Raw genomic sequence first — 96,223 nt, forward strand, 5'->3', positions numbered from 1 at the left:
AAAGGAGGTAGAGCGTGATGAAATAATCAGCTCTTGGGAGCATGAGCTTTCCTCTGCACACTGGAGTGCAGAGCGTGCATCAACGCGGATGGTCATCTATGAGCAAGGATTTTGCGGGAGGCTCCCCATGAAACTGCTCAGTCATCGACTCTGTCTGCTTGCTGGTACCCTCGGTTTGGTCTTACTGCTGGCGACTGGCCTCAGCCTGGGGGGTGCCAGTCGAGCGCAGGCTGCTGTGCTCTTGCAGACGCACTGGCACATCGACTGTTCCCGTCCAGGTACAGCCTGCACCGAGGTACAAGACCCTGAAGAGGTCTTTGGGGAAGGCTACTATGTGGGACATGACGAGCCTTCAGTCTTGTTCTACTCCTCTTTGCCCGGCTCGGGCAACCACATGACCTATTTGCTCCGTCTACCAACCGATCCACCGGGTTTGAGTGCTGGAGGAAACAAAGCCTTCAACTTCCAGCTACATATCACCTTCTGGCTTGGCATGGCCCTCTGCGACACCCAGTCCTATCCCCTCCAGGTGAGCACGTGTACACCAGACAGCGATCGCAATATCGTTGATCCGGCGATCAGCCCCAATCATCCCGGCACGGCCTACATGGAGCTGCAATTTTACCCGCCTGGCTTTGTATCCTGGCCGCAGGGTAATAGCTGCGACGCGCGCCAGTGGTGTGCAGCCCTGACCATAGACAGCCTGTCGGAGGACCCTGTACATGGCACAGTGCTCAACCCAACCTGTGCGGCGCAGACCGGGCTGGAGTACGTCAACTTCGCCTTTATTACGCGCGATGGGCGGGCGCAGGCGCCGGCCAACCCGGTGCAGTCGACACTGGCCACGTTCACCCCTGATCCGCGGCGCGATCTCTTTATGAACTCCGGCGACTTCGTCCTGGTCAAGCTGGGAGATACGCCACATGGACTGCGGGTCGATCTCTTTGATCTGACGACGGGCCAGCATGGAGCAATGACGGCCAGCGCCGCTAACGGTTTTGGACAGGTCAAGTTCGCGCCGGCCCCTTCGACTGAGTGCACCAACATTCCCTACGATTTCCACCCGATGTACAGCACCTCCTCCGAGGCGACGCGTGTCATCTGGGCGGCTCACTCCTATAATATTGCCTTTGCCGACGAGATCGGCCATTTCGACTATTGCACCGGTCCCATTGATGCCAGCGGCGTCTGTCGTGGTAGCGAGGGCACGGGCAGCGATCTTGAGCCGGCTGATAGCGATGATACCGCCTGCTTTGCAGCAACGGCCTCGCTGCGCATCCAGGTCTCGGGCTGCTACGGCACCAATGTGGGCTTCGATGGCACCTCTTACAAGCCGGTCTGGCCAGATGGCAATACGCGACTCCATCCGACGCCGATTCTCTTCAGCAGCCCTCGCACGGGCCTGGGCGATCAGCAGAACTACAGTCGAGTGGCCTTCGAGTCAGACACGCCGCGGATTGAGGCGGCGGACTTCAATGGGCAGTGCAATCGGGATACTGGCGCTGGTTGTGCCATTGTGCCCAATACGGACGATGGGGTGCCAGCGGACTTCTATCCCTTCTTCAGCATGGCCCACCACGGGCCAAGCTGTCTCTGGCTGATTGGAAACGACGTGCCGGGGCTGACGACCAACGATTTCGGGAAGACGAGTGAGTTTGGCTCTCTGTTGAAACTGACTTACCTGGCCTTCGGCGGCGGTGGAGCAACCTTGCAGCGCTATAACGATTTCCGTCAGGTGCTGTCGAGCAATCCCTGCCCATTCCTCTACTAGAAGCGGTGCGGTGGAGCATCGCGACTCGCCCTCTGGACTGGCGAGAGGGTGAGTGAGGTTCATCTGGCAACGAGGGCAGGAACCGCCGGCGGCTCGCAGTGTCGCAATGGCGCCGCGGGTTCCTGCCTTGAAGGTCGACCAGGACGAGGCTTGCCTTCCTGCTCGTCTGTACCTTTCTTGCTGTTGCCGGAGCCTTCTTGCGTGTGCGATACTATCATAATTAGGAGCAGAAGGTAGGGCGCTGCCCCTTCTACGGCTCTCTGCGCCGTGTGATGATAACTCTTCCGTTCTGTACTCCATGCGCTTGGCGAAGCAGCAAGGAGAGGAGCGAGCAGTCGATACACAGGTGTTCCAGATGAAACATATCGTCGGGATTTCGGAGATTGTGCTTTGGACGGCGGACAAGGAAAAGGCTCTCCACTTCTATCGCGACCTCCTGGGCTTAGAGGTGATCTCTCCTCCGAGCCTGCCGAACGTCTTTTTAAAAGTTGGCGAGGGGAAAGCCGGTATCCCCCAGATGATTGTCCTGGTGCCCAAGACTGAGGAAGTCAAGGCCAAACCTGCGGGCTACCAGCTTCATCATCTGGCATTGGAGCTGCCCGAGGAAGCCTTTGATGCGCAGTACGCAGCTCTCGTGCAGGCCGGCTACCAGCCACGCGGCGGCAAGCATCCCGTGCTGGCCAGTCGTACCATGTATGTGGATGATCCTGATGGCAATGAAGTGGAGTTTATCTGTCGGGCCAGTGCCAGTTGAGGGCCTGTCATGGAGAACGAGCGGGCAAGCATAGAAGAGACAGAGTATGGAAAAACAAGTATGAATGCGACTGAGGAGAAGCCCCTGGTACGGGTGGCACTGGTCGAAGATGCACGCTGGGAGCGGGCCCTGGCTCGCGCCCTTGCGCGCGTCAAAGGTCCCACCGATCTGGCCATTCTCTTCGCCAGTGGCCTCTATGCAGAATCGCTGCCTGAACTCGTGCGTCGCGCTTATGAGGAAAGCGGGGTGCGGCTGCTCATTGGCTGCTCAGGCCAGGGAGTGATTGGCCAGGGCGAAGAGCTGGAGGAGACAGCAGCTCTGGCCTTGATGACGCTGCAGTTGCCGGGGGCAGGGCTGCGGGTGGTGCGCTTTACACAGGCCCTGGTCGAAGAGTGCGAGCGTGCTGAGGAGTGGCATACGCGTCTGGGGCTGTCGCCTGAAGAGGTCAACGCCTGGCTCATCCTGGCTGACCCTTTCCGTCTGGATAGCGAGGCCCTGCTGGAAGGGCTGGCGCGGGCCTACCCCCATTGCCCGATCGTGGGTGGCCTGGCCTCGGCTCACCCCTTGCTGCAGCGGACTTTTGTCTTTCGCAATGGCGATGTCTTCGGCGAGGGCGGCGTCGGGCTGGCCCTCGGCGGCCCCTACACTATCCTGCCGCTCGTCTCTCAGGGATGTGAACCAATCGGCGAACCCTGGACTATCACCAGTGTACGTGGCAATCTCGTCGAAACGATTTCTAATCGTCCCGCCTATGAACTTCTGCTAGAGACCTTGCAGGAACTACCGCCTTTTATGCAGCGTCGTGCTCGCCATAATCTGCTGGTGGGCCTGGCGGCCAATGAGTACCGTGAGAGCTTTGGGCGTGGTAGTTTCCTGGTGCGACCCCTGATTGGGGTTGATCGGCTCAGTGGGGGACTGGCCATTGGGGCTATGCCGCGCGTGGGCCAGACGATTCAGTTTCAGATGCGCGATGCCAGCACCGCCGATATGGACCTGCGCGATGCGTTAGAGCGGGCACGTGAAGAGCTGGGTGACCGCGAACCGGTGGCCGCGATCCTCTGCACCTGTAATGGACGTGGCATGAATCTTTTCGATACTCCCAATCACGATGCTGAGGCGGTCGAACACTATCTTGGTCCCCTCCCGCTTGTTGGCCTCTTCTGCAGCGGCGAAATTGGGCCTGTTGATGGCCGTCCCTTTCTTCATGGCTTTACTGCCTGCATGGCGCTGCTCGTGCGCCTGGAATAAGCTGCGCCGGAGCTGGTCAGTGAGGTAACTGCCGATCGAAGCCCTCGATGAGGCTTCTCATGTTGCGCTGCACTCTCATCTCAAGCAGGTGGTGCGGTCCAGACCTGGGCCGTGCCGTCGTTGCCGCACAAGAGGAGTTGCTGGCCATCGTACGACCAGAGAGCTGACCAGACGGTGTCGCTGTGTCCGCGTATTCCTGTGAAGCGATGACTATCTGGCCACAACGAAAACAGCGATGCACCTCCGGTGGCAAGGCTGCTGTACCACAGAAAGTGCAGGGCATAAAGACTGCCTCCATCCTATGCCTCGCTACTATGAAACGCTGTTTGCTTCATTCGTTGTAGGAGAGAAAAGCCCTGGCTGGCCTTTTCTGGTCCCGCTCGCGGACGGTTTTTCACCCCTGGCTGTAACCAATAGCCGGGGCCATTCGTAAAGACATTTCGAAACTGCACCGTTCTAGATCTTTCTAGAACCAGACCAGAAAGGGTACGAGAGAACAGTATGCATCGCCTTGCGAAACTGAGCATGGCTAACAGGAGCATAGTGGCCTTAGCCACTATTGCCGTGCTCCTGTTAGGAGGATATATCATCCCGTTGTTGAAGCAAGAGCTTCTACCTCCGCTCGTCTATCCGGCTATTTCGGTTATCACCGCCTATCCAGGCGCTGCCCCTGAGCAGGTAGAGCAAGACGTCACCGATCCGCTAGAAAGCAACTTCCAGGGCAACTCTAATGTGCAGCGGATCACCTCGCAATCCAGCCAGGGGCTATCTGTCATCACGATCTACTACAACTTCGGGACCGACCTTGACCGGGCCCAGCAGACCATCAGCGAAGAGATCAACAAGGCCCAGTCCAGTCTGCCGTCCAACGTCACCCCGCAGGTCCAGCAGTATGACTTTGCTGATGTTCCCATCATCATCCTGGCCGTCAGCTCGGATCAGAACCAGCAGGACCTTGCTGTGCGCCTCAAACAGATTGTTGTGCCTGCATTGCAGGGGATCAATGGTGTGGCAAATGTCAGCATTACAGGTGTGCGCCAGCAGATTGTCAGCATCACGCTCGATCCCAAGAAGCTACAGCAGCACAATCTCACCGTCAATCAAGTTGAGCAGGTGCTGCAGGCTAACAACATCACTCTGCCGGCGGGCCAGCAAACTACCAATGATCAAACGCTCGCGGTGCGGGTGGGGAACACCCTTGGCTCGCTAGATGACCTCAAAAACCTGGTTGTAGGTGAGCAGGCGGTCCTGCCACAGGGGCAGTTCCCGAGCAGCTCTGTAGCGGCCAGCGCCAGCGCGGCCAGCAGTGCTGCTGCTCTGCAGCAACAGCAGACCAGCGCCAGCAGCAGTGCCAGCGCTGCCGCCGCGGCGGGTGTCACCCTGAAACCGATCAAGCTTGGCGATGTGGCCACGGTCAAAGAAGATCTCGCGCCCTCGACTACCCTCACGCGTACCAATGGCCAGCCCAGTCTGGGCATCTCGATCACCAAGACCAACGACGGCAATGCGGTCTCGATCTCACAGGAAGTCAACAACCAGATTCCCGACCTGGAGCGCAAGTTAGGCTATAACGCTCGTATTACCGTCGTTAGCGACCAGGCCCCCTACATTCAGGAGTCAGTCCGCGACCTGGCTCGCGAAGGGCTGCTCGGTGCGCTCTTTGCCATCGTCGTCATCCTCGTCTTCCTGCTCTCCGTCCGCTCTACCCTGGTCACTGCGATCTCGATTCCGCTCTCGATTGTGATCGCCCTGATCGGCCTCTGGGTGGGGAACTACTCGCTCAACCTGCTCACCCTCTCGGGCTTAACCATTGCTGTCGGGCGAGTTGTCGACGACTCCATCGTTGTTCTTGAAAATATCTATCGCCATTTGCGAGGAGGAGAAGACAAGCGCACGGCTGTTCTCGCAGGAGTCAAAGAGGTTGCGACTGCTGTCACAGCCTCGACCCTGACCACTGTCTGTGTCTTTCTGCCGTTGGCCTTTATCGGGGACATCGTTGGCGAGTACGCTCACCCACTGGCCTTCTCGGTCACCGTAGCTCTCCTGGCCTCGCTGCTGGTGGCCCTGACCATTATCCCTGTGCTGGCCTACTGGTTCCTCAAGAATCCCGCGGAGAAGGCCAAGAGCGAGCGTGCTCTTCCCCAGGAAAAGCCGAGCTTCCTGGAGCGGGGCTATGTTCCGCTGGTACGCTGGGTCACGCATCACCGGGCGATTACGCTCGTGGTGGCCCTGCTGCTCTTCCTCGGCAGCTGCGCGCTCTTCCCGCTGCTACCGGTCAATGTCTTCGGCAACCAGGGAGCGACCTCCTTCCGCTTTAGCCAGAAGCTTGACCCTACGGCCAGTCTGACCCGCATGGACGCAGCCGCGCGGCCTGTTGAGAACGTGCTCAGCACGATCCCAGATATCCAGGCCTATCAGGTAACCATTGGCGGAGGCGGCAGCTCTCTGCTCAACCTCAGCCCGGGTAGCTCGAACGGCAACAGTGCCACCTATACTGTCACCGTCAAATCGAGCGCCGATCTCAATCATGTGCAGCAGACCGTCCGTGACCGTCTCAAGACACTGCAGGGGGTTGGCACCTTTACCTTCCTGCAGACCAGTAACAGCAACATTGTCGATATCACGGTACAGGCTCCTGACGAGACCACACTGCGCCAGGCGGCTCAGCAGGTCTACGATGCAGTCGCCAATACGCCCAACACCACCGATGTCAGCAGCGACCTCTCCTCGGCGGTCCCCCTGATTGACGTTCATGTTGATCCCACCAAGGCCCTGGCCCACGGTCTGACAGCGGTCCAGGTGGGGCAGCTGCTGCAGATGGTCTATAATGGCACCACGGTCACCCATGTGACGCTCAACGGGGTGCAACAGGATGTTGACCTCAAGCTGGGGACGGCGCCGACTAGCCTGCAGCAGCTGCGCGATCTCCAGTTGCCGACCGGCTCGGGCAGCATTCGTCTCGGAGACATTGCCACGGTCAGCCAGGTCAATGGGCCAACCCAGATCTCACATCTGAACGGCACGCGCACGGCCACCATTACCCTGACCGCCACCATCGATAACGTGGGGGCCGTGACCCACGATGTCGAGAAGCGCATCAACAGCCTCCATTTGCCGAATGGGGCCAGTGCCAGCCTGGGCACCAACACCTCGCTGCAAAATCAGGCTCTGCAGCAGTTCTACTTTGTCCTGCTGGTAGCCATTCCTCTGGTCTACATCGTCATGGTGGCTACCTTCCGCAGTCTGGTGCAGCCGCTGATCCTGCTGATTGCCATTCCCTTTGCCGGCGTTGGCTCGCTGATCCTGGCAGCCATTACGCGCACACCGATCGGTATCTCCTCCCTCTTTGGCTTCCTGATGCTGATCGGTATCGTAGTCACCAACGCCATCGTCCTGATCGATCTGGTGAACCAATATAGGGCACGAGGTCTGGATGCGCGCGCAGCAGTCGTGGAGGGTGGACGGCGACGCCTGCGACCCATCTTGATGACTGCGCTCGCCACGATAATGGCCTTGATCCCGATGGCTCTGGGCATCGGAGGCGGCGACAGCCTGCTCATCTCGGGCGATCTTGCCATCGTCGTCATTGGCGGTCTGACCTCCTCAACAATGCTCACGCTGCTCCTTGTTCCCACCCTCTATGTACTGGTTGAGGATATCAAGGAGCGCTTCACCAGGCGGCCAGCGCCGCCCGCTACTGGAGGAGGCGAACGCACCGAGGCTATAGCTACCCACTAGTCGCCAGGCACTGCCGGCAGCAGCCCATCTGACGGCAGGCGCCTGCTCTCTCTCCTGCTACCTGGAGCAGAGAGACCTCAAAGCGAGGAGACCAGCGTAACTCTGGTCTCCTCTTTGTTTTGTTTTTGGCCTGGCTGCGCGCCGCGGGTGGAGCTGAATCTGAATGAATGCCCCTCGCAAGAGAAGAGGGGTGGGTGGCCCACCTGTTGGAAACCGCTGCTCACTCAGGGATAGGGGGACAGGCGCTTCTCTGCCGTCGGCCAAGCTAGCTGACCAGCCTCAACAAGTGAGAAACAACCTGGAAGCGTCTGGATAGGGGGAGAACAGGTGAGGCATTGAAAAAGAGAAAAAGGGGAAAATAACAGAAGCGAATGCTGCGATATCATGCCTCCCTCCCTCGCCAGCCGGAGAGGCTGGTCAGCGAGGGAGAGAGCAACTCAAAGGATGGGCGTAAGCTGTCCGGCAGGTGCCTAAACGCTAGATATCCAGCTCAGCATTCTTCGCGTGGCTTTCGATAAAGCGCTTACGGGGAGCCACCTCATCGCCCATCAGCATATTGAAGACGCGATCGGCCTCCACCGCCTCCTCGATCGTCACCTTCAGGATTGTGCGGCGGGCCGGGTCCATCGTCGTCTCCCAGAGCGTCTCGGGATTCATCTCGCCCAAACCTTTGTAGCGTCCTACCTCTGGCTCTTTCCCGTTATGCTTCGCCTTATATTCAGCGATCAAAGCATCCCGCTCCTCGTCGGAATAGGCGTAGCGCACCTCCTTACCCATCTTCACGTGGTAGAGAGGTGGCTGAGCGATATAGAGGTGGCCGTCCGTAATCAGCGGTTCCATATAGCGGAAGAAGAAGGTCAGGAGGAGTGTGCGAATATGGGCGCCATCGACATCGGCATCGCACATAATCACAATGCGTCCATAGCGCAGCTTTGACTTATCGAAAGATTCACCGATACCCACGCCGATGGCTGTGATAATATTCTTGACCTCCTCGTTTTCGAGCATCTTCTGCAGGCGGGCGCGCTCCACATTAAGGATTTTGCCGCGCAGAGGGAGGATTGCCTGGAAATGGCGATCGCGGCCTTGCTTGGCGGAGCCGCCGGCGGAATCGCCCTCAACAAGGTACAGCTCACAGCGATCGGGACGGCGCTCAGTACAGTCGGCCAGTTTCCCGGGGAGAGTCGTATCGAGGGCATTCTTACGCTGAACCAGCTCGCGGGCTGCGCGAGCCGCCTCACGGGCGCGAGCCGAGGTCAAGCACTTCTCGATGATCGCGCGTGCCTCCGCGGGCGTCTCCTCCAGGTAGACCGAGAGCATTTCCGCTGTCACCGCTTCGACGATTGGGCGCACCTCAGCGTTATTCAGCTTGGCCTTGGTCTGCGCCTCGAACTGGGGGTTCGGCAGCTTCACGCTGACCACCGCTGTCAGGCCCTGGCGCACGTCCTCGCCGGTCAGATTGCTCTCCTTCTCCTTAAGGAAGCCCATCTTACGGGCGTAGTCGTTGAGCGTGCGCGTCAAGGCGCTGCGGAAGCCAGTGATGTGCATACCCCCGTCCACCGTGTTGATGCCGTTAGCGAAAGAGAACTCCGTTGTATTCCAGCTATCGTTATACTGGAGCGCGATCTCGACCTTCACCTGGTCGACCTCGCGTACGATACTGACGGGACGGCTTTGCAGGCAGTTGCGGTTCTTATTGAGGTAGCGAACGAACGAAACGAGGCCCCCTTCGAAGTAGAAAGTGACCTCGCGATCGCTGCGCTCGTCGCGAAGGGAGATCGTCAAGCCGCGGTTGAGATAAGCGATCTCGCGGAAGCGCTGGGCCAGGATATCGAAGTTGTAGTCGCGGGTCTCCATCACCTGGAGATCGGGGAGGAAGGTGGTCTTGGTGCCGTGGCCCTCAGCTGGTCCCAGATCCTCGACAGGAGTGACGGCGATGCCACGCTCGTAGCGCTGGCGATAGCGATGTCCATCGCGCTTCACCTCCACCTCGCACCATTCCGAAAGCGCATTGACAACCGAGACACCCACGCCGTGCAGGCCGCTGCTGAACTGATAGACCCCGCTGCCGAACTTGCCCCCGGCGTGCAGGATCGTCATCACCACCTCTAGCGTCGACATCTCCGGGCGCTGGTGATGTTTTTCCACAGGAATACCGCGCCCATTGTCCTCGATCGTCACCGACTCATCAGCGTGGATGGTGACCGTGACCGTATCGGCGAACCCGGCCATCGCCTCATCGACGCTGTTGTCGACCACCTCATAGATCAGGTGGTGAAGGCCGCGCTGATCTGTCGACCCGATGTACATTCCAGGTCGGACGCGCACCGCCTCCAGGCCCTCCAGAATCTGGATATGCTGCTCGCTATAGTCCCCATTGCTGACACTACCACGCGGCGCTACCCTGGAGCCATTGAGTTTCTCCTTCGGGAGAGCGCCATCACCAGCTACCTGCTCAGCCGTTACTGCCAGAGATTCTCTTGCTTTTGCCATAGGGTCTGCACGTTCCTTTAGCGCTAACAGCCTTCTATTTATAGAAAAAGAGCGAAGAGGCCGCTCTCGCCCTCGTAGCTATCGCAGCCTGTAGACTCGCGCGAGCCGGCGTATCGCTGGCCGGCGCCGAGTTTTCCTCTGACAGACCTGATCACCTCAGCCCAGCTCATCGCCGGAGAGGCGGGCTGGTCTGTTCTCGTGGCCTATCTCACTGTCTGTCCGCTTGCTTGTCTGTCTACCTGTCTGAGCAACCTGGCTACAGCCTCAGAGCAGAGGCGCACAGCCTCTCTTTGCCCATTCACCTGCTTGCTCGCTTGCTCACTCGCCAAAGCCACAGTGGTAGTTTCCACCCAGGCTGGACAGAGAGACGGACAGGCAACACTCGTCAAAAACCTTACTGCTCGCTTCGCTTGCTTTGATGCCTTACCCCCGCTCCTCTCTGGTCTACCGGGCTAAGACATGGCCAGTGCCTTCCGACCCTCGATTGCGCATCGTCTGGAATGCGTGCGCCTGGCGGTCTCAAGCACCTGCGTGCTGAGCAGGGCGAGGAGACAGGCTCTGTGAGGAAAAGATCTCAGCTGCTATGCTGCTTATCTATTCTTTCTGAAAGAGAGAAGCCAATGTGGTAACGAAGTTACCCTTTGGTGTCTCTCTTATTATATCACATGCAGGCCTTTGGGCCAATCAAAGACGGACAGATTGACCACTGGTAGAGCTAAAGCGGGTACCATCTGCTGCCGCGCCGACCTGTCCTGTCTCTCAGTCAGCCCGTCATCTCAACCAGCCAGCTCAAACTCTCATCCTCATAGACTGCCTGGCGTCGGTGACTAGAGGCGCCACCTCTTTCCAGGCGCCATACCTGGCCTGGACCGGGCAGCAGTAGGCATCTGCGGGTCCGGGCAGGAAGGCAAGCATTTGGGCGAAGCGAACAACCCAACAAGAGAAAAAGCACACAGCGAGCGGCCAGCTCAAATCTCCCTGGCTATGTGTGCAGGCCAGACAACGGACCAGTCGGCGATTCAGAGAGGGTTGAATGAAGCAAGACAAGAGCCGTCTGACCAGGTTAGCAAACCGGGCAGGCGGCCCATCGCCGGTCACCGTAGCCTGCAACAGAGCAGAGAATACCGAGCTAGTGCCTGGGAGCCAGCGCAGCGCTCACCGTGCAAGGGGAAAGGTGGCAGACAGCGCAGAAGGACGACAGAGTAATCCAGGCCGAGCGGGCAAAGTTGGGTGATGCCAGAAGCCAAAGCCGGGCCAATCCATCGTCTTCTCAGCTGTTACTGTCGGCCAGTTGCTTATTCATGCGCTCGATGACGCCCCTACTCACTGGCTCACCCACTCAGCCAGCCAAAACAGCCAACAAGAAAGGGTAAGCGAGTTGCAGAGGCTAAGAGCCAGAGCTAGAAGCGATTACCGCCGAGCGGCCCGCTCATCGGAACGCCTGGTGGCTGATTGGCGGGCATCCCGGCTACGCCTGGCATCGACGGAACGCCGGGCACCCCGGAGACGCCGGGGACGCTGGGCATGCCCTGCATAGGCATGGCCATCAGATTAGTAGCGCAGTAAGGGCAGAACGACCAGCGCAGCTCAAGGAGACGCTCGCACTTTGGACAAGGCCGCTTGAGCTTCTGCCCACAGGAAGGACAGATCTGGAAATCCGACTCCACGCGGGCGTGGCAATTCGTGCATGTCTGGCGCTCTGTCATCTCGGCCAGCAGCGACTCCTCTTCCAGCTGGCGCTCGTAGATCTCTGCCAGCGTCTGGCGAGGGCGCAAGATCAGGTAGATCAACAACCCGCCCACGTTAAAGACCGCCACCAGCAGCGTGGCAATAACCTGCGTGGCCAGATCTTGAGAGCGGGAGCGGATATCACGGAATGTCCAGATGATCAAGCTTATCCAGAAAACGAAGAAGAAAGCAAGAAAAAAACTAATAATAAGCCCCAATGCGTTCTGCAGGGTTGTTAGCAGGCCGCCCCCACTGGGCGTAGCTCCGAGAATAAGGCTAAGAGATTGCGCGTTCACAGGATGAAGGCCCCTTTCAGAATAGACATAGCTCAGTACACACAATTACAACGGACATCCCCGGTTGAATGTTGCTCCTTCCAGGACTTCCAGTACCCCCCGGGCTGGCCCGCCGGAGAGGAAAGACCCCGTGGCGGGGCGGTCGCGCGAGCGCTGATCAGCGTGAGCGCTGTCTCTGGACCGCCCCGTCACAGTGCTTTCCGTTACACCTTGCCTTGAGGCTTGACAGGTCCCGCTCAGCCATCGACCGTTGCCTCAGAAGAGCGGAGGGCAGGGCAGAAGCCTGAGCAAGACGAGGCCCCAGCGAGAAGCGGCCTCGCCCTCAGCGGGACCTGGCTCTGGAAGAGCTAACACGCTATCGATGCTGAGTAAGAACTCACAACAGAAGAACGGCCTAACGGAACAGCAGCGTCACGATCTCCCCGGCGCGCAGCTGTCGCCGGATAGGAGGTGTGTCCTGCAGCAATGAGCTATCCTGACTCCCCTGCCATCCAAGCTGCTCGCGCGGTTCCTCCAGTAAGTTTGCCACAAATGCCTGACTGGCGGCAAGACCGGGCTGGAAAGTCGCCTCGACCTCGTGGTCGAGCGGATTATAGACGCGCACAACCCAGCCCTGGTCATCGAGCGAGCGCTTAATGGCGCTGACCACCAGCTCCGGGGGCGAGACCTCGACCAGCGAGGTGCGGGCCGGAAGCTGCCCGTCGTGCTGGCTGGTCACCGTGGCGCGGGCTGGCAGATTGAAAGCCTGCGCCTCGCGCACCACCAGGCCATCCTCGGCTTCCCACGTGCCGCGATGGGGCACCAGCGCGTAGTCGAATTCGTGGCGTCCAGGACACTGAGCCTCCGGGGTATAGTACATAGGGCCGGCAGGACCCTGGCGCGTTGAAAGATCATCGCGCGAGAGCCACTCAACGCAGCGCAGCAAGGTCAGAGCCAGCGCCATCTGTCCCGGCGCCAGGCCTGGCCCGCCCTGCACAACCTCATATTCCGGCAGGCCGCGGTTGAGGACCGCCAGGCCGATCTGGCCATCGCTGAGGTCGACGAAACGCTTCTGCGGGAAGGTATTAACGGGTGTCTCGGCCCACTCGCTGACGTTCTCCGGGCGAGGAGCTGTCACCGGGCGCAGACGCACCTCAAACGTTCCCTCGGCGGCCACCCTTTCTATTGTATAAGGTATCGGGAACAGCACTCGCAGACGATGATCGCGCGCATTGTTCTCCACTGTCGTGTGGATATCGATGCGGCGCACCCCGGGGTAGAGCGAGATCTCGCTGGTGATCGGACAGTCGACGAAGCCCTCGCTGCGCCTATCACGGCTATCGCTGCAGGTCGCCGGCAGACGCCAGATCGAGCTGATACGCAGCGCGGCGCGCACCGGGCCAGCGCTCAGCAACTCAATGCGGGGTGGCTGGGCCGGCGTGCTGATCAGCGTATCGTGTGTAGGCGGACAGTAGGTATACAGGTCACCGACGTCGCCGCCATCGACAAAGCGATGCAGGCCGCGGAAGACTGCGCCCGTCTCCTTGTCGGTCACTGTGAGCGTACCAAGCTCGCTATCCACCTCGACGCGATAAAACTCATTCTCGATCGACTGCGGAGCGCAGTGCAGCGTGGCATGCTCCAGCAGCGGAACCTGCTCGGGCTGGACCGCCGGATAGAGCCAGTAGGTTTTCGCCCCGTAAGGCGGCAGCTCGCTGGCCAGGAACTCGACCTTCTGCAGCACCAGCTCAAAGACCTCGAACTCCAGGGCTTTGATCTCCTCGCGCTGAAGCAGCTGCAGCACCTCCTGCTCGCTGGCGAGCAAGCGCTGACGGTCGCCTTTGAGCAGATTGGAGGGCGCGAGAGCAATTTCAATGCGGCGCAGGTCAGGAGTAGCGGCAGGCAGGACGCGCAGATCAACGATCTCATCGGGATCGTCGGGGATGCCCATCGCAATCCTGATCGTATCGTGGGTCAGCGCCAGGAACTGGCCAGGACGGTCAAAGGTGCCCACGGCTTGCATCCGGGCCAGCGCCTGACGTTGAATCGTCTGGCTGCCGATGCGCCGACGATGCTCGCCCAGCACCCGGAAAGGCAAAGCCCGCCCGTTCTCATCGACGAGGACTGCGCGCTGCAACGACTCAGCGATAGGGACCTCGACGGAGACCGCCGCATTGCGTGGCCCGGGCCCCATATTAAAGACCACGATCGGGAAAGACGTCTGCCCGTGACCAGCCAGCGGCTGCGGCGGCAGCGTCCGCATACTCTCGGTGACCCGCTGCAAGGCCCGACTCACCAGAGCCTCGCCGATCTGCTGACACTGCGCAAAGCGAACACTATTCTCGCGATGGACCTGGTCGATGCTGCAGCCACAGATGCTATCGTGCGGCTGATTCTGCAGCAGGTATTTCCAGGCCAGGTTCACCAGACCGCGCGGATAGTCATCGCCGAGCTTCCAGGCCCAGAGCGTCAGTGGCTCAACCCAGTGCTGCAGCAGATGCTCCTGCGCAGTATTCTGCTGCTTGATCCACATGCGTGTCGAAAGAACGGCAGGGAGCAGATGAGCATAGCGGCTGCTGCGCAGCTCACCCTGGAGGAGGCGAAGCTGGCGCTGCTGCTGCTCGATGCGCCGACGCACCTGCTCGATGTACTGGGGAATCGTCCCAATCTGAATATGAATACCTTCATACTGATGATGATTGCTGTGAGCCGAGCGCGAGGTGTTCCCCAGGAGCTTATTGGCTGCCTCGATGGTTGCCGGCAGGCCCTGCTGCGGCTCCAAATGGTCGGAGCCGTTCATCAAGAGCAGCGTGTCCGTCGTGGTCGGAGTACGGTCGAGTAGCTGCGAGACCACCATCTCCAGCCGCGTGATGAAGGCATCAGGAGTCAGGGGCATCAGGCGCGCATTGCCGTAGCCTTCGGGCAGGTAGATCACCAGAACCCTGGTGCCATCTGGCGCCTCCCAGTAGAATTCACTTTCTCTGACCTCGTCACCCACACCTCGCCAGAGAACCGCGCTGTCAATGCCGAAGCCCTGCAGAATCTGTGGCATCTGGGCAATATGGCCGAAGCAGTCAGGTAAGTAACCGACACGCATAGGCTCCCCGAAGCGTGCAGCTTGCTTGAGACCCGTCTGCAGATTGCGAATCAGCGACTCGCCACTGACCAGAAACTCATCGGGCTGGAGATACCAGGGACCGATGAGAATGCGCCCCTCGGCAATGTATTGCTTGAGACGCTCCTCCTGCTCCGGTCGCACTTCCAGGTAGTCTTCAAGCACGATTGTTTGCCCATCGAGCATGAAGTGCTTGAATGCAGGGTCATGTTCCATGATATTCAGCAGTTTGTCTATGGTTTGCACCAGCCGGATGCGAAACTGCTGGAAGGTCAGATACCACTCGCGGTCCCAATGGGTATGTGGCACCAGAATGATGCTGAGTTGCCCACTCATACGTTTTCCCTTGTTATGTTTCCATTTTTTATCGATTTATTGCTGTGCATTTACCACCTGCATGGCCTGGTGGGGAGCCTGCTAGCAGACGGCGATTACCGATGCAGGTACAATAAATGTTGAAAGATATTATACTCGCTGTCTACCCGGATGGCAATAAATGCCCCTCAAAGTAAGACTCTTAGTTAGTCAAAATGGCCCCCTTGCATTGAAGCTTGCCCCCATATATAATCTTCGCGCTAACACCTACCATTCAAAATCGAGGAACTGCGACCTGTGGTCACCAGCCTACACGTTGTCTTATCACACGTCCAGGTTGCCCCTCTTTTGCAGGCTCGTCGGGAGGGGAGGCGGCAGTGGGAACTCTCGCCGGACCTGGGCCTCTCCCAAGTGACGGTTGCCCTTACTGAAGAGGGGGTACTTTTTCCTTCGGGCGAACTGTTGCGTTGGGACGATGTTGAGCGCATCGCATCTGCTCTCAATAGCTGTTTCCTGCTGGAGCATGGTTCTGTGCGGGCCATCCAGACCTTCTCATCGGTGACCAATCGCCCCTGTAGTCTCTATCCGACCCAGGGGGCGCCCAGCCTGCTGATTGCTGGCTTTGTCATGCACCGTGTCAAGGAGGTTGATCCACTGGAGGACACGCGCCTCAAGATGCGCACGCTGGCGCCCATCGGTGGGCGCGTGCTGGACACAGCCACTGGCCTGGGTTATACCGCCATCGAAGCGGCCCGTCATGCTGACGAAGTGATTACCATCGAGCTTGATCCTGCGGTCCAGGAGGTGGCTCGCTTCAATCCCTGGTCACAGGATCTCTTCCATCATCCGAGAATCCGCCGCATGCTTGGCGATGCCAGCGAGCTAGTGCCGACCTTCCCCGATCAGTATTTTTCGCGGATTATCCATGATCCGCCGGCCTTCGATCTGGCTGGCGAACTCTACTCGGGTGCCTTTTATCGCGAGCTGTATCGGGTGCTCCGCGGAGGGGGGCGCCTCTTCCACTATGTTGGCGACCTGCAGAGCCGCGCGGGTAGCAGCACCTTACGGGGGGTGACCCGCCGTTTGCAGGAAGCTGGCTTTCCGCGGGTGGTGCCGCGTCAGGAGGCGTTTGGCGTGGTGGCCTATAAGTAACGCTGAGGAGGCAGGCTGCTCGCCAGACCCCAGTGCGCTCTGGTTCGCTCTTGCTTAGTGTTGTCCCAACTCCTCGCTGTGCTCGCGCGCCTCTCCGACTCCCGGCGCGTGTTTCTCCTCCTCGCACAGCTCACAGATGGTGCTGAGGCCCTGCTCGATGGCCTCCTCCTCTGCTCCCAGAGAGACGCGTACATGGTCAACCGTCCTGGAGCCGAAGAGGCTTCCTGGCACGACCAGCACGTTCCGACGGCGGAGCAGTTCCAGGGCGAAGGCGCTGGACTGCGCGCTGTCGCTGCCGTTGCTATGCTGCCTGCCGTTTCGCTTGCTGGCGATATTGACCAGGATATAGAAGGCGCCATGTGGCATGTATTCATAGCGCCCGTAGCGCTTTAGCAGAGCAACCGCGCGATCGCGGCGCTGGCGGTAGGCGGAGCGCATCTGAGCGACGCAGTCCTGTGGTCCGCTCAAGGCAGCTGCCGCGGCGCGCTGGGTTGCCAGCGGCAGGCTGGTATAGCTGGCGTCAAGCACCTGGCTGAGGCTGCGCATGAGAGTCTGGCTCGCGACCAGATAGCCGATGCGCCAACCAGTCATAGCATATGTTTTTGAAAAGCTATAGACGCCGATGAATATTCCCTGCTCGCGCTCCGCTGGTGTCAGCAGCGTAGCGGGGCTGACATGTTCTCCTTCAAAAACAAGCTCATCGTAGCATTCATCTGAGAGCAGCAGCAGTCGATGACGCCGGGCGAAGTCCAGGAGGGCGGCCACTACTTCCCGGGGGAAGACGGCCCCGGTGGGGTTGCCTGGGCTGTTGACAATCAGCAGGCGCGTGCGTGCGCTGACGCGGCGCTCCAGCTCGGACAAGTCCGGTAGCCAGCCGCTTGCCGGATCAAGCGGGTAGGGCACGGGCCTGGCGCCTGCAATGGCAAGCTGACGATAGTAATGGGGCCAGCCGGGATTGGGCAGCAGTACCTCGTCACCCTCGCCAACGGTCGCCAGCAGGGCTAACTGGACTGCGCCCGTCCCGCCGACGGTCACTCCGATGTTGGCCGGTGAGACCTCGTAACCATTGACGCGCCTGATCTTCTCCGCCAGTAGCTCGCGCAGCCAAGGCCAACCGCAGGATGGGCCGTAAGTTTGGGCTTCTTCCTGCAGGGAGGCAAGGGCGGCTGCGATAATGTGTGGCGGGGTGCGGAAGCTCGGCTCGCCGATCTCCAGGCGGAGCAGCGCCTGACCTGCCCGCTCTTGTTCCTCAGCGACCTGGCGTAGCTCGGCGAGGGGATTAGGCGGCAGGCGCTGCCAGAGGCGCTGACCTGGCTCCTCTCTCCCCTCTGAGATCCCTAGTTGCATATCTGCTGTTCGCTCACTCCCTTATTGTATCACATAGACCGGTCTGTCTGTCCACTGCTTGCCTGCATGCCTGGTAGCTTACTCGCTGCCGCCTGCCTCGCGTTCTCTCCCCTGGCTGCTGGTTGCCTCCTTCGTTCGGAGGAACCAGGGTCTGAGAGTACCGGCTGTTGATCCTCAGATGATACCCTGCGCGCGGAAGGCAGCGATCTCTTCCTGGCTGTAGCCCAGTTCGCTCAGGATTGCGGCGCTGTGCTCACCCAGTTGTGGTGGCTGGTAGCGCTCTTCCGGGGAAGTGTCGGAGAGGCGCGGGAAGGGGCGCAGGGTGCCGAGCGTTTCACCGGCGATTTCGCTCAGGTGGGCGACGCCGCGGGCCTGTGCGTGGGGGTCACTGAGCGCCTCCTCCAGAGAGTAGACCGGCCCGACGCAGGCGTCGAGATCGGCCAGCTCGGCCAGCCACTCATCGCGTGTCCTGGTTTTGAAAATGCTTTGTAGAATGGCGATTGCCTCTTTGCGCTCCTCGGGTCCGACAGGAGTATGGAAAGGCAGTAGCTCCAGATGGCCGATGCGCGTGCAGAAGGCGTGCCAGAATTTCGGTTCGAGGGCGGCCAGGGTAATATAGCCGCCATCTCTTGTCTCATAAATATTGTAGCAGGGCAGGCCACCGTCGAGGGGAGAGTGTCCCGGTTGCGGGGCCTGACCCGTTGTCAGATAGCCGCTAATGGCCAGGGGGAGCAGCGCCATTGCTCCCTCTGTCATGGAGACATCGACCAGGCGCCCCTGGCCGGTCTGGCTGCGCCCAATGAGGGCTGTGAGGATGCCGATCACCGCCATCAGGCCACCGCCGGCCAGATCAGCCAGCTGGGTCGGGGGCATGACCGGTCTCCCCTGCTGATCGCGGTTGTAGTGCAGCAGCCCGGCATAGCCAAGATAATTCAGATCGTGGCCGGCGCGCTGGCTGTAGGGGCCGTCCTGGCCGTAGCCGCTAATGGCGCAGTAGATCAGCTCGGGGCGAATCTCGCGTAGCTGCTCGTAGCCCAGGCCCAGACGCGCCATGACGCCGGGGCGGAAGCTCTCCAGCAGGACATCGGCGCTGCGTACCAGGCGCAGGAAAATAGACCGGCCCTCCTCGGATTTGAGATTAAGTGTCAGGCTGCGCTTGTTGCGATTGACCGCCAGAAAGGCCAGGCCCATACCGCTGGGACCGTAGGGGGGCATGTGCCGTCCATAGTCGCCGCTGCCAGGCTCTTCGACCTTGATGACATCGGCCCCAAAGTCGGCCAACAATTGCGAGGCGTAGCCTCCAGGCAAGAGGCGGGAGAGGTCAAGTACACGGATGCCGCTCAGAGGCTGGGTCATGCCTGCTCTCCTTACTGCAGTGTGGGAACTCCTGGTCCGTCCAGGTTGCTTGACAAACGCTGTCTGTCCTGTCGGCTGGAAACGATTGATGAGCGATAGTGTTCGCTATGTTATAGCAGGATTAGTCAACGCTGTCAATCCTTCACCGCTCCCTCTGTCGGTAGTTGTCTGACCAGCTGAGGCATACATAATACATAGCCTCTGCGGCCTGGGGGTGCGAAGCTGAAGGGTGCTGCGTGATACAATGCACTCAGAGCCATGAATCTGTTGGAAATGAGGAGCACAGGAGTAGATGCCTATCGCCATTGTTGTTCATGGAGGAGCCGGCTCGATCCCCGAGGAGCGGGCAGCGGTCGCCCAAGCCGGCTGCCAGGAAGCGGCAGAGCTGGGATGGCGCATTCTGAAGCAAGGAGGCTCAGCTCTCGATGCGGTCGAGGCGGCGGTGCGTGCCCTGGAAGATAATCCGGTCTACAATGCTGGCACGGGAGCCACCCTGACGCAAGATGGCCGGATTGAGCTAGATGCAGGCATCATGGAAGGGCGCACTCTGCAGGTAGGGGCTATAGCTGCCGTTGAGGGCGTGAAGAATCCGATCACTCTGGCACGACGTGTGCTGGAGAGTCCGCATGTTCTGCTTGTTGGGCATGGGGCTCAGCAGTTTGCGCTGGAACAAGGGATTCCGCTCTGCCGTACTGAAGATCTGTTGACCGACTATCAGTATCGCCGTTGGCGCGAGGGACAACGTGGGGCCGAAAGCCAGGCGGACGAGGATGGTGAGGATGAGCCGTCTTTCTACCGTTTGGAAGTGGCCACAACGATGTTCGCCTCAGACGAGGGGGAGCCTCCCTATTATCGCCTCCAGGTCGGCGCGACCAGCATCCACGTGGACGAGGAGCGACATGGAACGGTGGGAGCAGTGGCCCTCGATGAGTCGGGACTGCTGGCGGCGGCCACCTCTACGGGAGGCATCTTTCAGAAGTATCCCGGGCGCGTCGGTGATACTCCCCTTGTCGGCTGCGGCTTCTACGCCGACGAGCATGCGGCGGTCTCCTGCACAGGTCAGGGTGAAGACTTCGTACGCCTGTTGCTGGCGCGGCGCGCTGCCGACTTTGTCGCCCTGGGGGCCAGCGCCGAGGCTGCGGCTCAGGCGGCCATTTCTGTCTTGAGTGCCAAAGCTAGCGGTAAAGGAGGCTTAATCATTGTCGATGCTGCGGGACAGGTTGGGCTGGCCCACAACAGTCCGCAGATGGCCTACGCCTACCGCTGTTCTGGGATGGATCAATCAGTTTGTGGGGTTTAAGCAAGCAAGTAACTAAGAGCAAACGAACGAGCGAAACGTCTCGCCCTCTCAGAGCCGGCTGGCCGGCCTCGGCTGGCTGACCAGCCGGGGCGAGACCAATAGAGCGGCAGCTTGGAAAACCACCTCGCCTTCTTTCCCCTTGCTCTCTCTTTAATTCTGACCCGCCCGCTCACCCCGCCGTCAGGAGCGTCTTTCTTGAATTGTCTTCTAATGCAGCAGGAGTGTGCTCAAGAAGAAGCCCAGGGCAAAGAAGCAGGCAAAGATCACCAGACCGCAGACCAGCAGCAGCAGGAAGGGGATCTGTTGTTGTTCCTGGCCTGGCTCCGCCTCTGGCCTGAAGTGGGTTGCAGGTGGCGTGCCAGCGTAAGGGTAGAGGGGAGCTTGAGGCTGAGCGGGGGTCACCTTCAGCGAGCTGTCGGCGACGGTTGGCGAAGCCGGTGACAGCTCCAGAGCGGAACCCGGGTGGGGGCCAGCGGAAGCGAAGGAGGAGAGGCGACGCCCACCTTCACCGCCAGGTAGCGATGGAAGGGGCTGGCCGTCAGTTTCCGGTAGCAGCGGAGCGGGAGTGAAGGGGCGGGCGACGGCGCCCTCTTCCACTGCCGGTGCGCCTACCGCGACCGAGGCAGGTACGGCGGTTTCCAGAGCCTCGCCCAGTGCTTTCAGTTCCATATAGAGAACTTCGGGTCTATTGATATGCTGAGGATGGTCGCGCATGACTGCGCGGGCGACGAGATCACACAACTCTGGAGGAATAGCGCGCAAGAAGCGCAGGCGACCATCGGGAGGCGGCTCGACGCCGGTGGCGCCGGCGGGTCGTCCTGCCAACAACTGATAGAGCAAGAGGCCGACGGCGCGGGTATCATCGTCGAGGCGGCCCTCACTTGCCTGGCCCCAAGGCAATTCCTGGTCGGAGAGCACGATGCCGGCGGCGCCGACCACGCTCCAGGCGTTGAAATAGGCGAGATCGCTAGGGAGGGCGAAATTATTGACGCGCACAAAGCCCTGCCGATCGCGCAGAATGGCTGAGGGTGTCAGGTCGCCGTGGCAGACGTGGCGGCTACCGCTGGCAGCATAGACCAGGGCCTGGCAGAGCTGACAGCCAAGCTCGATTACCTCAAAGGGGGAGAGCTGGCGTTGCAGAAGAGCGGCGAAATCCTCGCCCTCGACGTACTCCTGGACCACGTAGAACTGGTCGCCCTCGCCAACGAGATCATAGAGGCCCACAATATGCGGGTGGGAAAACTGAGCTGTCATGCGCAGGGCGGTGCGGTAGACAGACACCTGCGACGGGGGCACCGCCTTGACGGCGACAGGGCGCTGCAGGACCTGGTCCAGGCCCTGATAGACGGTGCAAAAAGGTCCCTGCTTAATCAAGCGTCGCAGCAGGTAACGCCTGCAAATGACCCGGCCTGTTTCCACAATCGATGCCTCTTTATCAATCAAAGCGATTACAGATCCTGGAGAGCCAGCGTCACTGCTCCGACAAGGCTCGCCTGGGGGCCCAGCTTGCCCTGAACGATGCGCAGATGCTGGCTGGCTGCGGGCAGACAGAGCGCGCGCAGACGCTCGCGCAGGGGGGCGATCAGGGGTTCCCCCACGAGCGCAACCGACCCGCCTAAGATGATCATACCGGGATTGACAAGATGAACGATATTGGCCAGAGCGAAGGCCAGATAGGTCAGCACCTCGTCGATCAGGCAGCGAGCCACCTCATCGCCCTCTGCGGCCAGCTGAAAGATCTGCCCCACGGTGATGCGCTCGGCCCTTCCCTCGGTAAGGCGGTGGATAGCCGCTAATGTCGCGGGGTGCTCGACGGCACGACCGATCATGGTGCGAACAATGGCCTGAGCGGAGGCGATGGCTTCCAGATGGCCGTAGCCGCCGCACGAGCATTTTGGCCCATTCTGCATCACCAACAGATGGCCGATCTCGCCCGCTGTCGAGGTCACGCCGTGGTAGATCCGGCCATTGACGATCAAGCCGCCGCCGATTCCTCGGCCCAGCCCGACGTAGAGAGCCACTCGCTCCCCAATGCCGGCCCCGTAAAGCACCTCAGCCAGGGCGGCAGCGTTCGCGTTATTATCGATGATGCAAGGGACGTTCAGGCGCTCGGCCAGGTAGTCCTGCAGCGGAAAATTATCCCAACCATGTGCATGGTAAAGCGTCCGCACGATCCCTTGTGAAGCATCGACTGGCCCGCCTACGGCGACACCTACGCGTAGCACGCGCCCATCGCGCAGGTGTTCGGGGTCCAACACCTCCCCAAGCATGGCCTCCAGCAGCTGGAGCAGGGTTGTCGTATCGGGAATATACTCCAGAGGGCGGCGCAGCTGATAGAGAATGTTGCCATCCAGATCGGCCAGGGCTACTGATTGGCGCGTGCCGCTACCGCTGATCTCAATTCCCACTACATAGCCCTGGGTAGCCAACAGCTTACCGGTGGACCGTGGCGTCTGGCTGCTGCGTTCTGTAGACACGCTCCTGTCTCCTCTTGCGGGCTTGCCTGGTGCTGCCGGTGTGGGCAGGGCAAGCACAAAACAGAACAGCACAAAGCAAGACAGAGAGGATTGGTCGGTCTCTACTTCGGCGCTTGCCTTGCCTGGGCTGGGCTAGACTAGACTAGACTGGACTGGGCAGCTCGCCTATACTGTTGCTGTCCTGCTTCCGTTGCTTTCCTACTCACGCCCTGGCGCTGCCTCGCCCTGCCCGCCAGCGGGGTGAGCCATTCCAGGAATTCTGATTACTCCCTTGTTACAGGCAGTGCTCTCTAGATGAACGAGACAGCGGCTTCAGTATATCATAAGAAATGCCTCACGCAAAGTACGTTAGGATGGCTGTCTCACCTCAGCTGACCAGCCCTTCTCTGCCTTCTCAGACGTCTGCTTGCTATGGCAGCTGACTGACCTCTTGCTTGCATCAGCGGGAGGCTGACCGCTACAATTGGTCCAGAGTCTGGATGGGCATCGGCTGCCAGCAGCAAGGCTGGTGGATGATGCCGGCCTCAGCATTTCGGCAATCTGCGAGGGAGGGCGATGGTCTCATCTTCGCTGGCTGAGCCGCGTACCTTTGTTGGGCGGGGCCTCAGCCCTATGAAGCGAGCAGTCACAATTGTAGCGTTGCTGGCGATTACGCTTGCGGTACTGCTGATTGCTTTGCACGAGGGCCTGTCGGCGGTCGGTAGTACTATTGCGGCTTTGCTCTTTATTGCGGGCTTTATCTATTATCTCTGGATTATTGCCCCGCAGCCCTTTACGATCACTGTGAGCGCCGAGGAGATTGTGAAGCGTAGTCAGCGCGGCGAGACGGTGGTGCTGCGCTGGGAGGAGCTGGCGCGCGTCAAGGAGGAGTTTTTCCCGAATGGCACGCGCATCAGTCTGGCGCTCTACCGCCGCCCGAGCGCTGACGGTCAGGGGGAGCATAGCGGCCAGCCAGTGCGGGCCTGGGTAGTCTACCGCGACGACGTCGATGATCTCGATGGGCTGGCGGCCCTTATACAGCAGCTGAAGCCCGCTGACTGCCGCTGGGAGAGCGCTACAGTCCATGAGTAAGTGACTCAGTCCAGGCGACCTGTCCTCTGCTGTGGCGCTCTCTAGCTGGCTGGGATGCTTGCTGCCTTTGCCCCCGGCCTGGCCGGCGCCTCCAGGCACTCCGGGCAGGCCGGGCTTGCTGCCTGCCCCTATTTTTTTACGGGCTAATTCATAGACTGAACACCTTGAAGCTGGTGATGATGAGCTGGAAGCCATAGCACGATAGGCCAACTTGTGAGGTGGTGAGATAGCGATTATCGGTGACTGCCAGCTCCTGGCCGCCGTCGATCAGTAGCTTCAGGCTGTTCGCTTTGACTTCGACACGGTAGAGGTGGCTATGATTCCCAGGGTTGAACGGGACCTTAGCCAGGGTTTGACCGCCGCCGCCGTCGAGGCTGTCGGCGGCGAAGAGCGCTTTGTAGGGATTGGTGTCAAAATCAGTATAAGTAACGGCGGCAATATAGCCGCGCCACGGGTTTTGTGTGGGATCTCCGCGCACAGTGATACCGAACCCATCGTTATAGGTGTTATTAGAAGCAATGATCTGCACTGTAACCTCGACGGCGTAGTTCGTAATGCCATTCAGCGAGCAGGGTGCCGCAATCGTCGGCTGCAGAGAATCATCGTCGTTTGTGCCGTCGTTCAGTAACTGACCGTTCAAAACTTTCCAGTCGTTAGAGCCAGACCAGCCATTCCAACCCTGGGCCGCATCGGCCTGGCAGAGAATGGTTCCAGGAGCTGGCTGCGTGGTTGACGAGGGCGTCAACTCGCCTGGCGAGGTCGAGCCCTGACCCTGACTGCCCCCCGTGGTTCCGGTCGTAGTATTGAAGGATGTGGATTTATTCGTTTGGGCATTGCCACCCACCTTTATGAAATTGAAGATCAGCGAGATCGCTAGCAGTAGACTCAGTAGTACAATGAGGCCGATAGAGAGGCCGCGTGACTGGCGCTGCCTCGCCGGCGCTGGAGATGACGAAGAAGGAGGAAGAGTAAAGGGCAAGGGGGGCGTACGCTGGTCTCCGCGCAGGACAGGTGTAGTCGGGGTGGCCCCTGCTTGCCAGCTCATAGTGGGTGGCGGTGGTGGTATAGACCTCTGGTCCTCTCCGCTCTGTGCAGGGGGTGGCAGGGGGGTCTGATGGCTCTGGAGGATGGTTGACAGGTCACTGGCGGCTGGCTGACCTAGCTGGTCGACGATGCGCTGATTGTAAAGGGTGCATTGAGGATTGATGCAGACTCCACTACTGTGGAGGCGGTGGCCACATTGGCCACAGAACTGAGGCACATCAGTGCTACTCTGGCTCATGGCAAAGCCTCCTATAGTCAACATAGTGTAGGGTCGGATGGACGACTAGATGGATGTATCTGCTCTTTCAACGGTGTGTGTTCCTTCTGATCCTTCCTCCTGTTCTTCTCATCTCCCCCCTATTCTAGCACTGATGGTCCCTGTCTGCGACCTCTATCTCTTGGCCACTGTCGATCTGAACGCAGGCAGACAGCCAGATAGTATAATAAAAGCACGAACCGCTCTCCTCGCAGCGGTGCAGCAGGACATAAAGGCGGTCTTCTGTATGGATGCACGTATCTCTCAGCATCACCTGACAGTTCGTGAGCAACTGGTCCTCAGCTTCCTCTGGCTCGGACTCAACATCCAATCAGCCGCCCTCTTGCCGATTGTGATCCCGACCCAGATTCTTCTGTTTGTCGCTCCGGGCCAGGTTGGCAGCGCTGAGCAGGCTACCTTTCTGGGCTGGCTGTCAGCGATGGGGGCCTTTTTTTCGCTGATCGTGCCGCCCATTGTGGGCCTGCTTTCTGATCACACCAGCAGCCCTTTTGGCAGACGGCGACCCTATATCGTGGTCGGCGGAGTGTTGACGCTGGTCAGCGCTCTCCTGTTAGCGGGCGCTGTGAGCGTGGCCCTGTTGGTAGTTGGGCTGGCGCTCTTCCAGTTCGCCAGCAACGTTGTCTGGGCGGCCTATCAGGGTTTACTGCCCGATCTGGTGCCAGAGGACCAGCGCGGTGAGGCTTCTGGCTACATGGGCCTGATGACCATTCTGGGCAATGTTGGTAGCCTGGGTCTGGCGGCCTGGCTACTCGGAGGGGTGAGCCTGGGATCGCTCGGCGCTCCTCTGATTGTACGAGGTGCGCTGATTTATTATGTGGTAACCGATCTGGTTATGCTGCTTGGTATTCTGGTGACTGCCTTTGGGGTGCATGAGATGTCCTATCATCCGGCGGCCCAGGCCAAAAGCCGACTTCGCTCCTGGGAGGAGCTGCGCCGCTGGCTGGTCAGCAACTGGATCGCACCCTGGCGCAGCTCCAATTTTACCATTGTCTTCTTGACGCGCTTCTGCGTCATGATGGGCCTCTACTTATTCATGACCTTCATCGAGTACTATTTTGCGAATGTGGCCCATGTCTCCAATTTTGTTCAACAGACGGCTGCTGTGGCCACGCTGGCTCTGGTGGGCGCCTTGCTCAGTACGCTGGGTCTGGGAATGCTCTCGGATCGCTTTCGCCGGGCGCCGCTCGTTTGCCTGGCGACACTGGTGATGGGGCTGCCGGCCCTGGCCTTCGTGGTGGCGCCAGCGGCGCTGCCGCTCTGGCCGTTGGGCCTGCTCTTCGGTCTCGGCTACGGTGCCTATACCAGCGTTGACTGGGCCCTGGCGATCGATGCCCTGCCTTCGCTGGAAGTGGCTGCCAAGGACCTGGGTCTGTGGGGCGCCTCATCGAACCTGCCTTTGACGCTGGCTCCCTTGCTTGGTAGCCTGGTCATCAGTATAGCCGCTAGTCAGGATCAGACAGCTCTGGGCTATCGCCTGGTCTTCGCTCTGGCCGCTTTCTTCCTCCTGCTCGGGGCGATTCTGGTGCTGCGTGTGCGCGAGCAGCGCCAGCAGCGTCTCCTCCCGGAGCCGCCAGGTGGCGGAGCTGGAGAGCAGGCACCTGGCGAAGCAGAGAGGATGCTGATGGCGTCGACTCCGGCTCTATCCACGGCTGCCATCTCGTCGGGGGCGCATCCCATCCAGCAGGGTCGGCGGCGACGGAAACGTGTCAATCCTCTCTGGTTGCTGGCGCGTGAGACGCACGCTGGCGAGGCGCAGGGGATCATGCGCTTCTGGACTTTTTGGGAGAGGTTGTCGCTCGCTGTGCTGAGGATTCAGCCGGTGCCTGCTGCTCCCTATGGTCTGTTTCGTGCCCGGCTCACGCGCTATCATGGTCGGCGTCCCCTTGTTCTGCCCGATGGAACGCGCATCGACCACGGCGATCGGCTGATGGAGCTACATTTTGCCAATCGTCGCCTGCGCGATGCCGCCCTGCGGAGTTCTCCCTGGGAGCTGCTGCGGATGATGCGCGCCGATCTGCGCGCCCTGGCAGCCTGGTTGCAGACGCCGGCCTGCGCGGAGGTGCGCGCAGTCTATGGCGTGACTCTCTTAGGCCAGGCGGCGCCTCGCCTGGGCTTCAGCTTGCGAGAGAGGCCGCGTAACCTGTGGAGCCGGGCTGATCGCATTTTTATGACCGGCCTGCTGCTTCTCTATCACCCGCAGGGGCGAGCCCGTCTCGCGCGCGGCACCACCTATGGCCGCTATCCCACGGAGGTCTGGATGTCGCGCTCCGAGCTGCTACGCCGCTACGGCGGCTCTGATGGAGCAGCGCCGAGCGCGCACACCCAGCGGGAATGAATTGACGTGCGTGCTCCTCCTGGCGAGGCGCCTCAGGCTTTCGGTTGACACAACTATAAGGCGGCGCCTACAATCACAAATAAGGCCACCGGTGTGAACACTGGCACGCCAGGTAGACAGACAGGCGCTCCGGCGAGCCACTGATCCTGACCAGCCGGTGGGCGCTTTCTCATGGAGATTGAGCGTTTCTCTATCTGTTTGTCCCTCTATTCGAGTCTCCAGTCGTGAGGCAAGGGCCAGAAGAAGCAGGAGAGGGAAGGGTCGCATAGGACGGGCGAGTGTGCGAAGCTGCTAGCGATCTGCCCGGCTGGAGAGAGTAGCGAGTGAAGGTGACTCTCTTGAGTGACGATAAGAAGAACCGTGCAACGGCTGATGAGCGCCCTAAGCATCCCGCCGAGCTAACGCCGGGAGCCCAGGAGGTTGTGAGCGGCGTCTGGAAGATCACTTTGCCCATTCCTTTTCCTCTGCGCACGGTCAATGTCTATGCCCTGGTGGGCCGTGATGGCTGGGCCCTGGTCGATGCAGCGATGGGGACACCCGAGGCCCGCGCCGTCCTGACTGAGGGGCTGGAGCGGGCCGGCTTGCAGCTACAGAAGTTGCGGGCTTTAGTGCTCTCGCACCATCATCCCGACCATATTGGCCTGTCGGCAGAATTGCAGGAGCAGAGCGGCGCCGCGGTCTATATGCACCCCATCGATGCCGCCATTATGCAGGCAATGTGGCGCGATGGCCACAGCGATCATGGTGGCCATCAGCGCTCCTTCGCTCAGGCGAATCAGTTTTTCAGGCCGCATGGAATGCCGCCGCTGGAACCGACGGTCAGCTCGCAGCTGCCGCCGGAGGTGATGAACTTTGTCATTCGCGTCCCTCCAGCGGAGGCCATTACCCACGTCGAAGATGGTGCTGAGATTACCCTGGTCGGGGAGCGCTACCGCGTCATCTGGACGCCCGGTCATTCGGACGGTCATATTGTGCTCTTCCGCGAGCGCGATGGCCTCTTGCTGGCCGCCGACCATGTACTGCCGCGCATCACGCCGAATATCGGCCTCTATTCGGAGTACAATCGGGCCAATCCACTGGGGGACTACATTCAGTCGCTGGAGAAGGTGCGTCATCTCCCGGCGAGCCTGGTACTTCCGGGTCATGGCGAGCCATTCCGCCATCTAGCACGCCGCGTGCGCGAGCTGATCAGGCATCACGCTCAGCGCGAACTGGAGATTTTGTCGCTGCTCGGTCGGCGTCCCCAGCACGCCTATCAGCTCGCCGAGCAGGTTTTTGGTTCCCGTCTGAAGAACGATGAGTCGCGTCGGATGGCGGTAGCCGAGATCCTCTCTCACTTAGAGCACCTGCGTCTTGGGGGGTATGTCAGGCAGGAGCATACAGATGATGGCTTGATTCTGTACGCTGCTGTTTAGAAATTTGGGTTATGGTAGAGCTGTCAACCGGCCTGGGAAGCCAATTTTTTACTTGTTCGCTCGCTATGAATTGGCTTCCCAGGCCGGTTCAGCCTCACAACCTAGCTCTGAAGCTTGACGAGCCGCTTGTATTTCGGAAAAGTGCGTGCTATATTCTATTTGGCAGTGAGGTTGTCATGCCGCTTGACTGGCCCGGCGTCTTCGGGGTCGAGACCGGGAGCGGCCTTGCATCGACAGTTGTGTTGTAAGGAGGTCTCCATGGCAACAGCGAAGAAGAAGGAAGTTGCGACGATTGGCCGTCAGGAATTGGCCAAGCGCATCGCTCAGAAGGCCGATATCTCTCAGAAGCAGGCGGGTGTCATTCTGGAAACGACGCTGGACGTGATTCGCGACGCTCTCAAGTCCGGCGATGAGGTCCGTCTGGTTGGCTTCGGCTCCTTTAAGGTACGCAAGAGTGCGCCGCGCAAGGGCGTCAATCCGCGCGATGGTAAGGCCATTCAGGTGCCTGCAAAGAACCGCGTGCGCTTCTCCGCTGGTAAGGAGCTGAACGAAGCTGTACAGAGCAAGAAATAACTGTAGTCGCTCGTAGTGCGTCTCTTCTCCTCACTGCCACTGGGTCCCTAGCCCCTGGCACGCCCTCGCTGGAGCAGGGAGAGGGGTGAGCAAGAGCGCCTATCGCCCCGATCGACCTTGCTCCTCCTCGTGCAGGCCACGGGGCTGCTGTTTACTCACTTGACTGATTGATCGCTCGTTCGCTCGCTGTGCTCTCCTTCTCCGCTCTGAGCCGTGTCTTCCCTTCCATCCCCTTTGCGTAACTCAGGCTTATGCCTTGACTCACTCTCTGCTCCGCTTGCTGATCTGGCTCTCTGTCCCTATTTCCCTGTCTCTTCTCCCAGGCCAGGGAGCGGCGTTCAATTGTTCCCTCCCCTGCTGCGCAGGGCTGGCCAGAGGTTGCAGGCCAGGCAGAGGACTGTGGCCAGTCCTGATGGACCCGACAGAGCGAAGAGCAGGTTCAGGAGCAGGGAGCTGCCGGACCAGAGGCTTCCCAGCGGCGAGGCCAGAAGCAGGGGAAAAACACGCAGGATGGTGGCCAGGTTGCCGAGCCAGAGGGTGGCCGCTACCAGCCGGGGCGAGGTGATCTTGCCGCCGGAGAAACCTGGGATCATGCGCGGAGCGATGCCGCAGATGAGCAGGGTGATGAAGCCCATTGCCAGGCCGTGGCGTGGCACGTCGAGACTGAAGGGAAGCGGGCTGCCCCAAAGCAGGATGAGGCCCGCGCTGATAAGCAGGAGGGCTGAGAAGAAGGCCCATAGATAGGCGCTGGCGATCAGGGCGACGAAGGGGCCATAAGCCTGGCTTTGCTGGGCAGTGTGGCGACGATAGGAGCGTGCCAGGGCTTCTGGTGACGGGGAAAGGGCCGCGACGTGGGCCGGTAGCCGTCCACGCCGGCGCATCATGCTGATAAAGATAGTAACAAAGCCAGCGATGACGCCGCCCATCAGCAGCAGGCCAGGCCCTTCGAGGAAACGAAGCGGCCAGGTGGTCGCAGCTGACGCCACGTCGGCTCCGTTGGCGAGGCTCAGGCCCAGGCAGAAGAGGAGCAGCCCAAGCCCATAGCCGCCGGCCAGCGGCCAGAGGATAGGTCGCGGGAAGGCTTCCAGCCCGGCGTACATGGGAAGCGACTGAGCAGAGACGGCCAGGGCGAAAGAGATGAGGAAGCCGAAGAGGCCGAGGCTGACGTTAAGGTCGTCGCCAGGCTGGGGAGCGAGGCCGCCCTGAGTGGCCGCCTGCAGCATATTGACCAGATTCAGGATGGCCGCCACCGTTAGGGCGAGCGCAGCCAGGCTGATAAAGGGAGCAATCCCTAAAAAGGCTTTGCGTGTACTCAAGGCTGGACCACGCCGCAAGAGTAGGAGGTATTCAGCAGCGGCCAGCAACAAAGCCAGTCCCTCGCTGCCGCCGCTCACCACAAGCGCCAGCCTCCAGAGGAGAGGGACAGGACCGGTCAGGGTGAGCAGCGGCTGGGCCAAGGCGCGCAGGAGCAGGCCACCAGTCTGCAGACCGAGAATCCAGGGCACCAGCCGCGGTAGCGGGAGAGCCGTGCCGCGCAGACGTGGCAGGAAATGGAAGGAGACGCCGATGACGAAGAGCGCCGCCCAGCCATAGAGCTGGAGATGGCCATGCGCCTGCACCAGGGCGCTCCACCAGGCCGCAACTGCGAGATGCAGGGCCTGGGTCACCGTCAGTATGGCAGCCAGCAAGAACCCGCCGCCGCTGCCGATGAGGAGGGAGGCGCGCAACACTGGAGAGACAAGCTTGAACGGCTCTTGCGGTCTTTCGCGCTCCCTGCCGGCACTAGCTGCACCCGCCGAAGAGGTAGCCTCTGCCGCAGACATCAGCCCTCACCTCCTCCGGGCCTGCGCTGCGGCTCGCTGGCAGGCCCCTCTGCAGGGGGGGCGACGGCCTGGATCTGGGCTATCTTGCCTTCTGCGCTGGCCGCGATCAGGGTGATCAGGAAGACGCTATCCTGTAGTGCTTCAACGCTATGGGCCACGCGCGGCTCCAGATGCAGCAGTGTTCCCGCTCGCATGCTGATGCGCTCGTGCTCCAGCGTGAACATGAGGTGTCCGCTGATGACCTGGATAAAGGCTTGATAGCTCGTACGATGCTCGTCTAGCTGCTGCCCTTCCTGCAGGGCGAGCAGCAGCAGGCGCCCCGTGGCGCTTTCCCAGAGCACTCGCACCGCTGACCCCTCGCTGCGGAAGGTTGCTGAGGACGCCAGATCGAAGACCCTGAAATGGCTCGTGGCCTCTGGCTCCTCAGCAGCGCGACTTGCCTGGCTGGTGTTGGCCTGCTCCTGTTGCTCCATCCTGTCTGGATGCCTCCTTCCCGTTGCTTAGACTATCCTCCCGGTGATCATCTCTGCTGTCAATCGGTAATTCAGAGGGAGATCAGCCAGCGCGCTTGATAATGCGAATGATCCACTCCTCTGGCCCCTGTTGCTCCGGTATCCAGTCGAAAGCCTCTGGATATTCGGCCATCAATTGATAGCGCAAAGGGGCGGGATCGTGGTCGTTGATCAGGCGCAGCGCACTACCTGGCTGGAGCGCCTCCAGGCGGCTGAAGATGAGCGGATGACGCTCACGCGGTATGATCGTGCGCACGTCGAGCGTTTCGGCAACGTTGTCACTCATGCTTGAGCTTCTTCCTCCTGATGTATCTACAAAAAGGCGACGATCGATCTAGCTATCATGAGCCAGGGACAGTGGTGCCCTTCCGGCCAGTAGCGGAGGCTTGTCCGCTGGAGACAGAAGGCTAGCTGTTCTGCCGGGAGCATCACAACTGGGACTATACCCCCTGGGCGAACGAGCTATCCTCTCTGTTCTGCCTCCAAGTATGGCAGCCTGGCCACGAAAATACCGTGACTTTTGTCGCAGCTTAGCTGCCCTCCTGCACGCTATACTTGCCCGTGAGGTGACGGTGAGCCACTGCTGCTCCGCCCCCTTGCCTGGACTGCTTCGTCCTGTGTGGGAAGGCGGAGCAGCGCCCTCTGTAGGCGCTCTCTCTGCTAGCAAAACTGAGCCAGAAAGGGGCTGATGGCAACCATGCTTGATGAGAAGACAATTGAACGGGTCAAGCGGGAGATTTACGAAGCACTGCGCAGCGTGGATGATCCCGAGCTGGGGGTCAATCTTGTCGATCTCGGTTTGATTTACGGCCTTCACTTGACGCCGGACGGCTTTGTGACGATCCGCATGACTCTTACCACGCCCGGCTGTCCCATGCATGAGTCGCTGGCGGACGGCGTCGGGGCGGCGCTGGCCCATATTCCCGAGCTAACGGGCGGCGAGATCGAACTGGTCTGGGAACCGCGCTGGACACCCGAGCGCCTGACCCCCGAAGGAAGACGCCTGTTGGGACTGGCCTGACCAGCTAAGTCGCCAGGCTGGTTCCAACAGGCGTGCCTGTCGAGGGCTAGCTGCGTAACGTGCTCAGCTTCCATTCCAGGTGGCGCACCACACCGAGCACATTGGCGGCTGCTCCCACCAGGCTCGCCCCGACCAGGGCCGCGCCCAGGCGCATCAGCAGGCCATCCCAGGCGAGGAGTGTGGCGGGCAACAGCAGCACCAGCCCCCCGTTGAGCAGCCAGAAGCTGATCCAGGCCAGGCGCTCGTGGACCAGCTCGCGCATCAGCGGTACCTTCTGATGGCCGACCAGCGGTCCATAGCGACTATGCCAGACGAGAAAGGGAACGATCTTGTAGAGGTAGCCAACTATGCTCTGCCCTGTCCAGCCGACGAGCAGGCAGAGCACGAAGGCAACAGGCCAGGCAGGCAATGCACCCCCCATCGCGATCAAGATAGGCAAGGCTATTGCCGCGATCAGCAGCCAGATGAGGGCCGCACTACTGTGATACTGGGTCACGTCCAGGGGACGCCGCCGCCGCCGACGCAGCATGCGCCAGTAATCCCAGCCAAAGAGCCAGACGCTGAGTGTGAGTAACACCGCCCCCAGTAGCGTCAGCCAGATCTCGCTCCCCAGCAGGCCGAGAGCCAGCCCAATGATCCCCAGATTCAACAGCCCTAGCACGACCCAGCCCAAATGATCATTGTGATCGTGCACCAGCGCGAAGAGGCGCACCAGCGTGTAGGAGACGCCTACCAGCATATTCGTCAGCCAGCCAGCCAGACCCAGGGTCACATGAATCGGCAGGACCAGCAGCGCCCCCAGGCCCAGAAAACCATAGACGAAGTTGAGAGCCGCCGTCAGGCCGAGCGCAACAACCAGGCCAAGGTAGAGCAGGGCGGCGAAGAGGTAGAAGCTCGTCAGCGGGCGCTTGCTAGCCTGGAGCAGGGTTGTAGCCAGAATGGCCACATAGCAGAGCACTGCCACGATGACCAGTGAACCCCCGAGCACGAGCAGCCCGGGAAGAAAGAACCAGAAGCCGCTCAGCAGCACCAACACCCCGGCCAGATAGAGAGGATAGACCACGGGAGTCAGAGCTTTGAGGCGCAGGGGCGTGACGGCAATCACTGGCGTGAGCTGCTGCGAGGCTCCCAGGATGGTCATAGTCAGCCAGCCGAGCGTCACCGTGTGGACAAGGGCCAGGACGTGGGGCTGACCGCGGTTGATGAGAGCCTCGGGCAACACGAATGGTAGCAAGAAGCCGGCTAGAGCGGCCAAACAGATACCGGTAACCAGAAACGGCAAAGGTATCCCGAGCGGCACACCGCGGCGCCCCATCATCCCGGGCAATCCGCCGGCCTGCTGGTCTGTAATCCTGAAGGCGCCAGCCCGGGCGCCTGCTCCAGGGGGTCCGCCGGCCATTGGCATCATTGTTATCACCTGCCTTGCTGCGCGCTTATTGTCCTGTGGGGATCTCCTGGCGCGTGAAGCGTACCACCCATTCATTGGGAGCCAGACAAAGTGTCTCGTGGCTGAAACCGCGCCCGCCGAGCACTCCATAGAGCGGTACTGGCTCAAAGGGAGCCACAATCACCAGCGTTTCACCTCTCTTCAGCGGCGTGGCCGCCTCCATGATTCGCACAAAAGGTTCATCGCCGCGTTCCAGATCAGGGCGCACGTCCAGCAGGGCTGTCGCCTGCTCGCGCCAGATCTGGGCCTGTTCCTGGTTCGCGTCCATAAGCCTCCTTTCCGGCTCGGTAAGATTGCCGGCCATCTCACATTTACTTGCCCCGTCAATCGGCGCTACAATTCTGAGTGTACAGCTCGGGATAGGCTGTCACCGTAACTTTTGTCGCATCTGGCAAGCACACCGGTGAGTTGGCTTCTTTGGCCGGCAGCGAATGCGAGAAGAAGATGGCAATCGATATTGAGGCGGTACGCCGCATACCGATGTTCGCCGCGTTAGGAAGCGAGGAGCTGGCGCGCGTGGCCGCGGTCATCAGAGAGCGGCGCTACGAGCGCGGTGAGTTGATCATCATGGAAGGAGATCGTGGCGGCGCGCTGTATTATGTGCAGAGCGGGCTGGTTAAGGTCTTCAAGCTCTCGCCTGAAGGCAAAGAGCAGGTATTGCGCCTGATCAGCGCTGGTTCTACCTTCAATGACGTGCCGGCGCTGGATGGCGGCCCCAATCCTGCGAGCGTGGCCGCGTTAGAGCCGAGCACCGTCTATAGCATTGGCCGCGAAGAGCTGCGCCGACTGATCAGAGAGCGGCCAGCGGTGGCAGAGGGGGTAATCGCCGCCCTGGCGCTGGCTCTACGCCACCTGGTGGGCCTGGTTGAGGACCTCTCGTTCCGCCATGTCACGGCGCGGGTAGCGCGCATCCTCTTGGAACAGGAGCGGGCCCTGGCCGAGGGCCGTCAGGCACGCCGCCTGACTCAGCAGGAGATGGCCGCCATCGCCGGCACCGCTCGCGAGGTCGTGGGGCGCGCTCTCAAAGAGCTAGAGGCCGCCGGGGCGATCTCCGTTCGGCATGGGCGCGTACACATTCTCAGCCAGGAGCGTCTGCAGCTCCTGGCCGGCAGCGGCCCTGGACTGATGCCGGCCTTGTAAGCTCCTCCTCCGCGCGCTGGCGAAGAGAGAAGCGCAGGCAGTCGACCCTGCCGGGCCGCTTCAGTCAGTGCTCCAGCTGATCCTGGCTGGACCACTGACTGTGCCAGTGCCCAGCGCTTGTCAAGGCTGGCTGGCATCAGCCACAATGGATAAGGGAGGCCACACGACACGATGCGGAGTCGGAGCGCGCTCCTCTCCTGGCAAGACAAGGTCGACCTGTTACCAGACCAGACCTGATCGGCCAAAACTCTCGTCCACTGGCACCACAAGAGAAGGGGTGACCGCATGCTAGAGCAACGTGAAACGCGGACCATCAACGGGGTGACGCTTGCCCTGATGCAGGGCAACATTGTCGAGGTAGAGGCAGATGCCATTGTGAACGCCGCCAACTCAGCCCTGGCCGGAGGCGGGGGAGTCGATGGGGCCATCCATCGCGCCGGCGGCCCGCAGATCATGGAAGAATGCCGCAAGATTGGCGGCTGCCCCACCGGCAGCGCCGTGGTCACTACGGCAGGACGACTGCGCGCTAAATACGTCTTTCACGCCGTTGGCCCCATCTATGGAGTCGATCGCGATGCTCCGCGTCTACTGGCCAGCGCTTATCAACGCTGTCTCGACCTGGCCGAACAGTACGGCCTGCAGAGCATCGCCTTTCCCTCGCTCAGCACCGGCGCCTATGGCTATCCGCTGGACGAGGCCGCGCCCATTGCCCTGCGCACCATCATTGCTCACCTGCAAAAGCCGACCTCGCTCAAGCGCGTTATGCTGGTGCTCTACGGAGAAGAGGCTTATAGAGCCTATGCCCGGTCCCTCGCTGCGCTGCTGCCCGCTCAAGGGTGAATGAAGCAGCATCAGCTCTCTGCGCTTGTCGGTGAGGCTGAGCGCGCGGGCAGGAGAATATCGCCCTCAGCGCCGCAGCCGACAACGCGGTAGCGACCGCGCTCCATCGTCACAGCGCGACAGCTATAGCTGGCCGCTGGGCGTGGGGGCGAGGGAGCAATAAAAATGGTTGTGGCATCGCTGAGCAGGCAGTGCCCCTGCCGGCGCTCAAGGCGAAAATGATGGATGAAGCCGCTGTCGACCTCGATGCGGGTATAGTCCAGACGGGCCGGCTGGCAGTGCAGAAAAGCCTGGAGCAAACAGGCCTCTGCGGGGAGCGGGTTCTCGCCACGCGGACTGCTTCCCTGGGCCCCGACGCCGTGAATGCTGCCGCAGTTGAGAGACTGTGACGACTGGGGAGTCGAAGCAGTGGTAGTCGCCGGCCTGCCCGGCTGGCTCTGGACCGGCCCATTCCCGGCGGCCCCATCGGTGGCCTGGGCCGCGCTGGTGCAGGCAACGAGCAGCATAAGCATCATGGCCCAGCTCAGACGGCGCAGCCTGGTCAACCAGGCGCTGGCTGGCAAAGATCTCTGGTTTGGGCAGTGGACGCTCTCCATCCTCCATAACCTCCTTGGCTACCCTATCGGCGTACAACGGCATCCTTGGGGGGAGATCCCCCCATCTTTTCCTAGTTGCTCTTCGAGAGGGAGGGACTAGGTCCCTGCTACCAAAGAGACGCGCGCGCCGCTCAGAAGTTCCCATTCTCGGCTCAGACTCAGCTTCGCTCTTGTTTTTCTCGGGCCATGCGCGCTATAGTTAGGGGCGAGTTGAGTCTCCCCGTCCACTTTGCACCATCACAACAAGAAGCTTATTGAAAGGACGCAACCACCGGTGGCTTCATCAGGCTGACCCGGCCCGGCCCGATCCCCGGCGCCGCAGAGCCTGGTGTGGTGACCAACGGTTGCGCTAGGCATACAATGGCACAGGTTTTCATCACACTCCACTATTGGAACCAGTTTCTGGTCCTGGCGACAGGCGCTATCACAACCATCTGGGGCTTTATCCTCTTCTTCACGAAGAGAACCGAGACCCTCAATCCGGCCTGGCGCATTGCCCTGATTGTGACAGGCTGCGTCGCGGCTCTACAGGGCCTGCTCGGAATCATCATGGTCATCATGGGGCTGCGTCCTGGAACCGGCACGGGCCTCTACTGGCTCCATTATGTCTATGGAGCCATTGTCGTCTTCATCCTGCCTGTGGCCCTCACCTATAGCTCCAGCGGCAAAAACGTCCGGCGCGATGTGCTCATCTTCAGCATTGCCACCCTCATTCTCGTCGCGGCGGCCATTCGGGCCATGATGACCGGACCTGCCTGATCTGGTCTGAAGCTGCGGTTCTTCAAAACCATCTGGCGAGGGGCAGCAGTACAGAAAGCGAGCAGCCTAGGGAGGAGTCATCAGCGTGCGAGCATCTTTCATTCATGTCGCCGATATTCATCTGGGCTACGAGCAGTACGGAGTCAGCGAGCGCTTCAACGACTTTGCCCGAGCTTTTTGGGAGATCATGGACGAGGCGGTTCGGCGTCAGGTTGATTTTGTCGTGATTGCGGGCGACCTCTTCAATAAACGCTCCATCGATGCCCGCACCCTGCTGCAGGCCATCGAGGGGCTACGGCGTTTGCGCGAGCGCAACATACCGGTGATTGCCGTCGAAGGCAACCATGACCGCAGCTATTACCGCGATGGCGTCTCCTGGCTGCAATTCCTCTGCCATCAAGGCTATTTAACCCTGCTGGCGCCGCAGATGCGTGGAGGCGCACCGGTCATCGCGCCCTGGAGCAGGCAGACCATGCTTGGCTCGCATGTCGATCTGCTAGAGGGACGACTGCGGGTCTACGGTCTGCCCTGGCAAGGCTCTGCGACCCTGCGCTGCTTGGAGGGACTGGCCGAAGCCCTGGCTGCCGAGCATGCCCACGAAGAGGCTGCCGGCATCGAATATCGCCTGCTCGTAATGCACACCGGCCTCGAAGGAGTGGTACCGCGCCTGCAGGGATTGCCATCGCTGAGCCACTTTCAGCGCCTGCGCCCCTACATTGATTACGTGGCCCTGGGGCACATCCACAAGCCCTACGAATTTGAAAGCTGGATCTATAACCCAGGCTCACCCGAGACCTGGAGCGCCGAAGAGGCTCAGTGGCAGGAACGAGGCTACTACTTTGTCGAAATCGACACTGGCAAGGCCCAACCAGGCGGGACAGCAGAGCGTCCCTGCTATCATCGGGCCGCCCATTTGATCAACAGCCGCCGCCCCTTTGTCCGCTATGACCTGCGCGTCGATGGCCTGACGACCCCCGAAGCTATCTACGCCCGACTCGCCGAGTTTTGCCAGCGCGAAGGGCCGCGCTACGCAGGAGCTGAAGAGCGCCGGCGCCCCGTCGTGCAAGTCCAGCTTGTGGGGACCCTGGCTTTTGACGCCGATGCCCTCGATCTCCAGCGCTTGGAGGAACTACTGCGCTCCTCTTTTCAGCCGCTGCATGCCCGTGTCGAGAACAATACCAGCGACCGTGACTATCTGCTCGACGGCGAAGGACTGGACGGGCGCGATCGCTCCACCTGGCATGAACTGGAACGGCGCATCTTCGCCGAGCTACTCGGACACGATAGCCGTTATCTGCCAGCCAAAGAAGCCTGGGGGCAGGTTCTGGCCGAGCTGAAAGAGCGCGCCCTCCAGAAAGAAGATCCCGCCGCTCTGGCGCACTATCTCCGCGAGAAGCGTGCAGAGCTGCTGAGCGGTGGCGAGCCAGCTCAGTAGCGCGCCTGGCTCGACCAGCGCTCTGCCGCCTGCACGCTGCTCTCCTAGATGCCACAGTCGCCGCGGCGAGAAGATGGTCCGACTCTGTGGCTCACCCCAGGACTCAGGGCTGCAGGTAGTCGAGAGCCGTACGCGTCAGCACCTCCACAGCCACCGGTAGAGCCTCCTCGTCGATATTGAAGCGTGGATGATGGTGAGGGTAGACAGCGCCCTTGGCCTCATTCCGGGCACCTACAATAAAGTAGCAACCGGGCACGGCATGCAGGAAATAGGCCATATCATCGCTGCCGGTCGTCATCACCCGCTCATCGCTGTCGACCCGCTCGGGGCCAACCGCGGCCTCCGCTGCGCGGCGCACCACCTCGGTCACCGCCGGATCATTCATGCAAGCCAGACAGCCGTCGGCCACCTCGACCTCGCAGGTCGCCCGGTGGGCGGCGGCGATGCTCTGGGCCATCTCACGCAAGCGGGCGATGATCTGCTGGCGATACTCCTCGTCGAAGGTGCGCAGCGTCCCCTGTAGCACCGCCTCCTCAGGAATAATATTGAAGGCCGAACCAGCCTGGATGCTGGCGATGGTCAAGACCGCCCGCTCAAATGGCGATGTCTCACGGCTGATCAAAGTCTGGAGCCCTAGAATAATCTGAGCGGCGGTCACCACCGGGTCGATCGTTCCCTCGGGCATGGCGGCATGACCGCCCTTGCCCTTGATGCGCAGCTCCAGACGATCGGCGGCGGCGAAGACTGGGCCGCTGCGCACCCCTACGCGCCCAACCGGGTGGCCGCTAAAGAGATGCAGGCCAATCACCCCATCCACGCCCTGCATTACCCCGGCCTGCACCATTGGAGCGGCGCCCCCGATCACCTCCTCAGCCGGCTGAAACACAAACTTGACCGTGCCCCGCAGCTGGTCGCGATGGCGGCTCAAGAGCGCCGCCACTGCCAGCGCAATCGAGACATGGCCGTCATGGCCACAGGCATGCATCTTGCCATCGACCGTCGAACGATAGTCGACCTCGTTCAATTCATGAATAGGCAGCGCATCCATATCGGCGCGGATTGCCAGCGTGCGACCGCCCTCACCAGCAGTCCCGCGCAACAGGCCGACCACCCCGGTCTGAGCGATACCCGTCTGCACCTCCAAACCGAGCGCGCGCAGGCGCCCTGCTACGATCTCCGCAGTGCGTACCTCCTCAAAAGCCAGCTCAGGATGCTGGTGCAGATCGCGCCGCAGGGCCACGATATCCGGCACCATCTCATCGATTTCCTGCTTGAGGGCATCATACGCAGTAGTAGTCATAGTCATCCTCCAGGCAGAAGAACTGGTAGAGCCTGAGAGCGGTGAAGCGGAGCCGAGTCAGGCCAGCTCTCACTTCAGCGCCCCACATTGAAGCGGAAGTGAGCGATATCGCCGTCCTGCATCACATAGTCCTTGCCTTCGAGCCGCTGCAGGCCCTTACGAGCCGCTGCGGCGAAGGAGCCACCGCAGGCCATAAAGTCATCGAAATGAGTGATCTCGGCGCGAATAAAGCCGCGCTCGATGTCCGAATGGATCTTGCCAGCGGCCTCGGGAGCCTTCGCCCCTTTCGTCACTGTCCAGGCGCGTACCTCATCCTCACCGACCGTCAGGAACGTAATCAAGTTCAACAAGCGATAGCCGACCTGAATCACGCGCTCAGCTCCCAGCTTAGGCAGGCCAAGCGAAGCCAGATACTCGGCAGCCTCCTCGGGAGCCAGCTCGCTTAGCTCCGCCTCCAGGCGGGCGGAGACCGCCACCGTCTCAGCCTCCTCCGAGCGCGCTCGCAGTGCTACCGCCGCCACACCACGCAGCTCGCCAGCCAGGCTTTCCAGAGCTGGCGCAGCCCCCTGGTGGATCTGCTCCAGCAAGGTCGCGGCCTCGGCGAGCACATCCTCGCTCACATTCAGCACATACATGCGCGGCTTCATCGTCAACAGGAACAGCTCCTTGACAAGAGCCTCTTCCTGCGCGTTCAGCTCCAGATGGCGCACCGGTGTCCCATTGCTCAGCGCCTCCTGCAAGCGAGCCAACAGATCCAGCTCTTGCTGATATTTCTTCTCACCTGACTTGGCCGCCTTAGCCGTGCGCTCGCTGCGGCGCTCGACGGTTGCCAGATCGGTCAGGGCCAGCTCGTTATCGAGCTGCTCCAGATCGCGCAGCGGATCGATGCTTCCGAGCGGATGAGGCACATTTTCATTAGCGAAGGTGCGCAGCACAATGGCCAGTGCGTCGGCATTGCGGATATGTCCCAGGAACTCGGCGCTCAGACCTCCCTTGCGGGCCTCCTCATCCTGCTGACCCATACCGGCCACATCCACAAACTCCACCGTGGCATAGGTTACCTTCTTGGGCTTAAAAATCTCCGCTAGCGGCTTCAAACGCGGATCGGGCACCTGAACCACAGCCGTATTGGCCTGCACCGTCCTGGTCGCATAGCCACTAATAGGCGCCTGGGCGCCCGTCAGGGCATTAAAAAGCGACGTCTTGCCACTCTGCGGCAGACCGACGATGCCTATTCTCAGAGCCATAGCGAACAAACCCCTCCTGACCAGCTATTCTTGACGCTTATTCAACCCTCCCTTACAATTAGGAGTGGCATTCTTGATTGCTCCTCTCTCTTTGTGCAACAACGCGGAGGTCGCTTCTCATGCCATTGTACGAATATCGCTGCAGTGATTGCAAATCCCGCTTCGAACTCCTGGTCAGCCATGAGCAGGCCGACGACGTGGCCTGTGCCCAGTGCGGGAGTGAGAACGTCAGGCGCCTGCTCTCGGTTTTCGCCACGCAGCGCGTCGGGGCGGCATCTGCTGTAGGTCTGGAGGAGTTCTCCGCCGGCGCAGGCGGGAGCTGCAGCTGTGGTGGTGGGAGCTGTGGCTGCCACTGAAACCTCTTCTCCAACTCAGCAGAGGCCGCAGAAGAAAGAGTCGCGCCTCTTCTTCAAGACCAGCTATCGACGCGGCGTAATCGAAGCGGTAGTGATCTACACGCTTGGACGCCTGGGGGCCTTGATCAGCCCGCAGGTCTTCCCCGACTGGTTGTTTGTGCTGCTGCCCCTCCTCTTTCTCTTCCTGCAGTACCTGGGTGGCCCTATCTGGGCAACCTATCGCATCCAGTCGACCAGGCGTGAACGCATGAGCCGGCGCTTCTGGCTCCTTGGGCCACTCCTGGCAGGTCTCTGTTTCCTGATCGACCTGGTGATCTCGCTCACGCTTGGGCTGGCCGTCAACGCTCTTGGAGGAGTACAGCAAGGTCCAGCTCTCTGGCGCTTCTTCGCCAGCGGTGAGGCGCATCTCACCCTGAGTGAGTTCGGCCTCTATGAGCTGCGCACCGCTGTCGCCCTGCTGGCGCTCTACACCGTCGCCGTGGTCTGCTCACGCCTGGCTCAAGGCGGCTTCCTACGCTTCACTATGCCAGCGGGTGGTCGACGGGTAACCCTCTAGTGGCTCCTCTGTCGCCCAGCCATCCCAGTGGGCCAGGCGCGAGCAGAAGCAGAGCAGGATCAGCAGCCAGGTGCTGGGAAACCACAGTGAAGCCGTGAGAGCATGTGGCCATGCGGCTCAACCAGAGGAGAAGCCACGGCCTTGCTCACGGCAGCCAAACGAGGGGATAAAAAAGAGCGCTGTGCGGGAAAAGCAGCCCGCCGCGCTTTTTTTTCTGTCACGGTCAGCCACCTGTTCACAGCAGGGATACAACCATCCCTTGATTCTGGCCTGGCACTCGCTGGCTGGTCGTAGTCAGCAATTGCAGGCCGCAGAGCAAAGTGGCCCTGATAGCGTTGCCTCGGATGGCGCCGCCGCCCACGAACAGCTCTGAGCGCAGCCCTCCCGAAGGAGCGGAGCGCTTGCGGGACCAGGAGTAGGTGACTCCCTGTCACCATCAGCCAGCAAAAGCATAGGCAAAGAAAGCAAGCAGAAACAGCGACCTCGAACAAGATGACCGTCTTCTGAAGAGGAAGGCCCCTTATTGGCCCACTGCTTAGAGCAAGCCAGGCTGATCTCGGCTTGAGCTGACCGGGCCGGACTGGCGCGTAGCAGCCGCGAACAGCCGGCGCGGCGGCGAACTCGCCTGACCTGAATAAGCGAGGCCAGCCTCCTCTCTGACGCATCACAAGCATCGTCCTCAGCGGCTCAATCGGCAACCAGCGGGGCAGGCCGATCCGGCGGCGCAGACCGCGGGTAACCTGGGAGTGCGGCCTACTGGCCTGATTATTTAGTTGCGCTCCCTTGGTCTCGAAGCCGAGCCACCTGCCAGCGGACGAGCAGAAGGAGCACCTGGCCTGTTCACGTCGTCTTCTCCCTTTAGGAGCCGCATCTGCGCTCACGTTAGCTGCTCATTCTGCTGCCTCCCTCTTGCGGGCGAGCGGAGAGCAAGAGGCGATGGGTGGGAGACGGCCCTGGCCAGGGAGCCAGATTATGAGCCGACAGAAGGCACCACCCCATGATGTGAGCGCCTGCGAGGGGCTGCGACTGCCAGCCGAAGCCTGCCAGCCGGGTTCGCACCTGTCGAGCGGCCTCGCTTCGTCGCGGGCGAAGGAAAAGGAGTGGAGAAAAGAGACCGACCGGGCGGCCCAGTCAGAACAGAAGGGACACTGTTGAGGGGGCCAGAAGCCAAGCCGTGCGACGATGCGACAGCGCCACAGTGCCCACAGTGCCCACACTGCCAAAGCGCAACGCCGTAGCGACGCTAACGAAGCGGACAGGCGAAAGCCGACGAGGCTGAAGTGACCAGCCGGCAGAGAGAAGCAGGAACGTGAATGCCAATCTCTGATCGAGCTTCTCTACAAGATACTCTTATTCAGAGTAGCCAGGAACTCCATATTATTCTGCGTCTTAGCCATATGCTGTAGCAGGGCCTCCATCGCCTCCAGGCCACGCTGCTCCGCCAGCGTTGAGAACATTCTGCGCATCAGCACGACGGCGCGCAGCGTCTTCTCATCGAGCAGGAGATCCTCGCGGCGCGTGCCGGAGAGGCTGATATCGATGGCCGGGAAGACCCGTCGCTCAGCCAGTTTACGATTGAGGATCAGCTCCATATTACCGGTGCCTTTGAACTCCTCATAGATCACATCGTCCATGCGGCTACCGGTATCGATCAGAGCCGTAGCGATAATTGTCAGGCTACCACCCTCCTCGACCTTACGAGCGGCGCCGAAGAAGCGCTTGGGAGGGAAAAGCGCGCTGGGATCGAGTCCGCCGGTGAGCGTACGGCCACTTGGCTGAACAGCCAGGTTATAGGCGCGGCTGAGGCGAGTGATGCTATCGAGCAAGACCACCACATCGCGCCCGCCCTCGACCAGGCGTTTGGCGCGCTCCAGCACCATTTCGGCCACGCGGGTATGGGCCTCAGTTGGCTCATCGAAGGTCGAGCTAATCACCTCGGCCTTCACCGAGCGCTTCATATCCGTTACCTCTTCAGGGCGCTCACCGATGAGGGCCACCATCAGATGGACATCGTCGTACTTCTCGGTGATTGAGTTAGCGATGGCCTTCAGGAGCATCGTTTTGCCGGCTTTGGGAGGAGAGACGATCAGACCACGCTGACCGCGACCGATGGGGGCGACCAGGTTGATGAGGCGACCGGCGATGTTCGTTGGACCGGTTTCCAGATCGAACATCTCGCGGGGGAAGATGGGCGTCAGGTTATCGAAGTGGGGACGCCGTTTCGCATCTTCCGGGTTCATGCCATTGATCGCCTCCACGCGCAGCAGGCCGTAGTACTTCTCGTTATCCTTCGGCGGGCGCACCTGACCGGTCACCATATCGCCGGTGCGCAGGCCGAAGCGGCGGATCTGCGACTGGGAAACATAGACGTCCATGTTTCCCGGCAGGAAGCGCTCCTGGCGCAGGAAGCCGAAGCCATCCTCCACAATTTCGAGCACGCCGGCGCTAAAGATGTTGCCCTGCTGCTCGGTATGCTGCTGAAGAAGCCGGAAAATGAGGTCTTGTTTTTTGAGGGTTGTGTAGCCGGAAAGTTCGAGGTCGCGAGCGATCTCGCGCAACTCTGCGATCGTTTTGGTCTCTAGCTCAGCGATGTTCACGTTGCGTTGGGCGAATTATGTCCTTTTGGGAAAGAACACGCCCCCTCTCCTTTCTGGTTGAACCTAGATTTCATAAAGGCTGCTGGTGGGAACAGGTACATAACAGGCTTCCGTCTCTGAAACCCGTGAACAGGTGGTGACCGTACGTTTGCTGTGCTGAAGTAATGCTTGCTTGGTTTGGTTGCAGGACCCGGAAACGGATCGACGACCCGGGAGGTTCTGGTCCGGGGAGTCAGCTTCACTATACCACAGGCGCAAAGCAATGTCAACTGCCCTAACCCTGGTTTTTGCCCGCTGCAGTCCGCTTCTGCGCCTCTTTGCCCGCCTGGCTGGCTGACCTGGTGCCTGCCTTTCCTGGCTGAGGGCAGACCAGAGGTGGGATCAGAGCGGAGCGGCGGACGGGCCTGCCTGCACCTAAGTCAGTGAGAGCTGCGACTGAAGCGGACGAGGTGCGCCCATTCGTTGACTGGCTGGCTCGCGGGCGAACGCGTGCGTCAACGAGTGAGCAAGCAAACAAACAAGCAAAACCAACGAGTAGGAACGGTTAACCTCCCAGGAAGGTAAGTGCCTCGCGGGTCAGAGCGATCCGACTCGCTTCACATACCCTTGATCGGTCGATTGCTGGATCGAAGTCGGAGGCGGGGTCAGGCGGGGTCGGCCAGGCCCGCTGAGGCTTAGCGCCGCTGAGACCTGACCCGGGCCTCTATCCAACCTGATTGTTGGACCATATCATAAAACGCAAACCACTGGTTGTCAATCCAATCATCGCAGAGGCGACGCTCTTCGTGCAGGCCGCGCCGATCCAATTCATCGTTTACCACATTATGGGCGTGTGGATGGCGATAGCGGCGTGGCAGGGGTGAACCGAAGCCGTGGGCGTAGTGAGCCAGCTCGTGGGCAATGGTGATGAGCAAGACCTGCTCTGGGACAAGCTCATGCTGTAAGAGGAGATTGATGCCAATAAAGGTGATGCCGCTCTCTTCCGAGAGGCGGATCAGCCCCAGGCGGCGCTTCCAGGGCTGGCAATAGGCGATCTGCACCTCATTGACGCGTGGAATATCGGCAAAGTAGGTCTGCCAGATGTAGTCTAGGCAAGGAGACAGATCGCGCTGCGGCGAGACTTCGACAAGCGAACGAGCGCGAGCGGGGGCCTGATCTCCAGGTGCTAGCGCAGATAGCAGCATGGCCGCTGATCCTCCTCGACGATTTGATTCTGCTTGTGTGTCCAGTATAGCAGGGTACTCCCAATGGCCGGGCCGGCCCGTCGGCCTGTCGGACCCGCTCACCCCAATTTTGCTTGTGCCTGTCTCCTGATTCTTCCTCTCTGCAGGGCGCGTGAGCGTAAGATCGTGTATTATTTCTACATAGCATACCTTCTGGCCCGAGCATCGTCAGCAGTTTTTTGACAGAGAGCATCACTGCAGATGCGCCTCGTTATGATGCAACAAGCAACTTTCCAGACATCCGTCCGGAAGGAAGGTAGGCAATTATGCAGTACACACCAAGGAGAAGAAGACGACTGATGCCCCGACAAGATGGCAGCGGTTCCAGTGTGACTGCGGCGGTTGGCTTCGGCGAGGGAAGTGGGGCCAGCCGGGCGCGACGAAACGTGCTATTCACGCGTGGCCTGATCTGGGTCACCGCCCTGATCAGTCTCTCGCTCCTGCTCGGCTCGATCGCCCAGGCCTGGTCGAATAGTCGCTTGCTGGAGCAGGAGGCCGCCGCACGCACTCAATATGAGCAGACGCTGGCCCGCCATGATCAGCTGCAGAAGCTGGTCGACTATTACAAGGACCCCTTCGTCATTGAAAGCGAGGCGCGCCAGAGCCTGGGATATGTGCGGCCCGGCGAGCATCGTGTGGTGATTGTCAGTCCGCCATCCAGCCAGCCGTCGACCAGGCCGCGCCCGGCGCCACCCGCTTCCAGCGGCGGCTTCTGGTCCCAGTGGTGGGCGATCCTCTTCGGCAGTTAGCGGTGAGATGCGCGTGGCGCTCAACCTCGCTCTGCTGTCCCCGCGCTGAGTTCGGCAAACGCTCGGCTCAGGCGAGCGGGCATCTGCTAGCCCGGGCTGCCTCTGCGGCTCGGGCTGCCAGATGCCATAGCCCGGTAGCATAGAAGTAATAGCATGACGCAACAGGCTTGACGTCTTGCCTATAATAAGAATAGACTATCATCAGTAACAAGCCTACAACATTGTTAGTCTTTTGAGGTAGACAACGTGAAACGTGCTATCGCTGGCGACCACGTGAGCGTCTCCTACCCGCAATGTCCGCGTTCTCTAGCTTTTGCTTCGCGGACTTTTTGTGCATTTATGGGACTTATGGAGATGCTTATGCTTATTAGCGGGCTTCAGCGTGTAACGCTGGAGCTTCGTAAGCTTGGTTGCGCAGCGATGCGTTTCGTTGTGTAGTATCTGGCATCTCCTCTGAAGCGGAACGCATCACAAGCGTTCCGCTTCTTCTGTTTTTATAGCGCTCATTATTCATACTCGAAATCTTATATGAAAGGCTGTTAAGACTATGCGTCCTTTGATCGGCATTCCGTGCCATCCGGCTTATCGGCATGGCTCTCAACGCCCGATCTACGGCAATAACCGGGCGTATGTCCATGCCATTGAGGATGCCGGGGGCGTTCCTGTGCTTATTCCGCTTGTTCATGATCTCTCCGCTCTGGAGGCGCTGCTGGCTCACCTCGACGGGTTGCTCCTGCCCGGGGGACAGGATATTCAGCCGCGCCGCTATGGCGAGGAGCCGCATCCTCGCCTCGGCGACACTGATCCCGCTCTCGATGAGTTTGAGCTGACGCTGGCCCATTGGGCGCTGCAGGAGGAGAAGCCGATGTTGGGCATTTGTCGCGGTATGCAGTTGCTCAACGTGGCTCTGGGGGGAACGCTCTATCAGGATTTAGAGAGCCAATATGCAGGCAGTCTGCGTCATATGAATCAGGATCGGCCCCGCAGCCAGGTGGTCCATCGGGTGCTCATCGAGCCGGGTACTTGCCTGGCGGCCATCACGGGCGAGCGTGAGTTTTGGGCCAATAGCATTCACCATCAGGCGGTCAAGGAGCCTGGCAAGGGAGTGCAGGTCGCTGCGCGCGCTGAGGATGGTGTGGTGGAGGCGATTGAGGTGCCGACCAGGCGCTTTGTCGTGGCCTTGCAGTGCCATCCCGAGGAGATCTATCGTCAGGTTCCTGCCTGTGCCCGTGTTTTCTCGGCTTTCGTCCAGGCTTGTGGTCTTCGCGAAGCAGTGCCTCAGCCTCAGCGCGCCCTGTCCTTGCCGGTCGGGGCGGCCTGAACCAGAGCCGCGTGACGCTAGACACCTTTCCCTGGCAACCCTGGCGCCGGCCCGCTGTCGCGGCCCCTTTTTCCTCCCCCGGAGGAGAAGCGCGTGGCAACGGGCCGGCGTGCCTTTTGCAGGCATGCGGGTGCGGGCGGCTCTCTCTCGTGCGCCTTCTCTCTCCGCTGCTCAGTCTGCCCGCGCTGAAGTGGTGTGATATACTAAAAAAGAGCGTCTGGTCCTCAGTGATTTATGTGTATTTGTCTGTGGATGGATGTGCCAAGCACGCCGCCGTACAGCGGCAGGCCCACGCTGCTCGCGACTGGACAGGGCGGTGGTATGTGCGGCATCAGCCGGTCAAGTGAAAGTATGATGGATTCTGAACGACACCACGCTCCAGCCAATGAAAATCTTGCCGCAGCGGATGAGGGCCAGGAAGAGGCGGCCTCTTTGCTTGGTAGTAACCGCGAGCTGGCGATCCTCTATACCATTGCTGGCCAGCTCAATCGCAAAGTGGACGTGCGTGAGGCTTTGCAGGAGGTCTTGAGTCAGGTCACTCGTCTGCTGGGACTCAAGACAGGCTGGGTCTGGCTGCTTGACGGGGAGGGGAAGCCGTTGCTAGCCGCTGCGCAGTCCTTGCCCCCTTACCTGGCTGACCACCCCGAGCGGATGACCGGGCGCTGCCTCTGTCTGGATACCTTTCTAGGCGGCAATCTGGCCAGTGCGGCCAATATCAATGTGCTGCGCTGCAGTCGCTTGCGCAACGCTGAGCGCGAGGGTGATCCTTCTTCCTGGGGCCTGCGTTTCCATGCCAGCGTCCCAATCCATGTGGGGGAGGTGCCGCTGGGGGTGCTGAATGTGGCCAGCGAGGACTGGCGCGAGCTGCACTCGTCAGAGCTGCAATTGTTACATATTATCGGCGATCAGATTGGTCTGGCTATTCAGCGTGCACGCCTCTCTGCCGAGCATACGCGCGCCGCAGCCCGCCTGGCCACTATCGAGGAGCGTAACCGCCTGGCGCGGGAGATTCACGATACACTGGCTCAGGGCCTGGCGGCAATCGCTTTGCAGTTAGAGACCGCCGATGCTTTGCTGCCTACTCAGCCCGAACGGGCCCAGGCGGCCATTCGCCGCGCTCTGGCCCTGGCGCGCAGCAATCTGGAGGAGGCGCGCCGCTCGGTAATGGATCTGCGGGCCGCCCCGCTGCAGGACCATGCCCTGCCCGAGGCTCTCGCTCTGTTGGTCAAGCGCTTGCAGGCCGAGAGCGGGACCCGGCTGCAGTACCGCTATGAGCCGCCGTCGGGACCAGGCAAGGAGCCTGGCCGCTTTCCTCCGCTCTCGCCTCATTGCGAGGCCGGCCTCTATCGTATCGCTCAGGAGGCTCTGTCTAACGCGCTGAGACATGCCGCCGCCGAGCAGATTACGCTCACTCTGGCGGTTCGTGATCAGATGATTGTGCTCCAGGTACAGGATGATGGTTGCGGCTTTGATCCCGACCGCGCCCGCGAGTATACGCGCGAGGGTCATTTCGGTCTGACCGGCATGAGCGAGCGGGCCCGCTTACTTGGAGCCCAGATCTCTATTGAGAGCCTGCCGGGTGCTGGCACCTCCATTAGTGTCTATCTGCCCTACCACGGGCAGGAGCAAGAAAGGTCCCCCTGGCTATGACGATTCGCATCTTGCTCGCTGATGACCATCCAATTGTGCGCGAGGGCTTACGGGCCGTGCTAGAGACGCAGCCGGATCTAGCTGTGGTGGCCGAAGCTGCCAACGGCGAGGAAACGATCGCCCAGGCCCGTGAAACGCACCCGGACATCGTCCTGCTTGATCTTGAAATGCCGGTGTTGGACGGCGTCGAGGCTATTCGCCACTTGCTTGAGTTGGAACCGAAGCCGCGAGTGATCGTCTTTACGGCTTTCGATAATGATGAGCGGATTCTGCACGCCGTGCGGGCCGGGGCCAGAGGCTATCTGCTCAAAGGGGCGCCGCGCGAGGAGATTTTCCAGGCCATTCGCGTGGCGATGGAGGGCGGTTCTCTCCTGCAGCCGGTGGTCGCCTCAAAATTGCTGCGTCAGATTGGCCAGCAGGGCGGTGGATCGCAGGCAGCTTCCTATCCCTACGAGCCGCTGACCGAGCGTGAGCTGGAGGTCTTGCGCTTGCTGGCCCAGGGTATGCCCAACAAAGAGATCGCCACCCGCCTCGTCATTAGCGAGCGCACCGCCAAGTTTCACGTCAGTTCGATTATGAACAAGCTGGGAGCCACCAATCGCACTGAGGCGGTGGCCCTGGCCGCTCAGCGTGGCCTGATCACCCTGCAGGGTGATCCCTCCTGGCGCTAACCTGAGCGAGCGAGCCATACCGGCTGGTTGGTGATGGCGGTCGAGGCCCGCTCTGCTCAGGAGGCAACGCTCAGGGCAGCTGGTCGATATAGACGGTCTTCCACTGTGTGAAGAACTCGCGTGCTGCTTTCCCCTGCTCACGAGAGCCGGATGAGCTATCTTTCATTCCGCCGAAGGGCACCTGGAACTCCAGGCCCGCCGACTCCTGATTGATCTTGACAACGCCAGCCTGAATCTCGGAGGCGAAGCGCAGCGCCAGCGAAAGGTTGTTAGTAAAGAGGCTGGCCGATAGGCCGAACGGCGTGGCGTTCGCCAGGGCCACCGCCTCCTCGAAAGAGGCGGCGGGCAGGAGGGCAGCCACAGGGCCGAAGATCTCCTCCTGGGCGACATGGCTGCCCTGGTCGAGGTCGGTGACAATGCTGGGCCGCACATAGTAGCCCTCACCATTGATCGTAGTGGGCTCGCCGCCAGCCAGGAAACGCCCACCTTCGCGGCGCGCCAGCTGCAGATAGCCGCTTACCTTCTGCAGCTGATCCTCTGAGACCAGGGGACCGACGCGCGTGTCCGGCTCCAGCGGATCGCCAAGTTTCCAGCTTTGGGCCAGTGCGGCAAGACGCTCCTGAAACTCTGGCAGAATGGCCCGCTCCACAATCACGCGGCTGGTGGCCGTGCACTTTTGTCCCGCACTCAGAAACGCGCCGCGCGCGACCTGTTCAACAGCGACGTCGAGGTTGGCGTCCGCCAGCACCACCGCCGGGTTCTTCCCGCCCATCTCCAGTTGGACTTTTTTGCCGTGCTCGATAGCCTTGTGCTGCAAGGCTCGACCGACGGCATTAGAGCCGGTGAAGGTGATAGCATCGATCTCTGGGTGAGTCACCAGGACATCACCCACCTCGGAGCCTTTGCCAAGAACCAGGTTGAGCACACCAGGTGGCAGGCCAGCATCGAGCAGGGCCTGGGCCAGGTGCACCGCCGTCAGTGGTACCAATTCGGCGGGCTTCCAAACCACGGTGTTGCCATAGGCCAGGGCTGGAGCGATCTTCCAGGCGGGAATGGCAATCGGGAAGTTCCAGGGCGTAATCACGCTGACCACCCCGACCGGCTCGCGGCGGGCATAGAGAAAGGTCACACGCGAGCTGCTCGGATAGGTCTCGCCATCTGGCTCCAGGGTCTGCCCCGCGTAGTAGCGCAAAATAGAGACCGCGCGCCTGGTTTCACCAATGGCCTCAGCCAGCGTCTTGCCCTCCTCGCGCGTCAGATCGCGCCCCACACTCTCGGCGCGCTCCTCCAGCAAATCGGCAGCCTTGCGCAGGATGTCGCCCCGCGCCGGCGCCGGCGTTGCCCGCCAGGCGGCAAAGGCCGAGCGCGCGGCCTGCACTGCCTCAGCCGCCAGCTCCGCCCCTGCCAGCGAGGTCCGCGCCACCACCTCGCTCGGGTGGGCCGGGTTAAGATCGTCGCTCAGGCGCACGCCATCGCGCCAGACACCGCCGATATACGAGCGCAGTTCAACGGTCATAGAGAGTCCACTCCTTCCTCTGTCTCTGCTCAAGACAAGCACAGAACCATAGACCTGTTTAGGCAATAACACTGCCCTCTGGCCGCTGGGCGGCGATGGCCAGGGCCGGGACGGGGCCGGTGCCTCCATCGCCCACCTCACTGCCACGAGCTCCTGGAGGATCAGCAGCACTGGCCTCCGCTCGCCGCTTTCAGGGCCAGTTTGCCACGCACCACCCGGTTGCGCAGCCTTCCAAGGCCAGTGATCGCAATGCTGACCACATCACCGGCCTGCAAGCTAAATGGTCGCTCTGGCACCAGCGCGGTGCCGCTGCAGAGAAAGACGCCGGCGGGAAACTCATCCTCGCGGAAAAGATAGGCGACCAGCTCTTCCAGGCGGCGCCGCAGGTCAGCGGTCGAGCTGCGCCCCTGCCAGCAGAGCTGACCGTTGCGCTCAATGGTCAGCTCGATGCTCAAGGCGTAAGGGTCGGGGATCTCCCAGGCCGGGACGATGGCCGGGCCAAGGGCGCAGCTGCCGGCATAGACCTTGGCCTGGGGAAGATAGAGGGGGTTCTCGCCTTCGATGCTGCGGGAACTGACATCGTTGCCGATGGTGTAGCCGACAATCTCTCCGTGGGCATTGATGACGAGTGTGAGCTCCGGCTCGGGTACGTCCCACTCGGAATCGGCGCGCACGGCGATGGCGGCCTCGGGTCCAGCTACCCGCCGCGGGTTGGCCTTGAAGAATAACTCGGGACGCGCTGCTGTGTAGACACGCGCATAGATGTCAGGCGTGGCGCTCTCCTCGCGCCTCGCCTCCTCGGAGCGCTTGTAAGTGACTCCCGCCGCCCAGACTTCGCTCTCTCCGTCGATCGGTGCGAGCCAGGGCGGCCTGGCCTCTACTGGCTCAGCGCGCGCAGCTACCGCGCTCAGGAGGGCGCGCAGCTCGGTGGTGCGTAGGACCCAGAGGTCAGAGAGACGCTGCCCGGCATCGGGGAAGGCCCGCACTGCGCCCTCGTCAGTGAGCAGCCCCACGCGCTCGCGACCGTCCGCGGCGCGGTAACGAATGATCTGCATGGCTATGCTCCTTGTCCTTGCCCGTGGTAGCGATGCGGAAGCTTCAATAAAAGTGCATCTTCTAAGCATATAGCCCCCGTGAGCCAGCCTGTCAACCTCTGCCGGTCAGCAAATTCGCCCGCGCCTCTGACGCTGAACCCCTGTTACTGAAGAATGGCTTGCTCGTCATTATCAATGCATATTTATAAAGTACATTATTGTTCAGCTGCCGGTTGAACAGAGATGAGTGCGCTACGCCGCCAGACCCTTGTTCGTGCCGCCAGCCGGCCAGAAAGCGCTCTGAGAAGCGACCGGGCTGGCGTCAGAGAGATCAAAGCAAGAGAGCGTAGCGCCACTGCGGGCGGGCCGGACTTGCTCACAGACGGCGCGATAATCTACTGAGTGTGCACTGGTTGGGGAAGAGGACAGTACGTGATGGATCGCACCCATGCTGGGGAACAACTCTCATACAGTATTCCAGAGCCGGAGGAGCTGCAGCATCTGTATCACGCACAACATGGTCTCTTGCCACCGGAGATCGATGTCAGGCGTCTCAAGCGGGTCCTGCACTTGAGCTACGGTGATCTGGCCTGGGCACCGGCGCTTGCGCGTGCCCATCCGTCCATCAGTGTTGTGGCCCTCTTTGCCAGTCCCCAGGCCCTGGCCGCTTGCTGGCAACGGCTTGATCTGGCTACTCTGCGACGGCTGAGCATTGCTGAGATTGATCTCAGCGGAACCATTCCCTTCACCGCCGGCTTCTTTGATCTGGTGCATCTCTTCCTGATGGAGCCGCTGCTGCGTCCTGCGGCCTGGCCAGACTTATTACACGAGTGTCGGCGCGTGTTGCGCCCCCGTGGCCAGATCAACCTGGTCGCCTTTCTTGTCGGCCCCTCTTCCAGCGCCGCCTACCAGTCTCTCCGCTCCCTGGTTGCTGCCGCCTGGCAAGCGCTGGGCTACAGTTTTGCCAGCGTTGGGGAAGGGGGGGGCGGCCTGTTCGTCGACTGCGGCGTTCACCTGTGCCATCTCCTGCGGCAGCAAGGATTTGGGCAGGTGCGCTATCGGCTCTATCCTGTAGATCTGGGCGGCTGGAACAATCCTGCGGGCCGGGCCTGCTCTCGGCGCCTGCTTCAAGATCTGGCCCTGCAAAAGGCCCTCGTCCTGGCGCAGGGTGGCTGTGACGAAGTCACTTATGCCACACTCCTCACCGAGGCGGAGCGCGATCTTGACGCCGAAGCCTTCTGTGCCTCTGGCGCCCTCATCTCGGTGACAGCGCGAAAGCGATAGAGCTGTCATGAGCCAGTCATTTATGGACAAAGGCCAGTCAAGTGGCCTCCAAGAGCGGCAGACGCAGCAGAGCGGGAGCAGACGCCGGCGACCATCCGCTCCCGCCGTTCCTGCCGATCTTCCTTTGGAAGTGTACGAAGAAAGCATTCGTCATCGCTATCTGCTTCAAATGCAAGGTGGGCGTCTCTTTCCCGAGAGTATTGATATCGAGGGCGTAGAGCGCGTCCTTGACCTGGGCTGTGGCAGCGGTGAGTGGGTCTTTGCCCTGGCCCGGCGCTATCCGCGGCTCTTCATCTGTGGGGTTGATCTCGATCGGCGCCAGCTGCAGCGGGCTCAGGCCCGGCGCAACCGTGCTGGCCTAAGCCAGCTTGAATTTCGTCAGCTAGACTTCACCCGTCCCTTTCCTCTGGCCGAAAGCTCCTTTGACTTCCTGCACATGCGCGCCTGCGCCCGCTTCATGACCGCCAGGGCCTGGCCGGCCCTCCTGGCTGAATGCCAGCGCGTCCTGCGCCCCCGCGGTTGGCTCACCCTGGTCGAGATCGAACTCTGCGACAGTAGCAGTAGCGCTTTCCTCAAGCTGCGCAGACTTCTCAACCGCTGCTGGTACCGGCTTGGCCATGCCCTGGACGAGAGCGGACTCAGCTTCGGCGTCGCCAGCCGCCTCTATGGCATGCTCCTCGCGGCGGGCCTGGAGGAGGTAGCCTACGATGTCCATATCGCTGACCTGGGGTGGCAGTCAGCTACAATACAGGACGGAGAGGCCGGAAACGCCGATCCCGCTGGAACGATCACCGCTCTTTTCCTGCGGCAATGCCTGACCGAAGTACGTCTGGCGGCTCCGCTGATCATCCAACAGGGACTGATCAGCCCGCCAGAGCTGGCGGCCCTGCTTGAGCAGGCTGAGCGTGAGCTGCAGGCCCCCGACCTCTGCGGCTGGGGCGTCATCATCTCGGCCTATGGCAGGCGTCAGGCGGAGTAAATCCTATAGCAAGGAAGAGCAAGCCAGCGAAACGACAGGGAGCAACAGGGAAGGAAGATGGCAGAGTCGGGCGCTGCAGACTGGGGCTACGCGCCCGAAGGCAGCGCACTAATTGTCGGGCCAGCCTCATCGCCATCGTCCTCCTCCAGCAGAGGATGGCGCAGAAACCAGGCCTGACAATCCAGCGGCGGCTCCCCCGGCTGTGGGCGAATCCGGGCGTAGGTCCCATCCGGCAGCAGCTCACGGGCATTGACCGTATCGGCCAGCAGTATCTCCAGCACCCGCTCACGAATGGCCTGGCGCAGGCGGGGATCTTCGATGGGAAACAGCGTCTCTACCCGATTATTCAAATTGCGCTGCATCATATCGGCACTGCCGAGAAACAACTCCTCGGTACCGCCATTGTAGAAGTAAAAGATCCGACTGTGCTCCAGAAAGCGGCCTACAATGCTGCGCACGCGAATATTCTCGCTTATCCCCGGGATGCCGGGTCGCAGACAGCAGATACCGCGCACGATCAGCTCTACCTGCACCCCGGCCTGAGAAGCCTCATAGAGCTTATAAATGATCTCCGGGTCGACCAGGGCATTCAACTTAAAGATCAGCAAGCCATAGCCGTACTCGCGCCGCAGACGAATCTCCCGCTCAATGCGCTCCAGAATGCCGCGGCGCAGGCTAACAGGGGCCACCAGCAACTTACGGTAGGCATTCAGGCGCGAATAGCCCGTCAACGAATTGAAGAGATCCGAGATATCGGCCCCAATCACCGGGTCGCAAGTCAGCAAGCAGAAATCCTCGTAAGTACGGGCCGTCAGGGCGTTATAGTTTCCCGTGCTCAGATGAACATAGCGGCGCAGACCATCGGGTTCGCGGCGCACCACCAGCGCCACCTTCGCATGCGTCTTCAAACCGATCAAACCATAGACCACATGAACGCCGGCCCGCTCCAGCGCCCGCGCCCACTCAATATTATTCTCCTCATCGAAGCGCGCCTTCAGCTCCACCAGCGTGGCCACCTGCTTCCCATGCTCAACCGCCTCCAGCAAAGCATGCACCACAGGCGAATTCGTTCCCACGCGATAGAGCGTCTGCTTAATGGCCAATACCTGGGGATCAGTGGCCGCAGCGCGAATAAAGTCCACCACTACTTCGAAGCTATCGTAGGGGCGATGCAGCAGCAGATCCTGCTCACGGATTGCCGCAAAAAGGTCGCCGCAATACTTCGAGAGCAAGCGAGGCACACGCGGAGTAAATGGTGGATCTTTCAGATCGGGGCGATTGAGTGCATGCAACTCCATCAGATCGCCCATGCCGAGCGGGCCATCGATCACCGTGAGATCTGAGGCATCGATCTCCAGATTATCGAGCAACAGGCTGCGGATGCGCGGCGGCATCGACGGATTGACCGCCAGATCGACCACTGACCCGAAGCGGCGCTCGCGGACGCTCTTCTCCACATCCTCTAACAAATCCGAAGCCTCGTCCTCCTGCAACTCGATATCGGCATCGCGCAAGACACGGAACGGGTACGACTCCCAGACATCGATGCCGGGGAAGAGGCGGCTCAAGTGAGCGGCAATGACCTGCTCGATCCAGACAAAGGCCACCGGTTGCACACCTGAAGCCGTCCGGGCGTGCAGCGGCAACGGCACCTGAATAAAGCGAGGGAGGCGCGGAGGGACCTTTACACGCGCGAACCGCTCGCCGTGAACGGCATCGTTAATGACCACGGCCAGATTCAGACTGCGGTTCGAGATATGGGGGAAAGGATGGCCGGGATCGACCGCCAGCGGAGTCAGCACCGGAAAGATCTCGTACTCGAAATACTCGGCCAGGGCGGCGCGCTGCTCCTCGTCGAGCTGCTCATAATCAAGAATATAGATATGCTGCTCTGCCAGACGTGGCAGCAGCTCCTGACGCCAGTAGCGACGCACCTCCTGCACCAGAGGGGCCAGACGCCGACGCACCTCGCGCAGCTGCTCCTCAGCGCTCAGCCCGTCGGGACTGGGAGTCGTCGCGCGGGCGGCCACCTTCTCCTTCAGCCCTGCCACACGGATCATCATGAACTCATCGAGGTTCGTATCGAAAATAGACAAAAACTTGACCCGCTCCAGCAGAGGATGGCGACTATCCTGGGCCTCCTCAAAGACGCGACGATTAAACTCGATCCAGCTCAACTCGCGATTGATATAGAGATCGGGTCGTTCCAGGTCCATCGAGGACGAGGTAGATGGGGAATGCGGCGGCTGCTCCATGCTCTCTTCAGCTGACCTCTGCACCTTAGCCTGGCAGGCGTCTCTTTAGCTTTATGATAGCACGCATTGTCCAGCGAGAGAGCAAGACCCTGGCGTGCCACAGCCCTCATACACACATCTGCCCTGACTCACCCAGCGCTCCCCCTCTTTGGCCGGAGAGAGTGCTCACCTTGACACTGATAGCCCCCCTGATGTATCATCACTCAGGTGAGAGCGTTTCATCCCCTTACCAGACAGCAGGGGTGTGGGAGCGAGGAGCTGCACCCCTGAAGCACGACGGCTGGCAGTGTGGAAACGCTGCAAGGCCAACATGGGCGGTTGCTGAAACTGGTAGACAGGACGGACTTAGGATCCGTTGGTGCAAACCGTGAGAGTTCGAGTCTCTCACCGCCCACCATCGCAAAGGTCCCGGAGTCACCTGCAGCGGGGGTGGCTCCTTCCATTCGCCAGCGGAGCGGAGCGCCTGCTCGCGGTGGCACGGACAGGACAAGGCAAAGCAAGCAAACGGCATGAGGGCTGGCGGGTACGCAAGCTTTATCTCAGGCCCGAAGGCGGGGGAGAGGGAACTCTCTCAGTAGAGGCCGGGTGGCTGATCAGCGAGCTTGCCTACTCAGCAGGCCCGCGCAAGATAACAAGCTACCATCAGGCTCCCCTGAGCGCCACTTCCCGCTGCGGTTCCCGTTTTGTCGTCCTGGCGGGTGAAGAAGCGAAGCAGACTGCATTCCAGGTGGCCGATGGGGCGGAGGTTGTCGGAAAGAAGAGGGTGCAGGTTGGCCAGAGAAGACAGCTCGCCGAAGCTTGAGAAGCGAGCGCGTCGAGCAAGTAGCCTGCTCAGCGACTCGATGGGTGCAGACTGAGGAGTGGCATAGCGGGATAGTCCCGCGCCGATCGCTGTAAGACCAGATTTGTCTGTCGCGCCTTGTTCTGTTGTGCCCTGTGTCGTCACATCAGATCACACCGCTCAGCCAGTCAGAGGGACAGACAGGCAGGCGACATGCCAGGCGGCACGTACGTACGATGATGATGCTTGTGTTGGAGGAACAGTGAAGGTCACAGTTGAGAAATTACCGACCAGCGAAGCCATCCTCGATGTAGATCTCACCTGGGAAGAGGTGGAGAAGGCTTCGGATAAGGCTTATCGTAAGCTGGTGCAGCAGGTTGATATTCAAGGGTTTCGTCGGGGCAAAGCTCCCCGCTCCTTGCTTGAGCGCAAATTGGGCAAGGAGTACATTTATCAGGAAGGTCTTGACGACCTGATCAGCGAGGCCTACCGCCAGGCGCTCACGGAGCACCAACTTACCCCGCTCGCGCAGCCGGAGCTGGATGCGCCCATGTTTGAGATGGGGCAGCCTTACCATTTCCGCCTGAAGGTTCCCATCCTGACCCCCGTGGAGTTGGGTGACTACCGCTCGTTGCACTTTGAGGATGAAGAGGTGATGGTGACGTCGGAGGAGGTTGAGCGGGAACTGGAGGCGCTGCGCAACCAGTATGCCAGCTGGCAGAAGGTCGAACGCCCTGCCCAGATTGGGGACCGCGTCACGGTCGATCTCAAGCTGACGGTCGAGGGGCGCACCATTTCCGACTACAAGGAGAATCCCTTCGAGCTGACCGAGAATCGGCCCGGTCTCTTCGCCGGCATGGATGAGCAAATTGTTGGAATGCAGGTCGGCGAGAGCAAGAGCTTCACTCTGACCATCCCCTCCGACTATGGCAATGAGGAGCTGGCCGGCAAGGAGGCCCACTATGAGCTGACTCTCCGTCAGGTCGAGGAGAAGGTGCTGCCCGAGTTGGACGACGCCTTCGCCGCGCGCGTTGGCCAGTACGAAACCCTGGAGGACCTGCGCAAGGTCATCAGCGATGCTATCCAGGATCGCAAAGAGCGGCAGAAGCGCCAGGAGCTGCGCGATAAGGTGCTGGAGGCCGTTGTGGCTCAGTCCAACATTGTCCTCCATCCGGTTCTGGTCAAGGAGGAGGTTGAGGACATGTTGCACGAGCTGTCCCATATGTTGGAGAGACAGCGCATGTCGCTCGATCAGTATCTCCTGCTGATGCGCAAGAGCCGCGAGGAGTACATGAAGGAGCTGGAGCCGGATGCGGAGAGACGCGTCAAGCAGCAGCTGGTCCTGGATGAGGTTGCCAGGCGGGAGGGAATCGAGGTTACGCCGGAAGAAGTGGAGGGCGTTTTCCGCATGTATGCCCAGGCGGGGCAGCCGCTGCAGCGCAGCGAGGCCCAGGTGCGGGCGCTGATCATCACGCTGCGGCGCGAAAAAGCGCTTTCGCGCCTGGTGGAGCTGGCGACACGTCCGGCGGAGGAGACGGAGCAGCAGCAAGGTGGGGAGAGTGGAGAGCAACCGCAGCAGCCAGAGGAGACGCAGCAGAGTGAGGCCACTGCAGCTCAGGCAGAGGCTACCGGGCCGGAGCCGGAGGCCGGGCAGACCGATGAGGCGACGTCTTCCTCTCCTGCTACAATAGTAGTAGAAGACGCGGGGGCGCCGGCTGACTCCGGAGGCCAGCAGTAAGACTCCAGCCAAGACTCAAGCGTCGTAATTGAGGGAAAGGTAACAACGGACGTGGCAAACTCTAAGAATATTCGTACAACCTATCGCTGCTCTTTTTGCGGCAAGAGCCAGGATCAGGTTCAGCGGCTGATTGCCGGCCCGTCAGGGGTCTATATCTGCGACGAATGCATTGACCTGTGCCGGGAGATCATCGAGGAGGAGCAGGCCACCTTTAGCAAGCCGCGTCTTCAGACCGGGAAAATCCCTACCCCGAAGAAGATCTATGAGCAATTGAGCCAGTATGTGATCGGGCAGGAGCGGGCCAAGAAGACGCTGGCGGTGGCCGTCTACAACCACTATAAGCGCATTAGCGTGGGGATGCAGATCGATGACGTGGAGCTGGGAAAGAGCAATATTCTGCTCATCGGCCCCACCGGCTGCGGTAAAACCCTGCTGGCGCAGACGCTGGCCAAAATCCTCGATGTGCCCTTCTGCATCGCCGATGCCACGGCCCTCACAGAGGCTGGCTACGTGGGCGAGGATGTGGAGAACATTCTGCTGCGCCTGATCCAGGCTGCCGATTTCGATGTAGCGCGGGCCGAACGCGGTATCGTCTACATTGATGAGATCGACAAGATTGCCCGCAAGTCTGACAATCCCTCGATCACGCGCGATGTCTCCGGCGAAGGTGTGCAGCAGGCCCTCCTGAAGATCATCGAGGGCACCATCGCTAATGTGCCCCCCCAGGGTGGCCGTAAGCACCCCCATCAGGACTTTATTCAGATCAATACGTCGAATATTCTCTTTATCTGCGGCGGCGCCTTCGAGGGCCTCGACAAGATCGTCGAGCAGCGCCTGGGCAGCAACCGCACCATTGGCTTCAAGAAAACGGTGGCCGAGTCTGAGCAGCGCGCTCAGGAGTCCGTGCTCGCCCAGGTCATTCCAGAAGACCTGCTCAAGTACGGGCTGATCCCAGAGTTTATCGGACGCCTCCCCGTGGTGGTGGCCCTCGATAACCTGGATAAGGAGGCCCTGATCCGCATCCTGACAGAGCCGAAGAATGCGATTGTAAAGCAGTATCAGAAGATCTTCCAGCTCGATCGCGTCGAGTTGGTCTTTACTCCCGATGCGCTCGAAGCTGCCGCGGAGTGCGCGCTTAAGCGCAAAACCGGTGCGCGTGGCCTGCGCAGCATCATCGAGGATGTACTCCTTGATGTGATGTACGAGATCCCTTCGCGCGCCGATGTCAAAAAGGTGATCATTAACGGCGATGTTATTGCCCAGCGGCATAAACCGCTGCTTGTGACACGCAGCGAGCGCTCTGCGGCCTATTCCGAGGATGAGTCTGCATAACGCAGACTCATCTGTTTTTCTCTAGCTTTGACGAATTGTCTGCGTGATGGTAAGCGGTGGCCCGGTCAAGCACGAGGAGAAGACCAGAGTGGGGCTGTAGGGAAGCGGTGGAAGGTTGTGGCGGCAGGAGAGGAAGGACCCGTTCCTGGCCTGGAAGCTGGGGATGAGGTGCTGGCGGGTAGCCTCTTCTGGTTGCCGCTCCCGCTCGCTCCGACTTCTGTGCCGATGGCGGGAGTAGTCAGGAGTGGCTGCCTGCGATGGATGCAGCCGATCAGCAGCAGAGACCCCTCTGTGGATCTCTCGCAGCCTGCCCATTCCTGCCCGCCTGCTGCTCGCTGCCATTTGTCTGAGTACTGAGCCGCTTGCTTCTCTTCTGTGAGAAAGCTCTCGCAAAAATCAACAATTATCCTGTTATAGTCTATATAGAGAAGAGAAATAATAGATAGTAGATAGGCGGAACTCATGAATGAGCAGCAACACCCATCGGTGGAGCCAGAGACGATAGAGGTCTATCCGCTGGTAGCGCTCAAAAACATGGTTGTCTTCCCGCGCACGCGTATGTCCCTGGCGATTGCGCGCGAGAAGTCGGTGCGGGCTGTCGAGGAGGCGCTGTTACGTGCTGACCGCATGCTGGTCACGGTCGCGCAGCGTTCGTCGGAGATTGAAGATCCCCAGCCTGCGGACCTCTATGGCTGTGGTGCTCTGGTTGAAATTGTCACCGTTCATCGTCAGGCCGATGGGAGCCTGCAGGTGCTGCTCAATGGCCTGCGCCGTGTGCGCCTGTTGGAGTTTCAGGATCTGGAGCCGTTCATGCGGGTGAGTGTGGAGGTGTCTCCTGAGCCACAGGTGCAGGGTCCCCAGGCTGATGCTCTGGTGCGTCATGCCACCAACCTCTTCGAGCATTATGCCCAGCTCAACCGTCGCTTCTCGGTCGAAGATATCAATTCGATTGTGGCCATTAAGTCCCCGGCTCGTCTTGCCGATATGCTGGCCGCCCATGTGGTGAGCGATGTTGTCCAGCAGCAGGATCTGCTGGAGACCTTTGATCCCCTGGCCCGCTTAGAGAAGGTCTGCGTCTTTATCGGCAACGAGATCGAGATTCTGGAGCTGGAGTCGGTGATCCGCAATCGCGTGCGCTCGCAGGTGGACCGCTCGCAGAAGGAGTTCTATCTGCGCGAGCAGCTGCGCGCGATTCAAGAGGAGCTGGGCATGGAGACGCCTTCGGAGGCCGACGAGCTGCGCGAGCGCTTGCGCCAGAAGAATCTGCCTCCCGAGGCGGCGGCCAAGGTGCGTAAGGAGATCGATCGATTGGAGCATATGCCGCCGCAGTCGGCGGAGATCGCCGTGGTCCGCTCGTATATCGACTGGATGCTCGCCTTGCCCTGGAACGAGCGCACGGTGGATAGCTTCGATCTGGAGCGCACGCGCCGCATTTTGGATGAGGACCACTACGGCCTGGAGAGCATCAAGGAGCGCATCATTGAGTTTCTGGCGGTGCGCCAGCTGCGCCTGCAGCGCGCCAGTGAGCAGGGCCAGCCCCAGCGTGGCAGCCAGGGGCAGATTCTCTGCTTCATCGGCCCGCCCGGCGTCGGCAAGACCTCCTTGGGACAGTCGATAGCTCGCGCCCTGGGACGCAAGTTTGTGCGCATTGCCCTGGGAGGGGTGCATGATGAGGCTGAGATCCGGGGTCATCGCCGCACCTACGTGGGCGCTCTGCCCGGGCGGATCATCCAGTCGATGAAGTCCGCGGGTGTGCGCAATCCGGTCTTTCTGCTCGATGAGATCGACAAGCTCTCGTCAGAGTATCGCGGCGACCCGGCGGCGGCCTTGCTAGAGGTGCTTGATCCCGAGCAGAATGCACAGTTCGTGGACCATTATCTGGAGGTCCCGTACGATCTCTCCGAAGTCTTCTTTATCTGTACCGGCAACGTCAAATACCAGATCCCGCGCCCGCTGGCTGATCGCATGGATATCATTGACGTTCCCGGCTACATGCTAGAGGAGAAGGTCAATATCGGCCTGCGCCACCTGCTGCCGAAAGTCCTGGCAGAGCATGGCCTGACTCCGGAGCAGCTCAAGATCCCGCGCTCGGTAATGGAGCGCATCGTGACGGACTATACGCGTGAGGCTGGTGTGCGCAATCTGGAGCGACAGCTGGCCGCCATCTGTCGCAAGGCTGCGCGCCGTATTATTGCTCGCCCCTCCACCCACCTGCGCCTGACCACTTCCTCGCTAGAGCAGTACCTGGGTATGCCCCGCTATTCGACGCCGCCACTGAGTATGCGCATGCAGGTTGGCGCGGCGATGGGCCTGGCTGTGACCGAGAATGGGGGCATTCTCTTGCCAGTGGAGGTGGTGACGATGGCGGGCAAGGGCGACCTGCTGATTACGGGCCAGCTCGGCGATGTGATGCGCGAATCGGCCATTGCGGCCCTGTCGTACATCCGCTCGCGGGCCACTGAGCTGAACATCGATCCCAATTTCCAGGACGTCACGGATTTGCATATCCACCTGCCGGAGAACGCCATTCCCAAGGATGGCCCATCTGCAGGGATCACGATCGCCACGGCTCTGATTTCGGCCTTGACTCGCCGCCCGGTACGCGGCGATGTGGCCATGACCGGCGAGATCACCCTCCGGGGCCGGGTGCTTGGCGTTGGTGGCCTGAAAGAGAAGATCCTGGCCGCCCACCAGGCCGGCCTGCGCCATATTGTGGTGCCTGTGGAGAATAAAAAGGACCTGATGGAGATCCCGGCCCGTATCCGGCAGCAGATGCGCTTTACACTGGTGGAGACGATGGACCAGGTGATCGCCGCAGCTCTGGCCGAGTCTTCCACTGGCGAGACTGAAGCCGATAACGACAGCCATACGCTAATCGAGCCTCAGCCGCGTCCTTTACATGTCGATGAGCGCCTGCCTGCTTCACGTGGGCGCTCGCGCTCGCGTCACGCTGCGATTGAGAACCGACGCAGTGAAGAGCAGGTCCATCAGGGAGAAGAGAGCCAGGAGCAGCCATCGCTGATTCTCCCCGTTCAGGAGGATCAGGCCGCCGATGTGCCACAGGCCCAGCTTGGGGCCCGTGCTTCGGATGAAGGTCCTGAAGGGGAGGCTTGAGCACTGCTCTCCCTTCCTCCCACCCTGCTTCTGACCGCCAGCCCCTATCTTGATCCTTTAGGAATCACTCTGTAGGACGTTTACTTTATATGGGATCTCTGTGCGACGCTGAGTCGTCCGAGCAAAGAAGGATGGCTGCCCATGATGTTCCTGTCGTGTCCACATCCTGGTGGTACTGGAACGCAGATCGGCCTGCTGCCCTACTGCGCCTGTTTAGCAAGCAAGCTCCACCTCTAATCGTATCAGGGTGAGGGGTGGAAGTGCCGAGAAGGGAGAGCAGAAGGAGAAGAGTGATAGAAGGGAGAGTAATCGGCCAGTAAACAAGTGAAGAAGGCGTCCAGAGCAAGCGACTGGCCAGAGCGGCATTGGACAGGGCTGCCTGATCTCTTGGTGATCCTGTAATTGCACACTCGCTCCTATGGTGATAGCGCAGAGTTCCTAACATTACAGTTCTCTCTTGAAGAGAGAAGAAAGAGGGGCATTAACAATGAGCTGGAATCCTACTCCTGGTCAGGACCCCAATCAGCCGGCTGGTGGTCAGTACGAAGGATACTCCTCGCAGCCAGGTGGGGCCTATGGTCCCCCTCCCAATAATCCTTCCTATGGCGGTTCACCATCTGGTGCTGGCTATGGGCAGGCCCAGTACGGTCAGCAGCCCTATGGAATGAGTGGAGCAGCAGGCACCCTCGGTCCCACCTCAATGGGAATGGAGGCCAACGTAGCCGCCGGCCTCAGCTATCTGGTGGGTTGGATCACTGGGTTGATCTTCTACCTCTCAGAAAAGCAGAATCGCTTTGTGCGCTTCCACGCCATGCAATCGATCATCTGGTTCGCGGCTTTAACCATCCTTATAATAGCCCTGGACGTCCTGGGGATGATCCCTTTCGTGGGACTGTTGACCTTCTGCTTAAGTGGGCTGGTGGGCCTGGTCGGCCTTGTTTCCTGGATCTTTCTCTTGGCTATGGCCTTCCAGGGGAAGTACTTTAAGTTGCCCATCGTCGGCGACTACGCTGAGCGCTATGCGAATACGATGCCCGCTGGTGGCGGCCTCTAAGCCGGTCTGCTCAGTGCCACACTGATGAACCCTTCAAGGGAGAAGGAGAGCGCCCTGGCGCTTTCCTTCTCTGCATTACAGCGGCCTCTCTGACGGACTGGCTTTGTTCCTCTCGTACGGCTGCTCTCCTGCCTGATGTCGCTCGCTGATCCTGCCCTCTCCAGGTCCCCTACAACTCTGGCCGTTCCCTGTGCGTAATAACATAAGGAGAGTAATAAACAGAGGCATTTTCATTATCAAAGAGTGAGTGCAGAGGGATGAGCTGGAATCCAAATCCACAAGAACCGACACCGCCGCCCTATGAAGACCCTCAGCAGCCGTATCAGGGCTACCAGTATGGTCAGCGCTATAGTGGCGGCTACGGTCAATACAGTCAGTATGGTCAGCAGCAGCAGCAGCAGTACCGTCCTGGCCAGTGGGGCGGACCGGGTTACTCGTTCGCCGAGAACGCGGCCATTGCCGCTGAAGCCAATGCACCGACTTCCTCTGGCTTGCCTGCCAATGTAGCAGCGGCTCTGGGCTACCTGCTCTTCTGGCTGAGCGGGCTGATCGTCTTCGCGACCGAGAAGCGCAATCGCTTTGTGCGCTTCCACGCCATGCAGTCACTGATCCTCTTTGGACTGGTCACTGTTGTCGTCTTAGCCTTACGGTTTATAGGCTTCATTCCCGTGATTGGCGCTCTTGCTGGTTTTCTGAGCGCGCTGATTCAGCTGCTGGCTATCCTTGGCTGGGCTGCCTTAATCGTCCTGACCTTTCTGGGACGCCATATACGCTTGCCCGTCATTGGAGACTATGCCGAGCGTTACAGCGGCCCGGCTGGCCCTGGCTTTTGAGAGATGAGCGTGGAGGCAGAAACGGCTCGCGGCCAGCAATGACCAGCCAGTCCTCTTCGCGATCTGCCGACTGGCGGCGGAGCTGCCCGCGGCGTGACGGTCGAGCGCCACGCCAGCTCAGCCCAGCCAGGGGTACAACCCTTCTCTGCAGTCCCACGTAATATGGAAGACAGGCAGAGGACTCTGAGTTGATGGGCTTGACTGAGGAAAGAGAGACCTCACCTAGCCTGGTCGTGGCGTCCTCTCTCTATTGCAATCGAGTGCGGTGCCCTCCTGGGGAGGGGCGCGGATCTGCCGTCTTCCCTCTCCAGGAATGTAGCCGCTTCCCTGAATGCAGAGCAGGCCAGAGAGCAGGAGTAGTGATTAACTATGAGTTGGAATCCAAACCAGCAGCCGGCGCAGGGGCCAGAATCAGCACAACCCCAGCAGCCAGGCCCTGGCTATGGGGGATATCGGGGATACGGCAGTTATCAGCCTGGCTCGGGCAGCCCCCCCTATAGCTACAATCCCTATGGCCAGCAGCAGCAACAACAACAGCAGCAGCAGCAGTATTACGCCTATCAGCCCCCCTCCAGCGTCACGCGTGCTGCCAGTGTCTTTGATCCCACCACGCTGAAGATGGATGCTAAAAGCGAGGCTCTTCTGAGCTACCTGTTCTGGTTTTTCACTGGCATCATCATCTTTCTGGTGGAGCGCAAGAATCGTTTTGCGCGTTTTCATGCCGCACAATCGATCCTCTGGTTTGGAGGGCTAACCCTCCTCTTTGCCCTGGTGAGGGCTATCGGGCTTATCCCGGTACTGGGCACCCTCATTCTCGCCCTGCCCATCAGCTGTGCCACCGGCGTGATCCTGGTGGTTGGAGGACTCTCCTGGCTCTTTCTGATGCTGATGGCTTATCGTGGTTCCTACTTCAAGCTGCCAGTGGTCGGAGATTACGCGGAGCGCCTGGCAAGCCTCTTCATGAAGAAGCCGGCACAGCCTACGCCGCCCGCTCCCACTGCCTGACAGGAGGGAGGAGCGCGAGAAGGCCGTGGGAGACGCGCCGCGAAAAACGGAGGCATGGCAGTCTCACAGCGAGGCAGGCGGACAGACAGTCTTGGCCTGTTGCACCCCTGGAAGCTCCACGGGCCTGGGGAAAGAGAGTGGCTCTAGCAGGGGCGCCTGCCTCGCCTCATGAAGAAGACGAGGGCGAAGAAGGCGAAGACAGCCCCTGCTGTAGGCGCTGAATAATCTCTTTGAGGCGGCGCGTCTCCGCCTCGTGTTGCTCGCGCAGCCGGGCGATCTCCTGTTCCATCTCCTGCTGCATTTGCTCCATGCGATCTTTCATATGGAGAATCGCCTCTACGCCAGCCAGATTCACCCCCAGATCACGCATGAGCCGGCGAATGTGGATCACGCGCTCGATATCCTTATCGGAATAAAGGCGTGGGCTATGGGGGCTATTGCCTTTCCGGGCAGGAGAGATCAGCCCGAGGCGCTCATAGTGGCGTAGAGTTTGTTCATGCACCTGGGCCTTCTCCGCGGCGACGCTAATGATATACCAGGCACCATCCTCTCGCTCCGGCACGGTACCTCCCTCCTTCCTTCCTAGTGCTCAGGCCGTGCCTGGCCGCTGCCGGGCCTGCTCTCTCAGTCTACTTGAGCATGAGCCAAGCAGAGAGGAGAGCGGCGGGCGAGCAAAGCTGTCTGGCCAGCCTGCCATGCTACGTGAACGCATGAGCGTGTCAGTCAACTCGCTCGGTGAAGACGGGTGATCGCGCGAGCCTGCGAGCGATCACTGCAGACGATCAGAACGATCATCGGGTCATCGTCAGCCTATGGAACCAGCGATCAAACCGGGCGCATAGACGTCGCCCCGGTCCCGGACGCATCAGGCCGTAGGCGAACGACCAGTAGAGCTGCTGGCTGACTGCTGGTTGATAGCTTGGGGCGATCAGGCGAAATGAGTCAGGGCGAGCACCGGCTGATCAGGTGGCCGAACGAACCTCGACGTTGCGCGTGCGAGCCAGCTGTTCGAAGAGCTGACGCTCCTCATCTGTGAGATGCATGGGAAGCACCACCCGCACCCGCGCGTAGAGATTGCCCTGGCCCTCGCTCCGCAGGCGGGGCATGCCTTTGCCCGCCAGGCGGAAAAGCCGCCCGTTCTGGGTTTCCGGTGGAATGGTCAGCATCAGCTTCCGCCCGTCGGGGAGAGGAACGAGTGCCTCTCCGCCCAGCAGGGCCTTATAGAGATCAACATCGATGTCCAGATAGAGATCGTCACCACGGCGTTCAAAGACCGGATCGGGCTTGACGCTAATGATCAGGTAGAGATCGCCGCGTGGCCCGCCGCCGATGCCGGGTTGGCCCTCACCAGCGACGCGGATGCGCGAGCCATTGTCTACGCCGGGAGGGATCTTGACCTGGAGTTTCTTACTGCGCACGACCGTGCCCTGAGCGCCGCAGGTTGCGCAGGCCCGTCCATGTACCTCGCCGATGCCCTGGCAGACCGGGCAAATCTCGGTCGACTGGATGTTGAAGGTGCGCGTACCACCGGTATAGGCTTCACGCAGTGTCACCTCGACCGGCTGCTCGATATTGTCCCCGGCGCGCCGCCGGAACTCCTGGCGTGGCGTGCGGGCGCTACGCCCGAAAAGCGCCTCGAAGAAATCGGAGAAGCCACTGTTGCTATCGAAATCGATCGTTGAGGAGCGACCGCTGCCATAAGGATAGGAGCGCCGAAAGCCCGAAAAATTGGCGAACTGATCCTGCCAATTGGGGCCGAGCGCATCGTACTTGCGCCGCTTCTCCGGGTCAGAGAGCACCTCGTACGCCTCATTAATCTCCTTAAACTTCTCCTCGGCGAAGCGGTCACCCGGGTTCACATCGGGGTGATATTTGCGGGCCAGCTTGCGAAAGGCCTTCTTAATCTCATCGGAGCTGGCCCCGCGAGCAACGCCGAGGATCTTGTAGTAGTCTTTATATTCCATCTGCCCGCCCCTTTGTACGTTAAGAGCTGCTGGCTCTGATGGCTAGCTTGCCAGCTTCTGCCAGCGCGCTTGCTTGCGGAGCCACTACGGGTCTATCAGCTTTGGGAAACCCTACCACGTTCCCACCGGCCTGTGACCATCTCTGGCAAGGTCTGGCCTGGAGTCGAAACCGAAGTTGCAGGGAAAGGCCGCCTCTCTCTCTAGCTGTCTGCCTGTCTGCCTGCCCGCCCGCTCGCCTGGCCGAGAAGGAGCAATATGCGCTGGCACAGCTCGCTTGCTCGTTGCTTTCATCGTGTCCAGAGGACTCTGATAGTCAGGCTCGGCTGGCGTGAGCTGCATGGCCTTGGATTGGGCCTTCCCCTGGCGGTCGCCGATTCAGGCCTCTCCCTGTTGTTCGCGCTCCTTATTGCTAGCGGCCACCGTCACCTTAACGCGGGCAGGGCGCAGCGTTTCATCGCTCAACTTATAGCCCTTACGGACCTCCTCTACAACGATGCCCTCCGGCTTCTCGCTGTCCTCGACGGCCTCGACCGCCTCATGGATATAGGGGTTGAACTGCTCGCCCACGGTAGGCACTGGGGTCAGGCCCTCACTGCGGATCAGCTCATTCATCTGCCAGGCCACCAGGCGCAACGTTTGCTGCAGGCCCTGGCGGTCCAGGCTATCCTGATAGGCCAGCGCGCGATCCAGGTTATCCATCACCTCAAGCAACTTATTCAGTAGAGCCTTCTTCTGCTGCAGGACGCGATCGGCAATCTCGCGCTCACGCCGCTTGCGGAAGTTTTCCAGATCGGCGCGCTCGCGGACAAACTTGTCCCAGTTCTCACGAGCTTCCTGGCGAGCCTGGGCGAGCTGAGCCGCCAGATCAGCAAGTTGGGCCTCCAACTGAGCGATGCGCTCCTCAGGCGTGGGAGTAGGCTGCTCCTCAGCGGTGGCGGCAGGCGTCTCTGCTGGCTCGGCTGGTGCTGCAGCGGCAGTGGCTTCCGGCTGCTCCTTTTGGGGCGTCTCAGCCGCCGGTTCCTGACCTTGGGGCGTTTGCTCAGGCTGCGGCCTCTCAGTAGTTTCCCTGGGTTCGTCCGTCATAACAACACTCCCCTCGTGCATGCGTCTTGAGTCTATCTAGAATGGCACAGGGCGCAGCTCTAAGCCGCACCCCGCCAGCGGTCCTCTCTCGTTTTTGCACGCTTGCGCTAAAGCAAGCACTCTATCCAGGGGATTTACTATTGTTTTAGTATAAATTTTGAGCCTGCTCTTGTCAAGTTATGAGACGAACGAACCAGCAACCAGTCTCATTGCCGCTTGGCCGCTAAGGGGCAGAGAGAGGCAAGGAAAGGCAAGCCCAGGGGGTGGGTCTGAGCCAGGAAGAGCGGCTAGTCGCTCTCTGCCAGCGCCTGGGTCGATTCCTCCTGCTCTGTCTCGTCCTCCTGCCAGCGTGGTCCGCGTTCGAGCAGAATCGGCCCGAAAAGAGTTTCCTGGCGGACACTGATGCGCTCGTGTTTCCACAGATCGAGCATGGCCAGAAAAGTCACCACGATCAACAAGCGCGAAGCGCCTGGCTCTAGCAGGTCGCTCAACCAGAGGCGCGAGGTTGTGCGCAGACGAGCGGTGATGACCGCTATGCGCTCGCTTACGCGCACGCGTGCCACGGGGAGCACCAGGCCCCCGTTGGCCTCTGCCTCGGCGCGGCTGCGTGTCTCAAGCAGACGGCGAAAGCTGCGCGCGAGCGCCTCGACCTCCAGGCCGGCTAAGGTTGGAGGAGTCCAGGCCAGTTGGGCCTCAATACCAGCCAGCAAGCTGGAGCGTCCGTACGTCTGGAGGCCCGCCTCCGCTCGCTGACGCAGGACTGAGGCGATCTCTTTAGCGATCTTATATTCCTTCAAATGGCGCTCCAGCTCGGCGGCCATTTCCTCGGCCTGGCGGGTCTCTTCCGAGATCTCCTGGCGCGGATTGCGCGGCAAGAGGCTTTGCGATTTGATAAACAGCAAACGAGCGGCGATAGCGACGAAGGCGGCCATGTTCGCAAGGGGCAACTCCTCCTCGTGCCAGCGGCGCAAATAGGCCAGGTATTGATCTGTGACGGCTACCAGGGAGATGGTGGTGATCTCCATCTGGCGTTTCTCGATCAGGTAGAGCAGAAGCTCCAGAGGCCCCTCGAAAACCGGCAGGCGCACGATGTAGCCAGTCTGAGGCAATCCCCAGAGTTCGGAGGCTCCCTGTAGAGGAAACTGGGGGGCCCGCTCTTCGGGCTCCCTCGCCTGCGGCGTGGCCTGCTCTGGCTCCTCCTGCTGGCTTTGGGTCTGAGTATTGCGGGGCCTGGGCGCTGTGCTGGCCAGAGGAAGAGAGGAAGTGGCCGCTGCCTGCGCCTGTCTGTTGCGCTCCTTGTCCTGTGTCATGCCGGCAAACCTCGTTTGTGGTGGGTGGCCTATGGCTGGCTGCTCACTTCCAGCACTGTGCGGCGCCAGGGCTGATCACAGCGGGATGGAAGTGAGTTGAACTGCTCTGGACCTCATGGACCTGGGCAAGGTCAGTATAGAAGGAGACAGAAGCCCGGTCAATGCCTTCTCCTGGCCAGTCAGCCAGCGTTCTATCTCACCTGGCTAGCTAGGATTGCTCATCAACCCGGTGCAGCTCGGCGGCAGGCCCATCGGGCTGGTGGTGCGTGCGAATATAGAGTACCGTGCGTTCGGAGAGGCCGACCTGAGCGGCAAGAGTGGCCCCAATGTCAGCGTGCCACCAGGCGTAGCCGAGCGCCTGTCGCCAACGGGGCAGCTCTGGCCGCGGATAGACTGCCATACGTGCCAGCAGGCGGGGAGCGAAGTGTTTGCCGAGCACAATCACGGGCCGTGTCCAGAAAGGCACGCGCCCATTGCCCTTGCCCACATCGTGCAGGAGCGCGGCGATCAGCAGCTCCTGATCGTGGCAGCCGCTCGCCAGCAGGCCGCGGTAGACGCGCAGGCAGTGGGCCTGATCTGCGAGCGACATGCTCTCAAAAAGAGCAAGTGCAGCAGGAGGCAGGATAGCCGCCAGCTCAGCGCGCTCGGCGCTGCTCAGAGGACGAGTGGGACCAAGCTGGGCCCAAACCTGCTTGAGGCGATAGCCAATACGCCCAAATTGCAATAGACCGCGTGGTCGCTGTGGCCTGGCCCTCACGCTCTCCTGACGCTCTGTTTCCTCCATTGGCGCTATGTCCATCTCCCGACTCAGAAGCTGTAGATTTGCGCAATGTTGGTGGAGGTCAGATTGGTCACCAGGCCGGCCAGGAAAAAGGCCCCTTCACGGATATAGTCGGGAATATGGGCCAGGAAAAAGCCGGGCATCTGGGCAAGCTCGGCGATAAAGGGGACGATGAAGAAAAGCGCCAGGATGATCAGAGGACCCCAGGGGCCGGAGCGTGCGAACTGCAGGGCCTGGCGTGTTGGGAGCAGGATATAGACAATCTGGTAGCCATCAAGCGGGTAGACTGGCAGGATATTCAGGATGGTCAAAGCCAGGTTAGTGCAGCTGAAGACCATCAGGAATTGCGGTATGCGCAGCAGCACTGCATTTTCCGAGACCAGCGGGTAGACGAAGCGCGCGATCACAGCAAAGACCAGGCCCACTAGCAGACTAAAAATCGGGCCAGCCAGAGCAACCAGCAAGGGACCGCTGGTGCGTCCACCGCGCAGCTTCCAGGGATCGGTCTTCACTGGCTGACCCCAGCCCAGGCCAACCGGTCCAAAGACGATGGGCATAAAGGCCAGGATCAGGCACAGCAGCGTCCCAAGCGGATCGAGATGGCGGCGCAGGCGCAGTGTATAGCGTCCCTCGACCCGGGGCGTTGGATCGCCGAGCCAGATCGCCATTTGGGCATGAGCAAACTCGTGCAGCACAATGGCGATCAAAAATGAAACGACGATCATCAACGCCAAAACCACATTGATTTTCGTCTCCATCGCTTTCCTCGTTGTCGATATCGGATCTCTGTGCAGGCTCCGTAGAGGCTGGCGTTTGACTCCAGGCGCTTCTGGCCAGGGAGATCTTCCAGTGAGCTGCTGATTTACCGGCCTGGTGCCTCTGCTTCAGGTGCTCAGCCTCCCTCGGGTGACAGACTGACATGGGCTTTTATGGGTTGACCAGCAGGTCGATCTCCATCGCTTCTCGGGCCAGGCGCGACCGGCTGAACTGCCGGCGAGTAGCAGACTCGATGCGTTCCAGCTTCTGGTCATCGTAGGTTGGCTCGTGGTGGAAAAGGACCAGCTCGCGTACCCTGGCCAATTGCGCCACTGTAGCCGCCATCTCATAGGTACTATGGCCGAAGCCGCGCCGCGAATGGCGATAGTCCTCGGGAGTATACTGAGCATCGTGGATGAGGAGATCGGCCCGTTCCAGGAAAGCCAGCATCTCGCTCTGGTACTCCTCTCCCCATTCCAGATCAGTGGCGTAGATCAAGCGCCGCCCGGCGTGTTCGATGGCGTAAAGCAGCGAGCCATTCTGTGGATGGAGGGTCGTAAACCGGGCATGAACGCGGACCTCCGTCGGTAAAGGAGGCGGCTCCCAGGCAGCCTGATTTTCTTGCAGCAAGAGCGGCTGCTTGCAACCTGGTTTCCAGATGATCCACATGTTATCTTCCAGAGTGTAAAAAGCTCGCTGCGATGGTAGCTGACGAATATCGACAGGAAAGTAGGGTGGCGACATGACGGGTACAACAAGCCCTTCGACATCACGTCCAGCAAGGCGGGGGCCAAAGAAGTCGATGCTGACCGTTGGTTCATAGAGAGGAGCGAAGAAAGGCAGTCCAAGCAGGTGGTCGCCATGAGCGTGAGTGATCAGCAGAGCGATATGGAGCGCATTGCCGTTACTGCGCCGCAGCAGCGAATCGCCCAGGGCGATAATGCCGCTGCCGGCGTCCAGCACCAGTGTACGCCCACTGACGTCCACCTCGACGCAGGCGGTATTGCCACCGTAGCGCAGCGTCTGTGTTCCTGGTACCGGGTAGCTGCCGCGCACGCCCCAGAAGCGAACACGGAAACGCGGCTTCTCAGCCATCAGTTGCTCCTTCGTGCCTGCTGACGTATTGCCTGTCGTTGCATGGTAATTATAGCTTGCGCTGCTCTCCTTGAAAAGGGCTGCTCTTCCTGAGCGGCAGGGTAGCTTGATCAGCGGAGCGGAGCCAATGGCGGCGGCAGGCCGGGGTCATCGATCGCGGACCCGGGGGAAGGAGAGAGGCCGTTGCCTTACCTTCCGCCATCATAGCTGGTACAATCCTTAGCAGAAGCATAGGACGAGGCGGAGCATGCACCATCAGAAGACACAGGTGTCGAAGCATATGAATGTAGCAAGAAGCGTGCCTTATGAAAGGAGAGCAAGGGGAGCCGGAGCGGGCCATCGAGGGTGGTTGTCGGCGGTGGCGACCCTGAGCGCTCTGCTCATGCTGGCTGCCTGCGGCGGTAGCTCAGCCCCTGATGCGCGGCAATTGCTCGCCGCGTCCCAGGCGGCCATGCAGAAGGTTCACTCCTACCATTTCAATCTCAAGGTTGAGCATCCTGGCAGCGGCGCCACCCTGGTCATCCAGAGCGCCGATGGCGATCTGGTCGTTCCCGATCGCTTGCAGGCCGATGCTGGCGCCCTGGTGCTTGGCTCGCTGGTGCAGGTCAAGATCATTGTGGTGGGCGGACAGCAGTATATGACCGACCCCATTACGGGGCGCTGGCAAACCATCAGCGGACTGCCTGATCCCCGCGTGCTCTCTGACTCGCGCACTGGTATCGCCGCCCTTTTGGGGCAGATTCGCAATCCGTCTACACCCAGCGAGAGCAGCGTTGATGGAGTCGCCTGTTGGAACATCACCGGCAAGCTCGATGCCGCTTATCTACGCGGCCTGCTGGGCGATCAGACGCGGTCTGGCTCGCTGCTCGATGCCGCTGTCTGGATCGGCAAGAACGATCAGCTGCCGCACCAGATACGCCTGACGGGGGTGGCTGCCGATGGCGATACGAGCCAAACGGTCCGCACGTTGAAGCTCTCGAAGTTCAACGAAACCATTACGATTAGTGCGCCAGTTGTCTGACGCCTGCCAGAGCTGCTGGTGTCTCTCTGCCGCTGGAGGTGAGTGGTGCGCTCTCTTGCTCATGCCACGGGGCGTCGCCAGGCTGAGATGCGTGGACAGCGACCTCTCCTGGCCCTGATCTTTGTCTGTGCGGCAGTCTTCTTAACAGCCCTTGATCAAACAGTGGTGGTCACGGCGCTACCCCAGATCATCACCGATCTGCAGATACCGATCCTGCAGCTCGACCGCGCCTCCTGGATTATCAGCGGCTACTTGCTGGGGTATGTGATTGCGATGCCGCTGCTGGGTCAGCTGGCTGATCGCTATGGGCGGCGGCGCCTGTTGCTTTTGTGTCTGGCCTTATTTGCCTGCGCCTCACTGGTTTGCGGACTGGCTCCCTGGCTTGGGTCGCAGAATGATTTGAGCTTCTTGCAGGTGCTTGGCGTTGATGTGCAATCGCCTGGTCTGGTCTGGTTAGTGGGGGCGCGCGTCCTGCAGGCTGCCGGTGGAGGCGCGATTGTGCCAATCGCGATGGCGATCGCGGGCGACTACTATGGTGCGCGCGGGTTAGGCCCGGCCCTTGGACTGATCGGCATGGTCACCGAGGCAGGGGGCGTACTTGGTCCCCTTTACGGAGCCTGGATTACGCAGACGCTGGGCTGGAACGCCATCTTCCTGCTCAACCTGCCCCTGGTGGCCGCCCTCATGGTGCCGCTGGTCTTCCTGCTGCGCGATCCGGCGCAGGTTCCAATGCCAAGGGAGGAGCAGCGACCTGGGGTCGATCTGGTGGGTGCTGCTTTGCTGGGGGCTGTCCTGCTTTGCCTCAGTCTCGGCCTGGCGCAGGAGGCAGCGCTCTTGACAGCAGGCCAGCCCGGTCTCCAGGCCCACAGTGCGGCGGCGAGTGCCGGCACACACGGCAATCCCATCTTGATCGGGTTGGCACTGCTCCTGCTCATACTGTTAGTGTTGGTAGAGCTACACTTACAGCGAGAAGAGCCGCCAGAAGAAGGCAAGGCCGGCTCTGGTAGGCGAGGGCGTTGGTCTGGACTGAGGTTGCCCGGTCGTGGCGCGCCCGTGCTCGACCTGCGCCTCTTTCGCCGCCTCTCCTTTGTGGCGGCGGCTGTGGTCAGCCTGCTCGTGGGGGCGGCCCTGATCATTGCGATGGTAGACATTCCGATCTTTGTCGCCACTGTACTTGGCGAGACGGCCATCTCCAGTGGCCTCGCCTTGCTGCGGCTGACAGCAATGATCCCCCTGGGGGCGCTGGCTGGTGGTTGGCTCTGCGAGCGCCTGGGAAGCCGACCAGTGGCCATCGCAGGGCTACTGTGCGCGGCGGCGGCTTTCTGGTTGATGCATTTGTGGCCGCTGCGAGTGGACTGGAACCAGATCACGCTGAGCACCATGCTGGGAGGCTGGGGCTTTGGTCTGGTCATTGCCCCTATTGGGGTGATTGCGCTGGATGCAGCACGTAAGCAACGGGGCGGCCTGGCGGCGGCTCTCGTCACAATGCTGCGCATGGTAGGGATGATTCTCGGTCTGGCGGCGCTCACTTCCTGGGGCCTGGGCTATTTTCGTGCTCTGGCTGCTGCTTTTGTGCCCCCGCCTGGGGTCGCTCCCTTTAGCTCTGCCTACCTGGATGCCTATACGGCCTATCTGGTCACCGCTGCCCATACCGTCTATACCACGATCTTCCTGGTAGCTGGTGTACTCTGTCTGCTGGCCGTTCTTCCAGCTTTAGCCTTTCGCGAGAGCCAACCTGTGGCCTTCTTCAAGCGTATTCCAAAAGAGGAGCAGGAATCTGCCCCAGTAATGACTAGCGTGGTGCGGCCAAGCCGAACCGAGAGCGAGGCCGTTCCGGCACCAGACCCAAGAGAAGGGGAGCAGCTATGAGCAGAGAGAGCAAAGGACCCCGCTGGTCCGAGGAGCCAGGAGAAGACAGCTGGCCTGCCTATGAAGAATTCCTTCCTCGGGGCCGTCGAGTGCAGCGTCGCTCTCGTCCCAGCGGCTCCAAGGCCGCCCGCTGGCAGCCGGCGGAGGAGCCGCTGAGGCGCAGAAAGGCACCTCAGTGGGAGGGGGAAGACGCTGAGGAGGAGATGGTGGAAGAGGTTGCAATGAGAGGAGGACGGGAGAGTCTCCTGTTTGCCGAGGAGGAAGAGGAGCCTTCGAGCTATCGGAGAGGGCACCAGGCAGACTACCGTCGACGGCGCAAGCGCCGCGGCCACTCCTGGCTCTGGTTTCTCGGCGGATGCAGCGTGGCCATCCTTCTGCTACTGCTCGGGATCATAGTGGCCGTCTTTGCAGCCCTGCGCAGCGTCACCGGCAGCAGTCCTTTACCGATCCTGGGGCCGGCTGTCAACACCTATACCCAGACAAGTCAGCAGACGATCCCTGTTAACAACCTGCAGCAGCTCAAGGTTAGCAGTCAGATCGGCAGCGTGGACATCACTGTAGATTCCAGCCTGTCCACCCCGGAGCTGACGGTCATCAAACAGGTGAGAGTGGGAGGCCAGGCCGAGGCCGATGAAGAGTTCAAACGCATCAGCGTTCAGATACAGCCGGGACTAACCAGCTTGCAGGTCACGACAACGTTGCCGCAGAGTGAGGGCTTGAATGGCCCCAACGATACCGTAAATTTGCGCTTCAAACTGCCGACTCAGGTCAATCAGGGAGCAACCCCTTTCGAGCTGAACGTCGAGCTGGCTGTAGGCGATGTCCATATCCAGGGCCTCAATGGCGTACTGGTGATCAAGAATGAGGCGGGCAACATCACCGTTGAGAGGGCAACCTTGAGCAATGGCAGTAGCCTGCGCACGGCCAATGGCCAGGTAACCTTCAACGGGACGCTCGATACCCGTCCCGTTGCGGGCGGGAGACCGCTCTTTCAGATTCACTGTGATGTTGGCCAACTCAATGTCACCCTGCCTGCCTCTACCGCGGTGGTGGTGGATGCTTACGCGAACAGCGGCAGGATTGTGAGTACCTTCCCGATCCAGGTCAGTACTAATGCTGGCTCAGCTACCTATTATGGTCCTCTAGTACCAGGGAGTGGGCCAATGCCAGCGGCGCTCTTGCGCCTCGATGTCGGCACTGGCACTATCAATCTGCACAGTGCATAAAGTAGCATATCTGTAGCGGACAAAAGATTCGTGCTATACTATGAGAGTGACGACTCTTGCTATGGGTAGCTCTTTATTTTCAGACTAGAAAGGCGGGGGATGTTATCGCACAGATCTTACACGTTGATATACCGTCACCTCTGGGCCGTCTTGAGGGCATTCTGAAGCCCGAGGAAGCGGGTGTCAAACCGCACTATGTCTCCCTGGTCTGTCACCCGCATCCGCTGTATGGGGGGACGATGGACAACAAGGTCGTCTTCAAGGTGGCCCAGATTCTTCAGGCCTTGCAGATACCGGCGCTGCGCTTCAACTTTCGGGGGGTAGGGAGAAGTTCGGGTAGCTATGATGAAGGGAGGGGGGAAATGGATGATGTGCGCTATGCGCTGGATTTCCTCAGCCATCGCTATCCGGGCCTTCCCGTTATTCTTGCTGGTTTCTCATTTGGCGCCTATGTGGGCCTGCGGGTGGGGGCCGTCGATGGCAGGGTGCGGGCACTCATCGGCCTGGGTGTGCCTGCGCGCAGCTTCGATGGCGACACATTGCAGGGCTGTACCAAGCCCAAGCTGATCATCCACGGGACGCGGGACGAAGTGGCACCCTATGCTCTGACCGTTCGCTGGTTTGAGCAGTTGCCGGCTCCCAAGACGATGATCGCGGTCGAGGGGGCGGACCACTTCTTCCAGGGGCGGCTGGATGAAGTGCAGACGATCATTGCCAGCTTCGTTCAGACGTTGTGACAGCCGGGTGATGGTCTGCTTGCCAGCCTGTCTGTCACCTGCGGTCAGACCGCAGGCCATTTCCCTGCCCGCCCATCGCCTGCCCCTCACCTGCTGCTTCGCTGTGCTCGCTCCTCTCCCTGGTGCGAGCCTCGACCTTCTCTCTCACTAACGAGGATGGAGAAGCGCGAGCGTTGGAGCTGTCCCACCTGGCCGGCTGGGCTGCCCACAGTTGTCTGTCTGCCTCTCTACCTCCCTCCCTCCCCTCCTTCCGCTTGCCTTGCCGGGGACAGGTCTCTGCCTCTCCTGCCGGACCTGCTGCCCTGCAAGCGGAGTGGAGCCTCTCTGAATGACAGTACGCTTGTTGAGAGAGGTACAATAGCAGGCAGAGGCAGGTATGCAAAGATGCAGGGCAGGGCCAACTCTCCCCTGCCCAGAGGAGGAAACGCATATGGCGCGGGTACTCAAGCGGGCCGAAGACAGGCTGGAGAGAGACGGAGGCTGGAGGAGCCGGGGAAGAGAGCTATGGGTGAGCGAAACGGGTCGGCCCTGGCGCTGGTATCATGGATTGCTCTTTTATCTGCTCGTCCAGGGATTAACCTTTGCCCTGAGCGGTCTTGTCAATCGCTGGCAAGGGCGGAGAATCAGCAGTCCGGGGCAGCTTCTCGGAGATGTGTCCTATTTCGAAGCATTGAGGCAATCGATCTTTGCGCCCCCGGCCTGGGTTTTTGGTCCTGCCTGGACGGTCAACAACCTGTCGGCCATCTGGGGGCTGCTGCGTGTTCTCAACAAGCCGGTTAACAGCAAGGGGCGCACAGCCTATCTGGTCCTGCAGGCTGCCTCATGGCTCGATTACATCATCTTCAGCGCGGCTTATTTCGGCCTGCGCTCACCATTGAACGCGCTCTTGTTGACGCTCTTCATGCTGGGGCTGACGGTGGCGAGCGTACTTGTTGCCCTGCTCCGTCTACGCGATACGCTTGTCGCGCTCTCGCTAGCCACGCTCTTTCTCTGGCTGTTACTGGCCTCCACGGCGGCGATCTTTCAGGCGCTGTGGAATCACGATGCCTTCTATGGCGTAGGGCCGTTCGCCGAGCCGCCGCCTCGCCTGCTGAAGCGGATGAAATAGGCGAAAAAAGCCGGCGTGCACAGCCGCTGAGTGAGCGATCCGATCGAGCGGGATCGCGGCGGCTGGCAGCCGGCTTGTTGCTTTACCAGCGAGTGTCTACCTGGATCTCCTCCGGGGGCTTCTGTGCTGTGCTCAGGGACTGGTCAGGCTAGTGCTGAGCGATGTAGACGTTAGCCCACAGCTCAGGCGGGAAGAGACCCTGAGCGTTAAACTTCATGCCGATCACATAAGGCTTGAGCAGGCGCACGCCGATGCGCTGATCAAGCGAGAGCCAGGCAACGTCGTTAACCAGCTGCTGCTCTGCCTGGTTGTAAGCCTGATAGCGGGCCGGGCCGTTGTCCATCGCGTCAGCTTGCTCCAGCTGCTGCTGCACCTGCTGCTGCTGAGCAGCGTCGCTGGAACTGTTCTGGCCGTAGTTGACCTGGTTGTTGGGGGAACCCTTGTCGAACTGGAGGGTCAGCCAGTCCTGCGGATCGGGGTAGTCGGCAATCCAGGCAATCGACCAGAAGCCGATACCTTTGGGGTTCCCCGGAGCCGCGTTCAAGTCCTCCAGCAGCTTGTTAAAGTCGGTGGCCACAGGCTTCACAGAGATCCCGAGCACGCTCTGCCACTGGCTGGTCAGTGTCGTGATCTCGTTGGTCACGTCCTGTGAGCCGGTGGGATAGTAGAGCTGCAGGGCGGGCAACTGGGATGGGCTGGAGAGGCCCATTTCCTGGAGAGCCTGCTGCAGGAGCTGCTTGGCCTTGGTCTTGTCGCCCGCAGTCGAGGTGACGCCCGCCGGGCCGGTCAGGCTGGCGTTATAGCCTGGCATGCCCTTCGGCACGATGTGGTATGTCGGCTGGCGGGTGTTCTTCCAGATCGCCGTCATGATCTGGTCACGGTTGATGGCCAGCGAGAGCGCCTGACGGAAGTGAATGTTATCATAGGGCTTGACCAGATAGTTCATGCCCAGATAGTCGATCGAGAGCTGTGGCGTCTCGCTGTACTCATTGGTCTTAGCGCGCGCCTGCTGGATGTTGGTGATGGGAATCGGCGTGATGTCGACCTGCCCAGTCTGATAGACCTGGTAAGCCGTCTTCACATCCTGGTAGAAGGGCATGATAATCTGCTGCAGCTGCGGCTTTGGCCCGTAATAGTAGGGGTTGGGCACAAAGACGATCTGCTTGTTGTGCTGGTAGGACTGCACCTTGAAGGGACCGGTACCGCCGCCCTCCTCAAGATGGTCGGTCCAGCTCTTGCCGTACTTCTCAACGATGCTCTTCTCCACCACGTAGGAAGTGGGGTAAGCCAGAGCATCCAGGAAGTAAGCGGCTTTCTTGTTGAGCGTGATGCTGATCGTCTGTGGATCAGGAGTCTTCAGGCTATCGCCGATGATGGTCTTGATCTTGCCGGCGCCCAGCTGGTCGGAGTCCTTGATCAAGCTCAAATAGCTGCCAGCGACCGGCGACTTCGTGGCCGGCTGCAGGGCGCGGTCAATGCTGTAGGCCACATCTGCCGAGGTGACAGGTGTGCCATCGCTGAACTTGACATTCGTCTTCAGATGGAAAGTATAAGTGAGACCGTCCGAAGAGATGTCCCACGAAGAGGCAATCTCCGGCTGCACATTGAGGTTCTCGTCTAGCGTCACTAATCCGGTGAAGACCAGGTTAATGGCGGTCGACGAGGGTAGGTCGGTCACCATCGCCGGGTCGAAGGTCTCAATGTCCTGCACACCGGCATTGGTGAAGATAAACTTCTGCTGGCTGGCCGGCGCTTTGGCCTTAGTGGTGGTCCCGCTCTGTCCGCCGCCGCCGCAGGCGACAACGAAGAGGGCCAGCCCCACCAGAAGCAGCAAGTGAAAAACGCCTGTGGTTACCTTCTGCTTCCTCATGTGTTTGAAACTCCTTCCCGCACCATTCGAATATGTCATTCCCACAGTTCGCTGTCTGAAGGCTGAAGGAGAAGCGTCCTCGGTGGATATTTGATCAGTGACACTTGCTGGTCATGCAACACTAGGGGTAGCAACGAGCAAGAAAGAGAATCCTGGCACCAGCAGCACCCTCTCACGGGTGCGATTCTCTCCTCATTGACCCCTTCAGTACTACGTCTCCAGGGAAAAAAATCTCACAACGTTTTATGGCTCTGGTTTGATTTTCCCTGGTAAGAAAGTGCCAGGACCAGTGTTTGCTCACCAGCTCTCTCCTCCGCTTTCTGCGACTCCTGCGGCTCAATGGTGATACAATGGTTACAACGTGCTGATTGGTATGAACCAAGAGCTGTCTCTGGTGAGCTTTATGGATCACTACATCGCGCCTGATTTTACTGCTGTTGCTCTCATTGTAATTGACATGCAAAGAGACTTTCTCGATGGCCAGCCGGCGGGAGTGGCAGGAACCTTGGCAATTGTGCCGCGCATTGTGCACCTACTGCAGGCATTTCGCGAGGCGGAACGTCCGATTATCCATGTTGTGCGCATCTATCTGGCTGATGGCTCAAACGTAGATCTCTGCCGCCGGGCAGCGGTGGAGCGTGGAGCTAGCTGGGTCCTGGCCGACTCCCCGGGCTGTGAAATTGTGCCAGAGCTACTGCCTGATCGCTTCTCGCAGCTGGAAACGGCTCGCCTGCTGACTGGTCAGATTCAGTATCTCTGGCCCCGTGAGGTGGTCATCTACAAGCCGCGCTGGGGCGCCTTCTATCGCACGCCGCTGGAGGACTATCTGCGTCGCGCCCATGTTTCGACGCTGATCATCTGTGGCTGCAACTTCCCTAACTGTCCACGGGCGACTCTCTACGAGGCAAGCGAGCGCGATTTCCGCCTGGTCCTAGTGGAAGATGCCGTCTCCGGTCTGTATGAGCAAGGCAAGCAGGAACTGCGCTCCATCGGCGTCTCGATCATGAAGAGTGCTGAGATTGTGGCTGAGCTGCGGCGTCTCAAAGCTGAGGCAGGCGGGGGTGCTTTGGAAGGTGAGGAAGCGGCCAGAGACCTGCCTGGAGGGGAATGACAAGGCGCAGGGGCTGGCTGGTTGCCCTGGCAATGCTGCCAGGAGCATCGGTCAGGCCGCTGCCTGCCAGAGTGGGCGGCGCAGGTCGGCCTCGACCTCGCTGGCGTGGAAGGGGGCCTGGGCTGTGGGGGCCTGGTCATTGCCAGGAGTCGCCAGCAGCTGCAGGGCGCGCGCCTGGCTGAGGATACCGTAGCGCAGCTTGAGGGTCAGGATGCGCTCGACGGCAGCATTGACCTGGCTTTCCGACAGTTCTCCTTTGAGGACAGCCTGTTTCAGCGCGGCCAGTGTGCTGCGTGTCTCGCTCAGCCCGCGTGGACCGAGCAGGAGGTCCTCCCCGGCTTTGACGGCCATCACTGCCGCCTGAGCGAGACTGTAGGTATTGCTGATGCCGCCCATCCAGAGGGTGTCACTGATGGTCACACCCTCGAAATGGAGGCGATTGCGCAGGAGATCGGTCACCACCGCTGGGGAGAGCGAGGTAGGCAGGCGAGGGTCGAGCTGAGGATTGAGCAGATGAGTGGTCATGACCATCGGCACGATGCCCTCGTTGATGAGGGTGCGATAGGGGACGAGGTCGATACTGGCCAGTTGGGACAGGCTGCGGTTATCAGTGGGCAGCGAACGGTGAGGGTCGACACTGGCTGCGCCAAGCCCCGGAAAGTGTTTGAGGCAGCCGATGACGCCGCCGTCGGTTAAGCCTTTCAGGTAGGCACGTCCCATGTTGGTGACCAGCGTTGGGTCAGAGCCAAAGGTCCGCTGGGGAAGGCCGGGATTATTAGGATTGGTAAGAACGTCGACGATCGGCATAAAGTTGACATTGAGACCGAGGGCTGTGAGGGTGTGGGCGGCGGCCAGCCCTTGATCGTAGGCATATTGGACGCTCCCGCTGGCGCCGATGGCGGCCTCTGAGGGGCGCTCGCCAGTGATGCGGCGCAGTTCGTTGACGTAGCCTCCCTCAAAATCGGTGCTGATGAAGAGGGGAATATGAGCGTGTGCTTGCAAGGTCGCGTTGAGGGCTGTGAGTTGGGCACTGCTTTCAACATTGCCGTTGTTGTTCTCGATGAGCACGCCTGAGATCTGGCTCTCCTCGATCATCTGCTGCAGGTCGGCGTTGTAGGTGGCGCCGTAAAATTCGACGATGACCATCTGGCCGAGCTTTTGATCGAGGGTCAGGTTGCGCACAATACCACGAGCAAGCTCATCAAGCGTTGGGGTGGCCGTGGATGGGACCACGGTGGGCAGAGCCTGGCCGGTCCGAACTGTGGCCGTAACCCTGGTTGTGGGAGTGATCTGCCCGCTACCAGTCGAGCTGGTGCCAGCGCTGCAGGCATTGCCGATCAGCAGGAAGAAAAGCAGTACAAGCACGAAATAACGTTTGCTTTTTCTCATGTGGCCTGGCCTTTATGCGAGAGGCCGGTCCTGAGACCCGCCCTCTATCCTCTTCTGGCTGCGGGAACGAGCGAGAGCCAGGCGCGCGCATGGGATGGTACTTTTTTCCTGTCTCTCGGAAGGAGGAAGGTCCACGAGGGAGATGCCCCGCGTGGGCCTGGGAATGAGAATGGTGCGCCCCCGACAGTGGCGGCATCCGCTGGCGGCCATGCTGGGGGCGCACCCCTACCCCTGGCTATTTCACTGTTCTGGCTGGCTAGCTGGCTGACTGATTGACTGACTGACTAGGGCCTGGTTTCCTGCAGCCCCAGCTCTTTGACGGCTTGCTCGCGCAGCAAGAACTTCTGAACCTTGCCGCTGGCCGTCATGGGGAAGCTCTCTGTGAACAGAAAATAGCGCGGTATCTTCTGGTGGCTAATCTGGCCCTGGCAGAAAGCGCGCAGCTCCTCTGCGCTGACCTGGGTGCCCTCGCGTGGACGGATCACGGCGGCGATCTCCTCGCCGAAAAAGGGGTCCGGCACGCCGATCACCTGGGCTTCGGCCACGCGCGGATGTTGCAGCAGGAAATCCTCAATTTCTGCTGGATAGATGTTCTCCCCGCCGCGAATGATCATCTCCTTCAAGCGGCCCACAATGCGCACATAGCCCTGATCGTCCATCGTTGCCAGGTCACCGGTATGGAGCCAGCCCTCGCCGTCGATCGTCTCCGCCGTCTTCTCCGGCATCTTGTAGTAGCCCTTCATCACCAGGTAGCCGCGACAGCAGAGTTCGCCGGGCGTGCCGCAGGGTACCACCGCACCGCTGGCCGGGTCCACAATTTTGACATCCGTGTAGGGTAGCGGTATTCCAACCGTACTGGCCTTCAGCTCGAAGCTGTCCTCTGGCAGGGTCTGGGTGATTACCGGTGATGATTCCGTCAATCCATAGACGATGGTAATATCGGCCCCAATCTGCTCTTTGACCTGTTGCATGAGCGTAAGCGGTACTGGCGCGCCGCCGGAGGTCACAGCCCGCAGCGTCGAGAGGTCGTAGCGGCCAAAGTCGGGGTGCTGGAGCAGGGCCAGCAGCATGGTCGGCACGGCTCCTAGCAGCGTGCAGCGCTCGCGGCTGACAATCTGCAGGGTCTTGAGCGGGTCGAAGGCCAGCATAGGCACCAGCGTCGTGCCCATGTAGAGGCAGCCCAGTACTGCCAGCACGCAGCCAGCGGTATGGAAGAAGGGCATCGGGTTGCACACGCGGTCTGCGGGTGTGCCGTTGGAGCGGCGCACGAAGAGCATAGCGTTGTTGAGGACATTACGGTGGGTGAGCATGGCCCCTTTGGGGAAGCCAGTTGTGCCAGAGGTGTACTGAATCTGGACTACGTCATCGGGCGAAGTGCTGCGCTGGCGCTCACGTAGAGCCTCTGGGGGGATCGCTGTTCCTGCTGCCACTAGCTCGTGGAAGAAGGCGGGCCGCCAGTCGCGCTGCTGAGCCAGCGCTTTGGGCTGCGGGCCGATCAGACAGACGTAGCGCAGACAGGGCAGGACCTCGCTACGTACAGCGCCCGGCGAGCCGGCGGGAGTCGTCAGCCGTCGCACTGTCTCCAGGCAGTCGTGATCGCGCATGCGAGCCATAAAGAAGAGGGCTGCGACGTCACCCTGGCGGAGCACATACTCCAGCTCACGCGCGCGCAGCACGGGATTCACGGTCACGAGCACCAGCCCGGCCTTGGCCGCTGCCATCTCTAGCAAGAGCCACTCGGGGAGATTCGCCGCCCAGACCGCGATATGCTCGCCCTTGTGCAAGCCCAGGGCCAGGAGGCCGCGCGCCACCGCCTCGGCGCGCTCGCGCAGGTCACGATAGGTCCAGCGCAGATCGAGTGCTCCACCGTACTCGGGATAGCCACTATAGACGACGGCCTCACTTGAGGGTAGCTCCTCGGCGCGGTGATCTAGAAGGTCGCCGATGGTCATGTTCAGGAGGGGAATTTCGGCAGGCTCGCCCTGCCAGTGGGAGAGACCAGCGGTGGTCAGGCCCATAGCGTCTGCTCCTAGGGGACACTAGCAGGAACAGAACTGGGGCGGGGACGTCAAGAGGACCTCTCTGCCTGTCTGATTGTCAGTCCACCTCGCGCCCGCCCGCTCTCCTGTTCCCGCAGCCGATGCAAGCAAGCCTTCCTGCCTGTCAATACCTGTGAAGTAGGGCCAGATGGCCCACTATGCTAAATAAAAGACGCCAGTATCCTTACTGGTAGGTAGGGTACCTGCTGGAGCAGAGGCTGTCAAGACCTGTATGTAGATGAATCACTCAGACGTCTGGGATGAGGCCATGAGTGGGTTGATGGCCTCGGGAGGACGCGGTACCACGGCGAGGGTACAGCGCGAGACACAGACCAGCTTCTCCTGTTCGTCCTGGATGCGGATGTCCCAGACCTGGGTGCTGCGTCCGCGGTGAATGGGGGTGGCGATGGCTGTAAGACGGCCTTCGCGCTTGGGACGCAGATGATTGGCGTTGATTTCCAGGCCCAGCGCCATCTGCTCCTCCATGTTGATGTTGAGGGCTGTTCCAATGGAGGCGGCTGTCTCGGCCAGCAGCACCGAGATGCCACCATGCAAGTAGCCAGCCTGCTGCTTATGGCGGGGTCCAATCGGCATGCTCAAGACGACACGCTCCTTGTCAGCGCTGACCAGCGAGATGTCCAGGGCCTCCCACAGGGTGCCGGCCCGAGTGCCATTGAGACGCTCAACGATTTCCTGGCTCGACAGTTCCATCTATGGCTTTCCTCTGTGCGTTCGTTGTTTTTGCTGCTCTGGTGCGGGTACAATTACAATACCCTACAAGGCAGGCGATGCCAGCGTTGGCCTGAACCGCAGATCAGCAGCAAAACGCGCCGTGCCGCTGGTGAAGTGGCATGAAGAGGGTGCAGCTGCGGTCTGCTCCTCGGCGACGTGCTGCGAGGCCGCGGCTCAGTTGCCGTCGTTTCGTCCATCATTATATACTATTTCTGGCTACTTGCCGTACTGCCGAAAAAGAGGTGTCTGATGTTTGACCAGAGCAAGATCGGGCAGAGTTTTCCCTCATTCACCTATCAGGTGGAGCGCTGCAAGATTCATGAGCTGAATCTGGCGATCGGTGATGAAAATCCGATCTATCATAGCAAAGAGGCGGCACAAGCAGCGGGCTACCCTGATGTCCCGGCCTCACCGACGACGCCGACGACCTTCCAGTTCTGGGGTAATCCCGACTTTGTCAAGCATCTGATGGCGATCGGTGTCAATGTGATGCGTATCATCCACGGTGAAGAGGAATACGAGTATCTGGCGCCGATCTACGCTGGAGATGTCCTGACCGGTGTGACCACGCTTGTCGATGGCAAATCACGTCAGAGCAAGGATGGCTCTTCGATGGATATTCTGACGCTGGAGACTCGCTATACCAATCAGAAGGGGCAAGAAGTCCTGAAGGCGCGTCAGGTTCTGATCGTTCGCTAGCGAGACAAGAGTCGAGAGAGCGACCAAAGGAGTTCATTGATGACAACGGAAGCCAAACTTCCCACGAAGCGCTATTTCGAAGATGTCCAGGTCGGCGATGAGATCCCCCAGCTTGTGAAGGCCCCAGTCACGCATCTGCAGCTTGTGCGCTACGCTGGCGCGTCAGGAGACTTCAATCCGCTCCATACCGATCCCAAAATTGGGGAAATGCTCGGCATTGGTGGCATTATTGCGCATGGCATGCTGATCATGGGCTTTCTCGGGCAGCTGCTCAGCGACTATGTGGGGCCGACGGCCCTGCGCAAGTTTGGCGTGCGCTTCAAGAGCATGACCCGTCTTGACGACGTGATTACCTGCAGCGGAACGATCACTGAGAAATACGAGGCAGACGGCGAGGCGTGCATTGCTGGCAAGATCCAGGCGGTGGATCAGAACGGTGATGTCAAGGCCAGCGGAACCTTCGTGGCGGCCCTGCCTAAGCGCGGTGGCGAGTAGGCGGGGTAGGCTCGCCCTGCTCTTCACCTGCTGCTTCCATCCTGGCCGTTCCTGTCCGCTCCGCAGAGAAGCGCATTAGAGAGCGGGAATGAGCACAGCGAACGCAAGTATCAAGGCGAGCAGCGGCGCTCGTAAAGTGGGCGCTGTTCGATTGTGTATCCATAACGATGTGAGTGAAGAAAGGAAGAGTCAGCGCAATGGGTTTGCTTGACGGTAAAATCGCCATTATCACCGGCTCTGGACGTGGCATCGGGGCGGCTGCCGCGAAGCTTTTTGCGGCGGAGGGCGCCGCTGTTGTGGTGAGCGATCTCGATCAGGGTCCTGCTGACGAGACGGTGGCGGCTATTCGCAATGCCGGCGGCAAGGCCATCGCTGTGGCCGGCGATGTGACTGATCCGGCCTTTCCGGCTCAGCTGATTAAGAGCACTCTCGACACCTTCGGCGGCCTCGACATTATTGTCAATAACGCTGGCTACACCTGGGATGGCGTCATTCACAAGATGACCGATAAGCAGTGGTACGCCATGCTTGAGGTGCACAATACTGCTCCTTTCCGCATCCTGCGGGAGGCTTCCCATTTTATTCGTGAAGCGGCCAAGCGTGAGCAGGAGGCTAACGGGCGTGCCAATCCGCGCAAGGTTGTCAATGTCTGCTCGGTCTCGGGACTGCATGGCAACGCTGGCCAGGTGAATTATGCGACGGCCAAGGCGGGCATTGTTGGTCTGACGAAGACGCTGGCCAAAGAGTGGGGGCGCTACAATGTGCAGGTCAATTGCGCCTGCTTCGGTTTCATTGAGACGCGATTGACGGCGCCCAAGGAGAGTGGTGAGAAGATTCAGCGTGAGGGTGATGAAGTTGAGCTGGGTATTCCCGGCCAGTTGCGCCAGATGGCCACGATGCTGATCCCGCTGGGTCGTGCGGGAACGCCCGAGGAGGCGGCGGGAGCCTTGCTTTTCCTGGCGTCTCCGCTCTCCAACTATGTCTCTGGTCACGTCCTGGAGGTCACCGGCGGCGGCTCACTGTAGGCGGTTTGCCTCTTGCTCTGCTGACGGTGCCTGAGAGGTGGCCGGAGGCGGCCCTGCTCAGTCGCCAGTCATAGCCTCAGCCTCAGACAGCGCAGCTACTGGCTTTTCTTGGACCCGCCGATGTGCTAACATCCTGGTCATCGGCGGGGTTTCTTTTGGGGGGAAGATCGGCGTCTGTGGGCCAGGCAGTCTACTCATGTGTAGCGGATGCTTTCTTCCTCACTTGCGGCTCGTCTATCTGGACCTTCGCGCGCGATGGAGGAAGGCGAGCGAGCCGGCCCGGCTGACAGGACAGGACAGGCAGAGCTGGGGACGGGACGAGGCTACCTGCTAGACTTTCGACGCCAGATCTGGCATACTATAACTTGAGCACTTACGGGTAGAAGAACTGCAAGGGAGAGGTTCGCTCTAGCCGCCAGGCATAGCGAGATTGCGCCTCGCCTGGGGATAAAACCGGGTGGGTGACCCTCGCCTTCAGTTCAGGATACACCAGCCTATATATACAAGGGCGACGAGGTCAGAGAGAAAGGCGTTGAAGGGGAGAGTACGCGCACACTGGAAGGCAGGGGAAGCGCTCCACCGTGGTAAACAAGCGGTGGGGATGCGGCAGAGAGAGAAGGCCAGTGGCTGCGAGCCTTTTCGCCGATCCGCTGCGCGGAAGTTCACCCCGGAGCTGGCTGCTGAAGGGGTTTGACACTGTCACAGAGGAGGGCAGGCTGATCAAGCCCGGCCCCAGTAGGCAGTCCCGGCTCGTCCCCGTTAACGGACGAACCGAGTGGGATTGCTGAACGCTCTGCCCCGGCCTGGCGCGCCAGGGCAAGACACCTGGATCTGCTGCCAGGTGTCGGCGAGCAGGTGGAGTGGAGTAAGGCAATCCAAAACGGGTGGTACCGCGGAGTCATGCAGCACGGCAGGCATGTCCCTCTCGGCTGTGGCTGTCACGCCGCCACGTCTCTCGCAGAGAGAGCAGGAGAAGCGTTACAGCGCAGCGGAAGATGAGAGCATGGTCTTGTCGTGGTAGACCAGCACGACTGGCAAGACCGGCAAGCTTCGTCCCAGTTGACGAATGTGCCGGTTTTTTTGATTCGGCAAGCTGCCTGCCTGGACCCTCTGCCGGAGGGAGGAGGCGCGAGGGCCGGCGTGCCTGCTTCCCAGGTCTTGCCAGCACGCCGGCCTGTCAGCCTGTCAGGGCGCGGCCCGGCTTGCTGGTCTAGTGAAAGGGAGGGTGCTCGCGCTCCTCTCGCTGACCTTGTGTGTGCTGCTGAGAGAAGGATGGACGGCAATGATTGAACAGCTTGATGCATTGTTAGCTCAGCTCGATGCTTTACAGGAGCGGGCGCTTCGTGAGCTAGAGACGATCAATAGCTCGGCGGAGCTGGAAGACTGGGATGTTCGCTATCTGGGGCGCCATCGCGGCGAGTTAAAAAACTTCTCGACCCTCATTCCGAAGCTGGGTAAAGCGGAGCGCCCGGTTATTGGTCAAAAGATTAATGCAGTCAAGGAGAAACTTGAAAGCGCACTGGAGGCCCGCCGTCAGGAGCTGCGCGACCGAGAGCTGCGCGAGGCCCTGGAGCGCGAGCGCCTCGATGTGACTCTGCCGGGTCGAGCCTTGCCTGCCGGCCATATGCATCCCATTTCGCGCACAATTCTGGAGGTGGCGCGCATCTTCACACGCATGGGCTTCCAGGTCGTGCAGGGACCCGAGATCGAAACCGACTACTACAACTTCCAGGCGCTCAATATCCCGGTGGACCATCCGGCTCGCGATATGCAAGATACCTTTTGGGTCGTGCCCGGCGAGATCTTGCTGCGCACGCAGACCTCGCCAATGCAGATTCGCGTCATGCAGACGACACGTCCGCCCGTGCGGGTCATCGTGCCCGGCAAGGTCTTCCGCCACGAAGCCATTGACGCCTCCCATGAGGCCATGTTTCACCAGATCGAGGGCCTGCTCGTCGATGAGCGGTGCACGATGGCCGACCTCAAAGGAAGTCTGGCCCGCTTTGCGCGTGAGATGTTCGGTGAAGATCGCCGTGTTCGCTTCCGCGGTAGCTACTTCCCATTCACCGAACCCAGCGCAGAGGTTGATATCGACTGCATTCTGTGCAAAGGCAGCGGTTGCCGCCTCTGCAAGTACAGTGGCTGGCTGGAGATCCTCGGCTCCGGCATGGTGCATCCACGGGTGCTGCGCGAGGTTGGCTACGATCCCCACAAATATCGGGGCTATGCCTTCGGCATGGGGGTTGAGCGCATCGCCATGCTCAAGTATGCCATTGGCGAGATCCGCCTCTTCTCAGGCAACGACCTGCGCTTCCTACGCCAGTTCTAGTGATACACATCATCTGTTCGGCAGATTCATGGCCACATAGAGCAAAAGTAGCATACAACGGTTGGAGCGAGAGCCAATACAATAAGCGAGCGAGGCGAGAGGTCAGTAGGAAGGAAGGAAGGAAATCAGTGAGGAGTTACCAGCGATGAGAGTGCCACTAAGCTGGTTAAAGGAATATGTCGAGATTACCCAGTCGCCACAAGAGCTGGCCCATACTTTGACAATGGCAGGGCTAGAGGTTGAGACGCTGGACTATATCGGGACCGACTGGGGGGACCGCATTATCACCGCTCAAATTACGCATCTTGAGAAGGTGCCCGGCTCTGATCACCTGAGCTATACACGTGTCAACACTGGGAGTGGAGAGATCGGGGTTATCTGCGGCGCTCCCAACATCAAAGAAGGGGACAAGGTGCCGCTGGCCCTGCCGGGCGCGCGCATCGGCGACCTCACCATTGGGGTGGCGCGCAAGATGGGCTATGTCTCAGAAGGTATGCTGTGCTCGCCGCGCGAGCTGGGTCTGGGCAGCGATCACTCAGGCATCTACATTCTCGACCCGGAGACGCCGCTGGGTGTCAAGCTTGCTGACCTGCTCTCCGACGTGGTGCTGGAGTTCGCCATCAAAGCCCATCGCGGCGACCTCTCTTCGATCATTGGCATTGCCCGTGAAGTAGCGGCCCTGACCCACAAGCCCCTGCGCCTGCCTGAGCCACGCTTCAACGAGCAGGGGCAGCCTGCGGCGGAGCTGGTCAAAGTGACAGTCGAGGATACGGCGCTGTGCCCGCGCTATAGTGCGCGGGTCATCAGCGGCGTTAAGATTGGACCCTCGCCCGGCTGGATGGCACGGCGCCTGCTGATGGCCGGTATGCGTCCGATCAATCTCATCGTCGATATCACCAACTATGTCATGCTAGAGGTAGGCCAGCCGCTGCATGCCTTCGACTACGACCTGGTGCGCGAGCATCATATTATTGTCCGCCGCGCTCGTGACGGTGAAGAAATTACCACGCTCGACGGCGTCCAGCGGCGCCTGCGCAACGATATGCTGCTCATCACTGATCCGCAGGGGCCGACGGCCATCGCTGGTGTGATGGGTTCAGCCATTAGCGAGGTCAACGAGGGGACCACGCGCATCCTGTTGGAGTCGGCGAACTTCAGGCCGGCCAGCGTCCGACGGACAGCGGTGGCTCTGGGTCTGCGTACAGAGTCCTCCAGTCGCTTTGAGAAGGGTCTTGATCCCGAGCTGACCATCTTCGGTGCTAACCGCGCAGCCCAGCTCATGGCCGAGTTGGCTGGTGGCCAGGTGCATCCGGGGATCGTCGATGTCTACCCGCAGCCTGTAGAAGCGCGCTCTATTCTCTTCTCACCTGCCGAGGTGGAGTGGCTGACGGGCCTGAAGGTGACCTCGCGTCAGGTGCACGAGGCCCTCAGCGCCCTCGAATTCAAGGTCGAAGAGGTCTCTGCCGCCGCTGACGCTTTTGGCGGTGAGCAGCTGCTGCGTGTCACCGTGCCGACTTTCCGCGGCGATATCGAGGAAGGGGCCGATCTGGTCGAGGAGGTCCTGCGTATGATCGGCTACGATCAGTTGCCGGCCACTGTGCCCGAGGGACCGCTGCCGGAGCCGCAGAGCGATCACTGGTTTGAGCGCGAGTATGAGATACGCGAGATTCTCATCGGGCTTGGACTGCATGAGATTCTTACCTATGCGATGACCAGCCGCCAGCGCATGCTCAATCTGCTCGCCGAGGTCAATGCCCAGACGGCGCAGGTGCTTCTGCAGAAGCCTGCGGATGATGGTCAAGCGGGCTGGGTCATTGCCGGCGCGCAGGCAAGGGGCGGCTCTGAGAATGGCTTTGCCTCAGACAGCAGGGAACCTTTCGATGCTCGCTCCCTGCCCGCAGTCACCATTGCCAACCCGCTGAGCAACGAGCTAGAGTGCATGCGCCTGACGCTGCTGAGCGGCTTGATGGAGACGCTGCAGGAGAATAGCAAGCGCAATAGGGCGGGCTTGCGCCTCTTCGAGATTGGGCGGCGCTACTTACCGCGTGGAGCGGGTGAGCTACCCGAGGAGCGGCGCTGTGCAGGCATTGCTCTCTGTGGGCCGGCGGCCATTTCCTGGGTGCCAGAGCTGGCGCGCCCGGCAGACTTCTACGATCTGAAGGGCATTGTCGAAACGCTGCTGGAGCGTCTGCACATCCAGCGCTATCGCTTCTCTGCGGCCCAGCATCCGACCTTTCATCCTGGGCGCTGTGCTCTGCTGGAGGTCGGGGTCGGGCGGCCAGACGCGGACGACGGCGAGCGTTTCACTCCGGTTGGCTTCCTGGGTGAGGTTCACCCGCTGGTGCAGCAGCGCTACGACCTGCCTCACCGTGCCTATCTATGCGAGCTGGACCTGGAGATCCTCTATGCCGCGGTTCCCGAACGCCTGAATTATGCTCCCATTTCTCGTCACCAGGAACTGACCCGCGACCTGGCCGTGGTAGTTGATCAGCAGGTACCGGCGCGTGCGGTGCAAGAGGCGATCGAGCGCCACGGCGGTGAACTGCTGCGTACGGTGGCTCTCTTTGATGTCTATACCGGGGCACCGATCCCGCCGGGCAAGAAAAGCCTGACCTATACATTGCTTTACCAGGCACAGGATCGTACTCTCACCGATGCTGAGGCGAATGCTCTCCAGGAGCGCATTGTGGCGGCCCTGGCCGAGGAGTTCGGGGCTGTCCTGCGGAGCTAGCGCGCGAGGCAGATAGCTGTTGCCTGGCCGCTGCTCGGCCAACCTCAAAGAAGCACGTTCTTCCTGCTTTAGCAGGGAGGAGGCGGGTAAGCAGTCAGCCGTCTGAAAGTCGGTGGCTCTTGCCCGCCTCCTGCTTTCTGGTTGCTGCGGCGGGCGCTCAGTTAGGCGCTCTCTGGTACCGATCGCTTCCCTCTGGCAATCCTCCTTTAAAGGTGATATAGTAGGTAAACGTGGCTGATCATTTTTCCGGCTGCGCCTGACTCACTGAAAGGGGCTTGCCGGCATCAGGTCAGGTAGAGAATTGCTGCTTCCGCTTGCTCTGGAACCCTGATCACTTCCTGGCGCGTACCGTCTGGTCAGAGCGGTGAGCGAGCAGGCCGAGTGCCAGCGAAACGGGCGGGGTCAAGCGGGGCGAAGGTCTGGGGTGTAAAGCCAGCAGGTGGAGGAAAGAGTATCGACCGACCTGGGGGCTGAGGCTTACAAAGCGCTTCCTGGATGGATGAGCATGGAGCGAGGGCGGCAACGTGGCGGCTGAGGTGGCGAAGAGCAGGTCTTGTGCTGAGGGTCGTAATGAGCGGTGGCTTTTGTTGGCGGCGCATCCATGCGTTGAGTACCGGCAAGGCTGAGGAAAACAGAGTAAGTCTATGAGTCAGTGTTTGCGTTGCGGCAAGCCTTGCGCAGCAGATACGAGCTTGTGTGAAGAATGCCGGGCGCGCCTGCTGCAGACGAGACAACCCTCTGATCGGGGTGAAGGGCGCGAACGGAGCGGTGCGTCGGTGGCTTCTGCCGCCGAGAGAGATGCTGCTGCCGGTCAAGATGAGGAGGAGGAGGACGGAGAGCCTCCGTATCGGGAGCGCCGGACTGATCCCGATGCGCAAGTACCCACCCAGCAAGGGCCAGT

General features: G+C 60.6%; 74 protein-coding genes and 1 tRNA gene. 42 read left to right on the top strand and 33 right to left on the bottom strand.

Annotation, left to right across the window (positions count from 1 at the left end; all coding sequences use genetic code 11):
• Window positions 1-127: 127 nt before the first annotated feature.
• The 3 genes from IRZ31_RS00005 (at window position 128) to IRZ31_RS00015 (ending at window position 3,773) form a co-directional block, all read left to right on the top strand.
• Window positions 128-1,771: a hypothetical protein gene (locus tag IRZ31_RS00005; RefSeq protein ID WP_297148229.1), complete on the top strand. Its 1,644-nt coding sequence runs from the start codon at window positions 128-130 to the stop codon at window positions 1,769-1,771.
• 355 nt (window positions 1,772-2,126) lie between these two features.
• Window positions 2,127-2,525, top strand: a complete 399-nt coding sequence (locus IRZ31_RS00010) for a VOC family protein (RefSeq protein WP_151729380.1) — start codon at window positions 2,127-2,129, stop codon at window positions 2,523-2,525.
• A 60-nt stretch (window positions 2,526-2,585) separates the two neighbouring features.
• On the top strand, window positions 2,586-3,773 hold the full coding sequence (locus IRZ31_RS00015; RefSeq protein ID WP_297148230.1) for an FIST N-terminal domain-containing protein: 1,188 nt from the start codon (window positions 2,586-2,588) through the stop codon (window positions 3,771-3,773).
• An 80-nt stretch (window positions 3,774-3,853) separates the two neighbouring features.
• Here the strand turns inward: IRZ31_RS00015 and IRZ31_RS21305 are convergent, their stop codons facing one another.
• Window positions 3,854-3,997, bottom strand: coding sequence for a WD40 repeat domain-containing protein (locus tag IRZ31_RS21305; protein WP_363325616.1), 144 nt, complete (start codon window positions 3,995-3,997; stop codon window positions 3,854-3,856).
• Window positions 3,998-4,298: 301 nt separating this feature from the next.
• On the opposite strand from IRZ31_RS21305, the gene IRZ31_RS00020 reads away from it, so the two are divergent.
• On the top strand, window positions 4,299-7,511 hold the full coding sequence (locus tag IRZ31_RS00020; protein WP_297148231.1) for an efflux RND transporter permease subunit: 3,213 nt from the start codon (window positions 4,299-4,301) through the stop codon (window positions 7,509-7,511).
• A 477-nt stretch (window positions 7,512-7,988) separates the two neighbouring features.
• Here the strand turns inward: IRZ31_RS00020 and gyrB are convergent, their stop codons facing one another.
• The 3 genes from gyrB to IRZ31_RS00035 all read right to left on the bottom strand — a co-directional run bounded on the left by gyrB (window position 7,989) and on the right by IRZ31_RS00035 (window position 15,458).
• Window positions 7,989-10,004, bottom strand: a complete 2,016-nt coding sequence (gene gyrB, locus IRZ31_RS00025; RefSeq protein ID WP_297148232.1) for a DNA topoisomerase (ATP-hydrolyzing) subunit B — start codon at window positions 10,002-10,004, stop codon at window positions 7,989-7,991.
• A 1,400-nt stretch (window positions 10,005-11,404) separates the two neighbouring features.
• Window positions 11,405-12,028: a zinc ribbon domain-containing protein gene (locus IRZ31_RS00030; protein ID WP_297148233.1), complete on the bottom strand. Its 624-nt coding sequence runs from the start codon at window positions 12,026-12,028 to the stop codon at window positions 11,405-11,407.
• Between the two features lie 394 nt (window positions 12,029-12,422).
• Window positions 12,423-15,458, bottom strand: a complete 3,036-nt coding sequence (locus IRZ31_RS00035) for a glycoside hydrolase family 38 C-terminal domain-containing protein (protein WP_297148234.1) — start codon at window positions 15,456-15,458, stop codon at window positions 12,423-12,425.
• Between the two features lie 276 nt (window positions 15,459-15,734).
• On the opposite strand from IRZ31_RS00035, the gene IRZ31_RS00040 reads away from it, so the two are divergent.
• The gene (locus tag IRZ31_RS00040; protein ID WP_297148235.1) at window positions 15,735-16,589 is read left to right on the top strand and encodes a methyltransferase domain-containing protein; all 855 of its coding nucleotides are present in this window, start codon (window positions 15,735-15,737) and stop codon (window positions 16,587-16,589) included.
• Window positions 16,590-16,643: 54 nt separating this feature from the next.
• On the opposite strand, the gene IRZ31_RS00045 is transcribed toward IRZ31_RS00040, so the two are convergent.
• Together IRZ31_RS00045 and IRZ31_RS00050 are read right to left on the bottom strand one after the other, a co-directional pair.
• Entirely contained in the window at window positions 16,644-17,936 is a 1,293-nt protein-coding gene (locus tag IRZ31_RS00045; protein WP_297148236.1) for a pyridoxal phosphate-dependent aminotransferase, read from the bottom strand.
• 174 nt (window positions 17,937-18,110) lie between these two features.
• On the bottom strand, window positions 18,111-19,292 hold the full coding sequence (locus IRZ31_RS00050) for a CaiB/BaiF CoA-transferase family protein (protein WP_297148238.1): 1,182 nt from the start codon (window positions 19,290-19,292) through the stop codon (window positions 18,111-18,113).
• A gap of 292 nt (window positions 19,293-19,584) precedes the next feature.
• On the opposite strand from IRZ31_RS00050, the gene IRZ31_RS00055 reads away from it, so the two are divergent.
• Window positions 19,585-20,592 carry an isoaspartyl peptidase/L-asparaginase gene (locus IRZ31_RS00055; RefSeq protein ID WP_297148239.1) on the top strand — a complete coding sequence of 336 codons (1,008 nt, stop codon included), beginning with the start codon at window positions 19,585-19,587 and terminating at the stop codon, window positions 20,590-20,592.
• Window positions 20,593-20,799: 207 nt separating this feature from the next.
• Here the strand turns inward: IRZ31_RS00055 and IRZ31_RS00060 are convergent, their stop codons facing one another.
• Both IRZ31_RS00060 and IRZ31_RS00065 read right to left on the bottom strand, forming a co-directional pair.
• A complete protein-coding gene (locus IRZ31_RS00060; RefSeq protein ID WP_297148240.1) occupies window positions 20,800-22,035 on the bottom strand; it encodes a protein kinase in 1,236 nt (411 codons plus the stop codon).
• Window positions 22,036-22,040: 5 nt separating this feature from the next.
• Window positions 22,041-23,069 carry an ROK family protein gene (locus IRZ31_RS00065; protein ID WP_297148241.1) on the bottom strand — a complete coding sequence of 343 codons (1,029 nt, stop codon included), beginning with the start codon at window positions 23,067-23,069 and terminating at the stop codon, window positions 22,041-22,043.
• A gap of 555 nt (window positions 23,070-23,624) precedes the next feature.
• On the opposite strand from IRZ31_RS00065, the gene IRZ31_RS00070 reads away from it, so the two are divergent.
• Window positions 23,625-24,140: a hypothetical protein gene (locus IRZ31_RS00070; RefSeq protein ID WP_297148242.1), complete on the top strand. Its 516-nt coding sequence runs from the start codon at window positions 23,625-23,627 to the stop codon at window positions 24,138-24,140.
• Window positions 24,141-24,288: 148 nt separating this feature from the next.
• Here the strand turns inward: IRZ31_RS00070 and IRZ31_RS00075 are convergent, their stop codons facing one another.
• Window positions 24,289-25,422 (bottom strand): hypothetical protein, encoded by a 1,134-nt coding sequence (locus tag IRZ31_RS00075; RefSeq protein WP_297148243.1) that lies wholly within the window; start codon window positions 25,420-25,422, stop codon window positions 24,289-24,291.
• A 265-nt stretch (window positions 25,423-25,687) separates the two neighbouring features.
• On the opposite strand from IRZ31_RS00075, the gene IRZ31_RS00080 reads away from it, so the two are divergent.
• From IRZ31_RS00080 to IRZ31_RS00090, 3 genes are all read left to right on the top strand, one after another.
• Window positions 25,688-27,796, top strand: coding sequence for an MFS transporter (locus IRZ31_RS00080; RefSeq protein ID WP_297148245.1), 2,109 nt, complete (start codon window positions 25,688-25,690; stop codon window positions 27,794-27,796).
• A 338-nt stretch (window positions 27,797-28,134) separates the two neighbouring features.
• Window positions 28,135-29,211 (top strand): MBL fold metallo-hydrolase, encoded by a 1,077-nt coding sequence (locus IRZ31_RS00085; RefSeq protein WP_297148246.1) that lies wholly within the window; start codon window positions 28,135-28,137, stop codon window positions 29,209-29,211.
• Window positions 29,212-29,469: 258 nt separating this feature from the next.
• Window positions 29,470-29,784, top strand: coding sequence for an HU family DNA-binding protein (locus IRZ31_RS00090; RefSeq protein ID WP_297148247.1), 315 nt, complete (start codon window positions 29,470-29,472; stop codon window positions 29,782-29,784).
• A 338-nt stretch (window positions 29,785-30,122) separates the two neighbouring features.
• Here IRZ31_RS00090 and IRZ31_RS00095 read toward each other — a convergent pair whose 3' ends face one another.
• The 3 genes from IRZ31_RS00095 to IRZ31_RS00105 form a co-directional block, all read right to left on the bottom strand.
• Window positions 30,123-31,607, bottom strand: coding sequence for a hypothetical protein (locus IRZ31_RS00095; protein ID WP_297148248.1), 1,485 nt, complete (start codon window positions 31,605-31,607; stop codon window positions 30,123-30,125).
• Window positions 31,607-32,080 (bottom strand): cupin domain-containing protein, encoded by a 474-nt coding sequence (locus IRZ31_RS00100; protein ID WP_297148250.1) that lies wholly within the window; start codon window positions 32,078-32,080, stop codon window positions 31,607-31,609. The genes IRZ31_RS00095 and IRZ31_RS00100 overlap by 1 nt, the downstream gene beginning before the upstream one ends.
• An 82-nt stretch (window positions 32,081-32,162) precedes the next feature.
• Window positions 32,163-32,405 carry a DUF2249 domain-containing protein gene (locus tag IRZ31_RS00105; RefSeq protein WP_297148251.1) on the bottom strand — a complete coding sequence of 81 codons (243 nt, stop codon included), beginning with the start codon at window positions 32,403-32,405 and terminating at the stop codon, window positions 32,163-32,165.
• Window positions 32,406-32,807: 402 nt separating this feature from the next.
• Between IRZ31_RS00105 and IRZ31_RS00110 the strand changes: the two genes are divergently transcribed.
• Window positions 32,808-33,140 (top strand): metal-sulfur cluster assembly factor, encoded by a 333-nt coding sequence (locus IRZ31_RS00110; protein WP_297148252.1) that lies wholly within the window; start codon window positions 32,808-32,810, stop codon window positions 33,138-33,140.
• A gap of 46 nt (window positions 33,141-33,186) precedes the next feature.
• Here IRZ31_RS00110 and IRZ31_RS00115 read toward each other — a convergent pair whose 3' ends face one another.
• Together IRZ31_RS00115 and IRZ31_RS00120 are read right to left on the bottom strand one after the other, a co-directional pair.
• Window positions 33,187-34,548, bottom strand: coding sequence for a hypothetical protein (locus IRZ31_RS00115; protein ID WP_297148253.1), 1,362 nt, complete (start codon window positions 34,546-34,548; stop codon window positions 33,187-33,189).
• A 25-nt stretch (window positions 34,549-34,573) separates the two neighbouring features.
• Window positions 34,574-34,855 carry a DUF2249 domain-containing protein gene (locus IRZ31_RS00120; RefSeq protein ID WP_297148254.1) on the bottom strand — a complete coding sequence of 94 codons (282 nt, stop codon included), beginning with the start codon at window positions 34,853-34,855 and terminating at the stop codon, window positions 34,574-34,576.
• Between the two features lie 176 nt (window positions 34,856-35,031).
• Between IRZ31_RS00120 and IRZ31_RS00125 the strand changes: the two genes are divergently transcribed.
• Window positions 35,032-35,727 carry a Crp/Fnr family transcriptional regulator gene (locus IRZ31_RS00125; protein ID WP_297148255.1) on the top strand — a complete coding sequence of 232 codons (696 nt, stop codon included), beginning with the start codon at window positions 35,032-35,034 and terminating at the stop codon, window positions 35,725-35,727.
• 285 nt (window positions 35,728-36,012) lie between these two features.
• Complete coding sequence (locus IRZ31_RS00130) at window positions 36,013-36,567, top strand: O-acetyl-ADP-ribose deacetylase (RefSeq protein WP_297148257.1); 555 nt, start codon at window positions 36,013-36,015, stop codon at window positions 36,565-36,567.
• A gap of 11 nt (window positions 36,568-36,578) precedes the next feature.
• On the opposite strand, the gene IRZ31_RS00135 is transcribed toward IRZ31_RS00130, so the two are convergent.
• A complete protein-coding gene (locus IRZ31_RS00135) occupies window positions 36,579-37,163 on the bottom strand; it encodes a hypothetical protein (protein ID WP_297148259.1) in 585 nt (194 codons plus the stop codon).
• Window positions 37,164-37,523: 360 nt separating this feature from the next.
• Here IRZ31_RS00135 and IRZ31_RS00140 point away from each other — a divergent pair, with 360 nt between their 5' ends.
• Both IRZ31_RS00140 and IRZ31_RS00145 read left to right on the top strand, forming a co-directional pair.
• The gene (locus IRZ31_RS00140) at window positions 37,524-37,922 is read left to right on the top strand and encodes a hypothetical protein (protein WP_297148261.1); all 399 of its coding nucleotides are present in this window, start codon (window positions 37,524-37,526) and stop codon (window positions 37,920-37,922) included.
• 85 nt (window positions 37,923-38,007) lie between these two features.
• The gene (locus IRZ31_RS00145; RefSeq protein WP_297148263.1) at window positions 38,008-39,357 is read left to right on the top strand and encodes a DNA repair exonuclease; all 1,350 of its coding nucleotides are present in this window, start codon (window positions 38,008-38,010) and stop codon (window positions 39,355-39,357) included.
• Window positions 39,358-39,460: 103 nt separating this feature from the next.
• On the opposite strand, the gene IRZ31_RS00150 is transcribed toward IRZ31_RS00145, so the two are convergent.
• Together IRZ31_RS00150 and ychF are read right to left on the bottom strand one after the other, a co-directional pair.
• A complete protein-coding gene (locus IRZ31_RS00150; protein ID WP_297148264.1) occupies window positions 39,461-40,657 on the bottom strand; it encodes an amidohydrolase in 1,197 nt (398 codons plus the stop codon).
• A gap of 74 nt (window positions 40,658-40,731) precedes the next feature.
• Window positions 40,732-41,904 (bottom strand): redox-regulated ATPase YchF, encoded by a 1,173-nt coding sequence (gene ychF, locus IRZ31_RS00155; RefSeq protein WP_297148265.1) that lies wholly within the window; start codon window positions 41,902-41,904, stop codon window positions 40,732-40,734.
• Between the two features lie 119 nt (window positions 41,905-42,023).
• Between ychF and IRZ31_RS00160 the strand changes: the two genes are divergently transcribed.
• A complete protein-coding gene (locus IRZ31_RS00160; RefSeq protein ID WP_287268013.1) occupies window positions 42,024-42,260 on the top strand; it encodes a zinc ribbon domain-containing protein in 237 nt (78 codons plus the stop codon).
• Complete coding sequence (locus IRZ31_RS00165; protein ID WP_297148266.1) at window positions 42,247-42,816, top strand: hypothetical protein; 570 nt, start codon at window positions 42,247-42,249, stop codon at window positions 42,814-42,816. The genes IRZ31_RS00160 and IRZ31_RS00165 overlap by 14 nt, the downstream gene beginning before the upstream one ends.
• A gap of 1,337 nt (window positions 42,817-44,153) precedes the next feature.
• Here the strand turns inward: IRZ31_RS00165 and rho are convergent.
• The gene (rho, locus tag IRZ31_RS00170) at window positions 44,154-45,413 is read right to left on the bottom strand and encodes a transcription termination factor Rho (RefSeq protein ID WP_112430863.1); all 1,260 of its coding nucleotides are present in this window, start codon (window positions 45,411-45,413) and stop codon (window positions 44,154-44,156) included.
• A 674-nt stretch (window positions 45,414-46,087) separates the two neighbouring features.
• Window positions 46,088-46,597 (bottom strand): hypothetical protein, encoded by a 510-nt coding sequence (locus IRZ31_RS00175; RefSeq protein WP_297148267.1) that lies wholly within the window; start codon window positions 46,595-46,597, stop codon window positions 46,088-46,090.
• A gap of 338 nt (window positions 46,598-46,935) precedes the next feature.
• Here IRZ31_RS00175 and IRZ31_RS00180 point away from each other — a divergent pair, with 338 nt between their 5' ends.
• The 4 genes from IRZ31_RS00180 (at window position 46,936) to IRZ31_RS00195 (ending at window position 51,027) form a co-directional block, all read left to right on the top strand.
• On the top strand, window positions 46,936-47,385 hold the full coding sequence (locus IRZ31_RS00180; RefSeq protein WP_297148268.1) for a septum formation initiator family protein: 450 nt from the start codon (window positions 46,936-46,938) through the stop codon (window positions 47,383-47,385).
• A 547-nt stretch (window positions 47,386-47,932) separates the two neighbouring features.
• A complete protein-coding gene (locus tag IRZ31_RS00185) occupies window positions 47,933-48,706 on the top strand; it encodes a gamma-glutamyl-gamma-aminobutyrate hydrolase family protein (RefSeq protein ID WP_297148270.1) in 774 nt (257 codons plus the stop codon).
• 351 nt (window positions 48,707-49,057) lie between these two features.
• Window positions 49,058-50,356, top strand: a complete 1,299-nt coding sequence (locus IRZ31_RS00190; protein WP_297148271.1) for a GAF domain-containing sensor histidine kinase — start codon at window positions 49,058-49,060, stop codon at window positions 50,354-50,356.
• Window positions 50,353-51,027, top strand: coding sequence for a response regulator transcription factor (locus IRZ31_RS00195; RefSeq protein ID WP_297148272.1), 675 nt, complete (start codon window positions 50,353-50,355; stop codon window positions 51,025-51,027). Before IRZ31_RS00190 ends, IRZ31_RS00195 begins: the two co-directional genes overlap by 4 nt.
• 70 nt (window positions 51,028-51,097) lie before the next feature.
• Here IRZ31_RS00195 and IRZ31_RS00200 read toward each other — a convergent pair whose 3' ends face one another.
• Window positions 51,098-52,543: an aldehyde dehydrogenase family protein gene (locus IRZ31_RS00200; RefSeq protein ID WP_297148273.1), complete on the bottom strand. Its 1,446-nt coding sequence runs from the start codon at window positions 52,541-52,543 to the stop codon at window positions 51,098-51,100.
• A 161-nt stretch (window positions 52,544-52,704) separates the two neighbouring features.
• Window positions 52,705-53,598, bottom strand: a complete 894-nt coding sequence (locus IRZ31_RS00205) for a fumarylacetoacetate hydrolase family protein (protein WP_297148274.1) — start codon at window positions 53,596-53,598, stop codon at window positions 52,705-52,707.
• 414 nt (window positions 53,599-54,012) lie between these two features.
• On the opposite strand from IRZ31_RS00205, the gene IRZ31_RS00210 reads away from it, so the two are divergent.
• Both IRZ31_RS00210 and IRZ31_RS00215 read left to right on the top strand, forming a co-directional pair.
• Window positions 54,013-54,861, top strand: coding sequence for a class I SAM-dependent methyltransferase (locus tag IRZ31_RS00210; protein WP_297148338.1), 849 nt, complete (start codon window positions 54,013-54,015; stop codon window positions 54,859-54,861).
• A 7-nt stretch (window positions 54,862-54,868) separates the two neighbouring features.
• Window positions 54,869-55,840 carry a class I SAM-dependent methyltransferase gene (locus tag IRZ31_RS00215; RefSeq protein WP_297148275.1) on the top strand — a complete coding sequence of 324 codons (972 nt, stop codon included), beginning with the start codon at window positions 54,869-54,871 and terminating at the stop codon, window positions 55,838-55,840.
• Window positions 55,841-55,926: 86 nt separating this feature from the next.
• Here IRZ31_RS00215 and ppk1 read toward each other — a convergent pair whose 3' ends face one another.
• Window positions 55,927-58,095 carry a polyphosphate kinase 1 gene (ppk1, locus tag IRZ31_RS00220; protein WP_297148277.1) on the bottom strand — a complete coding sequence of 723 codons (2,169 nt, stop codon included), beginning with the start codon at window positions 58,093-58,095 and terminating at the stop codon, window positions 55,927-55,929.
• Window positions 58,096-58,407: 312 nt separating this feature from the next.
• Between ppk1 and IRZ31_RS00225 the strand changes: the two genes are divergently transcribed.
• From IRZ31_RS00225 to IRZ31_RS00255, 7 genes are all read left to right on the top strand, one after another.
• A tRNA-Leu gene (locus IRZ31_RS00225) sits at window positions 58,408-58,492 on the top strand.
• Window positions 58,493-59,138: 646 nt separating this feature from the next.
• Window positions 59,139-60,614 (top strand): trigger factor, encoded by a 1,476-nt coding sequence (tig, locus tag IRZ31_RS00230; protein ID WP_297148279.1) that lies wholly within the window; start codon window positions 59,139-59,141, stop codon window positions 60,612-60,614.
• 51 nt (window positions 60,615-60,665) lie between these two features.
• Window positions 60,666-61,946 (top strand): ATP-dependent Clp protease ATP-binding subunit ClpX, encoded by a 1,281-nt coding sequence (gene clpX, locus IRZ31_RS00235; protein ID WP_297148281.1) that lies wholly within the window; start codon window positions 60,666-60,668, stop codon window positions 61,944-61,946.
• A gap of 462 nt (window positions 61,947-62,408) precedes the next feature.
• Window positions 62,409-65,060 carry an endopeptidase La gene (lon, locus tag IRZ31_RS00240; RefSeq protein ID WP_297148283.1) on the top strand — a complete coding sequence of 884 codons (2,652 nt, stop codon included), beginning with the start codon at window positions 62,409-62,411 and terminating at the stop codon, window positions 65,058-65,060.
• A gap of 487 nt (window positions 65,061-65,547) precedes the next feature.
• Window positions 65,548-66,114, top strand: coding sequence for a DUF4870 domain-containing protein (locus IRZ31_RS00245; protein WP_297148287.1), 567 nt, complete (start codon window positions 65,548-65,550; stop codon window positions 66,112-66,114).
• A 257-nt stretch (window positions 66,115-66,371) separates the two neighbouring features.
• On the top strand, window positions 66,372-66,947 hold the full coding sequence (locus tag IRZ31_RS00250; RefSeq protein WP_297148288.1) for a hypothetical protein: 576 nt from the start codon (window positions 66,372-66,374) through the stop codon (window positions 66,945-66,947).
• A 369-nt stretch (window positions 66,948-67,316) separates the two neighbouring features.
• On the top strand, window positions 67,317-67,952 hold the full coding sequence (locus IRZ31_RS00255; protein ID WP_297148290.1) for a hypothetical protein: 636 nt from the start codon (window positions 67,317-67,319) through the stop codon (window positions 67,950-67,952).
• A gap of 166 nt (window positions 67,953-68,118) precedes the next feature.
• Here IRZ31_RS00255 and IRZ31_RS00260 read toward each other — a convergent pair whose 3' ends face one another.
• The 7 genes from IRZ31_RS00260 to IRZ31_RS00290 form a co-directional block, all read right to left on the bottom strand.
• Window positions 68,119-68,514, bottom strand: coding sequence for a MerR family transcriptional regulator (locus IRZ31_RS00260; RefSeq protein ID WP_297148292.1), 396 nt, complete (start codon window positions 68,512-68,514; stop codon window positions 68,119-68,121).
• 400 nt (window positions 68,515-68,914) lie between these two features.
• Window positions 68,915-69,916 carry a J domain-containing protein gene (locus IRZ31_RS00265; RefSeq protein WP_297148294.1) on the bottom strand — a complete coding sequence of 334 codons (1,002 nt, stop codon included), beginning with the start codon at window positions 69,914-69,916 and terminating at the stop codon, window positions 68,915-68,917.
• 375 nt (window positions 69,917-70,291) lie between these two features.
• Window positions 70,292-70,999: a nucleotide exchange factor GrpE gene (locus tag IRZ31_RS00270; protein WP_297148296.1), complete on the bottom strand. Its 708-nt coding sequence runs from the start codon at window positions 70,997-70,999 to the stop codon at window positions 70,292-70,294.
• A gap of 287 nt (window positions 71,000-71,286) precedes the next feature.
• Window positions 71,287-72,309 carry a segregation/condensation protein A gene (locus tag IRZ31_RS00275; RefSeq protein WP_297148297.1) on the bottom strand — a complete coding sequence of 341 codons (1,023 nt, stop codon included), beginning with the start codon at window positions 72,307-72,309 and terminating at the stop codon, window positions 71,287-71,289.
• A 208-nt stretch (window positions 72,310-72,517) separates the two neighbouring features.
• Complete coding sequence (locus IRZ31_RS00280; protein ID WP_297148299.1) at window positions 72,518-73,093, bottom strand: hypothetical protein; 576 nt, start codon at window positions 73,091-73,093, stop codon at window positions 72,518-72,520.
• Between the two features lie 23 nt (window positions 73,094-73,116).
• Entirely contained in the window at window positions 73,117-73,848 is a 732-nt protein-coding gene (locus IRZ31_RS00285) for a site-2 protease family protein (protein WP_297148301.1), read from the bottom strand.
• Window positions 73,849-74,017: 169 nt separating this feature from the next.
• Window positions 74,018-74,941, bottom strand: coding sequence for an MBL fold metallo-hydrolase (locus IRZ31_RS00290; RefSeq protein WP_297148303.1), 924 nt, complete (start codon window positions 74,939-74,941; stop codon window positions 74,018-74,020).
• A 280-nt stretch (window positions 74,942-75,221) separates the two neighbouring features.
• On the opposite strand from IRZ31_RS00290, the gene IRZ31_RS00295 reads away from it, so the two are divergent.
• The 5 genes from IRZ31_RS00295 (at window position 75,222) to IRZ31_RS00315 (ending at window position 80,902) form a co-directional block, all read left to right on the top strand.
• The gene (locus IRZ31_RS00295; RefSeq protein ID WP_297148305.1) at window positions 75,222-75,962 is read left to right on the top strand and encodes an LppX_LprAFG lipoprotein; all 741 of its coding nucleotides are present in this window, start codon (window positions 75,222-75,224) and stop codon (window positions 75,960-75,962) included.
• 42 nt (window positions 75,963-76,004) lie between these two features.
• Window positions 76,005-77,831 (top strand): MFS transporter, encoded by a 1,827-nt coding sequence (locus tag IRZ31_RS00300; RefSeq protein WP_297148307.1) that lies wholly within the window; start codon window positions 76,005-76,007, stop codon window positions 77,829-77,831.
• 203 nt (window positions 77,832-78,034) lie between these two features.
• Entirely contained in the window at window positions 78,035-79,057 is a 1,023-nt protein-coding gene (locus IRZ31_RS00305; RefSeq protein ID WP_297148309.1) for a hypothetical protein, read from the top strand.
• A 239-nt stretch (window positions 79,058-79,296) separates the two neighbouring features.
• Window positions 79,297-79,794 (top strand): alpha/beta family hydrolase, encoded by a 498-nt coding sequence (locus IRZ31_RS00310; protein WP_297148311.1) that lies wholly within the window; start codon window positions 79,297-79,299, stop codon window positions 79,792-79,794.
• A gap of 508 nt (window positions 79,795-80,302) precedes the next feature.
• Entirely contained in the window at window positions 80,303-80,902 is a 600-nt protein-coding gene (locus tag IRZ31_RS00315) for a TspO/MBR family protein (protein ID WP_297148313.1), read from the top strand.
• 148 nt (window positions 80,903-81,050) lie between these two features.
• Here the strand turns inward: IRZ31_RS00315 and IRZ31_RS00320 are convergent, their stop codons facing one another.
• Entirely contained in the window at window positions 81,051-82,772 is a 1,722-nt protein-coding gene (locus IRZ31_RS00320) for a peptide ABC transporter substrate-binding protein (RefSeq protein ID WP_297148315.1), read from the bottom strand.
• Window positions 82,773-83,145: 373 nt separating this feature from the next.
• Between IRZ31_RS00320 and IRZ31_RS00325 the strand changes: the two genes are divergently transcribed.
• On the top strand, window positions 83,146-83,883 hold the full coding sequence (locus tag IRZ31_RS00325; RefSeq protein WP_297148317.1) for an isochorismatase family cysteine hydrolase: 738 nt from the start codon (window positions 83,146-83,148) through the stop codon (window positions 83,881-83,883).
• Window positions 83,884-83,934: 51 nt separating this feature from the next.
• Here the strand turns inward: IRZ31_RS00325 and IRZ31_RS00330 are convergent, their stop codons facing one another.
• The 3 genes from IRZ31_RS00330 to IRZ31_RS00340 form a co-directional block, all read right to left on the bottom strand.
• A complete protein-coding gene (locus IRZ31_RS00330; protein WP_297148319.1) occupies window positions 83,935-85,272 on the bottom strand; it encodes a glycoside hydrolase family 3 N-terminal domain-containing protein in 1,338 nt (445 codons plus the stop codon).
• A gap of 284 nt (window positions 85,273-85,556) precedes the next feature.
• Complete coding sequence (locus tag IRZ31_RS00335) at window positions 85,557-87,290, bottom strand: AMP-binding protein (protein ID WP_297148322.1); 1,734 nt, start codon at window positions 87,288-87,290, stop codon at window positions 85,557-85,559.
• A gap of 264 nt (window positions 87,291-87,554) precedes the next feature.
• Complete coding sequence (locus IRZ31_RS00340; protein WP_151729437.1) at window positions 87,555-88,022, bottom strand: hotdog fold thioesterase; 468 nt, start codon at window positions 88,020-88,022, stop codon at window positions 87,555-87,557.
• A 270-nt stretch (window positions 88,023-88,292) separates the two neighbouring features.
• Here IRZ31_RS00340 and IRZ31_RS00345 point away from each other — a divergent pair, with 270 nt between their 5' ends.
• From IRZ31_RS00345 to IRZ31_RS00370, 6 genes are all read left to right on the top strand, one after another.
• Entirely contained in the window at window positions 88,293-88,742 is a 450-nt protein-coding gene (locus IRZ31_RS00345) for a MaoC family dehydratase N-terminal domain-containing protein (RefSeq protein ID WP_297148326.1), read from the top strand.
• A gap of 39 nt (window positions 88,743-88,781) precedes the next feature.
• A complete protein-coding gene (locus IRZ31_RS00350; RefSeq protein WP_297148328.1) occupies window positions 88,782-89,237 on the top strand; it encodes a MaoC/PaaZ C-terminal domain-containing protein in 456 nt (151 codons plus the stop codon).
• Between the two features lie 197 nt (window positions 89,238-89,434).
• Window positions 89,435-90,262 (top strand): SDR family oxidoreductase, encoded by an 828-nt coding sequence (locus IRZ31_RS00355; RefSeq protein ID WP_297148330.1) that lies wholly within the window; start codon window positions 89,435-89,437, stop codon window positions 90,260-90,262.
• Window positions 90,263-91,544: 1,282 nt separating this feature from the next.
• On the top strand, window positions 91,545-92,591 hold the full coding sequence (gene pheS, locus IRZ31_RS00360) for a phenylalanine--tRNA ligase subunit alpha (protein ID WP_297148332.1): 1,047 nt from the start codon (window positions 91,545-91,547) through the stop codon (window positions 92,589-92,591).
• Between the two features lie 145 nt (window positions 92,592-92,736).
• On the top strand, window positions 92,737-95,322 hold the full coding sequence (gene pheT / locus IRZ31_RS00365; RefSeq protein ID WP_297148334.1) for a phenylalanine--tRNA ligase subunit beta: 2,586 nt from the start codon (window positions 92,737-92,739) through the stop codon (window positions 95,320-95,322).
• 644 nt (window positions 95,323-95,966) lie between these two features.
• Window positions 95,967-96,223 (top strand): hypothetical protein (locus tag IRZ31_RS00370; RefSeq protein WP_297148336.1); only part of this gene is annotated, 257 nt, incomplete at its 3' end.

The organism is Thermogemmatispora sp. (assembly GCF_019683635.1).
Classification (GTDB): domain Bacteria; phylum Chloroflexota; class Ktedonobacteria; order Ktedonobacterales; family Ktedonobacteraceae; genus Thermogemmatispora.

Coding starts and splice junctions, on each gene's coding strand:
- IRZ31_RS00295 (WP_297148305.1), top strand. CDS start 75,222: ATGAATGTAGCAAGAAGCGTGCCTTATGAAAGGAGAGCAAGGGGAGCC.
- IRZ31_RS00055 (WP_297148239.1), top strand. CDS start 19,585: ATGCCTATCGCCATTGTTGTTCATGGAGGAGCCGGCTCGATCCCCGAG.
- ychF (WP_297148265.1), bottom strand. CDS start 41,904: ATGGCTCTGAGAATAGGCATCGTCGGTCTGCCGCAGAGTGGCAAGACG.
- IRZ31_RS00325 (WP_297148317.1), top strand. CDS start 83,146: ATGAACCAAGAGCTGTCTCTGGTGAGCTTTATGGATCACTACATCGCG.
- IRZ31_RS00120 (WP_297148254.1), bottom strand. CDS start 34,855: ATGGACGCGAACCAGGAACAGGCCCAGATCTGGCGCGAGCAGGCGACA.
- IRZ31_RS00070 (WP_297148242.1), top strand. CDS start 23,625: ATGGTCTCATCTTCGCTGGCTGAGCCGCGTACCTTTGTTGGGCGGGGC.
- IRZ31_RS00285 (WP_297148301.1), bottom strand. CDS start 73,848: ATGGAGACGAAAATCAATGTGGTTTTGGCGTTGATGATCGTCGTTTCA.
- IRZ31_RS00020 (WP_297148231.1), top strand. CDS start 4,299: ATGGCTAACAGGAGCATAGTGGCCTTAGCCACTATTGCCGTGCTCCTG.
- IRZ31_RS00270 (WP_297148296.1), bottom strand. CDS start 70,999: ATGACGGACGAACCCAGGGAAACTACTGAGAGGCCGCAGCCTGAGCAA.
- IRZ31_RS00320 (WP_297148315.1), bottom strand. CDS start 82,772: ATGAGGAAGCAGAAGGTAACCACAGGCGTTTTTCACTTGCTGCTTCTG.
- IRZ31_RS00335 (WP_297148322.1), bottom strand. CDS start 87,290: ATGGGCCTGACCACCGCTGGTCTCTCCCACTGGCAGGGCGAGCCTGCC.
- IRZ31_RS00180 (WP_297148268.1), top strand. CDS start 46,936: ATGCCCCGACAAGATGGCAGCGGTTCCAGTGTGACTGCGGCGGTTGGC.
- IRZ31_RS00205 (WP_297148274.1), bottom strand. CDS start 53,598: ATGCAGATCATTCGTTACCGCGCCGCGGACGGTCGCGAGCGCGTGGGG.
- pheS (WP_297148332.1), top strand. CDS start 91,545: ATGATTGAACAGCTTGATGCATTGTTAGCTCAGCTCGATGCTTTACAG.
- IRZ31_RS00160 (WP_287268013.1), top strand. CDS start 42,024: ATGCCATTGTACGAATATCGCTGCAGTGATTGCAAATCCCGCTTCGAA.
- IRZ31_RS00275 (WP_297148297.1), bottom strand. CDS start 72,309: ATGACACAGGACAAGGAGCGCAACAGACAGGCGCAGGCAGCGGCCACT.
- IRZ31_RS00305 (WP_297148309.1), top strand. CDS start 78,035: ATGGTGGAAGAGGTTGCAATGAGAGGAGGACGGGAGAGTCTCCTGTTT.
- IRZ31_RS00090 (WP_297148247.1), top strand. CDS start 29,470: ATGGCAACAGCGAAGAAGAAGGAAGTTGCGACGATTGGCCGTCAGGAA.
- IRZ31_RS00125 (WP_297148255.1), top strand. CDS start 35,032: ATGGCAATCGATATTGAGGCGGTACGCCGCATACCGATGTTCGCCGCG.
- ppk1 (WP_297148277.1), bottom strand. CDS start 58,095: ATGGAGCAGCCGCCGCATTCCCCATCTACCTCGTCCTCGATGGACCTG.
- IRZ31_RS00200 (WP_297148273.1), bottom strand. CDS start 52,543: ATGACCGTTGAACTGCGCTCGTATATCGGCGGTGTCTGGCGCGATGGC.
- IRZ31_RS00045 (WP_297148236.1), bottom strand. CDS start 17,936: ATGCAACTAGGGATCTCAGAGGGGAGAGAGGAGCCAGGTCAGCGCCTC.
- IRZ31_RS00330 (WP_297148319.1), bottom strand. CDS start 85,272: ATGAGAAAAAGCAAACGTTATTTCGTGCTTGTACTGCTTTTCTTCCTG.
- IRZ31_RS00310 (WP_297148311.1), top strand. CDS start 79,297: ATGGACAACAAGGTCGTCTTCAAGGTGGCCCAGATTCTTCAGGCCTTG.
- IRZ31_RS00050 (WP_297148238.1), bottom strand. CDS start 19,292: ATGACCCAGCCTCTGAGCGGCATCCGTGTACTTGACCTCTCCCGCCTC.
- IRZ31_RS00130 (WP_297148257.1), top strand. CDS start 36,013: ATGCTAGAGCAACGTGAAACGCGGACCATCAACGGGGTGACGCTTGCC.
- IRZ31_RS00340 (WP_151729437.1), bottom strand. CDS start 88,022: ATGGAACTGTCGAGCCAGGAAATCGTTGAGCGTCTCAATGGCACTCGG.
- IRZ31_RS00250 (WP_297148288.1), top strand. CDS start 66,372: ATGAGCTGGAATCCAAATCCACAAGAACCGACACCGCCGCCCTATGAA.
- IRZ31_RS00290 (WP_297148303.1), bottom strand. CDS start 74,941: ATGGCTGAGAAGCCGCGTTTCCGTGTTCGCTTCTGGGGCGTGCGCGGC.
- IRZ31_RS00035 (WP_297148234.1), bottom strand. CDS start 15,458: ATGAGTGGGCAACTCAGCATCATTCTGGTGCCACATACCCATTGGGAC.
- IRZ31_RS00140 (WP_297148261.1), top strand. CDS start 37,524: ATGGCACAGGTTTTCATCACACTCCACTATTGGAACCAGTTTCTGGTC.
- IRZ31_RS00110 (WP_297148252.1), top strand. CDS start 32,808: ATGGCAACCATGCTTGATGAGAAGACAATTGAACGGGTCAAGCGGGAG.
- IRZ31_RS00010 (WP_151729380.1), top strand. CDS start 2,127: ATGAAACATATCGTCGGGATTTCGGAGATTGTGCTTTGGACGGCGGAC.
- IRZ31_RS00150 (WP_297148264.1), bottom strand. CDS start 40,657: ATGACTACTACTGCGTATGATGCCCTCAAGCAGGAAATCGATGAGATG.
- IRZ31_RS00005 (WP_297148229.1), top strand. CDS start 128: ATGAAACTGCTCAGTCATCGACTCTGTCTGCTTGCTGGTACCCTCGGT.
- IRZ31_RS00100 (WP_297148250.1), bottom strand. CDS start 32,080: ATGGAGCAACAGGAGCAGGCCAACACCAGCCAGGCAAGTCGCGCTGCT.
- IRZ31_RS00255 (WP_297148290.1), top strand. CDS start 67,317: ATGAGTTGGAATCCAAACCAGCAGCCGGCGCAGGGGCCAGAATCAGCA.
- IRZ31_RS00245 (WP_297148287.1), top strand. CDS start 65,548: ATGAGCTGGAATCCTACTCCTGGTCAGGACCCCAATCAGCCGGCTGGT.
- IRZ31_RS00350 (WP_297148328.1), top strand. CDS start 88,782: ATGACAACGGAAGCCAAACTTCCCACGAAGCGCTATTTCGAAGATGTC.
- IRZ31_RS00265 (WP_297148294.1), bottom strand. CDS start 69,916: ATGGAATATAAAGACTACTACAAGATCCTCGGCGTTGCTCGCGGGGCC.
- IRZ31_RS00105 (WP_297148251.1), bottom strand. CDS start 32,405: ATGAGTGACAACGTTGCCGAAACGCTCGACGTGCGCACGATCATACCG.
- IRZ31_RS00190 (WP_297148271.1), top strand. CDS start 49,058: ATGATGGATTCTGAACGACACCACGCTCCAGCCAATGAAAATCTTGCC.
- IRZ31_RS00015 (WP_297148230.1), top strand. CDS start 2,586: ATGAATGCGACTGAGGAGAAGCCCCTGGTACGGGTGGCACTGGTCGAA.
- IRZ31_RS00195 (WP_297148272.1), top strand. CDS start 50,353: ATGACGATTCGCATCTTGCTCGCTGATGACCATCCAATTGTGCGCGAG.
- IRZ31_RS00215 (WP_297148275.1), top strand. CDS start 54,869: ATGAGCCAGTCATTTATGGACAAAGGCCAGTCAAGTGGCCTCCAAGAG.
- gyrB (WP_297148232.1), bottom strand. CDS start 10,004: ATGGCAAAAGCAAGAGAATCTCTGGCAGTAACGGCTGAGCAGGTAGCT.
- IRZ31_RS00075 (WP_297148243.1), bottom strand. CDS start 25,422: ATGAGCCAGAGTAGCACTGATGTGCCTCAGTTCTGTGGCCAATGTGGC.
- IRZ31_RS00095 (WP_297148248.1), bottom strand. CDS start 31,607: ATGTCTGCGGCAGAGGCTACCTCTTCGGCGGGTGCAGCTAGTGCCGGC.
- IRZ31_RS00080 (WP_297148245.1), top strand. CDS start 25,688: ATGGATGCACGTATCTCTCAGCATCACCTGACAGTTCGTGAGCAACTG.
- IRZ31_RS00175 (WP_297148267.1), bottom strand. CDS start 46,597: ATGCTGCTATCTGCGCTAGCACCTGGAGATCAGGCCCCCGCTCGCGCT.
- IRZ31_RS00135 (WP_297148259.1), bottom strand. CDS start 37,163: ATGGAGAGCGTCCACTGCCCAAACCAGAGATCTTTGCCAGCCAGCGCC.
- IRZ31_RS00280 (WP_297148299.1), bottom strand. CDS start 73,093: ATGGAGGAAACAGAGCGTCAGGAGAGCGTGAGGGCCAGGCCACAGCGA.
- IRZ31_RS00355 (WP_297148330.1), top strand. CDS start 89,435: ATGGGTTTGCTTGACGGTAAAATCGCCATTATCACCGGCTCTGGACGT.
- pheT (WP_297148334.1), top strand. CDS start 92,737: ATGAGAGTGCCACTAAGCTGGTTAAAGGAATATGTCGAGATTACCCAG.
- IRZ31_RS00185 (WP_297148270.1), top strand. CDS start 47,933: ATGCGTCCTTTGATCGGCATTCCGTGCCATCCGGCTTATCGGCATGGC.
- IRZ31_RS00210 (WP_297148338.1), top strand. CDS start 54,013: ATGGATCGCACCCATGCTGGGGAACAACTCTCATACAGTATTCCAGAG.
- IRZ31_RS00345 (WP_297148326.1), top strand. CDS start 88,293: ATGTTTGACCAGAGCAAGATCGGGCAGAGTTTTCCCTCATTCACCTAT.
- IRZ31_RS00115 (WP_297148253.1), bottom strand. CDS start 34,548: ATGATGCCAATGGCCGGCGGACCCCCTGGAGCAGGCGCCCGGGCTGGC.
- lon (WP_297148283.1), top strand. CDS start 62,409: ATGAATGAGCAGCAACACCCATCGGTGGAGCCAGAGACGATAGAGGTC.